Raw genomic sequence first — 85,360 nt, forward strand, 5'->3', positions numbered from 1 at the left:
GCCCACCGTGAAGAAATCGAAACCCTGCGCCAACGCCTGACCGCTCGCACCGAGTGGCCGACCTGGTTGCTGCTGATCGGCGTGTACGTCGGCTGGTTCAGCATCGTGCTTGCCAGTGGCTGGTTGGGCCTGTGGTGGAGCACTGTGCTGTTGATTCCATTGGTGGTGCTCTGGTTGTCGGTGCAGCACGAATTGCTTCACGGTCACCCCACCCGCTGGACATCGCTGAACAAGATCCTCGGCTACGCGCCGTTCGCCGTCTGGTATCCCTACACCCTGTATCGCGACAGCCATTTGCTGCATCACTGCGACGAAGACCTGACCCTGCCCGGTCGCGATCCGGAAAGCCGTTACCTGAGCGCCGAGCAATGGCAGGAGAGTTCGCTGTTCGAACAAGACCTGCACTGGCTGAACAAAACCGTGCTCGGACGCTTCGCCCTCGGTGCACCGCTGGCCTTGCTGACGCTGGCCAGGGAAGAACTGCAACGTCTAAAAGCAGGTGAGCGACAGGCTTGGTTGATGTGGTTGAGCCACGGTGCGTTGACCCTGCTGATGTTGCTGTTTATCGCCCGTTACAGCGTGCTGCCGGTGTGGCATTACCTGTTGCTGATCAGCGTGCCGGCGCTATCGATTGCGATGATTCGCTCCTACTATGAACACCGTCCCCACGCCGAGCCCGAGCAAAGGACGGTCATCAATGAAGCGGCCTGGCCGTGGCGCTGGCTGTTCCTCAACCTCAATCTGCATTTGGTGCATCACGACTTGCCCGGGCTGCCCTGGTACGACTTGCCCCGCGCCTACTGCGCGCGTCGCGAGCAATGGCTGGCGCGCAGCGGCGGGTTTCTGGTGCAGGGTTATGGGCAGTTGTGGTGGGAGAATGGAGTGAAAGCCATCGATAGCCCGCGACATCCGTTTCACTGATTTCATGATCGACCCCCCCCTGTGTGCGAGCCCTGTGGCGAGGGGATTTATCCCCGTTGGGCTGCGGAGCGGCCCCGGCATTTCAAAGTTAAAACGCGTTTACGACTGCTTCGCAGCCGAACGGGGTGGTGCGGCATTCCGATAAATCCCCTCGCCACAGGGCTCGCTCCCACATTTGAATGTCGTTGTATTGGAAGATTTCGATGACACAACACCTCGCTGAACTCCTGATGTACGTCGCCCCCGAACCGATCCGCGAGGCCAACGAGCGCTGGCTGACGCGAATGCTTGAGCGACTGGGTGCCACCCGCCGCAACGCCGAAGGCCTTTCGCTGATGGACCTCTGGCTGTCCCCGCACCTTCTGCTGACTCAAACCTGCGGCTACCCGCTGATGACCGCGTTGCGCGGTCGGGTCCGGGTCGTCGGTCGTCCTCGCTATGAGCTGCCGGACGCTAACGGCGGCAATCATTGCAGCCTGTTGCTGAGTCGCGCCGATGATCCACGGCGCAGCCTGCCGGCCTTTCGCGACAGTCGTGGGGTGATCAATGGCGAAGACTCCAACAGCGGCATGAACCTGCTGCGTCATCGACTGGCGCCGCTGCATCAAGAGGGGCAGTTCTTCGCCAGTGTCAGCATCAGCGGCAGCCACCGCGAAAGCCTGCGCGGGTTGCGTGAAGGGACCGCGGACCTGGCGGCCATCGACAGCGTCACCTTCGCCTATCTGGCGCGACACGCCGAAGAAGAAGTGGCCGGCCTGCGGATCATTGCGCGAAGTGCGTTCAGTCCGACCTTGCCGTATATCACCGCCGCGACCGTCCCCGATGAACAGGCCGAGGCGTTGCTGCAGGTGATGAACACGACGTTGCAGGAATTGCCCGAAGTCAGGGAAATCCTCGGTCTGCAAGAGGTATTGCCGGCCAGCGAAAGCGACTATCAGATCGTGCTCGACTATCAGCAAGAGGCTGAGGCGTTGGGGTATGGGCGATTGCGGTAGGCTGCGTTCTTTTGATGTTTAATTCCATAACGGAATATAAAAATGCTTTTTAAATATTATTAATGAATAAGGCTCCTTGCTAGGATCGCGTCACCGGAACACCGGACATTCAGCGACCCCTAACCCTTGGAGCCTCTATGTCCGGCACCGACCTTTCCCATCGCAACGACGTGGGCGGAGTGTTCCGCGCGCATTACCCCTGGCTGTGCACACGGTTGCGACGGCATCTGGGCGCCAGTTCCAGCGTCGAAGACATTGCTGCCGAAACTTTTTTACAGCTGCTCGAATCGCCGGGGCTGACTCCGATGCGCGAGCCTCGTGCCTTACTCACCACCATTGCCCAGCGGTTGATCTATCAGCTCTGGCGCCGCCGTGAGCTGGAGCGCCAACACCTCGATCAGTTGCAACACCTCGATCAGCCTCAAGCAATCTCGCCCGAAGAACGGCTGCAACTGACTCAGGCCTTGCAAGGCCTCGACCGTACGCTGGAGCGCCTGCCGGGCAAGGTTCGCGCAACGTTCCTGTTGTCGCGAATCGACGGTCTGACCTACCCGCAAATCGCCGCCGAACTGGGCATTTCCCAGCGCTCGGTCAGCGTTTACATGACTCGCACTCAAGCCCTGTGCGCCCGGCACAGCGCCAACCAATCCTTGAATCCCCTGACCCGGAGGTCCGCATGAGATCGATCAAAACCCTGCTCGGCAGTTCGCTGCTGGCCCTGAGCCTTGTGGCAACCCACGTTCCCGCTGCGGAGAAAACCGCGCCGATCCATTTCGGTGACATCACCTGGGAAAGCGGCAGCCTGATCACCGAAATCCTGCGATTGATTGTCGAGAAAGGTTACGGCTACCCGACCGATACCTTGCCGGGCAGCACCGTCAGTCTCGAAGCGGCGTTGGCCAAGAACGATATTCAAGTGATCGGCGAAGAGTGGGCCGGGCGCAGTCCGGCGTGGGTCAAAGCCGCCTCGGAAGGCAAAGTGTTTGGCCTGGGCGACACGGTCAAAGGCGCCACCGAAGGCTGGTGGGTGCCGGAATACGTGATCAAGGGCGACCCCGAACGCGGCATCAAACCCCTGGCCCCGGAGCTGAAATCCGTGGCCGACCTGGCGCGCTACAAGGACGTGTTCCGCGACCCGGAAGACCCGAGCCGAGGACGCTTCCTCAATAGCCCGACCGGCTGGACCTCGGAGATCGTCAACAGTCAGAAACTCAAGGCCTATGACCTGACCGGCAGCTTCGTCAACTTCCGCACGGGTTCTGGCGCTGCGCTGGATGCCGAGGTGGCTTCGTCGATCCGTCGAGGCAAACCGGTGCTGTTCTACTACTGGTCGCCGACGCCGCTGTTGGGCCGTTTCAAACTGGTGAAGCTCGACGAGCCGGCCTTCGACGCCGACGCCTGGAAGACCCTGGCCGACGCCAACAACCCGAATCCAAAAGGCACGCGGTCGATGCCGGCAAGCCTGGCGATCGGCGTGTCCGCGCCGTTCAAGGCGCAGTACCCGGACCTGGTGGCGTTCTTCGAAAAGGTCGACCTGCCGATCGATCTGCTGAACCACACGCTCGGCCAGATGAGCGAAAAGCGCCTGCAACCGCGTCAGGTGGCCGAAGCTTTTTTGCGTGATCAGCCGCAGATCTGGAAGGGCTGGGTGCCGGGGGAGGTGGCGACCAAGGTGAGTGGGAGTTTGTAGTTTTTTCTGATGCTTCAGCGGTGTTTGTCAAATAGCTTTCGCGAGCAAGCCCGCTCCCACAGGGGATTTCTGGTGTTCACAAAATCTGTGTTCACTGGAGATCCCCTGTGGGAGCGGGCTTGCTCGCGAAGGGTCTTGCGCCTTACTCCGACTCAGCGGCCAATGCAGCCTTCACGCCAGGCCGAGAATCCACCCTCGCCTGAAACCGCACCAACGCCGGCCACTGCTTCAAATCAATCCCAAACAGCGACGTCCAACGCAACACCGTAAACAAATACGCATCGGCAACGCTGAACCCGTCAGCCATCAAATAATCCTGGCGCTCCAGCGTCTGGCTCAACACAACAAAACGCTTGAACAGTTTCTCCTTGATCAGCGCTTTCACCTCATCCGGGAACTGCGAACTGAACAGCCAGCCCAGCCCGCCATGAATCTCTGTCGAAACGAAATTCAGCCATTCCTGCAACCGTACCCGCTCGAACGTTCCGCTCACGGGTACCAGGTTCGCTTCGGGTCGCAGTTCTGCCAGGTATTGCAGGATTGCCGGGCCTTCGGTCAGTACTTGGCCATCGTCCAGTTGCAATGCCGCGACGTAACCCTTGGGGTTGATGGAGAGGAAGTCCTCGCCGTTAGCGGTTCGCTTGGTGGTGTTGTCGACGCGGATCAATTCGAACGGCAGATCGAGTTCGCGCAGCACGATATGCGGCGCTAGCGAGCAGGCGTGGGGGGCGTAATACAACTTCATCGGCAGGGCTCTGGCTGGGGATTTGCGCCAGTGTCATAGTGCGCGGCACCCTCGGTAAAATTAATCTTTCAGAAAACCACCATAAGGAAAGCTACTGCCATGATGAATCTGATGCATTGGCGAATGGTGGTGGCAGTGGCTGACACGGGCAACATTACCCGGGCTGCCGAGCGGATCGGCATGACCCAGTCCGGTGCCAGCCAGGCCTTGGCGTTGATTGAAGAAACCCTGGGCGTTCAGTTGTTCAGTCGGGAGAATCGCCAGACCTTGCCGACGGCAATCGGCTTGTCTGTGATCGAACACGCGAGAACCATGCTCGGTGCCCTGGAGAACATCCGCAGCAGCGTCGATGCCACCAAAGACATTCAGCGCGGGACGATTCGCCTGGCCAGTTTCCCCATGGTGCTGGCGACTTTCCTGCCGCCGCTGCTGCGTCAGTTCAATCGGCTTTATCCCGGCATTCAGGTGGTCGCGCTGGAGGTCAGCGATGATGAAGTGGAAACGCTGCTGGGTGCCGGGCTGGTGGATGTTGGCGTGGTGTTGAACCCGGCGCCTGAGCGCAATGCCGGTCGGCTGGGACGTGATGCCTGGATGGCGGTGGTGCCTGGCGGCCATCCCTTGGCTCGGCGTTCGAATGAAGAAGGCGTCTCCCTGGCGGAGTTGGTGGAGCAACCTTTTGTACTGGCCACGGGCGGTTGTTCGACCAACGCTCGCAGCCTGGCGGAGGATGCCGGACTGCAGCTGCGCGACGTTAGGGTTGAGGTCCGTGAATGGAGCAGTGCGTTCACCCTGGTGCGGGAAAACATCGGCGTGACGCTGGTGCCGGAGATGACACTGCCGAGCCAACTTCAGGGGCTGCGCGTGGTGCCGGTCAAACCGCGTATCGATCGCGAATTTGCCTTGGTGGCCGCTGCGAACAAGCCACCCTCGGCGGCGGTGCAGGTGTTGATGGGCATGCTCGCTGAGAAATGATGCATACCGATGCTGAACCGATTTTGTCCTCAATAGTGGCCGACTAGTGGCCTTGCGTACCGGCCTCGCCTGTCTATGCTGACTCGTAACTAACTATGTCGACCGCTATGTGAAGGCCGTCATACACGTGAAAAGTGTGCGCAACCCAAGGCACCGACGCTGAACAACACGGAGCTGTCCGGTCAATGGAATGTCTTATCAGAACGTTAGGGCTGGTCCGATTCCGGGCTATCAAGAGAAGGATGTCTTGATAAGAGCGTTGCTGCATGGACTCTCCGATTAAACATCATTGATCACCTGACCCAGTCCTTCCTGTGGAGGGATGCGTGTGCCTGTTCCTTGGAATGTAGTGGTGGAGCTGTTGAAAGACCAAAGAACTTTCATCAAACAAAAGACCGCGCTGAAGGTGATCTATGTTTAACCGACATCACAAATCTGACTTGCTGGAAATCGAACGATTCAGTTGCGCGCTGGCCGAGGCTAACGCGAAGTTGGCCGCGGTCAGTCGCTCGATGGCAATGATTGAGTTCACCCCCGAAGGCATCGTGCTCGATGCCAACGACAACTTTTGCAGTGTCATGGGTTACAGCGCCGAAGAAGTGCGCGGCAAGCATCACCGGATCTTTTGCGAAGAAGCGTTCTATCGCAGCGAAGCCTACGCCAAGTTGTGGCGTGACTTGGCCCGTGGCGAGCCGGTGAGCGGGACCTTTTTACGCTTGGACAGGAACGGCAAGGAGATCTGGCTTGAAGCCAGCTATATGCCGGTGTTCGGCGCTGATCGTCAGGTTCGCAGTGTGATCAAAGTCGCCACTGACATCACAGCCAGGACCTACAAGGAGCACGAAAACGAGAGCATGCTCGCGGCGATCGGTCGCTCCATGGCGGTGATTGAATTCACCCCGGATGGCAAGGTCATCACCGCTAACGACAACTTCTTGAAGACGATGCATTACTCGCTCAGCGAAGTGGTGGGCCAACATCACAGCCTGTTTTGTCATCGTGCCGAAGCCGAATCCCAGGCCTACAAAGCGTTTTGGGCCTCGCTCAATCGCGGCGAATATCACTCGCACCGTTTCGAGCGCAAAGACAAGCACGGTCATACGGTTTTCCTGGAAGCTTCCTACAACCCGCTGTTCGACACCAAGGGCCGGTTGTACAAAGTGGTCAAGTTCGCCAGCGACATCACCGCTCAGGTGACCACCCTGCAAACGGCCGCGGAGTCGGCCCACAGCACCTCGGTTCAAAACGATGCTTGTGCGCAGAAGGGGTCGCAGGTGGTGCAGCAAACGGTGCAGACCATCCAGGACATTTCCAAAGACTTGAACGAAGCGGCGCTGAGTATTGATGCCGTGAGTAAACAGTCCGACATCATCGGTACCATCGTTCAGACCATTCGTGGCATTGCCGATCAGACCAACCTGCTGGCGCTCAACGCCGCGATCGAAGCGGCCCGGGCCGGGGAGCACGGGCGCGGGTTCGCGGTCGTCGCCGATGAAGTTCGCAGCCTGGCGGCACGAACGAGTCAGGCAACGGTGGAGATCGTTGAAGTGGTGCGCAAGAACCACGATTTGTCATTGAGTGCGGTGTCGAGCATGCAGTCCAGTTTGAGTCGAACCGGGCTTGGGGTGGAACTGGCGAACGAGGCGGGAGCGGTGATTATGGAGATTCAGCAAGGATCGCGGCATGTGGTGGATGCGATCAGTCAGTTCAACTCGACGTTGCAGATCAGTTAGCGTCGGCCTGAACGAATTGCCCCTTAATACTTTAAAGGGGCAATTCTTATCACTCGAAACGTTCATGTTTTACAAGTGGCGCCTGACCTATTCGGTGAGTGAGAAACTGCCTTCTATCTCCGCACTTTTCTGCGGGTCATGACTGCTTACAGCGATGAATTGATACGTGCCCCTCACAAATTTTTTTTCAAGGTCCACTTCGATCAAGGTGATATTTCCCGACTGTTCTTGCCCGATCCAGGAACTATCAGGGTCTCGAGGGTTGTAAAAACCTCCGACTCTTCTACCGTTGTCGAACGGATATGAGCCAGGTTTGATTTCGCCATCATATATACCTAACTGGACTCCCCAGCCTACAGGGAAGTCATCTCGGGCGAACCCGCCAACTATGAGTTCATATTCTTTAACGCTGAAAACGATTTGCTTGGCTGGAAGGATTAGCTCTTCGCCGCCATGTTCCCTGATTGTTGCACTGAACAGCCCGACGGCTTTTTTATTACTCATGGGTCATCTCCTTTGCCACTTTACAAACAGAGCCGCGGTGAACTATCGACGCGGAGGAGACACATGATTTTCCACTCGGATAATGCTGTCTACTGACAGAAGTGACAGTCAGGTTCTTTGCGGAAGAAGAATTGGACCAACGGTCATACTGTTGAAAACTGCAGCCGAGAAAACGCGGGCCGCTCAAGGCAGGCCATTGCAGCCATGTTTCAGGAATCCCGGGCGTTGTGCCAACCGTTGGAAATACTCGTCGATAGCCGGGTAGTCGGGGCGCTCCATCGGTGTCATCAGCCAGCGGTTGATCGACAGCCCGATGACGATGTCCGCCAGCGTGAAGTGCGGCCCGGCGACATACGCTTTGGTGGCCGCGAGCTGATGCTCGAGGATGCCCATTTTCTGATTCCAGCCGTGTACACCGGCGGCAATGTGATGCGGGTCCTGGAACTCCGGATCTTTGCGTACCAGCGCCGTGAACGCATAGCTCCAGGAGGCATTGAGTTCAGTCGCTTGCCAATCCATCCACTGTTCAACCCGAGCGCGGGCCGCCGGATCGTGGGGTAGCAGATCGGTGTTGTGGTGTTTGCCGGCCAGATAGCGGCAGATGGTGTTGGACTCCCACAGCACGCCTGCCTCATCGATGATCACGGGCACCAGTGCGTTGGGATTGAGCCTCAGAAACTCCGGCGTGTGGGTCGACGCATAACCGCCGCCCCAGTCTTCACGTTCGTAGGCAACACCCAGTTCCTCACAGGTCCACAGGACTTTTCTGACGTTGATGGACGAGGCTTTGCCCAGAATCTTCAGTGCATGTTCCATTGAGCTACTCCGTTAGCGATTCGACGCTTCAGGAATCTAACAGGTATTCAGCGTTTTCAAACCGGATCCGACAGCGCCGAAGTTGGCGAAGTTGGAACACTATCAAGGTTAGTTGAAAACCCACGGCATGGGCGATGCGCCGTTCTGACGCTCTGCGTGGGAGCGATCACAGCGTCAGGTACTCTCGCGCACCTTCAACTCAAACCCCATGTCCTGCACCGGTTTGGCCACGGTGTTGCCAGCCATCAACGTCAACATCTGCTCCGCCGCGCGGCGGCCGATGGCTTCTCGCGGGGTGCTGATGCTGCTCAGGCGCGGGACCATGTGGGCCGAGGCCGGCAGGTCGTTGAAGCCGAGGATCGCCACTTGTTCGGGGATCTTGATCCCGCAGCGCATGGCTTCGAGCAGTGCGCCCTGGGCCAGGTCGTCGTTACCGAAGAAGATCGCGTCGACATCGGGATGAGTGACGAGCAGTTGCAGGAACAGTTCGCCACCAAGGCCGACGGAGGAAGAGCGAGGTGTCAGGACTTCCAGGTCCGGGTCATACAAACCGGCCTTTTGCAGGGCTTTGCGGAAACCTTCGCCACGCAGCAACGTGCGTTGATCCAGTTGCGCGCCAATGTAGGCCAGACGCTTACGACCCCGTGACAGCAAATGCCCGGCCGCTGTCTCGCCAGCCGCGAGTTGCGAAAAGCCCACGCAATTGAGCCCGGCTGCGCTGTCCAGTTCCATCATGTACACGCATGGAATGTTGCTGGCCTCGATCATCCGGCGCGAACTTTCAGTGCGGTCGAAACCGGTCAGCAACAAACCGCGAGGCTGATACGCCATGTAGTTGCGCAGCAGGTTTTCTTCTTCATCACGTGAGTAATGGAAGTTCCCGATCAGTACTTCGAAGCCCTTTGGTCGCAAAACCTGATGAATGGCTTCCAGCGTGTCGATGAACAGCAGGTTGGACAGTGACGGCACCAAAACCACGACGGAATGGCTCTGGGCCGAGGCTAACGCGCGGGCGGCGGGGTTGACCACGTAGTTCAGGTCGAGGGCGGCTTTCTGCACTTTTTCCACCAGTTCGGTGGCCACCGTGCTGACCCCGCGCAGGGCGCGAGAGGCGGTGATCGGGCTGACACCGGCCAGGCGTGCGACTTCGTTCAAAGTGGGGCGGCCAGTGGTGCGCGTATTTTTATCGTTTTTAGGGGAGATCATCGGACGGCTTGCCAAACAAAATTCGAGGCACTAAGGTAGCGCTGTCTCGATGCAGCTGCAAATGCGTGAGCGGGGTTTGCCTGATCCCCGTTTTTTGGCGTTGGGAACGAACATGCTGCAACCCACAAAAATGACAAGAAGGCGTCGGCAACTTCTGCTTTTTCTGGTGTCATAACTGGCAAAGGTAGCGCTGTCTGCGCGCTGAGGTGTTACATGAATCATCCCATCACCGCCCTGGTCATCATGGGCGTTGCCGGTTGCGGCAAGACCTGCGTCAGCGAGGCCTTGTGCCAACTCAGCGGCGCGACCGCCATTGAAGGCGACACTTTCCACCCTGCCGCCAATATCGAAAAGATGAGCGCGGGAATCCCCCTGAACGACGAAGACCGTGCCGGCTGGCTCGACAGCTTGTGCGATGAATTGCGCCGCATAGACGCCAAGGGCGAACGCCCGGTGCTGACCTGCTCGGCCCTCAAACACAGTTACCGCGAACGTCTGCGCAGCGCCTTGCCGGGCCTGGGCTTTGTGTTCCTTGAACTGACCCCTGAAGTGGCCGCCGATCGTGTCTCCCATCGGCCGGGCCATTTCATGCCGTCGACGTTGATCGACAGCCAGTTCGCCACCCTTGAATCGCCCGTTGGTGAGCCCCTGACCCTGGCTCTGGACGCGTCGAACCACAGCGTCGAGCAATTGGCGAAGCAAGCTCATGACTGGTGGCAGGCTCATGGCCTGAAACACGCCGTATGAGTTTTGCCAGAAGAGATAGCGCTGTCCTGTTGGCTTGCGAATTACCCGCTTTAATAACAACAACAACCAGGAGACACCCCTAATGTTTGGCATGTCCCACGAGACGTTCCTGCTGCTCGATGCAGTGGTCACGGTGATCGGGCTTATCGTCCTGATCACCAAGTTCAAGCTTCATCCGTTCATTGCCCTGATCATCGCCGCCGCCTTTCTCGGGCTGACCTCCGGCATGCCGATCGGCACCATCATCAAGGCGTTCCAGGACGGCTTCGGTGGGGTGCTCGGTTTCGTCGGGATCATCCTTGCGCTGGGCACGATGCTCGGCAAAATGATGGCCGAGTCGGGCGGGGCGGATCAGATTGCCCAGACCCTGATTCGCGCGTTCGGCAAGGACAAGGTGCAGTGGGCGATGATGTTCGCGGCCTTCCTGGTCGGCATTCCGCTGTTCTTCGAAATCGGTTTCGTACTGCTGATCCCGCTGGTGTTCATCGTGGCCCGGCGTACCGGCGTGTCGATCATCAAGATCGGTATCCCGCTGCTGGCCGGTCTGTCCGCCGTGCACGGTCTGGTTCCGCCGCACCCGGGTCCGTTGCTGGCCATCGGCGTGTTCGGTGCCGACATTGGTAAAACCATCCTCTACGGCCTGATCGTTGCGCTGCCAACGGCCATCATCGCCGGCCCGATCTACGGCACATTCATTTCCAAGTACATTCCGGGTCATCCTAACCAGGAACTGGTCGATCAACTGGCGCGCGAGCCAGAGGCAGCTGAGCTGCCGAGCTTCAGCATCACCCTGATCACCGTGCTGCTGCCGGTGTTCCTGATGTTGCTCAAGACCTTTGCTGATGTAGTGCTGCCGGACGGCAATTTCTTCCGCACCTTCATGGACCTGATCGGTCACCCGATCTCGGCGCTGCTGCTGGCGTTGCTGCTGTCGCTGTACACCTTCGGCCACCGTCAGGGCATGGGCTCGAGCAAGATCCTCAAGTTGCTCGACGCAAGCCTTGCGCCGACCGCCGCGATCATTCTGATCATCGGTGCCGGTGGTGGCTTCAAGCAGATGCTGGTGACCAGCGGCGTGGGTGATGTAATCGGCCACATGGCGGTGAACGCGCAGATCTCGCCGATCCTGCTGGCCTGGCTGGTAGCCGCGGTGATCCGTATCGCCACCGGTTCGGCAACCGTGGCGACCATTACCGGCGCGGGCATCGTGGTGCCGGTGGTGGGAATGATTCCGGGTGTGAACCGTGAGCTGCTGGTACTGGCGACCGGTGCCGGTTCGTTGATCCTGTCGCACGTGAATGACGCGGGTTTCTGGCTGGTGAAGCAGTACTTCAACATGACCGTGGCGGAAACCTTCAAGACCTGGACCGCGATGGAAACCATCCTGTCCGTGGTGGGCCTGGGCTTCATCCTGCTGTTGTCGTTGTTCGTCTAAACACACCGCAAAACCAAATGTGGGAGCGAGCCTGCTCGCGATGAGGGCTTAACATTCAACAAAGAGGTTGAATGTTAGTCAGTCATCGCGAGCAGGCTCGCTCCCACAGTGTTATGTGCAGGGCATCAAGATTTACTAATCAACCCATCCGCCCGGAACATCCCGCGAATTCCGCGAATGGCCTGACGTATCCGGTCCTGGTTTTCGATCAGCGCGAAGCGCACATGATCATCGCCATACTCACCAAACCCTACGCCCGGCGAGACGCAAACCTTGGCCTCGGCCAGCAGTTTCTTGGCGAACTCCAGCGAGCCCAAATGCGCATACGCCTCGGGAATCTTTGCCCAGACGTACATCGACGCTTTCGGATTCTCGACCATCCAGCCCAGTTCATGCAGGCCTTTGACCAGCACGTTGCGACGCTGCCGATACTGCTCGGCGATGTCTTTGACGCACTGCTGATCACCTTCCAGCGCCGCAATCGCCGCGACTTGCAGCGGGGTAAACGTGCCGTAGTCGTGATAACTCTTGATCCGCGCCAGGGCGTTGACCAGTTCGGCGTTGCCGACCATGAAACCGATGCGCCAACCCGCCATGTTGTAGCTCTTGGACAGGGTGAAAAACTCCACCGCGATGTCCTTGGCGCCTGGCACTTGCATGATCGACGGGGCTTTCCAGCCGTCGTAAACGATGTCGGCGTAAGCCAGGTCGTGCACCACCAAAACGTCGTACTGCTTGGCGAGGGCGATCACCCGCTCGAAGAAATCCAGCTCCACGCACTGGGCGGTGGGATTCGACGGGAAGCCGAGGATCATCATTTTTGGTTTCGGGATCGAGCCGCGAATGGCGCTTTCCAGTTCGGCGAAGAAGTCCACGCCCGGAATCAACGGCACCGAACGCACCTGCGCGCCGGCAATCACCGCGCCGTAGATGTGAATCGGGTAGCTCGGGTTCGGCACCAGAACGGTATCGCCCTGGTCGAGGGTGGCCAGCATCAAGTGCGCCAGGCCTTCCTTGGAACCAATGGTGACGATGGCTTCGCTTTCCGGGTCGATGTCGACCTCGTAGCGATCCTTGTACCAATTTGATATCGCCCGGCGCAGACGCGGAATGCCCTTGGACGTCGAATAACCGTGGGTGTCTTCGCGCTGGGCGACAGTCACCAGTTTTTCGACGATGTGCGGCGGAGTAGGGCCATCAGGGTTGCCCATGCTGAAGTCGATGATGTCTTCGCCACGACGACGGGCGGCCATCTTCAGCTCGGCAGTGATGTTGAATACGTAAGGGGGGAGTCGATCTATGCGCGCAAAGCGGCGCGGCGAACCTGGGTTAGCCATTGTTGCCTCGGATAACGTGAGCGCCCGGAACCGTCCGAGCGACGCTGGTCACTGCGGTGACCTGTGGCGGAATGTAAGGGGTGATGTGGCAAACTGTCCAGCGACTATGTAAACAAATTTGTCCGAAGGAAATCGGTTGATGGAATTTACCAGTGGCTTCTTGCTGAGCCTTTCGCTGTGCCTGGACATCGGCGTGGCCAACATTGCGATGATCACGCTGGCGATGCAGCGTGGCTATTTTCAAGGCTTCGCGCTGGGTTTGGGGACGTGCGTCGGCGACCTGATCTACGCCGTGCTGGCCTTGGCCGGGATGACCGTTTTGCTGCAATACGAAAGCGTGCGCTGGGTGCTGTGGATCGGCGGTTCGGCGCTGTTGTTGTACTTCGCGGCGAAGATGATCTATTCGGCGATTCACCATGAGGCGGTACTGGCGCAGGCCGAAGACGTGGGACAGAACTCCCATCGGCGCGAGTTTTTCCGCGGGATCTTCCTCGCCATGTCGTCGCCCAGCGCCATTCTCTGGTTCGCGGCGGTGGGCGGCACATTGATCGCTCGCTCCGGCGGCGGTGGCGCCCTCAGCTCGGCGCTGTTTCTCGGCGGGTTTCTGTGCGCCGGGGTGCTCTGGTGCGTGGCTTTGTGTTTCGCCGCGAGTCACGGCGGCAAGTTGCTGGGCGACAAATTGCTGCGTTATTCCTATATGGCATCGGCAGCGATCTTCTGCTATTTCGCGGTCTACGTGATCCTATCGGGGTATAACGAGTTCGTTGGTGCAGGTGCTGTCGAACCGTTGAATGCACTGTAATTGGGCGAATTCGGTTTGGCTTCTATACTCCCAGCCGAACCCACTTTTTTGTTCCAGGAGTTGAGCCATGGATGAGCAAACAGGCGTCGAAACGGCCACGCCACGCTTCGAGCACGGGCACTTCCTGCTCATTGCCGGGCTTGGCGGCCGATTTACCCAGGAAACCTCCAAGAAAATCCCCGAACTCTGGGAGAAATTCATCCCCGAGATTGGCAAAATCCCTGGTCAAAAAAACGAAGTGACTTACGGCATCTGTTGCAATCCGGATGGCAAGGGTGGCTTCGAATACATTGCCGGCGTTGAAATCAGCAAGCTCGACGACTTGCCGGATAAATACCGTTGGGTCGAGGTCCAGCCTCAGCACTATGCGGTGTTCGAACACAAAGGCCCTCTCGATCAGTTGCCCCAGACCTTCCAGTACATCTGGAAAACCTGGCTGCCGCAGTCCGGTTATCAGGCGGCGGACGCACCGGAGTTCGAACGCTACAGCGAAGACTTCAACCCGAAGCTCAACACCGGCGTGCTGGAAATCTGGCTGCCGCTCAAGCCTTGATTGCCGCAGGAGGCGGACTCGGCGTCCGCCTCCATCTCGTTACTTGCCTTGCTTCATCCGTCGCGCTCGCAACAGGTCAATCGTCAACGTGATAAAGCCAAACGAGCTGATGCCCAACAACATAAGAAGTCCGATCTGAACGCTGCTCATGGTGTGTTCCCCTTATTGATGGCCAGAGACAGGACACATCAATAATCCGCACTGACAAGCAATGACAGCGCCTATACGCAGGCTTTACGGCGCCTGCGGTGATCGATATGAACACCTTATTAATTTATGATCCCCAGCCTTCCTCTCGCTGATTTCGAGCTGCCATGAACACCGTCATCCGCCACGTCACACCTGCTGATCTGGACCGCTGCTACGCCATCGAAACCGTTGCCTACGAAGGCGACGAAGCCGCCACCCGCGAAAAAATCGCCACGCGCATTGCCACCTGGCCCGAAGGTTTCATCGTGGCTGAAGTCGACGGCGTTGTAGCCGGTTTCATCAATTCCGGTGCGGCGTTTCAAGTCGAGATGTCGGACGAGGCGTTCAAGGAACTGATCGGCCACGACCCGGCTGGCCCGCACGTAGTCATCATGTCGGTGGTGGTGCACCCGGATTATCAGGGGCAGGGACTGGCGAAGCGGTTGATGGGCGAATTCATCGAGCGGATGCGCGCGCTAGGCAAGACCCACATCCATCTGATGTGCAAGGAGCGGCACATTCCGCTGTATGCCGGGTTTGGCTTTGCCTACATCAAGCCTTCAGCGTCTGACCATGGCGGGATGGCGTGGCATGAAATGGTGTTGGCGTTGGGAAAGGAGCAAATGAGTTCTTGAGATAAGTTTTTTAATGGCCTAAATTCAGACCTTGTTGCATTGGCCATCCTGTTCGGGTGGTGAGCAGAGGAATGAATGATGCGAGTTGAAACTATCAGTTTTGTTAAAAAGAATGCGGCAGCGCTGGATCTTTCCGAGCCGATGCTCGTCACTCAGAATGGCGTTCCGGCTTATGTGATCGAATCCTACGAGGAGCGTAAGCGGCGAGATGAGGCCATCGCGCTGATCAAACTTCTTTCGTTTTCTTCTCGCGACAAAGAGCAGGGTAAGCTGATTTCCGGCGACACTTTGCTGGCCAGACTGGCGCAGCGGCGACAATCGCAGCAAGACGATAACGATGCCTGAGGCCTTCAGGGTAGAGTTTGCGACCGCTGCGGAGCATGGCGTTATTTCGCTGGAGTACTATCTCACGCAGCAATGCGGTCAAAAAAAAGCCGCAGAGCAGGTTGATCAACTGGTGATGCAGATCGTTACGGCTCTGAGCAATCAGGCCCATGTTTACGGTGTTTGTCAGGAAGCAGCATCGCTTGGGGTCACTCATTTTCGTGAGTACTTACCCATGGGACAGCGGGTTTTGTATGAGGTGTTCCCGAGCGAAAACCTTGTAGTGGTCGCTTTGGTTATCGGTCAGCGTCAAAGTATCGAGAAGCAGTTGCTCGACTACTGTCTTCTCCTTTAACCGCTAGTCAAATCTCAAAAGGGTTGCCGCAAGGCAACCCTTTTTCGTGTTCGTTCAAGAGCATCCCGTTCTTCAATGCTGTTGAGCATAACCACCTCAGAAAAACAGGCCCATGCGCCGTTCGTAACCGATCCGGCCCCTGTAGGCTTCGCCGCTGTCGACCCAGCCGAATTTTGCGTAAAGCGCGATGGCCGATGCGTTATCCGCATCCACCGACAACTCCAGCCCTTTTATTTCCGGAAATGCCTGGCGCGCCACGTCGGGCAGGGCTTGCAGACAGGCCTTGCCATAGCCTTTGCCCTGAGCCCGATGATCGACTTGCAGTGCGTGAAGGGTGGCGCTGTGTTCATTGGCCCACGCCGGCAATACGGGCGGGCGCTTGAGCAGCAGAAAGGCCACGGGAACATCTTCGACCAGTAGCGCGAATCCTTTGACGCCGGGACCGGGTTTGGACAGCAGGGTGTGCAACGCACCGTGAATGTCGCCGGAGAACCTGATTTGTTCTTTGTGAACTTCAATGGCCTCGACCTGCTGGCGCTGGAGCGCGTTCAGACTGTCGTAAGGCACGAGTCGGGCTGTCACTGGAGTGTCCTTTTTCCAACATAAATGTGTTTCGGATTCTAACGAGTTTGCGTCCATGGATTATTTTTATTTGGACTGTCGATTTGGCTTTTCGCCAGACGACTAAGGGTGTCTTCACAACAAAAACCACGGAGAACCACCATGAACGCTACCCACGAAATCCAGACCCTGATCGACACCTATCGTCAGGCGGTCATCGCCAAGGATGTCGAGAAACTCATGCCCCTGTATGCCGAGGACATCGTCTCCTACGACGCGGTCAAGGCCCTGCAGTTTCGGGGCAAGGCCGCCTACCGCGCGCATTGGCAGGAATGCATGGAAATGTGCCAGGGCGCGCACAAGTTCGACTTCGACCATATGAACATCGTGGCGGACGAGCACATCGCCTTCGCCCATTGGCTGGCCCATTGCGGCGGCACCAACGAGAAGGGCGAAACCCAAGCCTGCTGGATGCGCGTGACCGCCTGCTATCGGCGCGACGATGGGCAATGGCGCATCGTCCACGAACACTGGTCGGCCCCGTTCGACATGATGAGCGGCACGGTGCTGTTCAACCTGGAACCCTGAGCGCCCTGCTGATTCGTCGGGAATGTCGCGAAAGCGTCAATCTGCATCCATAGTTGATCCGTTCGATTCAGGAGAGCCCCATGAAGTATTTATGCCTGGTCTACAGCAACGAGCACGAGTTGCACTCGCTGCCCGAAAGCCCGAATGACGCTGAATGCATGGCTTACGCCGAGGCGATCCAGGGCAGCGGCCGAATGGTCGCCGCCGAGGCGCTGGAATCGGTGCAGACCGCGACCACGGTGCGGATGCGCAACGGGAAGATGTCGATCACCGACGGCCCGTTCGCTGAAACCAAGGAGCAGTTGGCCGGCTTCTACCTGATCGATGCCAAGGACCTCAATGAAGCCATCCAGGTCGCCGGCAACATTCCGGCGGCCCGGGTTGGCTGTGTCGAGGTGCGTCCCGTTCGTCAGTTGAACCCCGGCGCCTGATGTCGGCCGAGTCGGTACGGGCGCGGGTCGAGCAGGTTTACCGCGAAGACTCACGGCGGATTCTGGCGACCCTGATCCGTTTGCTCGGCGATTTCGATCTTGCCGAAGAAGCCTTGCACGAGGCGTTTTTCGTCGCGGTCGAGCGCTGGCAGCGTGACGGTGTGCCGGACAATCCGCGTACCTGGCTCGTGTCCACCGGGCGTTTCAAGGCCATTGATGTGTTGCGTCGGCGCGCACGCTTCATCGCGTCGCAACCGATGCTGATCGCTCAACTGGAGGCGCTGGAGCAGGCCGACTGGAGTGACGAAGACGTGGAAGACGATCGCTTGCGCCTGATCTTCACCTGTTGTCACCCGGCACTCGCGGCGGACGCCCAGGTGCCGTTGACGCTGCGCGAAGTCTGCGACCTGACCACGGAAGAAATCGCCCGGGCTTTTCTGTCGGCGCCAGCGACCATCGCCCAGCGCATCGTGCGCGCCAAGGCGAAAATCCGTGACGCAAAAATTCCGTATCAAGTGCCGACCCTGGCGGAATTGCCCGAGCGCCTGGACAGTGTGCTGCGGGTGATTTACCTGGTGTTCAACGAAGGCTATTCCGCGTCCATGGGCGCGGAACTGACCCGTGAGGATTTGACCCGCGAGGCGATTCGGCTCGCTCGTTTGTTGATGGAACTACTGCCCGAACCCGAAGTGATGGGGCTGCTGGCGCTGATGCTGTTGCACGAGTCCCGACGCCCGGCCCGGACGTCGGCGAGCGGGGAATTGATCGTGCTGGATGAGCAGGACCGTTCGTTGTGGAACGCCGGGATGATTGCTGAAGGTTGCGCACTGGTGGAGCGTGCACTGACAACCCGGCGCTTCGGGCCTTACTGCCTGCAAGCGGCGATTGCGGCGTCGCATGCCGAAGCGCCCACGGCAGCGGAAACGGACTGGCTGGAGATTGTGGGTCTGTATGACGTGCTGTTGCGGGCAGCGCCTTCGCCAGTGATCGAATTGAACCGTGCGGCGGCGATCTCCAAACGGGATGGGCCGTTGGCGGGGCTGACGTTGATCGAAGGGATTCTGGCGCGGGGTGATTTGCTGGATTACCACTTGGCACACGCGGCGCGGGCGGAGTTTTGTCGGCAGTTGGGAAGGGTTGATGAGGCGCGGGCGGCTTATGAGCGGGCGTTGGAGTTGACGCAGCAAGTGCCGGAACGGCGGTTTATCGAGGCTCGGTTGCGGGAGCTGAAGTGATGTGATCTTGCGGGCCTCTTCGCGAGCAAGCCCGCTCCCACAGGTTTAGCGCAAATCCTGTGGGAGCGGGCTTGCTCGCGAATGGCAGCACCGCTATTCCAACATCTTGCCAAGCAACCAGCTCCCCGCCGGCCCTGGCGGATGCAGCCGCGACCACAGTGCATCGACGAACACCGGTTTCGGCCAGCCGCGCACGTCCAGTTCCAGCAACGTCCCGGGCCCAAATCGCTCCACCAGCCACCGGGGCAACGGCGCCCAACCGAATCCGCCCTGAGCCATTTCCAGCAGCATCAGGTAACTCGGCGCCGACCAGACGCGCCCCTTCGAACGGCTTTCATACGGATTGACGATCGTCGCCAGACGCAGCTCCCGGTGTTGTCGCAACACGTCCTGATCAATGTGGCTCAGCGCCGCCAACGGATGCTTGCGGGACACGAACAAGGCAATCTCGGTCCGTTCTTCCACGGTCGAACTGACCAGGTCCGGCGGGTAACTGTCTTGTTTTTCGGCGAAGGCCACCTGCGCCCGACCCCGTTGCACCAAGGCCACCAGGTCGTCGCACTCGGCGATCAGGCATTCAAGTTCCAGGTCCGGATAACGCTGCTCGAAGGCGCTGAGCGCCGCTTCGAATCGGTCGGACTGATACGTATCGGAAATCGCCACGGTCAGCTTCGGCTCGACCCCTTGGGACAGTTGGCTGGCGGTCATTTCCAGTCGGCTGGTGGCGGCCAGAATGTCCTCGGCCCGTTGCAGCATCACGTGCCCGGCCGGGGTCAGGCTCGGTTTGCGGCTGCTGCGGTCGAACAGCGTCAGGTTCAAGTCGATTTCAAGGCTGGCCACGGCGGCGCTGATGGTCGACTGACTGCGGCCCAGTTTGCGCGCCGCGGCGGAAAACGAGCCTTGAGTCGCGGCCTGAACGAAGGCCTGCAACACTTCTTGAGAGGCCATGAACTATCGCCTTGATCGATGGTTATTGGTTATGAAGTATCGGTGTGAAGCAGGATCATGGCAACCACAGTCACTCAGAGGAGTCTGGCCATGAGCGCCAACAAATCCATCACTGAACGTATTTTCCAGGCCATTGGTTTCGAATTGCTGGCCATCCTGATCTGTACGCCGCTGCTGGCGTGGATCATGGACAAACCGATGCTCGACATGGGTGTCGTGACCATGGCTATCGCGGCACTTGCCCTGGCCTGGAACGTGGTCTTCAACGGATTGTTCGACCGTGCGCTCAAACACTACAACCTCGTGCGCAACGCGTGGGTACGTGTTGTCCATGCGCTGTTGTTCGAAGGTGGACTGGTCGCGGTGGGCGTGCCGTTGATTGCCTGGTGGCTGAACGTCAGCCTATGGCAAGCGTTCCTGCTGGATATCGGCGTGCTGCTGTTTTTCCTGCCGTACACCTACGTCTACCACTGGGTCTATGACGTGGTGCGCGAGCGGTTTGTCATGCGTCAGTCTTGCGAAGCTTAAAAGCAAAGATCGCAGCCGGAGGTTGCGATCTTTTGATCTTTGACGGGGTTACTTACAAAAACATCCCACCCGACGCTTCCACGCGTTGCCCGTTGATCCACTGACTGCCCGGCGCCAGCAACAGCGCAATCGCAGCACCGATGTCATCCGGCTGACCGACGCGCCCCAACGCGGTATTGCTGGCGACATAGCTGTTCACGTCGCTGTTATCACGCACCGTGCCGCCGCCGAAATCGGTTTCGATCGCCCCGGGCGCCAGGGTGTTCACGCAAATGCCGCGCGCACCGAGTTCCTTGGCCTGATAACGCGTCAGCACTTCCATCGCGCCTTTCATCGCCGCGTAAGCGCCGTAACCCGGCAAGCTGAAGCGGGTCAGACCGCTGGAAACGTTGAGGATACGACCACCGTCAGCCATCAGCGGCAGCAGGTTCTGGGTGAGAAAGAACGGCCCCTTCAAATGGATGTTCATCAGTAAATCGAACTGGGCGACGGTGGTGTCAACGAAGTTTGCATGCAGGCCGATGCCGGCGTTGTTGAGCAGAAAGTCGAAGTGCTCGCGATCAAAACGGCTGCGCAACACCTCGGCGACCTGGGTGGTGAAATCTGCGAAGCCTTCACTCTGACCAACGTCCAGTTGCAGCATGACGGCGCGACCGCCGAGGCTTTCGATTTCTGTGACCAGTGTTTGTGCCTCTTCGGCGCGGCTGTTGTAGGTGCCGATGACGTCGATGCCTTGGGCTGCCAGATGCAGGGCTGCGTTTTTGCCGAGGCCGCGGCTGGCGCCAGTGATCAGTGCGATTTTACGGTTCATGGGACTTCCTCAAGGAGCAGTAGGTGATGACGTGGAGGAAGTTTATTTATCCGTCCTGAAGTGATAAACAGGCTTAAATCGGAATCACTGGTCGGTTAATCCGAACAATACAGGTCGGCCCATGAACAAGCTGGAACTGCTGCGTACCTTCGTTCGCGTCACCGAGATGTCGAGTTTTACCCTCGCCGGTGAAAGCCTGGGTTTGCCCAGGTCCACCGTGTCCGAGCACGTCCAGGCCCTCGAAATATTGGTCGGCACGCGCTTACTGCAACGCACCACGCGCAAGGTTCAGGCGACTCAGGACGGCCTGGTGTTGTACGAGCGCAGCAAGGATTTGCTGTCGCACATGGACGAAATCGAAGGGCTGTTCCGTCAGGACGAAGCGTCGCTCGTTGGGCGGATTCGCATCGACATGCCGAACATTCTGGCCCGTCGGGTGGTGATGCCGCGTCTGCCCGAGTTCATGGCTCAGCACCCCAATCTCGAGCTGGAGATCAGCAGCACCGACCGCCGGGTCGATGTGCTCAGCGAAGGGTTTGATTGCGTGGTGCGAGTCGGCGCGCAACCGGATCAATCGGTGGTCGCGCGTCACCTCTGCGATTTCACCATGGTCAACTGCGCCAGCCCCGATTATCTGCGGCGTTATGGCGTGCCTGAACGGCTCGAAGACTTGACGCAGCATCGGCTGGTCCATTACGTCGGCGTATTGGGTTCGCGGTCGGAGGGCTTTGTGTACGAGCAAGAGGGCACGTTGCATCGAGTGCCGATGGCGGGCAGCGTCACGGTCAACAGCACCGATTGTTACGAGTCGGCGTGCCTGGGCGGTTTTGGTTTGATCCAGGCGCCGCTGACGGGCATGCAGCCGCACCTGCTCAGCGGCGAGCTGGTGGTGGTGCTGCCGCAATTCAATGCGCCATCCATGGAGGTTTCGCTGCTCTACGCCCGGCAACGGCATTTGCCGTTGCGGGTCAGGGCGTTCATGGATTGGTTGGGACACGTCATCCAGTCCGCTACCTGACTCATTTTGAAACCAGCATCAAACCCATGTGGGAGCGGGCTTGCTCGCGAAGGCGTCGTGTCAGTCGGCGTTAATGTTGCCTGACAGACCGCTTTCGCGAGCAAGCCCGCTCCCACAGGTACTGCTGCGTATCAGAAGAGTTGGGTGAACAGCCAATACAAACTGCCCGACAACAGAATCGCCGCCGGCAAGGTCAGCACCCAGGCCATCAACAGGTTGCGGATGGTCTTCATCTGCAAGCCGCCGCCGTTGGCGACCATGGTCCCGGCCACCCCCGAAGACAGCACGTGAGTGGTCGACACCGGCAGGCCGAACATGTCCGCTGCGCCGATGGTCAGCATCGCGACGGTTTCCGCCGAGGCGCCTTGCGCATACGTCAGGTGGGTCTTGCCGATCTTCTCGCCAACCGTCACCACGATACGTTTCCAGCCGACCATGGTGCCCAGCCCCAGAGCGATGGCCACCGCGATTTTCACCCACAGGGGAATGAACCGCGTGGCGTTGTCGATCTGCTGCTTGAACAGTTGCAGCTTGTCGTTGGTGTCGGCGTCGAAGTTGCCGACCTGGTTTTTGTCCATCAGGCGAATGGTTTCGCTGGTCAGGTACATGTCGTTACGCACGTTGCCCATGGCCTCGGCCGGGACCTTTGCGAGCGAGCCGTAGCCTTTCACTTCGTTCCCGATAGTGCCGGTTAACGCGGCGAGAGCGGGGATCAGTTGTGGTGAGGCTTCCTTGCTGCGCATGTAGTCGGACAGCACCGCGCGAGGATCGGCAGGCGCTGGCAGCGGCGTACTTTTGACCAGCGCTTGCTGGGTGACTTCGGCCACAGCGGCAAACTGCAGCGCCTGGTCCGCTGGCATGGTGCGGTTCAGCGCGTAAGCCATCGGCAGCGTGCCGACCAGAATCAGCATGATCAGGCCCATGCCTTTCTGGCCATCGTTGGAACCGTGGGCGAAGGACACGCCGGTGCACGTCAGGATCAACATGCCGCGAATCCACCACGGTGGCGGAGTGTCGCCCTTCGGTGCTTTATACAGCGCACGATTCTTCACGAAAGCCCGCAAGGCCAACAGCAACAGCGCGGCAAACGCGAAGCCGATCAGCGGCGACAGCAACAGTGCATAACCGACTTTGGTTGCCTGCGCCCAGTCCACACCGCTGGTGCCGTCGCGACCGTGCATCAGGGCATTGGCCACGCCGACCCCGATGATCGAGCCGATCAGCGTGTGCGATGAAGACGCCGGCAAGCCTAGCCACCAGGTGCCGAGGTTCCACAGGATCGCGGCGATCAACAGGGCGAAGATCATCGCGAAACCGGCGGAGGAACCGACTTGCAGAATCAGCTCCACCGGCAGCAGGGCGATGATGCCGAACGCCACCGCGCCGCTGGACAGCAGCACCCCGAGGAAGTTGAAGAACCCGGACCAGGCCACCGCGAAATTAGGCGGCAAGGAGTTGGTGTAAATCACCGAGGCCACAGCGTTGGCGGTGTCGTGGAAACCGTTGACGAATTCAAAGCCGAGGGCAATCAGCAGCGCCACGCCCAACAGCAGAAACGGCGTCCAGGTGGTCACCACGGTGCCGAGTTCGTTCATGTCGTGCATCAGGCTGTAGGCGGTGAACAACAGCCCGCTGCCCAGCACCGCGAAGAAAATCACGATGGTCAGCAGGCCGGGTTTTTTATCGAGTTGCGGTTTGGCGCTACTGGCGGGCGCCTGGGCGGCGGTGAAGGAAGGAGTCGCCATGACGGACAATCCTGAGAAGAGAAGGAATGTCGCCCATGATCGTTGCTGAGTGTTACAAAGAGGCTGCGTTGGATCAGTGTTTGGGGCTATTTGTGTATCCGTTGATCTGATCAGTTTCGGACTGGGTGGTGACTGTGCTGCCGTCTTCGCGAGCAAGCCCGCTCCCACACGTGTACGCAGATTTTGTGCCCGGCAGCGATCTAGTGTGGGAGCGGGCTTGCTCGCGAAGGGATGTAAGTCGTACTCAATAATCCTGGCGCTTACGAAACGCCCATCGCCCGGCGATCACGGTAAACGTCGCGACCAACGCCACCAGAATCCAGAACCCTTCCGGGTCGCCGGAAAGCGGCACCCCACCGACGTTCATGCCGAAGAACCCGGCGATGATGTTGATCGGCAATGCCAGCACCGTGACCACGGTCAGGGTGAACAGCGTGCGGTTGCTCTGCTCGTTGAGGTTGGCGGCGATTTCTTCCTGCAACAGCTTGATCCGTTCGCCCAGCGCCGTGAGGTCGTTGATGATCAGCGCGAACTCCTCGGTGGACTTGCGCAGCTCCTTGACGTCTTCCTTTTGCAACCACTGTGGCGGGCGGTTGAGCAGACGCAGCAACGAGCCCGGTTCCAGCGCCAACAAGCGTTGCAGGCGCACCAGCACCCGTCGGTTGGCGCCCAGCTCAGCCCGGTTGGTCGACAGCCGCGAGGACAGCAACTCATCTTCGATCTGATCGACACTGAGGCTGGTCTTGCGCACGATCTGGGTCAGCACTTCACCCTGATCGCGCAGCAGATGCACCAGCAATTCCAGCGGCGAGCGAAAGCACTCACCGGCCTTCACCGACGAGCGCAGCTTGTCCACCGAGTGCAGCGGTTGCAGGCGTGCGCTGACGATCAGCCGACTGCGGGCGCAGACCCACAGCGTCGAAACATCTGAAGAAACCATGCTGCTGAGATTGAACACCACGTCGTTGACCACCGCCAGCAACGCTGAATCCACATGCTCGATGCGCGTCGAACGCGAACCTTCATGCAGCGCTTCGAAAAATTCGTCGGGCAATTCCAGATGGCTTTTCATCCAGCGCTCGCATGCGGCGTGGGCCAGGTTCAGGTGCAGCCAGAGAAATTCGTCGTTGTCGCCGGGTTGTTGCAGGCACTGCAACGCCTTGGCCGAATCGAGCTCAAGGCCGCGCTCGCCGGGGCGAAAACTGAAACCGTACAGCAGACCGAACAGGTCCGTGTCGCGATGACTTTGGTCGATGCTGTGGTTCATGGGGTCTCACTGTGAGGAGGCGCCTGTCGCGGGTTTCACAGGTTCACTTGAGCCGCATCATCGCAAGGAGTTTTGACGGTTTTGTGACGGTTGTCCGCGACGGCGGCGTTGTTGCAGGCGTTGCAGGCGTTGCAGGATGAGGGGGGCAATACTTCCGGTTCCTTGGTCAGTACGAGCGCTTAACTCCGTGTTGGAAGACTGAACGTAAACGTCGTGCCCTGTTGCGCGGTCGAGACCACGTCCAGTTTTCCGCCATGGGACTGCGCAATCTGACTGGCAATGTACAACCCCAACCCGAGGCCGGTCCGCGGTGTTCCGCTGGCCGGTCGCGAGTAAGGCCGGAACAGATGGGGCAGCGCATCCTCGGCAATCAGCCCCTGATTTTTCACGCTCAGCACGAACTGTCCTTTATTGATTTGCGCGCTGATGTCGATCGGGCCGTCGGGATCGCCATGAGCAACTGCGTTCGCCACCAGATTGGAGAGTAACTGCGCGACCCGCTCGCGATCGCAATGAACGCCGCGCAGGTCGCCGATGGACGATGCAATGGTGCGGTCGGGATGGATGCTCTGAACCTCTGAAATCACATGCCGCAAGGCATCCGCGAGATCCGGGCACGGCTCGATGTTCACGGGAATGCCACGGCCCAAAGCGCCGCGAGCGAAATCCAGAACGTCATCGACCAGTTTGGTCGCACGACGGGCGCTGGTGAGGATGTTCCGGGCCCGCTGCAGATTTGCCGCATCGGGTAGTTTGCGCAGGAGCATTTCGGCGCTGGCGCTGATGGCGAACAAAGGGTTGCGCAGATCATGCCCGAGCACGGCGATGAACTGTTCGCGCAGTTCGGCGGTTTCCCGTTCCTGCTTCAGCGCGGCTTCGGTCTTTTGCAGGTTTTCTTCGGCTTCGATCTGCAACGCCAGCATTCGGGCGAAGGATTCCATGGTGCTCTGGATCGTGCTGGATTTGAGCGGCGCAGGGTTGGGGTCAAGGGCGCAGATGGTGCCGAAAAAGCGTCCGTCGGTGCGGAAAATCGGCACGGCGATGTAGCTTTCGAACTGATAGAGGCGAGGGGTGTGGTGATCGCGGTAAAGCGGGTCTTCACTGGCCTTGTCGATGACCACCGAATGATGTGCCTGGCGAATTTCATGGCACAGGGTCGTGGCAAGATCCAGCTCACCGCCGACCTGCATGCCGAAATTCAGTTGGTCGAGCACCGCACACGCCGTCCACGAGTCTTCGGTGACCCGGGCCACGGCGACGAAGCGCAGGCCCGTCAGTTCACGGACCACTTGAAGAATCGCCGGCACCGCCCTGATCCGACCGATCGTGGCGATGTCTGCTGCCGCTGCTTGCCCCATTTCAAACTATCCCTGCATGAAAAGTGTGTTGGGATTCTAGCGGGCTGACGCCGTGTTGGCGCGACTTGATTGCCTGAATTTGACGTGCAAAAAAGCCGCGCGATCCGAAGATCGTGCGGCTTGGTGCTTGTGCATCAGGTGTCTTGTTTGTTGCTCAGTACTTTGCCGGTGGTGGCATCGAAATCGACGTCAAATTCTTTGCCGTCAGCGGTTTTCAGTTCCACTTCGTATTCATAGTTATTGAAATGGTTGTCCAGATCCGTGTCGGTGATGGTCGAGCCTGGATGCAGTTTCAGAGCAGTCTCGTTCATTACTTCCAATGGCTTGATCTTGCCGCTTTTGACCAGCTCAGGGATCTGGTCGACGCGCACATCAGCCTGGGCCAGGCCAGCGGTGAGCGTCAGGGCCGCGGCAGTGAACAGGGCAGTCAGGATTTTCATGAAGTTCTTTCCTTGGGTGATCCGTTTAAGTGGGATCAGGTTATCCAGCGCAACTTAATCCACCCTTAATTCCCCGAACGCGACTGGGTATAGATCGTTCACATGTTCATCAGTAACCGTTGTTCTGCAGCAATTGAGCAACACTGGCCGCCGCCGGGCGTTTGTAGAACTTGAGCAGTTCGCTGGCGCGGTTGGTGAAGATGCCGTCGACGCCGGCGTCCATGACTTTCTGGTAATCCACGTCATCGTCGATGGTGTAGACGTGCACCAACAAGCCCTGATCGTGGGTGTACTGGTTCATCCACGGTTGCACCAGGTCCGAGTAACTCTGATCGCCACCCTTGGTCAGCGCAGCAGAAGGGCCGGTGCCGATCGCGCCCTGGGCTTTGGCGTACTCGACCCATTGCTGGAATTCGGCTTTGTCTTTCGGTTGTTGTTTGGCGTAGTAAGTGGCTTTGTCCTTGTCGCCGGACTCGGCAAACGTGACCTTGGATTTTGGCTCGATGCTGCCTTCGCCGACCCACAGCAGGAGGATTTTCGGTACTTTCGGCATTTCCTTCTCGAGCAGTTCGAGGCTGCTCTTCTCGAAGGTTTGCAGCACGACTTTACCTTTGCCCTGGCCAACCGCCAGATCGCTCTTCGCCAGTTTCGAACCCGCCGGGCTCAACCAGCCGCGATCCTGGAGTTTTTCCTTGAGATCGCGCTCGATCCCGGGAAACTGCTTCGGCTCTTTGGTTTCGATGTACAGACCGGGCTTGTGCAGCGGATTGCCTTGGGCAATGTCGATGATTTCGTCCAGGGTCAGGATTTTCAGACCGACGTACGAAGGACGCGCGCGATCCGGGTAGGCCGCGTTGAACCAGCTGCCGGCATCGAGGGTTTTCAGCTCGGCAATGGTGAACTCGTTGGCCGGGCTGTCCTTGCGCTCAGGGAATTTACTGGCGACGTCGGTGGTGCGTTGCAGGTTGTTGTCGTGCAGGGCGAACAGCACGCCATCCTTGCTGCGTTGCACGTCCAGTTCCAGGTAGTCGGCGCCCAGATCGCGGGCCAGTTTGTAGGCGGCGGCGGTGGATTCCGGGGCATCGAAGGACGCGCCACGGTGAGCGATCACGGCCGGATGCGGGATGCCCGTGCGGGTTGCCAATGCGGTGGGGCTTGGCTCGCTGGCGGCCTGTGCCTGGCCGAGGCCCAGCATCAGACTCAGCAACAGGGCGCTCTTGGTGAAGGTAACAGGCATGGTCGAGGTCCTTTCGCAGATTTTCAAAGACGTATCTTTTAACAACTGAGCGCCGCTTGCGCTATCGCCGGACCGACATAAACGTGTTTAAAGCAGTTTTTTCAGCGCTTTTGTGCGCTTCTTTGCAGTACTCTTGGCACCGGCAGTTACCCCGGCAGAGGGAACGCCCATTCGTTTGCCCTGCGTGTAAACCATTGATCACCGGTCCTTTGCGACCTTCTGTGAGGTTTATCATGCGCATCACTTCCGAGCTCATCTGTCAGGCCGCCGACCAACTCAAAGGCTTCGTCGGCCTCAATCGCAAGACCGGCCAGTACATTGTTCGTTTCAGCGAAGACGCCTTCGGCATGGACGTGGCTGACGACGGCATTATTCCCACCAGCGAATTCGTCTGGGCCCCAGGTTCCGCGCAGGCCATGACACTCAAGCGTGAGTTGATTCAGTTGTTGCTGGATCAGAACATCGATGACCGGATCAACATCACCGAGCCGTTGCGGGTGTACATGAATCGGCGGGAAGTGCCGGAGATTTCGGCGGTTCGCAGTTTGGTGCAGGGCTGAGTTTTGCGGTGAATGTGCGGGCCTCTTCGCGAGCAAGCCCGCTCCCACATTGGATTTGTGTTGATGCACAGATCAAATGTGGGAGCGGGCTTGCTCGCGAAGACGGCCGGAAGAGCGCCGCATCATTTACTGGTTGAACGCATACGCCCGCTCAACCTTGCACACCCGCGTATGACAAGACGAATACCAGGTCGACCGCCCGCGCTCGCGAATCTCACTGTGCTCGGGATGATGTTTCCACGCCAGAATCGCCGCTTCGCTGGCCCAGTAGGACACCGTAATCCCGAGCCCGTCTTCACCCCGAGCCGATTCCACCCCCAGGAAACCGGGTTGCTCACGGGCCAGTTCGACCATGCGCGTGGCGGCTTGCTCGTAACCGTGATCACCGTCGGTGCGCAGGGAGGTAAAAATCACCGCGTAGTAAGGCGCTGGCGCAGTCTTGGCGATCATGACTTCTGCCCCTTGCAGGCTGCGATCAACGCACGGACCAGCGGCGGCAGCGTGCCCTTGAGGGCTGCGCGTTCAGGTTGGAACAGCGTTGCGACGAAGAACGGATGCCCTTTGAGTTCCACCGCCCGTAAGTCACCTGAAGCATCGTGGCCAACAGCGCACAACTGTTGGCTCAACAACTCACGTTCGAACGCTGGATTAACGCCGTAGCGACAGCGATAGCCTTCGACAATCTCCGCGCTTTCGTACGCCTCGGCGATCAACGAGCCTTCAACCAGATGAATGCTGTCGACGGCTTCTACCAGCGAACAGGTCAGTGGCGTGAGCAGCGCTCGCGCCGCGTCCGGCGATATTTCACCGTGTTCGGCATCGTCCCAGCCCAGAACATTTCGGGCGTATTCGAGTACGGCGTGTTGAAAGCCGCCGCAGGTACCCAGGAACGGCCGTTGCTGTTCACGGGCAAAACGAATCGCCCGCAACGCACCGTCCATATCGCGGTAAGGGCTGGCAGGCACGCACCAGAAACCGTCGAAATCAGCCAATGGCGCATCGGCGCTGATGCGGTCGGTGGCCAACCATTGGAACTGCACGTCGGTGTTCGCCTGTTCAGCGGCCATGCCGAGGGCGACGGGAATGGCCTGGTGAGCGGTGACGTGCGGGTCGTAATCGCCGATCAGGGCAATGCGAATTGGGCGGGTTTCCATGAGTGAGCTCCACGCTTGTTGATTCCTGGCACCCACTATAGATTGGCGTTCACGCACTCAATATTGGCGTTATCCCAATTGATCAATGCACCGATGCACTATCGACTGGATTACCCCGACCTGTCCCTGATCCTCGCGCTGGTGCGCGGCGGCTCTCTGGCCCGGGCATCTACGCTGTTGAAGGTCGACGTCTCGACCGTATTTCGCGCCGTGCGCCGACTGGAAGCCGCGCTGGGCCAGCAACTGTTCGAAAAAAGCCGCGCCGGCTACTTGCCCACCACCTTGGCGCAAACCCTGGCCGAGCAGGCTGAGCGGGCCGAACAGGCGCTGGAGGCGGCGCGCATTGGCGTGGAGCAGGGCGGTGAAGTCATCAGCGGCACGGTGCGCCTGACCTGCACCGATTCGGTCTTGCAAGGCTTGCTGCTGCCGGCGTTGGCGAAGTTCATGCCTGGTTACCCGGCGCTGACCATCGAGTTGAGTACCTCCAACGACTTCGCCAACCTCAGCCGCCGGGATGCCGATATCGCCTTGCGCCTGACTCGAACGCCGCCCGAGCACTTGGTGGGGCGGCGATTGGCCCAGGTGTCCTATCGAGTCTGTGCCAGTGAGGCGTATCTGAAATCGGTCGATTCCGAAGACTTGGGGTCGCTGACCTGGATCGCCCCGGACGACTTCCTACCCGATCACCCCACCGTTGTGTGGCGCCGTCAGCAGTTGCCCGGCGTTACCCCGGGTTATCGCTGCAACAGCATGTTGTCGGTGACTGAGCTGGTGCGGGCCGGGCTCGGTGTCGCGGCATTGCCGGACTTCCTCATCGGTGACGGGCTGCAGCCGTTGAGCGAGCCGTTACACGGTTACGACACGGCACTCTGGTTGCTGACCCGCCCGGACTGCCGCGCCTTGCGCTCGGTGGTGACGTTGTTCGATGAGTTGGGGCGGGCGCTTCGATTGCCTTGACCGAGCGCTAAACCTTCGGTTGATCCTTGTGCACGAAGTGCTGATGCATTTCTGAGGTCAGGCTTTCGATGCGTTCGGTGAGGGCCTTGGTCATTTCGGTGAGCCGGGTGTTTTGCTCCAGCAACTCCAGCAGTTGCGCGGTGTTCTGCGCCGCTTGCGCCTGGCGCTCACTGTTGGCCACGGCCAGTGCTTCGCGATGCAGCGCATCGGCTTCAGACTGGGCTTTGTCACGTGCTGCCTGGCGGGTCTGGGCCAACAGGATCAGCGGCGCGGCATAAGCCGCTTGAAGGCTGAAGGCGAGGTTGAGCAGGATGAACGGGTAGAGATCGAAGTGGGCCACGCCGAACAGGTTGAGGCAAATCCATACCACCACGATCAGCGTCTGCGCCCCGAGAAAGGTCGGCGTGCCGAAGAACCGCGCAAAGGCCTCGGCACGCAGGGCAAACTTGTCGTTGCCAAAGGTAGGCGCCAGGTGGGCGTGGGGGCGATGAAAGCGCAGGTGGTCAACTGGGGGGTGGGCGGGTTTTGTGTCGGAAGTCGTGGTGGTCATGGTGCTCTCTGCATGGCGCTGGGACTGAGGCTCACTATAGCCCCAGCGCCAGTTTCATTCTGAAACACATTACGGTGTTTTTTTCAGCGCCACCGATCACTGCTCAAACAGCGGACATTGTCATTTATTGCAACTCGATTTAGAGCTGATAGCAGGCCAGAAACATGTCCAGCGCCGACTCCACAACAGTGGTCTGCATCTCGGCTGACAAGCCGGGTAGCCCCATGGAAATCTGTGGCCAGAACGCAAAGGATTTGAGCATTCCCTGAATCTGTTGTGCGGCGAATTCGGGGGCGACCGGTCTCAAACGACCATCGGCCTGGGCGGCGCGGATCCATACGGTCAGGCCTTCTTCGCGCTCACCCATTCGGCACACCATATTTTGGGCGCGCTCAGGGGAATGGATGGTGGCGGCAATGGCCACTCGCGCCAGGTCGAGAAAGTTGTCATCGCCCAGCATCTGCATTTTCGCCATCAGCATCCGGCGCATCTGGTCGCGCAGCGGCAGGTCAGGATGGTAGGGCGTTTCCTGTTCAGCCGTCACCCGCGCCCATAATTGATTGAGGATTTCGGCGAACAACTCTTCCTTGCTGGGGAAATGGTTGTACACCGTGCGCTTCGACACGCCGGCGGTGGCAGCGATCTTGTCCATGCTGGTGATGTCGAAACCGTTGGCACGGAATTCGGCAATCGCCGCCTGAATGATGGCTTCGCGTTTTCGGTCGGTGAGGCGCTGTGGAGCTGTCATAAGTACGCTTTTGGCAGGAAGAAGTGAGAACTACACTTGGCAGTTTACTTGTGATCAGCTTTGATGCAACCTTGAAACTACACTGTGCAGTGTAATGTTTTGTTAATCCTGCACAGTGAAAAATAGAATCTCCGGCTGATGCGTGCGTGCCTTGGCCATTTATCGTCCCGAGCGGAAAACTGCGAATCAGGTGGTTTTCCTGGAGTCATTCAGTCATGGCCACTTCAACTTCCCCTGCGGACAACGCCTCCACGCCTGAAGCTTCCCGTCAGGTAGAAGGGCTCTTTCGAAACCATGCGCTGGCAAAGCGCGAAGGCTTTCGCAAAACCCTGCGCATCATGTGGAACATGATCTTCCACAAACCGCATAACACCCGTCCGACGGCGCCTGTCCCGGTACAAACCCTGACTCAAGCAGCGTTGATCGCCGCCCCCAACCACAGCGTTTACCGCCTCGGCCATTCCACCGTACTGCTGAAACTGCAGGACAAATTCTGGATCACCGACCCGGTCTTCGCCGAACGCGCCTCACCCGTGCAATGGGCCGGCCCCAAGCGCTTTCACCAGCCGCCGATCAGCCTCGAAGAACTGCCGCCGATTGAAGCGGTGATCCTGTCCCACGATCATTACGACCACCTCGATTATCAAGCGGTGCTCAAACTGGCGGACAAGGCCAAGTACTTCCTCACGCCGTTGGGCGTGGGCGACACCCTGATCAAATGGGGCATCGACGCCAGCAAGGTCCGGCAACTGGACTGGTGGCAAGGCACTGAGGTCGACGGTATTCAGTTCATCGCCACACCTTCGCAGCACTTTTCCGGTCGCGGTCTGTTCGATGGCAACAGCACGCTGTGGGCCTCATGGGTGATGATCAGCGGTGACACGCGAATCTTCTTCAGCGGCGACAGCGGTTATTTCGACGGCTTCAAACGCATCGGCGAACAGTACGGCCCGTTCGACCTGACCCTCATGGAAACCGGTGCCTACAATGTTGAGTGGCCGCATGTGCACATGCAGCCGGAGCAAACCCTGCAAGCGCATATCGACCTCAAAGGCCGGTGGTTACTGCCGATTCATAACGGCACCTTCGATTTGTCGATGCACGCCTGGTACGAACCCTTTGACCGCATTCTGGCGTTGGCCTGGGAGCGGAATGTTTCGATTACCACGCCGCAGATGGGGCAGGCGTTCAACGTGATGTATCCGCAGCGGGGTAGCACTTGGTGGTCGGAGTTGGAAAGTGTTGGCGATCAGGTGGAACCTCAGAACGCTTGATGATGTGAAACCGGGCTGCTTACCCTGTAAGCGGCCCGGGCCGACACCTCACTCAACCATCGCATAATCCGCCCGCCCCACCGGATCAGGCGTTGTCCCTTTCACATTCATCCCTCTCCCCGGCGCAAACCCCGGGAAGAACACCAACCCCTCCGATTCAAACCGATAAGCCAACGCCAGACGCGTAACATCCAGCACATCGCGTTCATCCTCAAATCGCTGAATAGCGTCGACCGAAACCCCGGATTCCCGAGACAGTTCCTCCACACTCCAACCCAGCATCGCTCGGGCCTGAACGCTATGCGCGGGGGTGAATTGGAAAAGGGCGATACGTTCCAGGGTGATTTTCATCGCAAGAGAGGCCATGGTGTTCTCCGGGCTCAAGAGTGCTGATTCAAAATGTACTGTGTTTTTGTACAGTTGTTTTGAGCTCGAATCAAACTCATTTTTTGATCGGTTCTATCTCGTCCCCTCCAGCCAGGTCGTTGGCGCTTGTCCCAGGATGCGACGGAACATCGTGGAGAACGCCGCCGGGCTGTCGTAGCCAAAATCCAGGGCAATGCGCGTCACCGGTTCGCCCCCCACCAACCGCGCCAGCGCCAGCACCACGCAAGCCCGCTGCCGCCATTGGCTGAAACTCAGACCCGTCTGTTGGCGGAACAGGCGATTAAAGGTGCGCAGGCTGATATGCAACTGATCGGCCCATTGCTGTGGCGACTGGTGAGCGTCGGGCCGCTGCACAAAGCCCTGGCACAACGTGAGGAGCCGCGCATCGATGGGCAGGGGAATGTGCAACGGCAGGTGAGTGCTGCGCGCCAGTTCATGCAGCAGCAAGCCGATCAGCGTACCGTCGCGCCCACGCTCGTCATACGCCAGCGGGATCTCCACCGCCTCCATCAGCAAATGCCGCATCAACGGCGAAACGCTGATCACCTGACAACGATCCCCCAGATCCACCGCCCCCGGCTCGATATACAAACTGCGGGTGCTCACGCCCAGCATCAACACCTCATGCGCCACCCCCGGCGGAATCCACACCGCCCGCTGCGGCGGCACCACCCAATTGCCGTCGTGCGTACTCACCTGCATCACCCCGGTGGCGCCGTACAACAACTGCGCCCGTCGATGGGTATGGCGCGGCAATAGATGACCGTTGGGGTAATCCGTGCCGATGGCCACCACCGGTCGTGGCGTGTCGTCCAGCAGATCAATCGAAACATTGCGCATCAAGCGTCATCCAGCGGTTGGCGTAAACGCAAATATTATTGGCTGACTTGCTGAAGCAGGCCAAGCCCTAATATCCGTAAGTTAAGAGCAATCCTTGTGGGAGCGGGCTTGCTCGCGAAGACGGCGGCACAGCCAACATTGATGTCGCCTGACACACCGCTTTCGCGAGCAAGCCCGCTCCCACAAGGATTGCTCTTACTTAACTTACCGGCGATAGGCCAACCCCCATCGCTCTATCGTCGGCCACTCTCAACCAACGGACGATGCGCGATGTTCTTCTACCTCTTGCTGGCACTCTTCGGCTGCATGACCGGCATCACCGCAGTGCTGTTCGGCTTCGGCGGCGGTTTCGTCGTTGTGCCATTGCTGTACCGCATGCTCATGACCCGCCACGGCACAGACGACCCCGTCACCCAATCGGCGATGCACATTGCTGTGGCAACCTCGACCTGCGTGATGATCGTCAACGCAACGATCGCCACCGGAAAACACCGCCGCGCCGGTAATCTCATTCGTCATTACCTGTGGCCGTTGGGCGGGTTTATCGGCGTGGGCGCGGTCGTCGGCGCCGTCGCGGCGATGTGGGCCAGTGGCGAGGTGATTCGCTATGCCTTCATCGCGTACCTGGGCGTGACCATCGCGGATTGCCTGTTACGACGCGGCTTTCTTACAGCGCCCAACACCGCCATCCCACGGCGATTGGGAAGGGCAGAAGTGTCTGGCGGGGGCGTAGGAATCGGCACCATCGCCACCTTTCTCGGCGTAGGCGGCAGCGTCATGACCGTGCCGTTGTTGCGGCGTTGTGGGTTAAGCATGTCCCAGGCGACGTCCATGGCCAATCCACTGAGTTTGCCCGTGGCGCTGGCCGGGACGCTGACTTACATGGCCATGGCTGGGTTTACCGAGTTTGATCTTGGGCCGTGGTTTGTCGGTTATGTGGATGTGCTGGCGTTTGCGGTGTTGACGGTGGGGTCGCTGGTGGGGATTCGGTTGGCTACGCCGTGGATTGGGCGGATACCGGATCGAATGCATGCGCGGGTGTATGTCGGTTTGCTGGTTTTGGTGATGCTTGGTATGTGGGTCAAGTAGGGTTGGAATCAGCAGGTTTATTCGCAAGAATAAGTCTTTGCATTGATCAAGATTTCACGCAGGAGAACGTCATGTCGATCCTCGAAAGTGACTGGAAGAAGTTCAAGGAACTGCGCAAGATTGCGCTCGATCGGTTTTGCCAGGGTGTTCTTGCCGATGCAAAAGCCATTGCCCAGCACGGTGCTTTGTCTGCTCACGCTCGATACGGAATGCTCTACGGCTTGATCCATGATCGCAATAAGGACATGTCCCGAGCCTTTGACCATAACAGCCAATCCCGCTCCAGTGCTCTCATCGCTTTAAGGTTGTTTGTCATGCATGACTTGCTGACCGACGCAGAGTTATCAGTGCTCAGTGAAGATGCGCTGGACTACATATCGGATGTCGTTCGCCGGCCTTATGAGCTCGAATGGGTCGATGAGATCGTGAGGCAGGACTGACAGTCGTACAGCTTTCATAAAAAGGATCCTGCATGTTGATCTTCAACTGCACCGAAGCAGCCAGCAACTTTTTCAGCCGCGTCCACATGGGTAAGAAAATGACCCCGGTGGAAAAACCGCCATCCCCCGTTATCAAGGACGATGAACAAGGTGAGTTCATCGAACAGTGGCTGGTCCATGCCATCACCGTGCAACGCAAACACGTGCTGTTCGTCATTCACATACAAACCCGCTACTGCATGATTTTTGCGGATGCGAAGAAGGCCGACGTTAAAGGTTTCATTCAGCGTTTTTCTGATCGTTGGATGAACGGACTGATGCGTGATGCACTGCACCATGATGTCCTGCAATGGGTTGGTCATGACTCCATGCTTGAACGATTCAATGAAAGCTGCCGCCAATACAGGCTCTACAAACGCGGTCATCGCAGTGCGCAAGGCCATATAGGCGAAATCGCCTGGATCTTTGAGGATTACGCCGCAGAGTGGGGTTGTTTGCCGACTGACGAGATCATGGCTGGTCGCTTTGATGCGAAGATGAACCACTTCATTAGAGGCAGCAAAAACGTCAAAGGCTATTTAGTGCCGGATGAGGAGATGATGGCTCACTGGATGCGTCAGTACTGTGGACTCGACGAGCCTGTCATCCAGGCCGCACGCAATCGACGTGATGAAGTCAAACGAGAAATACGGGAGCTGGAAGCGGCCTACGCGAAGCAGGGCCAGCCACCGCAATAATGCTATGAAGCAAGTTACTTATCCGCCAACCCCGGCGCCTCACGAACAATAAAGTGATCCAGGTTCTCAATATTCGCACTGAACACCCCGAACGTCTGCTCGGGGTTTTTCTTGCTCGGCACCATCTTCAACTCCGGCGTCACGCCATAAAAGAAGCAATACAACTCTTTCCCGCTCTCACTGGCGTGCTTGATCTCTTCCAGAAACGCTTTGCGCTTGCGGTAGTTGTCGATCAGCTTTTTGCTCAAGTAAACGTTGACTGAGTAAGGCTTCTTCTTCGCCTCGTCCGCTTGCTTGAACCAGACCTTCTGTTCGAAATCGATACGAAAGCTCTGGGTGTAATCCTTGATCTCCTTGATCTTGCCCCAGTAAATCAGCCCCTTGTTGTCCTGCAGATACTCGATCTTCTTGAAGAACGACCCATAAGGCGCCGTGTGCTCGCCAATCTTCAGCGGCATGCGCTTGAGCAACTCCTTGTCCTCGAAGTTCGACACAAAACACTCCACCGGGTGGGCGAAGACACTGGTCTTGTCTGGTGCAGATTCGCGGCTTGGGGGTTCGACGTCACTGGCCGCTGAAGAGGGTTTCGAATCGCCCCGCATCACATCAGCCGCCACCGCTGGACTCGACGGCTTACGCACATACTCGCGTCGCGTCAGCAACAACTCCGACGGGAAATGCTCCTCGCGACTGTCATCCGTTTCCGCACCGTCCGCGTCCACACCGGATGTCGACGCCTTGAGACTGACATAAGGACAATCCGCCACATGCCGGGTGCTGGGCGTGTTCTTGAAGTGCGGGGTGCGCACGTAGTTCACGTTTTTGGCGTTGAACGTGGTCAACACATTCGCCGCATCGAAGGCCAAACGGCAGGCATCGTTGGGGCACTGGAAGTGTTCTTTGGCGGAGTCGAAATCCATGGTCTCGTCGAAATTCAAATCGCGCACGTCATAGATCGACAGCTTGTCGTCGAGGCTGAGGCAGTAGGCGAGGTCGAATTTCATGGCGGGCTCGGGTCCTTGAGTGGGGAAGGGTATTAATAGCGGGAGGTGGGGCGGGTTGCACTGAATGTTTTTCAGATAAAGTTGGCGCTGCTGAGCATCGGTCTAAACTCTGAGCCTCAATTGTGCTCCGTAGCGAGGCTAATGTGCCATGCAGTCCACCATCAAACTGCTCGATCAGCCCACCAAATATATGTTCTTCACTGGTAAGGGCGGGGTTGGCAAAACGTCGGTTTCCACTGCGGTATCAATCGCCTTGGCTGATGCAGGCAAGAAGGTGCTGCTGGTTAGCACAGACGCGGCCTCTAACCTTGATGAGATGCTCGGTGTCGAGCTGAGCAATCAGCCTGTAGCGGTGCCGAACGTGCCTGGAATGTTCGTGCTCAACATCGACCCCGGGACCGCTGCCATCGACTACCGGGCCCGGGTGGTCGAGCAAATGGGCGCCCAGACCAGCGATCAAGATATTGCTCTGGTGCGTGAGCAACTCTCGGGAGCATGCACGACCGAAATCGCAACGTTCGATGAGTTCTCCCACCTCCTGTCACAGGGGGGTGCGGCCTATGATCATGTCGTGTTCGATACCGCGCCCACGGGGCACACGCTCAGGCTGTTGAGCCTGCCCAAAGCGTGGAGCGGATTTTTGGAAGGCAATGATCGTGGTGCGTCATGCCTGGGGCCGCACTCGGGGTTGAAAATGCAGGAGCAGCTTTTCAATCAGGCGTTGGCGGCGCTCAACAATCCAGCCCTGACCACCGTCGTGCTAGTGGCTCGTCCTGACAAAGGCGCACTGGGCGAGGCTGCGCGTTCCTCCGACGAGCTCCGTGAGTTGGGTCTGGAAAACCAGCGTTTAGTGGTGAACGCTGTGTTCAAACGCAGCAACTTGAATGACCCGATCGCAGCCGCCATCGAAGCGATCGGCCAGCAGGCGCTCGACGAGATGCCCGCGTCGCTGCGCCAGCTTTCAGCCGACTACATTTCGCTCAAGGCTGTAGATTCCGTTGGCTTGCCCGCGCTCCGCAGTCTGCTTTCCCCGGAACTTGCCAGGCCAACAACGGCTGCAACACAAACGCGCTCACCCCTGGAACACCACACCCTCTCGGAACTGGTTGCCGAGCTTGCGAATGACGAACGCGGGTTGATCATGGTCATGGGCAAAGGGGGAGTAGGCAAAACCACCATTGCCGCCGCCATCGCCCTGGGCCTGGTACAGCACGGCAAGTCCGTGCACCTGAGCACCACGGACCCTGCGGCGCATCTGGCGGTGACCCTCAACGCCGATGTGCAAGGGCTCGACGTTGGCCGCATCGACCCCAAGGTCGAGACCCAAAAATACGTGGACAAGATCGTCGCCTCCCGCGCGCCGACCTTGACGGACGATGAAATAGCCTTGCTCATCGAGGATCTACGATCCCCCTGCACCGAAGAGGTCGCGGTCTTCCACGCGTTCTCCCGCGTGGTTGCTCAAGCCAGGACGTCGTTCGTGGTGCTCGATACCGCCCCCACGGGTCATTCACTGCTACTGATGGATGCCACAGGCGCCTATCACCGCCAGATGGTTCGGGAATTCAAAGGCGACTCGGACCACATCGTCACGCCTTTGATGCGCCTGCAAGATGCGCACTACACCAAAATCATTCTGGTGACGCTGCCCGAAGCCACACCGGTGTCTCAGGCGGCAGCACTGCAGGATGACTTGCGCAGGGCCAAAATCGAACCGTTTGCCTGGGTGGTCAATAAGTCTCTGTTGGCCACAGACACCGATGACCCGCTGCTGCGAGCGCGCCTGGACAGTGAGCGCAAGCAGATGGCGCGGGTTGCAGACCAAACCAGCCACGATGTCATCGTGGTGCCCTGGACGGCGGAGCCACCTGTTGGGGTCGCAGCGCTGAAGCGCCTGTTGGATTGACGCGCCAGCGTCGGCTCAACGCTCTTCCAAAATCGGAGAATGACCGTGCTAAAAACTGCTATTGCCTCAATCATTCTCTCGGCGCTTGCTGCAAACCTTCACGCTCAGACCATGGATCATTCGAACGACGCGCAACGGCAAGCCGAGGTTGCAGGTCGCGGCAAGGATGTCATGCCGTTCAGCCTCGCAGCGACGACCCATGTCTTCACCAAGACCGCTGAAGGCGGCATTCAGCAAGTGGTCGTCAAAAAGCCTGCGGATGCTGCCCAAGTGCAGTGGGTTCGCCAGCACCTTCAAGACATCCGCGAGCGGTTTCTCAAGGGCGACTTCTCAGGCCCGGCGCACATCCATGGCCAAGACATGCCTGGCCTGGCAGACCTGAAAGCTGCCAAGCCTGGGCAAATGGCGATCACCTACAAAGACATCGAAGGTGGCGCCGAGTTGGCCTTCAAGACCTCGGATCCAGCCTTGATAGCGGCGCTTCACCAGTGGTTTGATGCCCAGCTTTCCGACCATGGCAAGGACGCGATGGAAGGAGACGCACATCATAGCGAGATGATGAACAAGTGAACGAGGGGCCATGGGCGGCGATCGGCTTAGGCTGGGTAAAAACGTTGTAGAGCAGGTTTGACAGTCAGAACCAGAACAAAAATCGCTCGCCGTCTTCGTGCGCATGTGCCGATGAAGTTCTACAGGCCTAATCACTCAAACTTCAACCGTTCCACCTTCTGAAACAGTGAGGCAGTGAACTCATCCCGGTCACCGGAATGGTGACAACGTCGATGACAGTTCGGACACAGCGCCACGGCATTGCTTGGCCGATCCGAACCGTCCTGTGCCAAATGCTTAACGTGATGAACCTCAAGAAACGGCCTGCCATCCTTTTCAAACGGAGCAGGCTCGCCACAGCCTTCGCATCTACCGTTAGCCTGTTGGCGAACCCAAGCTCTCACCTCGGGATCGCGAACAAAAGACTTTCCGCTGGACTGAGTCTGTTCTGGTCTCTCAATCCCTTTCGGCATGTCTTTAATCGGTTGTTTTTCAAGTCTGGCAGATCGCTGTTCCAGCGTTGCCTCGTCCGCTGTCGGGACAAAATCCTCAGGTGTCAAAGTACTTGGAGCGTTGAGCGCTTCTCGAATGCTTCGCGCAACGTTCGCGCCGACATTCTTGGCGGGTTTGTAGCCCTTGATAGGCTCTCGACCCAACTCGACCATGATCGTAGAAATGTTCTGCATCCGAAACTCAACCGACCCTTTGGTCCGACCGGCTAAGGCTCCCTCACGCAGGATGCGATTCTCCTCAGTCTTAACGACTTTCTGACCACTCTGCTCGCGGGACAACATGCTGAGATAGGCGTCTACCGCAGCCTGAATCTCAATGTCAGTCCAATCGCTGTTGCTCTTTTCAGTGTCCATACAATCGCCGAGGGTTGAAAACCCTCGGACGATACTGAGTGGCCATTACGACTGTCTACGAAAATTCCTACAGAAAAGACCGACGCTTCTTTCAGTTGATCCTACAAAGGCTATCCAACCGAATGCTTCGAAGACTGAAACGCCTCCAAAACCTTCCGCCACCAAGGCTTAACCGCTGGTACCCGCCGCCGTGTGCGATTGAGCAACAGATAAGGCATATCCCGCAGCCGAATCCAGCCTTCGTCCTGCCAATGCAACAGACTCAACGACATCTCCGGCCAATCCAACAAGCTCAGCATCGGTCGATCGGCGTTCTTCGACTGCCCCGCATCGCGTAAGGCTGGCACTACTTGATGAGTCAGCCATTCACGCAACAACCGATTCCCCGGCGCGTAGTGATAGACCAACAACGCATAGACGCCGGACTCGCTGAGCATCAGCCTCTTTTCCGCTTGGCCGTGGTAGTCGATCAGCAATGTGTGCCGCTGATCCTCGTCCAATTTGCTGACCACGCGATCATTCAGGTGGAAACCCATTAAGCGACCCAAATCGCGGGCGCAGAACCATGGTTGATTTTCCAGGAGGAGGGCGTGGAGTTCTAGGTTTTGGCGGGTAAAAACTGTGGGGATGTAAGGATCAGACATGATCGGCCTCCTGGAGCGGAAGCAAATTGTCTGCGGTGCAGATGTAGGTCATTTCCTTCAATAGGAAGGGAAAACGCTTAGGCATATCCATTACCTCTACTTGATAGCTTCTTAGGGCTAAGGCGCCGGGAGTTAAGAAACCCCAAGTAGAAGGCCGGACATATTCCCCTTACGGGTCTTGTATTAGCCCACTCCCGACATAGCAGAGGTTTTTCACGCCCACGAGAAATCCATAGGCACAAAAAAGCCGCATCTTTCGGGAGCGGTCAGGCCGCTACTTGAGGCGTTTCTTAGGCGCCGGAGGAAGGAGGGTAGGTGGTTGGAAATGCTGGGTCAAGTCGAGGAGCATACGGGACCTGTGAGCAGATTTTGCTTAATGCTTGAACGACTCCATTTCGACCCTATTTTGGTAGAACTCCAAATGAATAGCCGCGCTGAGCGCGGCTATTTCAATCCGGCTTTCAAAGCTGGGCAAAAATACTAATCATGTCTGGATCTCCTCGGCGATAACCTGATCGAGGAGTTTGGAAGCGAGTCCCAGAGACCTTTAAATCAGAGATTTTTCTCATCTCGCAGAGAACCCACTTGTGACCGGAAGTTACATGGCCTCCGTGTGTTTGAAAGCAACGAAGTATTTCTTTTCCAGTGCGGGAGATGCCGAAGGCATGAGGCTCAACGACACGAGGAATACCGCTGTATATGAATGTCAAAACTTGAAAGTTACTGATAGCATCAATAATTGTCTGCTTCATATCAATTACTCAGGGCGTGATTATAGAGCGGGACAGTTGCCTGTCCCGCACGGTTAGGCTTTTATAAAGAAGCAGAAAGGACGCCCGTCTTTGCGAAAGACGTCTTTTCCGCTACGCCAGTGCTTAAAGCTCATACAGAAAACAGCTCTGTATCCTGGCGGTGCTACCGGATATCCGTTCATAACGAATTCTCCGACGCGAGGCCGTTGTAACCGTCCGAAAGATGTCTATAATCACGTCGCGCATTTTCCTAATGCATCGTGATTTGAGTTCCTTCAGTCACGGCCCGCACCCTCGGGCTTCTGTTCAATGGTGCGGTCAAGACCCGCAGCAATCGTTGGCGCGATTGCTGCGGGTTTCTTGTTTCTGCCTTCTGAATTACAGCTTTTGACGTTTTTATGGCCCTGTTGTCATTGGAGCAGCAGGGCCATACAAATCAATCCCAGCTCAACGCCCCACCAGTCTGATACTCAATAACCCGAGTCTCAAAGAAGTTCTTCTCTTTCTTCAAGTCCATAATCTCGCTCATCCAAGGGAACGGATTAGTCGTCCCTGGATACTCTTCTTTCAACCCAATCTGCGACAAACGACGGTTAGCGATGAACTTCAGGTAGTCCTCCATCATCGCCGCGTTCATGCCCAACACGCCGCGAGGCATGGTGTCACGCGCGTATTCGATTTCCAGTTGAGTCCCCTGCAGAATCATCTGGCTCGCTTCTTCCTTCATTTCAGCGTCCCACAAGTGTGGGTTTTCGATTTTGATCTGGTTGATCACGTCGATGCCGAAGTTCAGGTGCATGGATTCGTCGCGCAGGATGTATTGGAACTGCTCGGCGACGCCGGTCATTTTGTTGCGGCGGCCCATGGAGAGGATCTGGGTGAAGCCGCAGTAGAAGAAGATGCCTTCCAGAACGCAGTAGTAGGCGATCAGGTTGCGCAGCAGCTCTTTGTCGGTTTCGACGGTGCCGGTTTCGAACTTCGGATCGGAGATCGAGCGGGTGTATTTGAGGCCCCAGGTGGCTTTTTTCGCGACCGATGGGATCTCGTGGTACATGTTGAAGATCTCGCCTTCATCCATGGCCAACGATTCGATGCAGTACTGGTAGGCGTGGGTGTGGATCGCCTCTTCGAACGCCTGGCGCAGGATGTACTGGCGGCATTCCGGGTTGGTGATCAGGCGGTACACGGCCAGTACCAGGTTGTTGGCAACCAGGGAGTCAGCGGTGGAGAAGAAGCCGAGGTTGCGCATGACGATGCGGCGCTCGTCGTCGGTCAGGCCTTCCGGGTCTTTCCAGAGGGCGATGTCGGCGGTCATGTTGACTTCTTGCGGCATCCAGTGGTTTGCGCAACCGTCCAGGTACTTCTGCCAGGCCCAGTCGTACTTGAAGGGTACGAGTTGGTTGAGGTCGGCGCGGCAGTTGATCATGCGCTTTTCGTCGACGGCGACGCGGGCGGAGGCGCCTTCGAGTTCGGCGAGGCCTTCGGCGATGTCGAGGTTGTCCAGGGCAGCTTTTGCACGGGCGATTGCGGCGGAGTCGGACGCGGTTACAGCGCGGGCTTCTTGAGCCGCAACGCCACCAGCGGTATCGAGGCGGTCCATGTTGGCTTCAGTGGCGTGCCCGGCGTTGGCGCCTTTTACAACGGTTTCGCCGCTGTCTTCTTTGTCGAATTCGTCCCAGCTCAGCATGACGTGTCGTCTCCTGCGTGAGGGCCAGATGCCCGTGTGAAAACTGATTGGTTGTTTTTCACACGGCCGTACTGGCCGCGTTGGATAGCGTTTTTTGCAGCGGTACACGCAGGCAAATAAACATAAATTTGTACGGGGTTCCGAGAGCCTCTGAGGGGCGCAGAAATCGGTGAAGACTTCGGCGTGGGCTTCAGACTGGCTGTTATCCCTGTAAGGGAATATTGCAGGCCCGTTTAAGGCGGCATTATAGGGAAATTTTTGCTGCCGTGGTGGGGCGAATCCGCGCATGGAGCGGTCGAGAAGGAGGGTTTTTCGGTCGGAGCGAGGGTTTATAGGGCTTTGGCTGGATGTCGGGCGTGAAGATTTTTTTTCATAAATTTTGGCTAGTCATTTTTTTGTTCAAAAAACAGCCAAAAAACTGCGTTTTTCACTACATGTTGTGTTTTGAGTCACTTTTCGATGCCCCCAGACACAACTAAGCCCGACCGAAGTCGGGCTATGAAGTCGCACTCAATGATCAGCTGAGGCGGGCTGCACCCACGTGGTCGGAACCATCAGCTGCCACCTTGGCTGCACCGGTGTGATCGAAGCCGTCAGCAGCGACTTTGGCGGCGCCAGTGTGATCAAAACCGTCAGCAGCGAGTTTGGCAGCGCCCGTGTGATCGGAGCCATCGGAGGCGAAAGACGCCGAGCCGGTATGGTCGTAACCATCAGAAGCGACAGCCGCTTCGGTAGTGAAAGTTGCCGAGCCGGTACGGTCGTAGCCGTCAGCGGCGAAGGTGTTAGCGGCCAGGACAGAGAGGGTCAGGGCGAGGATCAGTTTGGTTTTCATGGTAGTGGCTCCAGGTTCGTTGGCGTTTTGTGCCTTGGGTATGGAATTCATGCTACGCCAGTTAATTTGATTAAAAAGCGCAAATAAACGCTTAAATCAATCGTATATATCGATATATAAGGTTCGGCGCTTCATCTGCCTGAATAGCGGGCGGGTGGGTCGAACCTTGGGAAGGTGAGGGCGGGTGATCAGCCGTTAGAGCAGCCGTTGCCCATGACGCTGTAACGAAGAATGTGGCGTTGCCCTTTGGAGTCGTCGTATTCCATTTTCGCCGGAACAACTTCGCAGACGTTCGGGATTTCGCTCATGGAGATAACTTTGGCGATGTCCAGGTGAGTGGAGTAAGTGTATTCCTCAACGGCGGGTTGCTGCTGTGCGACATCAGTCGGAACCTCGTCTGCCATGGCGGTTGCGCACAGGCTGCTGAGGGCCAGAACTAATAAAGCTTTCATTTCAGATTTACCTTTTAGAGGGCGAATGGGGTCACGCAACCTTTTTGGGGTTGCGTGTAGAACTTAAGTACTAGGTTTTGGATTAACTGCCTTCGTGGGGGCTGCAACTTGGTTAATCACGTTGCCGGGTTGGCGAGGCTGATTTTAGGCGTGGGATTTACATTCATATAGGCGTGCTTTTGATAAACACTATTGGCAGATCCTGTAACAATCCCCGAAAAACGACCTTTGGCTCGCTGATGAAGCCATGATCGTTCCCACGCTCCAGCGTGGGAATGCCTCAAGGGACGCTCCGCGTCCAGTGACGCGGAGCGTCACGGGCTGCATTTCCACGCAGAGCATGGGAACGATCAAGCCCCTGAAATCACCGCTCTTGAGCGCGTCGGCGAGGTATAGCCACATTTTGTAGGGGCTTGTTACTACCATCGTCGAATGGTTCTATAGGCCCGGCCCGGCTACAACTGGGTCATACAAAAACAACTATTCCACCGAGGTAACAAAGATGAGTGCGGCTTCTCTGTATCCCGTTCGTCCCGAGGTTTTGGCCAACACGCTGACTGACGAGGCGACCTACAAGGCCATGTACCAGCAGTCGGTCGTTAACCCGGACGGCTTCTGGCGCGAGCAAGCCAAGCGCCTCGACTGGATCAAGCCTTTCACCACGGTGAAACAGACTTCCTTCGACGATCACCATGTCGACATCAAATGGTTCGCCGATGGCACCCTGAACGTTTCCTACAACTGCCTCGACCGTCATCTGGCCGAGCGCGGCGATCAAATCGCGATTATTTGGGAAGGGGATGACCCTGCCGAAAGCCGCAACATCACCTACCGCGAGCTGCACGAACAAGTCTGCAAATTCGCCAACGCCTTGCGCGGCCAGGATGTGCACCGCGGCGACGTGGTGACTATCTATATGCCGATGATCCCCGAAGCCGTGGTCGCCATGCTGGCGTGTACCCGGATCGGCGCGATTCACTCGGTGGTGTTCGGTGGTTTCTCGCCGGAAGCCCTGGCCGGCCGGATCATCGACTGCAAATCCAAAGTGGTGATCACCGCCGACGAAGGTGTTCGTGCCGGTAAGAAGATCTCGCTCAAGACCAACGTCGACGATGCGCTGACCAACCCGGAAACCAGCAGCATTCAGAAAGTCATCGTGTGCAAGCGCACCGGTGGCAACATCAAGTGGAACCAGCATCGCGACATCTGGTACGAAGACCTGATGAAAGTGGCGGGCAGTGTCTGCGCGCCGAAAGAGATGGGTGCTGAAGAAGCGCTGTTCATCCTTTATACCTCCGGCTCGACCGGCAAGCCGAAGGGCGTGCAGCACACCACCGCCGGCTATCTGTTGTACGCGGCGATGACTCACGAGCGCGTGTTCGATTACCGTCCGGGCGAAGTCTACTGGTGCACCGCCGACGTCGGTTGGGTCACCGGCCACAGTTACATCGTCTACGGCCCGCTGGCCAATGGCGCGACCACGCTGCTGTTCGAAGGTGTGCCGAACTACCCGGACATCACCCGGGTGGCGAAAATCGTCGACAAGCACAAGGTCAACATCCTTTACACCGCGCCTACCGCCATCCGCGCGATGATGGCGTCGGGCAAGGCCGCTGTGGAAGGCGCTGATGGCAGCAGCCTGCGTCTGTTGGGTTCGGTCGGTGAGCCGATCAACCCGGAAGCGTGGGACTGGTACTACAAGAACGTCGGCCAATCCCGTTGCCCGATCGTCGACACCTGGTGGCAGACCGAAACGGGCGGCAACATGATGAGCCCGCTGCCGGGTGCGCACGCGCTCAAACCGGGTTCTGCGGCGCGTCCGTTCTTCGGCGTGGTGCCGGCGTTGGTGGACAACCTGGGCAACATCATCGAAGGCGTGGCCGAGGGCAACCTGGTGATTCTCGATTCGTGGCCAGGTCAGGCGCGGACCTTGTACGGCGATCATGACCGCTTCGTCGACACCTACTTCAAGACGTTCCGCGGCATGTACTTCACCGGTGACGGTGCGCGTCGTGACGAAGACGGTTACTACTGGATTACCGGTCGCGTGGATGACGTGCTCAACGTCTCCGGCCACCGCATGGGGACCGCCGAGATTGAAAGCGCGATGGTCGCTCACCCGAAAGTTGCTGAAGCGGCCGTGGTCGGTGTGCCGCACGACATCAAAGGACAGGGCATTTATGTCTATGTCACCCTGATCGCTGGCGAAGAGCCGAGCGAGCAGTTGCGCCTGGAGCTGAAAAACTGGGTGCGCAAGGAGATTGGTCCGATTGCCTCGCCGGATGTTATCCAGTGGGCGCCGGGGCTGCCGAAGACTCGCTCGGGCAAGATCATGCGCCGCATTCTGCGCAAGATTGCTACCGCCGAATACGATGGGTTGGGGGATATCTCCACCCTGGCCGATCCGGGTGTGGTGCAGCATTTGATTGATGAGCACAAGATCATGAACGTCGCATAACAGCGGTTCCTGAGTCACCAAAGCCCCGCTCGGCATTGCGCCTGGCGGGGCTTTTTACTGCCTGGGGTTTTTGTGTTGGCAGGCCGGGCCTTTTCGCGAGCAAGCCCGCTCCCACAGTTGATCTCCAGTGAGCATAAGATTTTGCCAAGCGCAGATCCCCTGTGGGAGCGGGCTTGCTCGCGAAGGCGTCCTGTCAGACACCACATCAACAACAGCCAATAATTATCGGCTTCGTCTGTAGGCGATTTCCCATTGTTACCCGCAAGCCTTCAAGTAACTAAATGTGTAACCTTCCGCCCGGCAACGGGGCATTGGGAAACGCAAAGCTCGGTTTCAGGTCCTCTCAATCACCCATAAAAAATAAGACACAACGCTGCGCTTGCCGGATTAGAAGGGTTTGCCAATAATAGGCCCGCAATTTGCAGCATAGATCGGTTCACTGTCTTTTGCTCTTGCATGAATTTGCAAGGCTGTCAACGCGCCCAGGCGGCTTTCTCGGTGCTTCTGTAATTAGTTGTCGCATTGAAGAAATATCGGCTTCGGGCCTGTCGTTAGAATGCCGATCACTCGCTCGTTGTTGCTCGCGTTGAAAAAAGCGCGCGATTGGTACGACGCAGCACCGCTTTGCGGTTCCACTCATTCGCATATTGGGCTATCGCTCACTCTGCCGTTTTAGCCCTTTACCGATGGAGTCCCAAGATGAAGAAACTCGTGCTGCTTGGCGCCCTGGCACTGTCCGTGCTGTCCCTGCCGACTTTCGCCGATGAAAAGCCTCTGAAAATTGGTATCGAAGCGGCTTACCCTCCGTTCGCTTCCAAAGCGCCGGACGGCAGCATCGTTGGTTTCGACTACGACATCGGCAATGCGCTGTGCGAAGAGATGAAGGTCAAGTGCGTTTGGGTCGAGCAAGAGTTCGACGGCCTGATCCCGGCACTCAAAGTGCGCAAGATCGACGCGATCCTGTCGTCCATGTCGATCACTGAAGACCGCAAGAAGTCCGTGGACTTCACCAACAAGTACTACAACACCCCGGCTCGCCTGGTCATGAAGGCCGGCACTCCAGTCAGCGACAGCCTGGCTGAGCTCAAGGGCAAGAACATCGGCGTGCAACGTGGTTCGATCCACGAGCGTTTCGCCCGCGAAGTGCTGGCCCCGCTGGGTGCCGAGATCAAGCCTTATGGCTCGCAAAACGAAATCTACCTCGACGTGGCTGCTGGCCGCCTCGACGGCACCGTGGCAGACGCTACGTTGCTGGATGACGGTTTCCTGAAAACCGACGCTGGCAAAGGTTTCGCCTTCGTTGGCCCGGCGTTCACCGACGTCAAATACTTCGGCGACGGCGTAGGTATCGCCGTTCGCAAGGGTGACGCGCTGAAAGACAAGATCAACACCGCGATCACCGCCATTCGTGAGAACGGCAAGTACAAGCAAATCCAGGACAAGTACTTCGCCTTCGATATCTACGGCAAGTAATACGCCCCGGCGACAAGTCCGAAATGGCGCAAGCAACAGGATCTCTGAGGTTTGCGCCATTTTTTCATCCCCCTTTTCGAGGACCTGAATCATGTTGAAAGGCTACGGGGCTGTCATCCTCGATGGCGCATGGCTGACGCTTCAGCTCGCCTTGTCGTCCATGGTCTTGGCCATTGTTCTGGGTCTGATCGGCGTTGCGCTGCGTCTGTCCCCGATTCGCTGGCTGGCCTGGCTGGGCGACCTGTATTCCACGGTGATCCGCGGGATTCCCGACCTGGTGCTGATCCTGCTGATTTTCTACGGCGGTCAGGACCTGCTCAACCGCGTCGCGCCGATGCTCGGTTTTGACGAGTACATCGACCTGAACCCGTTGGCCGCCGGTATCGGCACCCTTGGCTTCATCTTCGGTGCGTATCTGTCGGAAACCTTCCGTGGCGCCTTCATGGCGATCCCGAAAGGTCAGGCAGAAGCCGGCATGGCGTACGGCATGAGCAGTTTTCAGGTGTTCTTCCGGGTGTTGGTGCCACAGATGATTCGCCTGGCGATTCCGGGTTTCACCAATAACTGGCTGGTCCTGACCAAGGCCACCGCGCTGATTTCGGTGGTGGGTCTGCAAGACATGATGTTCAAGGCCAAGCAGGCGGCAGATGCCACCCGCGAGCCTTTCACCTTCTTCCTCGCAGTGGCGGCAATGTACCTGGTGATCACCAGCGTTTCGTTGCTCGCATTGCGTCACCTTGAGAAGCGCTACTCGGTAGGCGTAAGGGCGGCTGATCTATGATCTTCGACTACAACGTCATTTGGGAGGCCCTGCCGCTGTACTTCGGCGGCCTGGTGACCACCCTCAAATTGCTCGCGCTGTCGCTGTTTTTCGGCCTGCTGTGCGCGTTGCCGCTGGGCTTGATGCGCGTCTCCAAGAACGCAGCTGTCAACATGTCGGCCTGGCTCTACACCTACGTGATCCGCGGCACGCCGATGCTGGTGCAGCTGTTTTTGATCTACTACGGTCTGGCGCAGTTCGAAGCGGTTCGTGAAAGCTTCCTCTGGCCGTGGCTGTCCAGCGCGACGTTCTGTGCGTGCCTGGCCTTCGCGATCAACACCAGCGCCTACACCGCTGAAATCATCGCCGGCAGCCTGCGGGCCACGCCGAACGGTGAGATCGAAGCCGCCAAGGCCATGGGCATGTCGCGCTTCAAACTGTACAAGCGCATCCTGCTGCCATCGGCCCTGCGCCGGGCACTGCCGCAGTACAGCAACGAAGTGATCATGATGCTGCAGACCACCAGTCTGGCGTCCATCGTGACCCTGATCGACATCACCGGTGCCGCGCGCACGGTCAACGCTCAGTTCTACCTGCCGTTTGAAGCCTACATCACCGCCGGCGTGTTCTACCTGTGCCTGACGTTCATTCTGGTGCGGATGTTCAAACTGGCCGAGCGCCGCTGGCTGGGCTATCTGGCCCCGCGGAAGCACTGATATGGAACGCATCGATCATTCATTGCCGTGGAGCCACTTGGGCAGCGAGCGCCAGATTTCGGTGTTCCGCTTCGGCTCTGGCGAGCGCAAGGCCTACATCCAGGCCAGCCTGCACGCCGATGAATTGCCGGGCATGCGCACGGCCTGGGAGCTGAAAAAGCGCCTGACCGAACTCGAAGCCCAAGGCTTGCTCAACGGCGTGATCGAACTGGTGCCGGTGGCCAATCCACTGGGTCTCGGCCAACTGCTTCAGGGCAATCATCAAGGGCGTTTCGAGGCGGGCAGCGGCAAGAACTTCAACCGGGATTTCGTCGAGCTGAGCGCGCCAGTGGCCGCCGAGCTGGACGGGCACTTGGGTGATGATCCGCACGCCAATATTCAGCTGATCCGTCAGACCATGAGCGATGTGCTCGCCGCATTGCCGCCCGCCGCCAGTCAGTTGCAAGGCATGCAGCGCATTTTGCTCAGCCATGCCTGCTCCGCTGACGTGGTGCTGGATCTGCATTGCGATGCCGAAGCGGCGCTGCACATGTACGCGTTGCCGCAACACTGGCCGCAATGGCGTTCGTTGGCCGCGCACCTGAACGTAAAGGTGGGGCTGCTGGCGGAAGATTCCGGTGGCAGTTCGTTTGACGAAGCGTGTTCGCTGCCGTGGTTGCGTCTGTCGCGTCTGTTTCCGGATGCGCAGATTCCCCTGGCCTGCCTGGCGACTACCATTGAACTGGGTGGTCAGGCCGATACCGGGCGCGCTGAAGCCAGCGCTTACGCCGAAGGCATTTTGGCGTTCCTTGCCGAGCAAGGCTTGATCAGCGGCGAATGGCCAAAACCTGCGCAAGACGCTTGCGAAGGCATGCCGTTCGAAGGCACTGAATTACTGTTTGCGCCACACCCTGGCGTGATCAGTTTCTTGCGTAAACCCGGTGAATGGATTGAAGCCGGCGATGAGATTTTCGAAGTGATCGATCCGTTATCGGATCGGGTCAGCACGGTGTGTGCTGGTACGCCCGGGGTGCTGTTTGCCATTGAACGGCTGCGTTATGCCCAACCCGGTTTCTGGCTGGCCAAGGTGGCGGGGCGCGAAGCGCTGCGTCACGGGCGCTTGCTCAACGACTGACTGACTGTTTTTGTGAGAACCGACCGCATGTACAAACTTGAAGTCCAAGACCTGCATAAACGCTATGGCAGTCACGAAGTGCTCAAGGGCGTGTCCCTGAAAGCGGCGGCTGGCGATGTGATCAGCATCATCGGCTCCAGTGGCTCCGGCAAAAGTACTTTCCTGCGCTGCATCAACCTGCTCGAGCAACCGCACGCGGGCAAGATTCTGCTCAACAACGAAGAGCTGAAACTGGTCGCCAACAAGGAAGGCGCGCTGAAAGCCGCCGACCCGAAACAGCTGCAACGCATGCGTTCGCGCCTGTCGATGGTGTTCCAGCATTTCAACCTGTGGTCGCACATGACCGCGATGGAAAACATCATGGAAGCGCCGGTCCACGTGCTCGGCATGTCCAAGGCCGAAGCCCGCGAGAAGGCCGAGCACTACCTGAACAAGGTCGGTGTGGCCCATCGTAAAGATGCTTACCCGGGCCACATGTCCGGCGGCGAGCAGCAGCGTGTGGCGATTGCCCGTGCGTTGGCGATGGAACCTGAGGTAATGCTGTTCGACGAACCGACGTCGGCGCTCGACCCGGAGCTGGTGGGCGACGTGCTGAAAGTCATGCAGGCCCTGGCGCTGGAAGGCCGGACCATGGTGGTGGTGACGCACGAAATGGGCTTCGCCCGTGAAGTGTCGAACCAGCTGGTGTTCCTGCACAAAGGTGTCGTCGAAGAAAGCGGCAACCCGCGTGAGGTGCTGGTCAATCCACAGTCCGAACGTCTGCAACAATTCCTCTCGGGTAGCCTGAAGTAAACCGAACTCCCCGTTGCGCACCGGGATAGTGCATGCTTCGCAATCTAGAGGCTGGCCCCTATCCCTTGTGGGAGCGGGCTTGCTCGCGAAAGCGGTGTATCAGTCAACATCATTGCTGTCTGACCCACCGCTTTCGCGAGCAAGCCCGCTCCCACATTTGATCTCTATTGGTTTCGAGATTTGCGTTCATTTACGGGCTAGCATTGGCCCATGCCTTCATCACTGTTTTCGTTTCGGATTGCCCGCCATGACTGCCCATCGAATTGGTTTCCTGATTTGGCCCAGCACTAAAGCACTGACGCTTGCGCTGGCTGAGGAGGCCTTGCGTGTTGCCCAGCGTGTGCATCCGGACGTTGTCTACGAACTGTCGTTTTTGCAGGCCGAACCGCCGACCGAAGGTGCCTGGCAATTGCCGGGTGAACCGTGGGCCGGCAAGCTCGAAAACTTCCAGAAACTGTTCCTGCTCGCCGATGAGCCGCCGACCACACTCGCGCCAGCGCTCAGCAGTGCGCTGAAACAACTGGTGCGAGCTGGCTGCGTGATCGGTGGTTTGTCGGCCGGTGTTTACCCATTGGCGCAACTGGGTTTGCTCGACGGTTACCGCGCTGCCGTGCATTGGCGCTGGCAGGACGATTTCACCGAACGCTTCCCGAAAGTCATCGCCACCAGTCATCTGTTTGACTGGGATCGCGATCGCCTGACCGCGTGCGGCGGCATGTCGGTACTCGACTTGCTGCTGGCCGTGCTGGCACGTGATCACGGCGCCGAACTGGCCGGTGCAGTCTCGGAAGAACTGGTGGTCGAACGCATCCGCGAGGGTGGCGAACGCCAGCGCATCCCCCTGCAGAACCGTCTCGGCTCCAGCCATCCGAAGCTCACCCAAGCGGTGTTGCTGATGGAGGCCAACATCGAAGAGCCGTTGACCACTGACGAAATCGCCCAGCATGTGTGCGTGTCCCGTCGGCAGCTGGAGCGGATCTTCAAGCAATACCTCAACCGCGTGCCGAGCCAGTACTACCTGGAACTGCGCCTGAACAAGGCCCGGCAGATGTTGATGCAAACCAGCAAGTCGATCATCCAGATCGGTCTGTCGTGTGGCTTCTCCTCGGGGCCGCATTTCTCCAGCGCCTACCGCAACTTCTTCGGTGCCACGCCGCGGGAAGATCGCAACCAGCGGCGTAGCAGCAGCCCGTTCGAATTGTCGTCGGTGCCCTCGGAGCGTGGGTGACCGGGCAACGCGTCACCTGCCGAGGCTGGTTTACTCCTCTGTTTCGGAGCCTTCCGACGTCGAGACCTCCATCTCTCCTCGATTGATCACTTCTTCCACACCAAAGTCTATGCCCGTCCGTTCGAAGTAACCGATCAGCCGCAGCAGGCTCTCCTCGGAAAACCGATTACCTCGAAAACTGATGTTTTCAGCGACTTCCGTCGGCAGTTCCATTACGTCGCTGGGGACTTCGGTAATGGCGTTGCCACTGAGGTCGGCCCAGTCCAGCTCTGTCATTTGCAGCAGGCCGGGCGGGATTTCGGTGATGCCGGTGTCATTCAGCAGTACGGTAACGAGCTCCGTCATCTGACTCAGGTCTGGTGTTTGCCCCAGAGGGTTGTGGGCAAGATCGAGATAATCGAGCTGTTCCATACCCGCCAGCGCACTTGCCGATTCCGCTGAAAGTCTGACGCGGCACTGCGGAAGTGACAGCGACCGCAGTCGACCCATCTTGAACACAGCATCGGGAATGTTGCCCAGATTACAGTCGCGCAGTCGCAGGCTTTTGAGGTGGGTGAACGACTCCAGAAAATGCCCGATGCGGGTCACTCCGTCGACGCTGCGCAACTCCAGCGATGTCACATGACTGAAGTCGGCGTTCAGGGTCGGCAGCTCGCCGTTGATGTCGGACTCGAAAAAGAGTTCATAGGTGGGCTCCAACGCCTCATTGAAATCATCCAGTTCGCTCTCATGCCGCCAGCACTGCTCCAGCGTCTGTTTGAACTGGTCGCGGTTCATGTGTTCGACAAGCTGTTGTTGAGCGGTGAACGGTTCACCCGTCAACGGGTGCTGGGCCGGAAGGTCGGAAGTCCATACCGCCAGGTCGTTGCTCAGTTGAGCCAACTCCGCTTCAAGGTGTGTCAGCTCGATCCGACCGTCAGCCAGAGTGCCTGCCAATTCATAGACAAACTCGCTCGCCTGTTCGACCTCCAGGTTCGGGTACAGCGCCCTGACTCGGTTGATGTCCGCCTCTGGGGCATAGACGCCCAAATCGTATGAACTGCTGAAGTAGTGATGCTTGATCAGTTGGCGGGCGTTATCCGAGAGCGGGTTATGCGTCAGGTGTATGCCGTGCTTACCGTACACCTCACTTTGAAAGAGCTCCGTAGGCAACTCGCTGATCTTGTTGCCCAGGAGTTTGGCGGTATCGAGTTTTGAGTGGCTGATTACGCTGGGGGGGATTTCCTTCAGGCCGGTACGGCTCAGGTCCAGGTGAACAAGCTCAGGCATAGATTCGATACTGGGCACCGTAGTGAACGGGTTTTGGTACAGATCCAGTATCACCAGTTTGTTCAATGAAGACAGTTTCGCCCAGTTGGCTGCATCGAACCTGATACCGCAATCGCTGAGCGCTAGCGCATCGAGGTTCACCATTCGAGGAATGGCCTCGGGGAGGGCGGTCAGGGAAAAGCGTTTTAAATCGAGGCGACGCAAGCCATTGAAGCGCTGCAGGAACTCAGTAACACCCTGTGCAGCATGATTCCCTTCAAGAGACAGCAATGACACATGGGGGAAATCGGCCGTCAGCGTGGGTAGATCGCCAAGAATCGGCTCGGCGAATCTGAGCGCATAGCGCGGCGTGTCATTCGAGCCATCGAGGTCCCGTTCTGATTGTCGACGCCAGCTGCGCTGGATTTCCTGGGCCAGCAGCCTGCGATTGTGTCGAGCGGCTTGTCGTTCCAGTTCGCTCAGCGGGGCTCGGGTTTGCGGGTGAACAGTGGGCGAGTCATTTATCCAGGTGTTCAATTCCTGATGCAGTCGCGAGAGCTCGCGGGACAGGCGTGAGATCTCTATGCCAGCGCCATCGGGATGCGTTTGTAACTGCTGAACAACAGACTGGAGTTCCTCCTCGGTAAGGCTGGGGTAAACCTCGCGAACACGCTCGTTGAGCGATGACGTCGGGGAGGGCATGCGCCGGTATCCATCGGAGCCGCCAGGCAAGCGCATGGTCGTCGGATCATAGAACGGTCTTCGATTGGGATTTTTTGCGAACAGCTTGCGAAGTTTCGGTTGGTTTAATGCGTGTTCGGCGATGCGCAGTTTGAGTGCCTGGGCATTTGCCATCGATGGGCTTAACGCATTGCGCTGCGCTTGCGACAACGCCTGAAAAAGACCCTGATAAAAATCACCGGGCACCGATTCGCTGTCTTGATAAACCTGATAGGTGCCGTCTTCGGCGCGCACCAGCGTTTTCAGGATCGGTGCATCGTCCAGGCCAATGCTGTCGCGCACTAGTCCGTTATAGGTGTAATCCCTCACTTCAATCCGCAGTTCGGCGGGAAAGCCGGGCAGTGAGTTCAGGCTTTGCAAGGCCAGTCGGTGGGTGTCGGTGTTGTCCAGAACGTCGGAATAAAGGCCTTCGCAAGCTCGGGTTGCGCGTACGGCCTCCATGGCTTTTAGAGCTGCCTCCTTCAGCCGCGGGGGCGTGCGACCGTTGTGCAGTAGGCGTAACTCGGTCCCGGTTGCATTGCTCACCAACTCTTGCGCGACATCGGTCGGCAAACCCCTCACATCGTCGAGCAATCGCTGAACGTGCCGATCATTGGTTTTTTCCTGTGCGCGGTAGCGGGTCTCGAACAGCGATTGGTGGTGCTTTCGGGCGAGTTCGGCCGTTTGTTTTCTGAAGGCTTGCGTTTGGTTTTGCGGTGCAGGCATTGGCGCGTCGACGGGCCACGAGTCGTAGCTGCTCAGCAGTTGATGTTGCAGGGTTACATCGGCCTTGCGATAGCGCTCGGGTTGGTCGCTGCCGATCTGTTCGATAAAGGTTTCGATGTCCCGGTTGATCCTGAAGCGCTTGATCGTGTCTGTCAGCAGCGAAGGCGGACGGTAATGTTCGACATGCATTTCGCGCATGACGTCGTCGTGGTAACCGCTGACCCGCAGGATCTGTTCGCGCTCGGCGTTGGTGAACGACTCGACGCTATGGCCGAGGCGGCGCATGACCTTTTCCCGGTCCCAGTTCAGGGGTTGCTCCAGTTCTGTATGCCAGGCGCCGTGGTTGTTATGCAGCAGAGACGGTTGATAGGCATCGGTTCGGTTTGGATGCTCAACCTGAAACGTGCCTGACACGCGGTCGGGCTTCACGGCATACAGTTTTCCTTCCAGTGGCAGCAGCGTCTTGCCCTCGTTTTGATAGAGGCCGAGATGATCGGGTTTTACTCCTTCCGGCAAAATAAGTGCTTGTTCGTAAGGCTTGAGATCCGGCTTCCAGTAGCGGGTTTTTCCTTGGGGCGTTGTGACGGGTTTGAGTGGGTCGACAAGTGCAATAGCTTCACGAGAGAGCAGGGGGCTGAGGGTCCGGGCAGCGATGGCGCCGCCCACTGCAAATGTCCCCACCTGAACTACCGTTTCGACGAACGTCACCAGATGTCCGAGCGCTTCTTTTTTCAACCCTTCAGCCAGGTCCACGATGCCTTCGAAGGTTTCGTCGAGTAACTGGTAGGCCATGTAGGCGAGCATCAATTCGCCGAGAAACGGGACGAAAGGCAAGGCAACGAACGTCGCGATTTCAAGGATTGTCGAGGCCACTTTGCTTAAGGCATTCCACAATGCCCAGCGCGCGTCGCTGTCGACAGAGGCGGTGGAGACGGCGAGTGTGCTTGCATCGTTGAGGATCTTGTTCAGCTGTCGCTGATAGAGATGGTTCCACAGGTCCGCTCTGAACGGGATCGCCGAAAACCGCAAATCAGGCTTGTCGATGGGCGTTTCGCGCCAGCTCGGCAGTGGGTCGCCGTATCGGTGTTGATGCCAGGTCACGCTCTGGAGGCGACGGTTGAGGTCCGCGAAAAAGTGTCCTCTTTCCTTGTGGTCGACGAATCGACTGAAAAACGTTTGATAAGCGGGCGAGCGCAGTTTGCGGGTCAACTCTGCCATGAACGCCAACGTGTTCGGGTATTCCTTGAGAGGATGCTCTGGATCATCGGGAATGTAGGCAATGATCCGTGTTGCCGTGCGTGCGCGCTCCAGGCTCGCCGCGAAAATGACAATGCCGGTCAGCGAGGAGGACATCATTGTCAGGTCGTGACCATACAGCGGTTGCCCACCCAGTCGAGCACCCGAACGCCCCTCCAGAATGCGCTGGATCGAGAGATGGGCATCCGCTGGAATGTCCTTTCGAATTTGCGCCATCTGCAGTGCAGATTTGAGTGCTGTTTTGTGCGAGCCGATCACCTTCGATTTCAACACCGCACCGGCTACCGGGTTCGACAGCCCCAGATTGTCTTTGAGGTAAGCGGTGTACCGGGCGCCGATATCCAGTTCCCGGCATAACCGGGTAAAGGCCGGGATAGAGAGCTTTTGCTTGACTGCCGGCAGCGTATCGAACTGCCCTGTGGGTGAAGGTTGGGTGATGAACGTTGAGGCTGGCTCGTAAGCCCCTGCCGCTGTTTCCGATTCCTGGAAGTTATGCAGGGCGGCATCGAGCATCGACACGGTCCAGGTGCGCGCCGCGCCAGTCTTGATTCCGAAAAGCGGCACGGTTTGAGGGATGTACAGGCGCAGGAAGGTGGTTTTGACGTCCAGATCCAGGTCAAACCGGGTTTTCAGGGCGTCGCTCAGCAGCGGTTCGGCGAAGGCTTGTGCGCTTTGCAGGTTCGACAGCATTGAGTCCAGACGATTTCGATGGGTCCAGTGTTCCTGACTGAGCTTTTTCAGCGACTGGTGCTGCAGCGGTGTTGCGGTGCCATGCCAGTCCTGCGTCATAGGCGTGGCGTTCTTGAGGGCGCTGTGTGTACTGGACGATGCTTCTAATACCCAGGCTGGCAGGTTGTTGAACAGGTGATGGTAGTGATCGTCCGGTTGCGTAGCGGATTCGCTGTTTCCCATTGTGGAAAGACGATCGTTCTCGTATCGGCTCATGCGCTATTCCCTTAGCGTTTTGAATGAGCCGCCAGCAAAACAGACGATGATCGGTTCCGTGCGGTACATATTTACCGCACCGCTCGACAACCCTGCCTATAACCTGTGCCGGCAGTTTAAACTGCGCCTTTGCGACGCTATATGTCGCATTGCCGTAAACCCGGCTGAAACCGGGGTTTGCGCTATAAGAAGTTGTCGCTTGGCGGCAAGGCCGGGCTGAAAACTGTCCTTACAATCCCCCTCATCGCTCGCCAGTTTCAGGCGAGTGTTCCTCATCAGGAGACTCCGATGTCCGTTGAGCACGCTGCGGTACAACGCGCCGATTTCGACCAGGTAATGGTTCCCAACTACGCGCCTGCCGCTTTCATCCCTGTGCGTGGCGCCGGTTCCCACGTCTGGGACCAGTCTGGCCGCGAGCTGATCGACTTCGCCGGCGGGATTGCCGTTAACGTATTGGGCCATGCGCACCCGGCGCTGGTCGGTGCCTTGACCGAGCAGGCGAACAAGCTGTGGCACGTGTCCAACGTGTTCACCAATGAGCCGGCCTTGCGCCTGGCCCATAAGCTGATCAACGCCACGTTTGCCGAGCGCGCGTTTTTCTGCAACTCCGGCGCCGAAGCCAACGAGGCCGCCTTCAAGCTGGCCCGTCGCGTCGGTTTCGATCGTTTCGGCAGCGAGAAGTACGAAATCATCGCCGCACTCAACAGCTTCCACGGTCGTACCCTGTTCACCGTGAACGTCGGTGGTCAGTCGAAGTATTCCGATGGCTTCGGTCCGAAAATCACCGGTATCACCCACGTGCCGTACAACGATCTGGCCGCGCTGAAAGCGGCTATTTCCGACAAGACGTGCGCTGTGGTTCTGGAACCAATCCAGGGCGAGAGCGGCGTCATTCCGGCCGAACTCAAGTACCTGCAAGGTGCCCGTGATCTGTGCGACGCGCACCAAGCGCTGCTGGTGTTCGATGAAGTGCAGACCGGTATGGGTCGCACGGGCAAGCTGTTCGCCTACCAGCAATACGGCGTGATTCCGGACATCCTGACCACTGCCAAGAGCCTGGGCGGCGGTTTCCCGATCGCCGCAATGCTGACCACCGAAGACCTGGCCAAACACCTGGTCGTCGGCACTCACGGCACCACCTACGGCGGCAACCCGCTGGCGTGCGCTGTCGCGGAAGCCGTGATCGACGTGGTTAACACCCCAGAAGTGCTGGCCGGCGTCAACGCCAAGCACGACAAGTTCAAGGCCCGCCTTGAACAGATCGGCGAGAAGTACGGCCTGTTCACCCAGGTCCGGGGTATGGGCCTGTTGATCGGTTGCGTGCTGAACGACGCCTGGAAAGGCAAGGCCAAGGACATCTTCAACGCCGCTGAAAAAGAAGGCCTGATGATTCTGCAAGCCGGCCCGGATGTGGTTCGTTTTGCGCCAAGCCTGGTGGTTGAAGACGCTGATATCGATGAGGGTCTTGACCGTTTCGAGCGCGCCGCGGCGAAACTGACGCAAGCCTGATAGACCCTTCGACGCCTGACTGTTCAGGCGTCGAACCAAATTTTTGTACCGGGCTGGATCAAATGTGGGAGCGGGCTTGCTCGCGAAAGCGGTGGGTCAGACAGCAACGATGTTGACTGATGCACCGCTTTCGCGAGCAAGCCCGCTCCCACACTGATCTCTGTGTCTGCAATGACTTCCCGGTTATTTTCCTCATAGAGTTTTTCGAGAAAGGAGTGACACCATGCTGGTGATGCGCCCCGCGCAAATGGCTGATCTGGGCGAGGTACAGCGTCTGGCTGCGGACAGCCCGATTGGTGTCACTTCCTTGCCGGATGACGTTGAACGCCTGAGCGACAAGATCGCGGCAAGCGAAGCCTCGTTCGCCGCCGAAGTCAGCTTCAACGGTGAAGAGAGCTATTTCTTCGTCCTTGAAGACACCGCCACCGGCAAACTGGTGGGCTGCTCGGCCATCGTTGCGTCGGCCGGTTATTCCGAGCCGTTCTACAGCTTCCGTAATGAAACCTTTGTGCACGCCTCCCGCGAGCTGAAGATTCATAACAAGATCCACGTGCTCTCCCAGTGCCACGACCTGACCGGCAACAGTTTGCTGACCAGTTTCTACGTGCTGCCGGAGCTGGTGGGTTCGGCCTGGTCGGAACTCAACTCTCGTGGTCGCTTGCTGTTCGTGGCCAGCCATCCGGAGCGCTTCGCCGATTCCGTGGTGACCGAGATCGTCGGTTATAGCGATGAAAATGGCGATTCGCCGTTCTGGGATGCCATCGGTCGCAACTTCTTCGACCTCAACTACGCCGAAGCAGAGCGTCTGTGCGGTCTGAAGAGCCGGACGTTCCTGGCCGAGTTGATGCCGCATTATCCGATCTATGTGCCGTTGCTGCCGGACTCCGCTCAAGAGGCGATGGGGCAGGTGCACCCTCGGGCGCAGATCACCTTCGACATCCTGATGCGCGAAGGCTTCGAGACCGATCACTACATCGACATTTTCGACGGCGGGCCGACCTTGCACGCCCGAGTCTCGGGGATCCGTTCGATCGCCCAGAGTCGGGTAGTCCCGGTGAAAATCGGCGAGCCGGTCAAAGGCGTCGGTCGTCAGTACCTGGTGGCCAACGCCCAGTTGCAGGATTACCGCGCCGTTTTGCTTGAGCTCGATTACGCGCCGGGCAAACCCGTGACCCTGGATCTTGAAGCGGCCGAAGCCTTGGGCGTCGGTGAAGGTGCCAGCGTGCGCCTGGTGGCGGTTTAACGCCTGCTGCTATGCCTATAAAGAGTGAATGCTTAGTAAAGCAGCGAGTTTCACGGGTGGCGCAAGCGGCCCGTTTGAGGAGATAGCATGATCGTTCGTCCCGTACGCAGCAGCGATTTACCCGCTCTGATCGACCTGGCCCGCAGCACCGGCACCGGCCTGACCACCTTGCCGGCCAATGAAGAGCGTCTGGCCCATCGGGTCGGCTGGGCCGAGAAGACCTTCCGCGGCGAAGCCGGGCGGGGCGATGCAGACTACCTGTTCGTGCTCGAAGATGATGACGGCCGCGTGGTGGGAATTTCCGCCATCGCTGGCGCCGTCGGTCTGCGTGAGCCTTGGTACAACTTCCGGGTTGGCCTGACGGTCAGTGCTTCGCAAGAGTTGAACATCTACCGCGAAATCCCGACGCTGTTCCTGGCCAACGACCTGACCGGTAACTCCGAGCTGTGCTCGCTGTTCCTGCACGCCGACTACCGCACGGGCCTCAACGGTCGCATGCTGGCCAAGGCGCGGATGCTGTTCATCGCCGAGTTCCCGCAGTTGTTCGGCAACAAGATCATCGCCGAGATGCGCGGCATGTCCGACGAAGCGGGGCGTTCGCCGTTCTGGGAAAGCCTGGGTCGTCACTTCTTCAAGATGGAATTCAGCCAGGCTGACTACCTGACCGGCGTGGGCAACAAGGCGTTCATCGCCGAACTGATGCCGAAATTCCCGCTGTACACCTGCTTCCTGTCGGAAGATGCGCGCAACGTGATCGGCCAGGTTCATCCGGACACCGAGCCGGCGTTGGCCATGCTCAAAAGTGAAGGCTTTAGCTATCAGGGCTACGTCGACATCTTCGACGCGGGTCCTGCGGTGGAGTGCGAAACCGGCAAGATCCGCGCAGTGCGCGACAGCCAGGCGCTGGTGCTGGCCATCGGCACGCCGGGTGACGACGCCACACCGTTCCTGATTCATAACCGCAAGCGCGAAGACTGCCGGATCACTGCTGCTCCTGCACGTCTCGCCGCGGGTACGCTGGTGGTTGATCCGTTGACCGCCAAACGTCTTCAACTCAACGCCGGCGATCAAGTGCGCGCCGTTCCGTTGTCCGCTGCCAGGGAGTCGAAATAATGAATTCGCTATACATCGCAGGTGAATGGCTGGCCGGCCAGGGTGAAGCTTTTCAATCGCTGAACCCGGTGACCCAACAAGTGCTGTGGGCCGGCGAAGGCGCTACCGCTGCTCAGGTTGAATCGGCCGTACAAGCCGCGCGCCAGGCATTCCCGAGCTGGGCCCGACGGACCCTGGAAGAGCGCATCACCGTGTTGGAGGCCTTTGCCGCCGCGCTGAAGAACAATGCTGACGAACTGGCTCGCACCATCGGTGAGGAAACCGGCAAGCCTTTGTGGGAAGCGGCGACCGAAGTCACCAGCATGGTCAACAAGATTGCGATCTCGGTGCAGAGCTACCGCGAACGTACCGGCGAGAAGAGCGGCCCGCTGGGCGACGCCACCGCCGTGTTGCGCCACAAGCCACACGGTGTGGTCGCGGTGTTCGGGCCTTACAACTTCCCGGGTCACCTGCCGAACGGTCACATCGTTCCGGCGCTGCTGGCCGGTAATAGCGTGCTGTTCAAACCCAGCGAGCTGACGCCGAAAGTCGCCGAACTGACGGTCAAGTGCTGGATCGAAGCCGGTCTGCCGGCAGGCGTGTTGAACCTGCTGCAAGGCGCTCGCGAAACCGGTATCGCCCTGGCGGCAAACCCGGGCATCGATGGCTTGTTCTTCACCGGCTCCAGCCGCACCGGCAATCACCTGCATCAACAGTTTGCCGGCCGTCCGGACAAGATCCTCGCGCTGGAAATGGGCGGTAACAATCCGCTGGTCGTTGATCAGGTCGCAGACCTCGATGCGGCCGTTTACACCATCATTCAGTCGGCGTTCATTTCCGCCGGTCAGCGTTGCACCTGCGCCCGCCGCTTGCTGGTGCCGCAGGGCGCCTGGGGCGACACACTGCTGGCGCGTCTGGTGGCGGTCAGCCGTACGATTGAAGTCGGCGCGTTTGATCAGCAACCGGCACCGTTCATGGGGTCGGTGATTTCCCTCGGCGCTGCGAAAGCACTGATGGATGCGCAGGAACATCTGCTGGGAAATGGCGCAGTCGCGCTGCTGGAAATGACTCAACCACAAGCTCAAGCTGCCTTGCTGACCCCTGGCATTCTGGACGTAACGGCAGTGGCTGATCGCCCTGACGAAGAGCTGTTCGGCCCGCTGCTGCAAGTGATCCGCTACGCTGATTTTGAAGCGGCGATCGCTGAAGCCAACGACACCGACTATGGCCTGGCGGCCGGTCTGCTGTCGGATTCCGAAGCACGTTATCAGCAGTTCTGGCTGGAAAGCCGTGCGGGCATCGTCAACTGGAACAAACAGCTGACCGGTGCTGCGAGCAGCGCGCCATTCGGCGGTGTCGGCGCCTCGGGCAACCACCGCGCCAGCGCCTACTACGCAGCAGATTACTGCGCGTACCCGGTTGCTTCGCTGGAAACGCCGAGTCTGGTGATGCCTGCGACCCTTACGCCCGGCGTGAAAATGGCGTGATGCCCATTCGCGAGCAAGTCGAATCGTCGCACCGCCGCTCCCACATTGGAATGCATTTCCCTGTGGGAGCGGGCTTGCTCGCGAAGGCCGCGTCTCAGTCTTAAAGAATAGTTACACAAGCCATAACAACAGATTCTCGTGGAGCCTCGCTGATGAAATCCTATGAAGTCAATTTTGACGGTCTAGTGGGGCCGACCCATAACTACGGCGGTTTGTCCTACGGCAACGTCGCGTCCCAGAGCAACAGCCAGCAGTCTTCGAACCCGAAGGAAGCCGCGCTGCAAGGCCTGGCGAAAATGAAATCGCTGATGGAAATGGGCTTTCAACAGGGCGTGCTGGCACCACAGGAACGCCCGGACGTAGCAGCCCTGCGTCGTTTGGGTTTCAGCGGCACCGACGCTCAGGTGATCGAGCAGGCGGCTAAAGATGCGATGCCGTTGCTGGTCGCCAGTTGCTCGGCGTCGAGCATGTGGGTGGCCAACGCCGCCACCGTCAGCCCGAGTGCCGACACCGCGGATGGCCGTGTGCATTTCACCGCGGCCAACCTGAACTGCAAATATCACCGCAGCATCGAACACCCGACCACCAGTCGCGTGCTGGGAGCGATGTTCGCTGACCAGAAACACTTCGCGCACCACGCTGCATTGCCAGCCGTGGCGCAGTTCGGGGACGAGGGCGCAGCCAACCACACCCGTTTCTGCCGTGAATACGGAGAGGCGGGCGTCGAATTCTTCGTGTTCGGTCGCAGCGCGTTCGACACCCGTTACCCGGCACCGCAGAAATACCCGGCCCGCCAGACTCTCGAAGCCTCCCAGGCGGTTGCCCGCCTGCACGGCTTGAGCGAAGACGGCGTGGTCTACGCCCAGCAGAACCCTTCGGTGATCGATCAGGGGGTTTTTCACAACGATGTGATCGCGGTGGGTAACGGCGAAGTGTTGTTCTATCACGAGGACGCGTTCCTCGACACGGAGCAGATGCTGGCCGAATTGCAGAGCAAACTCGCCAAAGTCGGTGGGAAATTTCAGTCGATCTGCGTACCGCGTTCTGCGGTCACCGTGGAAGACGCCGTTCGGTCCTACCTGTTCAATAGCCAACTGCTGTCGCGTCCTGACGGCTCGATGCTGTTGATCGTGCCGGAAGAATGCCGTGGCAACGAGCGTGTCTGGCAGTACCTGCAAGGTTTGACCAGCTCCGGCGGCCTGATCCGCGAAGTGAAAGTGTTCGATTTGAAGCAGAGCATGCAGAACGGCGGCGGCCCGGCTTGCCTGCGACTGCGCGTCGCGCTCAACGAAACCGAACTGGCGGCCGTCAACCCAGGGGTTATCATGACGGCACCGTTGTACGGCACCCTGACCGAATGGGTCGACAAGCACTACCGCGACCGCATGACCGAAAACGATCTTGCGGACCCGCAATTGCTGCTTGAGTGCCGGACGGCACTGGATGAACTGACGCAAATCCTTAAACTGGGCGCGGTTTATCCATTCCAGATCAATTGAACGTCGAGAGCGTAAAAAACATGAGCGATACCCTGCAGCTGATCCTTGAAGACACCGACGGCACGCAACTGGAAACTTCCTGCACCCGCGTCGCGGTCATGTGGCAAGGCAAAGAGCTGTGGATTCAGCAAGACGGCCGCGGCCAATTGCTGATCGGCGTGGACGTCGAAGAAGGTGACGCTGAATACGCAAACCTGCTGCTGCGCCCATTGGCGACTAATCTGGTAAGTCTGCAACTGGAAATGGAACCGGCTGAAGTCGGTGACGAAGACCACGTGCACGGGCCGGATTGCCAGCACGACCACTAAGGAAACCGCTCTATGCTCGCCCTCGGCAAATTGCTTGAACTGACCCTCGCCGGCCGCGAACCGGCGGAGAAGACTCAACTGACTGTCGAAGGCGTGCGCATGCGCTGGTTGAGCGAAGGTGCGCTGGAAGTCCGGCCACCTGAAGCTCGCGACAATGGCCTGGACCTGCTGCTATCGGCCGGCATCCATGGCAATGAAACAGCGCCGATCGAGTTGCTCGATCGCCTGTTGCATGACATCGCCCGCGGCGACTTGAAACCGCGTACACGTATTCTGTTCCTGTTCGGCAACCCGGAAGCGATTCGCAAAGGCGAGCGTTTCGTCGAGCAGGACGTCAATCGGCTGTTCAACGGCCGTCACGAACAAAGCAGCGGCTCCGAAGCCCTGCGCGCATGTGAACTGGAGCGGCTGGCGGCGAGTTTCTTCAGCCTGCCGGATCGCAACCGTCTGCACTACGACCTGCACACCGCGATTCGTGGCTCGAAAATCGAGCAGTTCGCGCTGTATCCCTGGAAGGAAGGCCGACAGCATTCCCGCCTGGAACTGGCGCGTTTGCGCGCTGCCGGCATGGAAGCGGTGCTGCTGCAAAACAAGCCGTCCATCGTTTTCAGCTCCTACACTTACGACAAACTCGGTGCCGAGTCTTTTACCCTTGAACTGGGCAAGGCGCGGCCATTCGGGCAGAACGATGGGGTCAACGTCGATCTGCTGGAAACTCGCCTCAAACAGATTATCGAAGGCAACGAGCCAGCCCAGACCGAAGAGGCGCTGGACGGTTTGCAGCTGTTTAGCGTGGCGCGAGAAATCATCAAGCACAGCGATAGCTTCCGCTTGAACCTGCCAGCGGACATCGAGAACTTTTCGGAGTTGGAAGTGGGTTACCTGCTGGCCGAAGACATCGCCCAGACCCGGTGGATCATTGAGGAGGAGGGTGCCCGGATCATCTTCCCGAACCCCAAGGTCAAGAACGGCCTGCGCGCCGGCATCCTGATTGTGCCGACCACCGACGAAAACCTCGCCTGAATTCAACGCATAACAAATGTGGGAGCGGGCTTGCTCGCGAAAGCGGCTTAACAGTCGACGGCTATGTTGACTGATACACCGCCTTCGCGAGCAAGTCGGACCGCCGCACCGCCGCTCCCACAGTTGATTTGAGTGAAGTCAAAGACCTCACTCACACCATGATCATCTGACTAGACAGCTACCGCACGTGGCTCGCTACGACGCAACGCACGCATCTTGTGCAACGTATCCGCGCACGTTTTCGCCGCTTCCTGGCCTTTATGCACAAAGTGCTCGAAGAAGAACTTCTGATGTTCTTCGCCCGCATGGAAGTGGTGCGGGGTCAAAACCACGGAGAACACCGGCACTTCGGTTTCCAGCTGAACTTGCATCAAGCCGCTGATCACCGACTGGGCGACGAATTCGTGGCGATAGATGCCGCCGTCGACTACCAGGCCCGCCGCGACGATGCCGGCATAACGACCGGACTTGGCCAGCAGCTTGGCGTGCAGCGGAATTTCAAAGGCGCCGCCGACTTCGAAGAAATCGATCTCCGATTCCTGATAACCCTGAGCAATCATTTCGGCCACAAAGCCCTTACGGCTCTGGTCGACGATTTCTTTGTGCCAGCAGGCCTGGATGAACGCAACGCGCTCGCCCTGATGGTTTTTACTTTTGCTATCGATTGCGGTGGGTTGCATGTTCTGACTCCTGTTTATGTAAAAAACAGGGCATATGAATCGAATGGGATTTAATGGCACGCAGGCACAAATGCCTGCGGACGGCGCTTTGGTATAGAGCCTAGGCGGCGCCAATCCCGTTCTCTCTTCATCCGGACTATGACCGTCGGCCCCGGGATCACACCGGGTCTGCTGACCTTGCCGCCATCACAGCCATTGCCGTGTCTGTCGCCAAGCGCTCGCGGGCTATGCGCATTGCGCGCAATTACCGCCGGTGGGGAGTTGCACCCCGCCCTGAGAACGTTTTGCCGCCAGATTGTTTGGCGGCGAAGCGTTTTTAACACATATTTCGCACCTGTGCATTGCTGCTATCTGATGATTGCTATCGACTTTTTCGTCGGTTCGAGAAGCCTTTTCGCACCCAAGGGTTGATTATTCGTCGGCATGACCGCAGTAATTCCTACTTGAAAGGGATTTTCCCCTGTTTACCGAGGCCAGATTCATGAGCGTTATCGATCTTCGCAGCGACACCGTCACCCAACCGACCGCAGGGATGCTCGACGCGATGGCCAGCGCGGCCACCGGTGACGACGTTTACGGCGAAGATCCGACGGTCAATCGACTGGAAACCGAGCTTGCGAATCAGTTGGGTTTTGCTGCGGCGCTGTTTGTCCCGACGGGCACCATGAGCAATCTGCTGGGCTTGATGGCCCACTGCGAACGCGGTGACGAGTACATCGTCGGCCAGCAGGCTCACACCTATAAGTATGAAGGTGGCGGTGCGGCCGTGCTCGGTTCGATTCAGCCGCAGCCACTGGAAGTGCAGGCCGACGGATCGCTGGACCTGGCCCACGTGGCGGCCGCGATCAAACCGGACGACTTCCACTTCGCCCGGACTCGCTTGCTGGCGCTGGAAAACACCATGCAGGGCAAGGTTTTGCCACTGGAGTATCTGGCGCGGGCTCGTAGTTTTACTCGCGAACATGGGTTGCAACTGCACCTGGACGGCGCGCGGCTGTACAACGCGGCGGTCAAATTGGGTGTCGATGCCCGGGAAATCACTCAGTATTTCGATTCGGTCTCGGTCTGCCTGTCCAAAGGCCTGGGCGCGCCGATCGGTTCGGTGCTGTGCGGCTCGGTCGAATTGATCGCCAAGGCGCGACGCCTGCGCAAGATGGTCGGCGGTGGCATGCGCCAGGCCGGGATTCTGGCGGCAGCAGGTTTGTACGCGCTGGATAACCATGTTCAGCGTCTGGCTGATGACCACGCCAACGCGCAGTTGCTGGCCGAAGGCTTGCGAGCGACGGGTTACGAGGTCGAGCCGGTGCAGACCAACATGGTTTACGTGCAGATGGGCGACAAGGCCGAGGCCATCAAGACGTTTGCCGCCGAACGCGGGATCAAGCTGAGCGCTGCCGGACGTCTGCGCATGGTCACGCACATGGACGTCAGCCGCGCTCAAATCGAGCAGGTCGTCGCGACATTCGTCGAGTTTTCGCGCAACTGATAGCGTTAGCGGTCCAATTGACCGTTTCTATCGTATAAACACGCTGTACCCCGCGCGCAGGGCCGATATAATGCGGCCCTTTGCCGTCGCTTCGTCTGTTGACGTTTCGCACAGGCCTTTGGCCGCAGCCTCCGTGGAAGAACCTAATGAAAAGCGCAGAAATCCGTGAAGCCTTCCTTCGCTTCTTCGAAGAGCAAGGCCACACCCGTGTAGCCTCCAGCTCTTTGATTCCGGGCAACGACCCAACCCTGCTGTTCACTAACGCGGGGATGAACCAGTTCAAGGACTGTTTCCTGGGCCAGGAAAAGCGCGCGTACACCCGCGCGGTCAGCAGCCAGAAATGCGTGCGCGCCGGCGGCAAGCACAACGACCTGGAAAACGTCGGTTATACCGCCCGTCACCACACCTTCTTCGAAATGCTGGGTAACTTCAGCTTCGGCGATTACTTCAAGCGCGATGCGATCACCTACGCCTGGAACTTCCTGACGTCCGACCAGTGGCTGAACCTGCCGAAAGAAAAGCTCTGGGTCACCGTCTACGCCAGCGATGACGAGGCCTACGACATCTGGACCAAGGAAATCGGGGTTCCGGCCGAGCGCATGGTTCGTATCGGCGACAACAAAGGCGCGCCGTACGCGTCCGACAACTTCTGGACCATGGGCGATACCGGCCCGTGCGGTCCTTGCACCGAGATTTTCTACGATCACGGCGCTGACATCTGGGGTGGCCCACCGGGCTCGCCGGAAGAGGATGGCGACCGTTACATTGAAATCTGGAACAACGTGTTCATGCAGTTCAACCGCACCGCCGATGGCGTGTTGCACCCGTTGCCAGCGCCGTCGGTCGATACCGGCATGGGCCTGGAGCGGATCAGTGCCGTGCTGCAGCACGTTCACTCGAACTATGAAATCGACCTGTTCCAGAGCCTGCTGAGCGCATCGGCCAAGGCCATCGGTTGCACCAACGACAATCAGGCGTCCCTGAAAGTCGTCGCCGACCACATTCGCTCGTGCGGTTTCCTGATTGCCGACGGCGTGCTGCCGTCCAACGAAGGCCGCGGCTACGTGCTGCGCCGGATCATTCGTCGCGCCTGCCGTCACGGCAACAAGCTGGGCGCCAAAGGCAGCTTCTTCTACCAGATCGTTGCGGCCCTGGTCGCCGAGATGGGCGAAGCCTTCCCAGAGCTGAAATCCCAGCAGGCGCACATCGAGCGTGTACTGAAGGCTGAAGAAGAGCAGTTCGCCAAGACCCTGGAGCAGGGCCTGAAAATCCTCGAGCAGGATCTGGCCGATCTCAAAGGTGACGTGGTGCCGGGCGACGTAGTGTTCAAACTCTACGACACCTACGGTTTCCCGATGGACCTGACCGGCGACATCGCTCGCGAACGCAGCCTGACCATCGACGAAGAAGGCTTCGAGCGCGAAATGGAAGCCCAGCGCGTCCGTGCCCGTTCCGCCAGCTCCTTCGGCATGGACTACAACAGCCTGGTCAAGGTTGATGTGGCCACCGAATTCACCGGCTATGAAGCGACTAAAGGTTCGGCGAAAGTCGTTGGTCTCTATAAAGATGGCCAGTCGGTCGACGTCCTCAGTGAAGGCGAAGAGGGTGTGGTCGTACTGAACCAGACGCCGTTCTACGCTGAATCCGGCGGTCAGATTGGTGACTGCGGTTACCTTCAGGTCGGCAACGCGCGCTTTGACGTGCGCGACACCACCAAAACCGGTGGCGCCTTCTTGCATCACGGCGTACTGGCCTCGGGCAGCCTGACCATCGGCGCACCGGTAGAAACTCATGTTGATGCCGAAGTACGTCACGCGACTTCGCTGAACCACTCGGCGACTCACTTGTTGCACGCCGCATTGCGTCAGGTGCTGGGCGACCACGTTCAGCAAAAAGGCTCGTTGGTCGACAGTCAGCGCCTGCGCTTTGACTTCAGCCACTTCGAAGCCATCAAGCCTGAGCAGTTGAAGGCGCTGGAAGACATCGTCAACGCCGAGATTCGCAAGAACTCCGAAGTTGAAACCGAAGAAACCGATATCGAAACCGCCAAGCAGAAGGGCGCCATGGCGCTGTTCGGCGAGAAGTACGGCGACAACGTGCGCGTGCTGAGCATGGGCGGTAGTTTCTCCGTCGAGCTGTGCGGTGGTATTCACGCCAACCGGACTGGCGACATCGGCCTGCTGAAAATTATCAGCGAAGGCGGTGTGGCTTCTGGCGTGCGTCGTATCGAAGCGGTCACTGGCGCCGCGGCGCTGGCATACTTGAACGCTGCTGAAGAACAACTCAAGGAAGCGGCCAACCTGGTCAAGGGTAGCCGCGACAACCTGATCGACAAGCTGTCGGCTGTGCTGGAGCGCAACCGTCTGCTGGAGAAGCAACTCGAGCAGTTGCAGGCCAAGGCTGCCAGTGCGGCGGGCGACGATCTGTCGGCTTCTGCCCTGGATGTCAAAGGCGTGAAAGTGCTGGCCGTGCGTCTGGACGGTCAGGACGGCAAGGCGCTGTTGGCGCTGGTCGATCAACTGAAAAACAAACTCGGCCGCGCAGTGATCCTGCTCGGCAGTGTCCATGAGGAAAAGGTCGTGCTGGTTGCAGGCGTAACCAAAGACCTGACTGGCCAACTCAAAGCCGGTGATTTGATGAAGCAAGCCGCTGCGGCAGTGGGCGGGAAGGGCGGTGGTCGTCCAGACATGGCGCAAGGCGGTGGTACTGACGCTGGCGCACTGGATGCGGCATTGGCCCTGACTGTTCCATTTGTAGAGCAGGGTTTATAAGGCAGTGTGTCCGGCCCGCAGTCTAGTGGCGGGCCAGAACGCTGTTTGAGTGATTATTTGGGCGCCCTTCATGGGCAGAGGCGGCTTTGAAATGGCTTTGATCGTACAGAAATTTGGAGGCACCTCGGTCGGCACTGTCGAGAGAATCGAGCAGGTCGCCGACAAGGTTAAGAAATTCCGCGAAGCCGGCGATGACCTGGTGGTCGTGCTGTCTGCAATGAGCGGCGAAACCAACCGTCTGATCGATCTGGCCAAGAAAATCAGTGGCGACGGCCAACCGGTTCCTCGTGAGCTGGACGTGATCGTCTCCACCGGTGAGCAGGTGACGATTGCACTGTTGGCCATGGCGCTGATCAAGCGCGGCGTGCCAGCGGTGTCCTACACCGGCAACCAGGTGCGGATTCTGACGGACAGTGCGCACAATAAAGCGCGTATCTTGCAGATTGATGACCAGAAGATTCGTGGCGACCTGAAGGCTGGTCGTGTGGTCGTTGTCGCCGGTTTCCAGGGCGTCGACGAGCACGGCAACATCACCACCCTCGGTCGTGGCGGTTCCGACACCACCGGCGTGGCGCTGGCGGCAGCCTTGAAGGCTGATGAATGCCAGATCTACACCGATGTCGACGGCGTCTACACCACCGACCCGCGTGTGGTGTCCGTGGCTCAGCGTCTGGACAAGATTACCTTCGAAGAGATGCTGGAAATGGCCAGCCTCGGTTCCAAGGTGTTGCAGATCCGTGCGGTGGAATTCGCCGGCAAGTACAACGTTCCGCTGCGCGTACTGCACAGCTTCAAGGAGGGTCCGGGCACCCTCATTACTATTGATGAAGAGGAAACCATGGAACAGCCGATCATTTCCGGCATCGCTTTCAACCGCGATGAAGCCAAGCTGACCATCCGTGGCGTGCCAGACACCCCGGGCGTTGCATTCAAGATTCTCGGCCCGATCAGTGCCGCGAACATCGAAGTCGACATGATCGTGCAGAACGTTGCGCACGATAACACCACCGACTTCACCTTCACCGTGCATCGCAATGACTTCCAGGCCGCGCAAACCGTGCTGGAAAACACCGCTCGCGAGATCGGTGCCCGTGAAGTCGTTGGCGACATCAAGATTGCCAAGGTGTCGATCGTCGGTGTCGGTATGCGCTCCCACGCAGGCGTGGCCAGCCGTATGTTCGAATCCCTGGCCAAGGAAAGCATCAACATCCAGATGATCTCGACCTCGGAAATAAAAGTCTCCGTAGTGATCGAAGAGAAGTACCTGGAACTGGCTGTGCGCGCTCTGCACACGGCTTTCGAACTGGACGCACCGGCCCGACAGGGCGAGTGATGCGTTTGCCGAAGGGCGCGGTCTGACCGCGCCCTTTGTTTTTTTGAATGGCGCGACTCGAGGCTGTTCTTTTGCTCGCGCTAGTCAATACTCAGGCATGTAGGGCTGCGATCGTTCAGGTTGTAGGTCGAGTGCCTTTTTTTTGCAGACTGTTGTCCCTGAAATGAAATGCGTGAGGAGAAAGGTATGCTGATTCTGACTCGTCGGTGCGCAGAAAGCCTGATTATTGGTGATGGCGAAATCACCGTGACCGTGCTCGGCGTCAAAGGAAATCAAGTGCGTATCGGTGTCAACGCCCCGAAAGAGGTTGCGGTCCACCGTGAGGAAATTTACCTGCGTATAAAGAAAGAGAAGGACGAAGAACCAAGCCATTAATTTTTATCGTTTTTTATGTTTGCAAACGGGGAAGAAGCTGGTTAATATACGCCCCGTGTTGCGGAGAGCTGGCCGAGTGGCCGAAGGCGCTCCCCTGCTAAGGGAGTACACCTCAAAAGGGTGTCGGGGGTTCGAATCCCCCGTTCTCCGCCATTATTTGCGTAGTACGTTGTAATCTGGCTTCTTCGGTAAGTGTTTGAAATTACTAGAAAAAGTGTTTGACATAGAGATTAGACGGCCTATAATGCGCGGCAACAAATGCACTCGTAGCTCAGCTGGATAGAGTACTCGGCTACGAACCGAGCGGTCACAGGTTCGAATCCTGTCGAGTGCACCATTTAAGAGTCATCTGCAGTAATGTGAATGACTTGGCTTCAACCAGTTGTGATCTGGTATAAAAACACAAATGCACTCGTAGCTCAGCTGGATAGAGTACTCGGCTACGAACCGAGCGGTCACAGGTTCGAATCCTGTCGAGTGCACCAAACACCAAAAAGCCCGCGTTTAACGCGGGCTTTTTGCCGTCTGGGATTTGGCTTTTCCTTTGGTGCATCCTCTCTCATCGAACTCAACGTGTGCGCTACGACCTCGCCGGGTGTCGTAACGGTAACTCGTGGCCGAATTGCGAATACTGATCTTGTCTGGCTTGCCAAGGGCGCTCTCGACGTCTTGCTGACTCATGCCGGCAACAACCCGCTGATTGATGATCGCTTCGCGGCGTTCTTTGGCGCTGATGAGGTTTCCACATTTGTCCTCGGTCTTGCCGACGACGGTCGGATCTCTCCTTTTGATTTTCATGCCTGATGTTCCGCGATTCTCGGCTTCCGGCATGAGAGTGGTCACGCTGCCCGGGGTGAAGGTGCGGACATCCTGAAGCGAAAGGCTGTCTCCGGCCGTACAGCTCAACGTAGTGAAGGTGATGCGCCCGTTGGCCGCCTCGCAGCGGTGAACGGTCGTGGCAAGCGCCCAGGGCGACGGGCAGAGCAGGGTGATCAACAAAAAACAATGTGCATTCGATCGCATCAAACGTCCTCCATGACGGTCCATCTGAAGGATAGTCGTTACATTTTTCCGCCGTGGTGTGTTTTCTTTTCAGGATGAGTCGTCGCAGTTTGGTGGATCAGGCGGCGCTCAGGTTTGTCTTGCAAGCACTTGTTTCAGCCGCGATTTTTTAACGTTTAAAACCGTCGGGCGGTGTATCATTGCGCCCGTCAGCCCCGCCGGGGCTTGTGGAATACCTCCATGGACTTACCCAGTAGTTACTCAGTACCCCGTTTTTCCAATCATGAATTGACTGATTGATCCTTCCGGCGTGCCCCGCTGCTGGGAGTGGAGTTCGCCTATGTCTGAAGTTGAAGTAAAGAAAACGCAGGAAAGCTTGCAGGACCGCCTCGCTCAAGTTGTTGAGCTGCTGCAGCGTCAGCGGGTGGTAGAAGACCTGACTCACCGCCAGGAAGGTCCGCATCACGACCGGGTCGAGAACCTGGTTCACCGGCAAAACCTCGTCGAGTTGCAACGCAAGCTCGATGATCTGCACTCCGCCGACGTCGCCTACATCCTTGAAGCCTTGCCGCTGGACGATCGTCTGACGCTCTGGCAATTGGTCAAGGCCGATCGCGACGGCGACATTCTGCTCGAAGTATCCGATTCGGTTCGTGAAACGCTGATCGCCGACATGGACGATCACGAGCTCTTGGCTGCGGCCAAGGACATGGATGCCGACGAACTTGCTGACCTGGCCTCCGAGCTGCCGCGAGACGTCGTCCACGAGCTGATGGAAACCCTCGATGGTCAGCAGCGTGAGCGCGTCCGCTCTGCGTTGTCCTACGACGAGGAGCAGGTCGGTGCGCTGATGGACTTCGAGATGGTGACGATCCGTGAGGATGTCAGTCTCGAAGTGGTTTTGCGTTACCTGCGGCGCCTCAAGGAGTTGCCAAGCCACACGGACAAACTGTTCGTGGTCGATTACGACGGCGTGCTCAAGGGCGTGCTGCCAATCAAGCGTTTGCTGGTCAACGACCCGGAAAAACAGGTTTCTGAAGTCATGGCCAGCGACCCGGTGAGTTTTCACCCGGACGAAGACGCCTATGACGCTGCTCAGGCGTTCGAACGTTACGACTTGATCTCGGCGCCTGTAGTCGACAAGAACGGCAAGCTGATCGGCCGTCTGACCATCGATGAAATGGTCGACTTGATTCGTGAAGAGAGCGAAAACGAAGTTCTCAACATGGCGGGTCTGCGTGAAGAGGAAGATATTTTTGCGTCAGTCTGGAAATCCCTGCGTAACCGTTGGGCCTGGCTGGCAATTAACCTGATCACCGCATTCATTGCATCCCGGGTGATCGGTCTTTTCGAAGGCTCCATCGAGAAATTGGTGGCGTTGGCGGCACTGATGCCGATCGTGGCGGGTATCGGTGGCAACTCGGGTAACCAGACGATCACCATGATCGTTCGGGCCATGGCGCTGGATCAGGTCAGCACCGGCAACACTTCGCGCCTGATGCGCAAGGAATTGGCGGTAGGTCTGATCAATGGCCTGGTCTGGGGGGGGGTGATCGGTGTCGTCGCCTATCTGCTGTATGGCAGTTGGTCTCTGGGGGTAGTGATGACTGCTGCCATGACGCTCAACCTGTTGCTGGCGGCATTGGCGGGGGTGTTGATTCCCATGACCCTGGCGCGGCTTGGGCGTGATCCTGCGATGGGCGCCAGTGTGATGATCACCGCTATGACGGACAGTGGCGGGTTCTTCATCTTTCTCGGGTTGGCGACGATCTTCCTGCTCTGACTTATCGACATAAAAACCCGCCAATCAATCGGCGGGTTTTTTTATGTCCGAATTTCAGGCAAAAAAAAGCCAGCGATTAAGCTGGCTTGAACTTTCGGATGAAATCAGGAAGCGTCTGTGGCCATTTCGGCATCATGCGCAATCAGCGAAACAAGAGCATTCTGCTGACGGTGGGAGAGTTGGCGGAAGCGTTGCAGCAGTTCACGTTCGTGCAATGACAGCTCCGGGCTGTCCAGGCGCATGCTCAATTCTTCGCCCAGCGCGCCTTCCTGAATAAGGCTCTGCTCAAGGCGCGCGATGATTTCGGAGTTCATGCTGCGATGATGATTGCGAGCCACCTCGGCAATGCGTTCACGCATTCCGTCTGGCAGACGTACGACGAACTTGTCAGCCGTACGGCTGGAATAAATTGCCTGTTTCAATGGGCGCATATATTTAACCGGTTAGTTCAGGGGAGCGGTTCTCGGGATTGGCCGCAGGATGTCTGATATGACAAGCGGTCTGGCCAAATGTTCAACCTGAATTGATAGAGGCTCGCATCATGCCTCAAAGTAGCCAGTTCGTTGGCGTCAATTCTGTGACAAATATTGAACTGGATAAAGGCGTTATGCCAGCACCAATTATCAGAAATGCGGACTGGTTTGAAAAGTTTGCCCTGGTCCGTATTGCTGGCCGTTTCCTCTTGCCTGACAGGTGATGTCCTGAGACGCCTGAAGGCGCATGCTGTGCAGATTCGATCAGCGTTCCTTACTTGTACAGGATAGTGGCAATTGGCCGATTTACTAGGGGAAGACATGCAGTGCGAGGTGATTTCAAGATGGATGGCAGGCTGATTTACTTGATGGGGCCTTCTGGGTCCGGCAAGGACAGCCTCATCGAAGCCGCTCGTGAGCCGTTGCAGACGCTCAATTGTGAAGTGGTGCGTCGGGTCATCACGCGGTCGACCGAATCAGTGGGCGAGGATGCGATTGGCGTTTCCCGGGAAGAGTTCGAGCAACACAGAGACGAGGGTGATTTCGCGCTGTGCTGGAACGCCAATGGCCTGGATTACGGTATTCCGATCGAAATAGATCAATGGCTCAATGACGGTCGGCACGTCTTGGTCAACGGCTCTCGCGGCCATCTGGCTCAGGCGCTGCACCGGTATCCAACGCTATTGCCGGTTCTCTTGACGGTCAAGGATGAAGTGCTGCGAGAGCGCCTGCTGCGCCGTGGTCGTGAAAGTTTTGCTGAGATTGAAGCGAGGCTGCACCGCAATGGGTTATTCACGGCAGAGGGTTCAATCGGTGAGGCGCAGATCCATCGACTCGACAATTCAGGCGAACTGTCCACCACGGTTGCCAATCTGCTGGACCTGTTGAGGATTAACGCAGTACCGGATCGAACTTGATCTTGCGCCCGGCAATCAGCGCCAGCACAAACAGCGCACCGAACACGCCGCTGGCGATCAAAGGCAGGGTGACGACCGTATCCTGGACCACTGACAGATGAAGAACGCCACTCAGTAAGGCGAGGATGAAAAACCCTGCGGCTGATTTGGACATGCGGTGCTCCTGATGGGGGTGATTCAAAATACCAAACGTTCTGAAGACTGAGCCGGCAGCAGAATGCCCTCCTGGCTCACCTCTTGGCTGACAAAGCTACGCTGATCGCTCATTACCGCCAGTTGAGGTGCTCTTTGCACCTGAAGGTAATGAGGCATGCGTTGAGCAACCGGCTGAACACCGCTCTCGGGGGCAAAATGAAAGCCCAGCAGAATCGCCAGAGCGGTCGCGATCGAGAGTAAAAGGGCGCTGTTCATGAGGCTTGCCTCCGTTGTTCTTCGAGAACAGCTAAAGCAGCCCGCATGCCAAGAGTCTAACGGTAATTAAATCCTTTAAAAACAATGAATTAAGATATTTATACGAAGTGCCTGCATTGCATTTTGCAATGATGGCCTTTTGCGGTGATGCAATTTGCACGGTAAACAAAGCCACGCTCCGGCGAGGCGTCTGCCTACACTTAAAAAGCCCAAAGGACGACATGACAAAAGCAGGCCTGCCCGTTAACATGCACGCCGTCCATCGCACCGCGTTTCTTCGTGGTCGATTTGTGTCTCAGTAGCTCAATTGGATAGAGCATCCCCCTCCTAAGGGGAAGGTTGGCAGTTCGAACCTGCCCTGGGACACCATAAATTTGAAAGCCCCACGCAGAGTGATCTGGTGGGGCTTTTTTGTGGCTGTCTACAGCGGTGGATTCAACTCCAGCCCAACATCAAGCCGTCAGCGTATGGTCAGCCTCTCCAAACCAGGTGCGCACCAGATCGGTACCGCTCGTGCCCGTGTTGGCAAGGACCGCCACATCGGCGAAGTTCGTACCATTGGCTGCGCCATCGACATCCACCTTCACGGTGACGTCGCTGCCGGACTGCGCCAGTTGGACAAAGTCGGACACCTGGCTGGTGCCGTTAACGAAGTTGGCGTTAAGCAGCGCGGAGAGGTCGACTGTGTCTCCTTCGGCGAAGTTGTAATCGAGAATATGGTCGCCGCCTTCATTCACGTTGAAGTAGGCGAACACATCGGCTCCCGCGCCACCGCTGAGCGTGTCCTCCCCGCCACGGCCCACAATGATGTCGTTGCCGTCGCCGCCACTGATTACGTCCGCCGCCATAGTCCCCACCAGTGTGCCGCTGGATTCGCCGTGGTAACTGACTTGGGTGCCGGCCTCGCCGCCGTCGGTGGCCTGGAAGTCATTCACCGAGTAGTGCCCCAGCAGATTTACTTCAGCCCGGTGCACACCGTCGTCCACCGTCAGCAGGCCGCCGGCGCCAGAGGCGTTGGCGTTGTAGCTGAGTTGGGTGTTGGCGCCGAAGGCGAGATCGCCGAAGGTCAGCATGTCATCGCTTTCCAGACCGAGGATGCCGACCAGCGAGCCCGCCGCTTCGGCCTGTGCGATCACTAGCGTGCCCGCACCTTCGCCGTGGAAGGCGACTGAGGTATGGGCGGTGCCATCGAAGCTCAGGGTTGCATCGCCGTCGATGGTGGCGCTGCCATTGCCGGTCACGTCGGCCAGCAGGTGCAGGTCGCCACCATTGGCCCACAGGTGGCCGGAGTTGTCGACCGCACTGGCCACCGTCATGCCGCCTGTACCCGTAGATTCCAGCACTCCGCTGTTGGTTATGGTGTGGGTGCCGGTGTCGAGCACCAGGCTGTTCACTCCGCTGGCCAGGATCAGCCCCGCATTGACCAATACCATCTGCCCGGCGCCCAATTGGCCGGCGCCGGAAATGCGGTTGTCGACGTTGGTCAGCACGGTGTCGGCGCTGCCGCCGAAAATCACGTTCTGCGCGCTGTCGGATAGCTGCACCTGACCGCCACCGGTCAAGGTTGCGCCACGAAACAGAATCTCAAGGTGGGTCGCACTGCCGACGGAGCCGAGCTCGATCGTGCCGCTGTTATGGATGCTGCCACCGAACGGCATGATCGCGCCGTCGGCAATGCTGAGGGTACCGGTGTTGTTGGTGAGCGGGTCCACATCGAACTGGAAGTTCGCTTCGCTCAAGTCCGCCGCATCGACACCTTTGAGGGTGACCGTCTGGCCGGAGCCGATGTTGACCAGCGCATCGCCGTTTGCATCGTTAGCGATACTCAAGTCAGCATAACCAGTGACACCGGTGAAGCCGATCAAGTCGATCTTGTCTGCCGCCGCATCGAAGCTATGGATGACGTTATTGCCAATCGGCTGGGCGAACACGAACAGGTCGGCGCTGCTGGAACCGGTGAGGTTGTCGTCCGCTGACAAGGCGAAGATTGGCGAGCCAGGAGCGTAGGCCTCGACATTGTCACGAATGACTTCGCTTTCCACCGTGCCATCGGCATTGGTCCAGGTCATGGTGACCGGCAAAACCCTGGCGCCCACGAAATCCGCGGCTGTCGTGACCGTCAGTGTGTCCAGGCTGCTCTGGTCCACCGTCCAGGTGCCATTACCATTGTCGGAGCCCTGGTTCAGGGTCCAGCCTGCGGGAAGACCGGAAATGCTCACCGTGGTGACACCTGCGTGAGTCACCGCATCGGCCAGGCCCAGGTTAATCGGGCTGCCCGCAATACCGGCTGGACCGAAGGTATTGTCATGGACAACGATATCTGAGGCTGTGATGTTAGCGACCCCGGCCAACGTCGTAACGTTGTTCAGCGTTGCCACTTGTACCCGACTCGCCGTATTGCTCCAGTCTGTGTCAAACCAGATTTCGCCCTTGCCGGTCGTCGAGTTGAATACGATCACGTAGGTGTTGGTGGCACCGCCGCCAGTGCCGGTTGTGATCTGTGCCGTCGTCTGCGAACTCGAGTCGATCACATCAATCTTGTTGTCGTCATTGATGTTGATGTTGCTGATGCTGTTGCGGGTTTGAAAGTCGGCGGAGAGCAGCGCTGTACCGGACGAACTCCCGACGGTTGTGAAGCCGACACCACCCGTCACGGCACCACCCAGGAAGCCAATCTTGTCGGTGTTGTCCGTGTAGTCGGTGATCGTGTCCGTGCCACCGTTGGTGCGCAGTCGGAACTGGTCAGCCCCACCATTACCGGTCAGCGTATCGTTGCCCGCCTGGCCGTTAATGGTGTCGGCCCCGCTGCCGCCGCTGATGTTATCGACGCCGGATGAACCATTGATATTGAAGGCTTCGGTCTGGTTGCCAAGGTTGAGCGTCAGCCCGGAAGTCGTCAGCGTCACGTTTTCGATATTGGCGATCTGGGCATTGCTGGTGCTGGTGAAGTTCGCGTTGACGTTGAGCGTATCGGTATTGGTTCCGCCGTCGAGCAGCGTGTCGTTCTGCGCACCGTTGATGATGTCGTTGCCACCCGCCGCACTGATGCTGTCTGCACCGGTGCCGCCGGTGATGGTGTCGACACCCGAAGAACCGGTAATGGTGAAGCCTTCGGTCTGGTTGGAGAGGTTCAGGGTCGCAGCCGTTCCGATCAATACATTCTCGATACCGGTAATTTGCCCGTCGCTTGTGCTCGTGAAGTTGGGACCTGTACCCAGGGTGTCGGTGCCAGTACCGCCATCTAGCAGTGTGTCGTTGTCAGTGCCAAAGATCGTGTCATTCCCGCTGCCCGCGACGATTTGATCGGCACCCGAAGTACCAAAGATGGTGAAACTTTCGGTTTGGGCGTTCAGGATCAGTATTCCTGACGCAGTGGTGAGTTGTATGTTTTCAATATTCGCGATCTGGCTGTCGCTCGTATTGACGAAGACATTACCGACATTGAGGGTATCGGTTCCGGTGCCGCCGTCGAGCAGACGGTCATTCGCTGCGCCGACGATCACGTCGTTGCCCGCGCCACCAAAAATCCAGTCAGCACCGGCACCGCCGGACAGATTGTCCGTGCCACCGAAGCCGTAGATTGCTGTGTCGGGGCTGCCTGCTTGGATGTTGTTGCCCGCGCTCGTGCCGAGATAGAGCTCCACTACGCCCGCCGCGACGCTGCCATCTTTCACCTGCAAGGTACCCAACACCACGGAGCCTTGCTCCACGGGGGACAGATTCGTGCTGGCGCCGCTGGTGATCGAGGGGTTGCCGAACGCTGCGGCAAACGGACTCTGCAGCGACAGCGTCGCATTGTCCGGGTCGGCCGCGACGAAGCTGATCGACGTCTCGGTTATGGCCAAGCCAGAAGTCGTCGGTGCGTCGTTGACTGCCGACACCGTGACGGTCGTTGTCGCGACATTGCTGGCATGGTTGGCCGCCGCCCCATCATCCACCTGGAAGCTAATGGTGCGCGCCGTCGTTGAAGGGTTGTCGCTACTGTTGGAGTAGGTCACCGAGCGCAGTGCGGCCTGGTACTGCACCACCGTCGCGGCTCCGGTCAGTGTCAGCACGCCAGTGCCAGCGTTGTAGCTGCCGGTAATGCCATTCTGGTTGGTGAACGCGAGTACGTCTTGACCCGTGGCGAAGTTACTGGTGATCGATACTGTGGCGCCCGTCAGGTTGCTACTGTCGATATCGGTGATCGTCAGCGCCGAGTTGATCGTCGTCGCTACCTGGTTTTCTGTGTATGACAGCGACCCACCAGTCGTCATTACCGGCGCATCGTTAGTCCCGGTGATGTGGACTGTGACCGAGGTAAGGGTGCCGTCGGCACTGCTCACCGCGAAGGTGTCGGTGTAGGTGCTGCCGGCTACGAACTCGTTGTGGGCGGAATCGGCGACGTAGCTCCAGGCACCATCAGTGCCGAGGGAGAACTGGCCATAGCTGCCGGCGGTGTTGGACTGGGCGATGAAGGTTGCGGCGCTGTCGACGTCGCTGATGGTCAGGGTGCCGTTGGTGGTCACTGGGGCATCGGTTTCGGTCAGCGTGACGCTGGCCGAGGACAGCACCGCGGCGTCGTTGCTGCCGGTGATGGTCACCGTCACGGCGGTCGCGGTGCCGTCGGCACTGCTCACGGTGAAGGTGTCGGTGTAGGTGGTGCCGGCGACGAACTCGTTGTGGGCGGAATCGGCGACGTAGCTCCAGGCACCCTCAGTGCCGAGGGAGAACTGGCCATAGCTGCCAACAATGTTGCTCTGCGCGACGAAGGTCGCGGCGCTGTCGACATCGCTGATGCTCAGGGTGCCGTTGGTGATCAGTGGGGCATCGGTCTCGGTCAGCGTGACGCTGGCTGAGGACAGCACGGCAGCGTCGTTGCTGCCGAGAATATGCACGGTGACCGAGGTGAGGGTGCCGTCGGCGCTGCTCACCGTGAAGGTGTCGGTGTAGGTGCTGCCGGCGACGAACTCGTTGTGGGCGGAGTCGGCGACATAGCTCCAGGCACCGTCGGTGCCGAGGGAGAACTGGCCGTAACTGCCGGCGGTGTTGGACTGGGCGACGAAGGTCGTGGCGCTGTCGACGTCGCTGATGGTGAGGTTGCCATTGGTGGAGATGTCGACGACGGCATTGGTCTCGGTCAGGTTGGCAATATCGGCGGACAGCACGGCGGCATCGTTGGTCCCGTTGATATGCACGGTGACCGAGGTGAGGGTGCCGTCGGCACTGCTCACCGCGAAGGTGTCGGTGTAGGTGGTGCCGGCGGCGAACTCGTTGTGGGCAGAGTCGGCGACGTAGCTCCAGGCACCGTCGGTGCCGAGGGAGAACTGGCCATAGCTGCCGGCGGTGTTGGTCTGCGCGACGAAGGTTGCGGCGCTGTCGACGTCGCTGATGGTCAGGGTGCCGTTGGTGGTCAGTGGGGCGTTGGTTTCGGTCAGGTTGGCAATGTCGGCGGACAACACCGCGGCATCGTTGGTCCCGCTGATATGGACGGTGACCGAGGTGAGGGTACCGTCGGCACTGCTCACCGCGAAGGTGTCGGTGTAGCTGCTGCCGGCGGCGAACTCGTTGTGGGCGGAGTCGGCGACATAGCTCCAGGCACCATCAGTGCCGAGGGAGAACTGGCCATAACTGCCGGCGGTGTTGGGCTGGGCGACGAAAGTCGCGGCGCTGTCGACGTCGCTGATGCTCAGGGTGCCGTTGGTGGTCAGTGGAGCATCGGTTTCGGTCAGCGTGACGCTGGCCGAGGACAGCTCCGCCGCGTCATTGCTGCCGGTGATGGTCACCGTCACTGCGGTCGCGGTGCCGTCGGCACTGCTCACGGTGAAGGTGTCGGTGTAGGTGGTGCCGGCGGCGAACTCGTTGTGGGCGCTATCGGCGACGTAGCTCCAGGTACCGTCAGTGCCGAGGGAGAACTGGCCATAACTGCCGGCGGTGTTGCTCTGGGCGACGAATGTCGCGGCGCTGTCGACGTCGCTGATGCTCAGGGTGCCGTTGGTGGTCAGCGGGGTATCGGTTTCGGTCAGCGTGACGCTGGCCGAGGACAGCACGGCGGCATCGTTGCTGCCGAGGATGTGGACGGTGACCGAGGTGAGGGTGCCGTCGGCGCTGCTCACCGTAAAGGTATCGGTGTAGGTGGTGCCGGCAGCGAACTCGTTGTGGGCGGAGTCGGCGACGTAGCTCCAGGCACCGTCGGTGCCGAGGGAGAACTGGCCGTAACTGCCGGCGGTGTTGGACTGGGCGATGAAGGTCGCGGCGCTGTCGACGTCGCTGATGGTGAGGTTGCCGTTGGTGGAGATGTCGACGACGGCATTGGTCTCGGTCAGGTTGGCAATGTCGGCGGACAGCACCGCGGCATCGTTGGTCCCGTTGATATGCACGGTGACCGAGGTGAGGGTGCCGTCGGCGCTGCTCACCGTGAAGGTGTCGGTGTAGGTGGTGCCGGCGGCGAACTCGTTGTGGGCGGAGTCGGCGACGTAGCTCCAGGCACCGTCAGTGCCGAGGGAGAACTGGCCGTAACTGCCGGCGGTGTTGGACTGGGCGACGAAGGTCGCGGCGCTGTCGACATCGCTGATGCTGAGGGTGCCGTTGGTGGTCAGTGGGGCATCGGTTTCGGTCAGCGTGACGCTGGCCGAGGACAGCACCGCGGCATCGTTGCTGCCGGTGATGGTCACCGTCACTGCGGTCGCGGTGCCGTCGGCGCTGAGTACCGTGAAGGTGTCGGTGTAGGTGGTGCCGGCGACGAACTCGTTGTGGGCGCTATCGGCGACATAGGTCCAGGCACCGTCAGTGCCGAGGGAGAACTGGCCGTAGCTGCCGGCGGTGTTGGTTTGCGCGACGAAGGTCGCGGCACTGTCGACGTCACTGATGGTCAGGGTGCCAGCCGTGGTCAGCGGGGCATCAGTTTCGGTCAGCGTGACGCTGGCCGAGGACAGCACCGCGGCATCGTTGGTCCCGTTGATATGGACGGTGACCGAGGTGAGGGTGCCGTCGGCGCT

At 58.6% G+C, this 85,360-nt stretch carries 79 protein-coding genes, 4 tRNA genes, 2 pseudogenes and 1 riboswitch (1 of these 86 running past the window's edge); of the genes and pseudogenes, 52 read left to right on the forward strand and 33 right to left on the reverse strand.

The features are described from left to right. The 4 genes from DFS28_RS22440 to DFS28_RS22455 all read left to right on the forward strand — a co-directional run. On the forward strand, nt 1-921 hold the 3' portion of the coding sequence (locus tag DFS28_RS22440; protein WP_111451483.1) for a fatty acid desaturase. It extends 21 nt beyond the left edge of the window; 921 of the gene's 942 nt are visible here — the last part of the coding sequence; its start codon lies off the left edge, out of view; the stop codon is at nt 919-921. Between the two features lie 203 nt (nt 922-1,124). After that, nucleotides 1,125-1,916: a phosphate/phosphite/phosphonate ABC transporter substrate-binding protein gene (locus DFS28_RS22445; protein ID WP_111451484.1), complete on the forward strand. Its 792-nt coding sequence runs from the start codon at nt 1,125-1,127 to the stop codon at nt 1,914-1,916. A 137-nt stretch (nt 1,917-2,053) separates the two neighbouring features. Continuing rightward, complete coding sequence (locus tag DFS28_RS22450) at nt 2,054-2,596, forward strand: sigma-70 family RNA polymerase sigma factor (RefSeq protein WP_111451485.1); 543 nt, start codon at nt 2,054-2,056, stop codon at nt 2,594-2,596. Continuing rightward, nucleotides 2,593-3,606 (forward strand): ABC transporter substrate-binding protein, encoded by a 1,014-nt coding sequence (locus tag DFS28_RS22455; RefSeq protein ID WP_111451486.1) that lies wholly within the window; start codon nt 2,593-2,595, stop codon nt 3,604-3,606. Before DFS28_RS22450 ends, DFS28_RS22455 begins: the two co-directional genes overlap by 4 nt. A gap of 142 nt (nt 3,607-3,748) precedes the next feature. Here DFS28_RS22455 and gstA read toward each other — a convergent pair whose 3' ends face one another. Continuing rightward, nucleotides 3,749-4,351 (reverse strand): glutathione transferase GstA, encoded by a 603-nt coding sequence (gstA, locus tag DFS28_RS22460; RefSeq protein WP_111451487.1) that lies wholly within the window; start codon nt 4,349-4,351, stop codon nt 3,749-3,751. A 99-nt stretch (nt 4,352-4,450) separates the two neighbouring features. On the opposite strand from gstA, the gene DFS28_RS22465 reads away from it, so the two are divergent. The 3 genes and pseudogenes from DFS28_RS22465 to DFS28_RS31260 all read left to right on the forward strand — a co-directional run. Further along, a complete protein-coding gene (locus DFS28_RS22465) occupies nt 4,451-5,323 on the forward strand; it encodes a LysR family transcriptional regulator (RefSeq protein WP_111451488.1) in 873 nt (290 codons plus the stop codon). 518 nt (nt 5,324-5,841) lie between these two features. After that, nucleotides 5,842-6,513 (forward strand): annotated as a pseudogene (locus DFS28_RS31255) (PAS domain-containing protein); the annotation flags it as partial. Between the two features lie 111 nt (nt 6,514-6,624). Next, a pseudogene (locus tag DFS28_RS31260) lies at nt 6,625-7,056 on the forward strand (methyl-accepting chemotaxis protein); the annotation flags it as partial. Between the two features lie 87 nt (nt 7,057-7,143). On the opposite strand, the gene DFS28_RS22475 reads toward DFS28_RS31260, so the two are convergent. From DFS28_RS22475 to DFS28_RS22485, 3 genes are all read right to left on the reverse strand, one after another. Then, on the reverse strand, nt 7,144-7,560 hold the full coding sequence (locus tag DFS28_RS22475) for a hypothetical protein (protein WP_111451490.1): 417 nt from the start codon (nt 7,558-7,560) through the stop codon (nt 7,144-7,146). A gap of 183 nt (nt 7,561-7,743) precedes the next feature. Then, the gene (locus DFS28_RS22480) at nt 7,744-8,376 is read right to left on the reverse strand and encodes a glutathione S-transferase family protein (protein ID WP_046056179.1); all 633 of its coding nucleotides are present in this window, start codon (nt 8,374-8,376) and stop codon (nt 7,744-7,746) included. A 174-nt stretch (nt 8,377-8,550) separates the two neighbouring features. Next, a complete protein-coding gene (locus tag DFS28_RS22485; protein ID WP_111451491.1) occupies nt 8,551-9,582 on the reverse strand; it encodes a LacI family DNA-binding transcriptional regulator in 1,032 nt (343 codons plus the stop codon). A 213-nt stretch (nt 9,583-9,795) separates the two neighbouring features. On the opposite strand from DFS28_RS22485, the gene DFS28_RS22490 reads away from it, so the two are divergent. Beyond that, the gene (locus DFS28_RS22490; RefSeq protein ID WP_111451492.1) at nt 9,796-10,329 is read left to right on the forward strand and encodes a gluconokinase; all 534 of its coding nucleotides are present in this window, start codon (nt 9,796-9,798) and stop codon (nt 10,327-10,329) included. A gap of 82 nt (nt 10,330-10,411) precedes the next feature. Further along, nucleotides 10,412-11,764, forward strand: a complete 1,353-nt coding sequence (locus DFS28_RS22495; RefSeq protein WP_111451493.1) for a GntP family permease — start codon at nt 10,412-10,414, stop codon at nt 11,762-11,764. Between the two features lie 125 nt (nt 11,765-11,889). On the opposite strand, the gene alaC is transcribed toward DFS28_RS22495, so the two are convergent. Then, the gene (gene alaC / locus DFS28_RS22500; protein ID WP_008151144.1) at nt 11,890-13,101 is read right to left on the reverse strand and encodes an alanine transaminase; all 1,212 of its coding nucleotides are present in this window, start codon (nt 13,099-13,101) and stop codon (nt 11,890-11,892) included. Nucleotides 13,102-13,240: 139 nt separating this feature from the next. Here alaC and DFS28_RS22505 point away from each other — a divergent pair, with 139 nt between their 5' ends. The 5 genes from DFS28_RS22505 (at nt 13,241) to DFS28_RS22525 (ending at nt 15,959) form a co-directional block, all read left to right on the forward strand. Beyond that, complete coding sequence (locus DFS28_RS22505; RefSeq protein WP_111451494.1) at nt 13,241-13,903, forward strand: LysE family translocator; 663 nt, start codon at nt 13,241-13,243, stop codon at nt 13,901-13,903. Nucleotides 13,904-13,970: 67 nt separating this feature from the next. Further along, the gene (locus tag DFS28_RS22510) at nt 13,971-14,456 is read left to right on the forward strand and encodes a GyrI-like domain-containing protein (RefSeq protein WP_111451495.1); all 486 of its coding nucleotides are present in this window, start codon (nt 13,971-13,973) and stop codon (nt 14,454-14,456) included. 314 nt (nt 14,457-14,770) lie between these two features. After that, nucleotides 14,771-15,280 carry a GNAT family N-acetyltransferase gene (locus DFS28_RS22515; RefSeq protein ID WP_111451496.1) on the forward strand — a complete coding sequence of 170 codons (510 nt, stop codon included), beginning with the start codon at nt 14,771-14,773 and terminating at the stop codon, nt 15,278-15,280. Between the two features lie 78 nt (nt 15,281-15,358). Further along, nucleotides 15,359-15,625, forward strand: coding sequence for a type II toxin-antitoxin system Phd/YefM family antitoxin (locus DFS28_RS22520; protein ID WP_111451497.1), 267 nt, complete (start codon nt 15,359-15,361; stop codon nt 15,623-15,625). Beyond that, nucleotides 15,618-15,959, forward strand: a complete 342-nt coding sequence (locus tag DFS28_RS22525) for a hypothetical protein (protein WP_111451498.1) — start codon at nt 15,618-15,620, stop codon at nt 15,957-15,959. The genes DFS28_RS22520 and DFS28_RS22525 overlap by 8 nt, the downstream gene beginning before the upstream one ends. A 96-nt stretch (nt 15,960-16,055) precedes the next feature. Here the strand turns inward: DFS28_RS22525 and DFS28_RS22530 are convergent, their stop codons facing one another. Further along, nucleotides 16,056-16,541 (reverse strand): N-acetyltransferase, encoded by a 486-nt coding sequence (locus DFS28_RS22530; RefSeq protein ID WP_111451499.1) that lies wholly within the window; start codon nt 16,539-16,541, stop codon nt 16,056-16,058. A gap of 141 nt (nt 16,542-16,682) precedes the next feature. Here DFS28_RS22530 and DFS28_RS22535 point away from each other — a divergent pair, with 141 nt between their 5' ends. The 3 genes from DFS28_RS22535 to DFS28_RS22545 all read left to right on the forward strand — a co-directional run bounded on the left by DFS28_RS22535 (nt 16,683) and on the right by DFS28_RS22545 (nt 18,774). Next, complete coding sequence (locus DFS28_RS22535; protein WP_008151160.1) at nt 16,683-17,108, forward strand: SgcJ/EcaC family oxidoreductase; 426 nt, start codon at nt 16,683-16,685, stop codon at nt 17,106-17,108. An 80-nt stretch (nt 17,109-17,188) separates the two neighbouring features. Continuing rightward, nucleotides 17,189-17,539: a YciI family protein gene (locus DFS28_RS22540; RefSeq protein ID WP_008151161.1), complete on the forward strand. Its 351-nt coding sequence runs from the start codon at nt 17,189-17,191 to the stop codon at nt 17,537-17,539. After that, nucleotides 17,539-18,774, forward strand: a complete 1,236-nt coding sequence (locus DFS28_RS22545; RefSeq protein WP_111451500.1) for an RNA polymerase sigma factor — start codon at nt 17,539-17,541, stop codon at nt 18,772-18,774. The genes DFS28_RS22540 and DFS28_RS22545 overlap by 1 nt, the downstream gene beginning before the upstream one ends. A 93-nt stretch (nt 18,775-18,867) precedes the next feature. Here the strand turns inward: DFS28_RS22545 and DFS28_RS22550 are convergent, their stop codons facing one another. Continuing rightward, nucleotides 18,868-19,722: a LysR family transcriptional regulator gene (locus DFS28_RS22550; protein ID WP_111451501.1), complete on the reverse strand. Its 855-nt coding sequence runs from the start codon at nt 19,720-19,722 to the stop codon at nt 18,868-18,870. Nucleotides 19,723-19,812: 90 nt separating this feature from the next. Here DFS28_RS22550 and DFS28_RS22555 point away from each other — a divergent pair, with 90 nt between their 5' ends. Next, on the forward strand, nt 19,813-20,250 hold the full coding sequence (locus DFS28_RS22555) for a multidrug/biocide efflux PACE transporter (RefSeq protein WP_111451502.1): 438 nt from the start codon (nt 19,813-19,815) through the stop codon (nt 20,248-20,250). Nucleotides 20,251-20,302: 52 nt separating this feature from the next. Here the strand turns inward: DFS28_RS22555 and DFS28_RS22560 are convergent, their stop codons facing one another. Beyond that, entirely contained in the window at nt 20,303-21,061 is a 759-nt protein-coding gene (locus tag DFS28_RS22560; RefSeq protein WP_111451503.1) for an SDR family NAD(P)-dependent oxidoreductase, read from the reverse strand. Between the two features lie 121 nt (nt 21,062-21,182). Here DFS28_RS22560 and DFS28_RS22565 point away from each other — a divergent pair, with 121 nt between their 5' ends. Then, entirely contained in the window at nt 21,183-22,079 is an 897-nt protein-coding gene (locus tag DFS28_RS22565) for a LysR family transcriptional regulator (protein WP_111451504.1), read from the forward strand. A gap of 131 nt (nt 22,080-22,210) precedes the next feature. On the opposite strand, the gene DFS28_RS22570 is transcribed toward DFS28_RS22565, so the two are convergent. The 5 genes from DFS28_RS22570 to DFS28_RS22590 form a co-directional block, all read right to left on the reverse strand. Further along, a complete protein-coding gene (locus DFS28_RS22570; RefSeq protein WP_111451505.1) occupies nt 22,211-23,824 on the reverse strand; it encodes an inorganic phosphate transporter in 1,614 nt (537 codons plus the stop codon). A 244-nt stretch (nt 23,825-24,068) separates the two neighbouring features. Then, nucleotides 24,069-25,091: a transporter gene (locus DFS28_RS22575; protein WP_111451506.1), complete on the reverse strand. Its 1,023-nt coding sequence runs from the start codon at nt 25,089-25,091 to the stop codon at nt 24,069-24,071. Between the two features lie 179 nt (nt 25,092-25,270). Then, nucleotides 25,271-26,449 (reverse strand): GAF domain-containing sensor histidine kinase, encoded by a 1,179-nt coding sequence (locus DFS28_RS22580; protein ID WP_111451507.1) that lies wholly within the window; start codon nt 26,447-26,449, stop codon nt 25,271-25,273. 134 nt (nt 26,450-26,583) lie between these two features. Continuing rightward, nucleotides 26,584-26,889 (reverse strand): PepSY domain-containing protein, encoded by a 306-nt coding sequence (locus DFS28_RS22585; protein ID WP_111451508.1) that lies wholly within the window; start codon nt 26,887-26,889, stop codon nt 26,584-26,586. A 109-nt stretch (nt 26,890-26,998) separates the two neighbouring features. Then, nucleotides 26,999-28,126: a glycerophosphodiester phosphodiesterase gene (locus DFS28_RS22590; protein ID WP_111451509.1), complete on the reverse strand. Its 1,128-nt coding sequence runs from the start codon at nt 28,124-28,126 to the stop codon at nt 26,999-27,001. 233 nt (nt 28,127-28,359) lie between these two features. Between DFS28_RS22590 and DFS28_RS22595 the strand changes: the two genes are divergently transcribed. Continuing rightward, a complete protein-coding gene (locus DFS28_RS22595) occupies nt 28,360-28,686 on the forward strand; it encodes a DUF2025 family protein (protein ID WP_111451510.1) in 327 nt (108 codons plus the stop codon). Nucleotides 28,687-28,812: 126 nt separating this feature from the next. Here DFS28_RS22595 and DFS28_RS22600 read toward each other — a convergent pair whose 3' ends face one another. After that, entirely contained in the window at nt 28,813-29,136 is a 324-nt protein-coding gene (locus DFS28_RS22600; RefSeq protein ID WP_111451511.1) for an antibiotic biosynthesis monooxygenase, read from the reverse strand. Then, nucleotides 29,133-29,840, reverse strand: a complete 708-nt coding sequence (locus tag DFS28_RS22605) for a CTP synthase (RefSeq protein WP_111451512.1) — start codon at nt 29,838-29,840, stop codon at nt 29,133-29,135. The genes DFS28_RS22600 and DFS28_RS22605 overlap by 4 nt, the downstream gene beginning before the upstream one ends. 15 nt (nt 29,841-29,855) lie before the next feature. Here DFS28_RS22605 and DFS28_RS22610 point away from each other — a divergent pair, with 15 nt between their 5' ends. Further along, nucleotides 29,856-30,797: a LysR family transcriptional regulator gene (locus tag DFS28_RS22610; protein ID WP_111451513.1), complete on the forward strand. Its 942-nt coding sequence runs from the start codon at nt 29,856-29,858 to the stop codon at nt 30,795-30,797. Nucleotides 30,798-30,804: 7 nt separating this feature from the next. On the opposite strand, the gene DFS28_RS22615 is transcribed toward DFS28_RS22610, so the two are convergent. Beyond that, nucleotides 30,805-31,347, reverse strand: coding sequence for a DUF1003 domain-containing protein (locus DFS28_RS22615; protein ID WP_111451514.1), 543 nt, complete (start codon nt 31,345-31,347; stop codon nt 30,805-30,807). A gap of 139 nt (nt 31,348-31,486) precedes the next feature. Then, complete coding sequence (locus tag DFS28_RS22620; protein ID WP_111451515.1) at nt 31,487-32,095, reverse strand: TetR/AcrR family transcriptional regulator; 609 nt, start codon at nt 32,093-32,095, stop codon at nt 31,487-31,489. Between the two features lie 215 nt (nt 32,096-32,310). Between DFS28_RS22620 and DFS28_RS22625 the strand changes: the two genes are divergently transcribed. After that, the gene (locus DFS28_RS22625) at nt 32,311-33,369 is read left to right on the forward strand and encodes an MBL fold metallo-hydrolase (protein WP_111451516.1); all 1,059 of its coding nucleotides are present in this window, start codon (nt 32,311-32,313) and stop codon (nt 33,367-33,369) included. A gap of 48 nt (nt 33,370-33,417) precedes the next feature. Here DFS28_RS22625 and DFS28_RS22630 read toward each other — a convergent pair whose 3' ends face one another. Both DFS28_RS22630 and DFS28_RS22635 read right to left on the reverse strand, forming a co-directional pair. Then, a complete protein-coding gene (locus DFS28_RS22630) occupies nt 33,418-33,735 on the reverse strand; it encodes a helix-turn-helix transcriptional regulator (RefSeq protein WP_111451517.1) in 318 nt (105 codons plus the stop codon). Nucleotides 33,736-33,828: 93 nt separating this feature from the next. Further along, the gene (locus DFS28_RS22635) at nt 33,829-34,596 is read right to left on the reverse strand and encodes a helix-turn-helix transcriptional regulator (RefSeq protein WP_111451518.1); all 768 of its coding nucleotides are present in this window, start codon (nt 34,594-34,596) and stop codon (nt 33,829-33,831) included. A 270-nt stretch (nt 34,597-34,866) separates the two neighbouring features. Between DFS28_RS22635 and DFS28_RS22640 the strand changes: the two genes are divergently transcribed. The 3 genes from DFS28_RS22640 to DFS28_RS22650 all read left to right on the forward strand — a co-directional run bounded on the left by DFS28_RS22640 (nt 34,867) and on the right by DFS28_RS22650 (nt 36,862). Continuing rightward, the gene (locus DFS28_RS22640; RefSeq protein ID WP_111451519.1) at nt 34,867-35,685 is read left to right on the forward strand and encodes a sulfite exporter TauE/SafE family protein; all 819 of its coding nucleotides are present in this window, start codon (nt 34,867-34,869) and stop codon (nt 35,683-35,685) included. 71 nt (nt 35,686-35,756) lie between these two features. Then, nucleotides 35,757-36,125: a hypothetical protein gene (locus tag DFS28_RS22645; RefSeq protein WP_111451520.1), complete on the forward strand. Its 369-nt coding sequence runs from the start codon at nt 35,757-35,759 to the stop codon at nt 36,123-36,125. A gap of 32 nt (nt 36,126-36,157) precedes the next feature. Next, nucleotides 36,158-36,862, forward strand: coding sequence for a hypothetical protein (locus DFS28_RS22650; protein WP_111451521.1), 705 nt, complete (start codon nt 36,158-36,160; stop codon nt 36,860-36,862). A 14-nt stretch (nt 36,863-36,876) separates the two neighbouring features. Here the strand turns inward: DFS28_RS22650 and DFS28_RS22655 are convergent, their stop codons facing one another. Next, nucleotides 36,877-37,866: a hypothetical protein gene (locus tag DFS28_RS22655; protein WP_111451522.1), complete on the reverse strand. Its 990-nt coding sequence runs from the start codon at nt 37,864-37,866 to the stop codon at nt 36,877-36,879. A 148-nt stretch (nt 37,867-38,014) separates the two neighbouring features. Here DFS28_RS22655 and arsA point away from each other — a divergent pair, with 148 nt between their 5' ends. Both arsA and DFS28_RS22665 read left to right on the forward strand, forming a co-directional pair. Further along, on the forward strand, nt 38,015-39,772 hold the full coding sequence (gene arsA, locus DFS28_RS22660; RefSeq protein WP_111451523.1) for an arsenical pump-driving ATPase: 1,758 nt from the start codon (nt 38,015-38,017) through the stop codon (nt 39,770-39,772). A 111-nt stretch (nt 39,773-39,883) separates the two neighbouring features. Continuing rightward, nucleotides 39,884-40,342, forward strand: a complete 459-nt coding sequence (locus tag DFS28_RS22665) for an aspartate carbamoyltransferase (protein WP_218281369.1) — start codon at nt 39,884-39,886, stop codon at nt 40,340-40,342. A 131-nt stretch (nt 40,343-40,473) separates the two neighbouring features. Here DFS28_RS22665 and DFS28_RS22670 read toward each other — a convergent pair whose 3' ends face one another. From DFS28_RS22670 to DFS28_RS22690, 6 genes are all read right to left on the reverse strand, one after another. Next, nucleotides 40,474-41,187 (reverse strand): HNH endonuclease, encoded by a 714-nt coding sequence (locus DFS28_RS22670; protein WP_111451524.1) that lies wholly within the window; start codon nt 41,185-41,187, stop codon nt 40,474-40,476. Between the two features lie 110 nt (nt 41,188-41,297). Next, a complete protein-coding gene (locus tag DFS28_RS22675) occupies nt 41,298-41,831 on the reverse strand; it encodes a Bro-N domain-containing protein (RefSeq protein WP_111451525.1) in 534 nt (177 codons plus the stop codon). A 461-nt stretch (nt 41,832-42,292) separates the two neighbouring features. Next, on the reverse strand, nt 42,293-42,583 hold the full coding sequence (locus DFS28_RS30455; RefSeq protein WP_132834341.1) for a hypothetical protein: 291 nt from the start codon (nt 42,581-42,583) through the stop codon (nt 42,293-42,295). A 436-nt stretch (nt 42,584-43,019) separates the two neighbouring features. After that, nucleotides 43,020-44,270 carry a ribonucleotide-diphosphate reductase subunit beta gene (locus DFS28_RS22680; RefSeq protein WP_008034875.1) on the reverse strand — a complete coding sequence of 417 codons (1,251 nt, stop codon included), beginning with the start codon at nt 44,268-44,270 and terminating at the stop codon, nt 43,020-43,022. Nucleotides 44,271-44,787: 517 nt separating this feature from the next. Then, nucleotides 44,788-45,102 carry a hypothetical protein gene (locus tag DFS28_RS22685; RefSeq protein WP_111451526.1) on the reverse strand — a complete coding sequence of 105 codons (315 nt, stop codon included), beginning with the start codon at nt 45,100-45,102 and terminating at the stop codon, nt 44,788-44,790. A gap of 188 nt (nt 45,103-45,290) precedes the next feature. Beyond that, nucleotides 45,291-45,554 (reverse strand): DUF2790 domain-containing protein, encoded by a 264-nt coding sequence (locus DFS28_RS22690; protein WP_008145979.1) that lies wholly within the window; start codon nt 45,552-45,554, stop codon nt 45,291-45,293. Between the two features lie 502 nt (nt 45,555-46,056). Between DFS28_RS22690 and acs the strand changes: the two genes are divergently transcribed. From acs to argR, 7 genes are all read left to right on the forward strand, one after another. After that, a complete protein-coding gene (gene acs / locus DFS28_RS22700) occupies nt 46,057-48,012 on the forward strand; it encodes an acetate--CoA ligase (RefSeq protein WP_111451528.1) in 1,956 nt (651 codons plus the stop codon). A 699-nt stretch (nt 48,013-48,711) separates the two neighbouring features. After that, on the forward strand, nt 48,712-49,485 hold the full coding sequence (locus tag DFS28_RS22705; RefSeq protein WP_008154331.1) for an ABC transporter substrate-binding protein: 774 nt from the start codon (nt 48,712-48,714) through the stop codon (nt 49,483-49,485). A 91-nt stretch (nt 49,486-49,576) separates the two neighbouring features. Beyond that, nucleotides 49,577-50,266 (forward strand): ABC transporter permease, encoded by a 690-nt coding sequence (locus DFS28_RS22710; protein WP_111451529.1) that lies wholly within the window; start codon nt 49,577-49,579, stop codon nt 50,264-50,266. After that, nucleotides 50,263-50,961 carry an ABC transporter permease gene (locus DFS28_RS22715; RefSeq protein ID WP_111451530.1) on the forward strand — a complete coding sequence of 233 codons (699 nt, stop codon included), beginning with the start codon at nt 50,263-50,265 and terminating at the stop codon, nt 50,959-50,961. Before DFS28_RS22710 ends, DFS28_RS22715 begins: the two co-directional genes overlap by 4 nt. A 1-nt stretch (nt 50,962) precedes the next feature. Continuing rightward, complete coding sequence (locus DFS28_RS22720; protein WP_111451531.1) at nt 50,963-52,075, forward strand: M14 family metallopeptidase; 1,113 nt, start codon at nt 50,963-50,965, stop codon at nt 52,073-52,075. A gap of 27 nt (nt 52,076-52,102) precedes the next feature. Continuing rightward, nucleotides 52,103-52,867 (forward strand): ABC transporter ATP-binding protein, encoded by a 765-nt coding sequence (locus tag DFS28_RS22725; protein WP_111451532.1) that lies wholly within the window; start codon nt 52,103-52,105, stop codon nt 52,865-52,867. A gap of 247 nt (nt 52,868-53,114) precedes the next feature. Beyond that, nucleotides 53,115-54,095 (forward strand): transcriptional regulator ArgR, encoded by a 981-nt coding sequence (gene argR / locus DFS28_RS22730; RefSeq protein WP_008154322.1) that lies wholly within the window; start codon nt 53,115-53,117, stop codon nt 54,093-54,095. 30 nt (nt 54,096-54,125) lie between these two features. Here the strand turns inward: argR and DFS28_RS22735 are convergent, their stop codons facing one another. Then, nucleotides 54,126-58,991 (reverse strand): dermonecrotic toxin domain-containing protein, encoded by a 4,866-nt coding sequence (locus DFS28_RS22735; protein ID WP_111451533.1) that lies wholly within the window; start codon nt 58,989-58,991, stop codon nt 54,126-54,128. A 288-nt stretch (nt 58,992-59,279) separates the two neighbouring features. Between DFS28_RS22735 and DFS28_RS22740 the strand changes: the two genes are divergently transcribed. The 7 genes from DFS28_RS22740 (at nt 59,280) to astE (ending at nt 67,152) form a co-directional block, all read left to right on the forward strand. Further along, complete coding sequence (locus DFS28_RS22740) at nt 59,280-60,500, forward strand: aspartate aminotransferase family protein (RefSeq protein ID WP_111451534.1); 1,221 nt, start codon at nt 59,280-59,282, stop codon at nt 60,498-60,500. Between the two features lie 223 nt (nt 60,501-60,723). After that, complete coding sequence (gene aruF / locus DFS28_RS22745; RefSeq protein ID WP_074879219.1) at nt 60,724-61,743, forward strand: arginine/ornithine succinyltransferase subunit alpha; 1,020 nt, start codon at nt 60,724-60,726, stop codon at nt 61,741-61,743. An 87-nt stretch (nt 61,744-61,830) separates the two neighbouring features. Further along, on the forward strand, nt 61,831-62,856 hold the full coding sequence (astA, locus tag DFS28_RS22750; protein WP_111451535.1) for an arginine N-succinyltransferase: 1,026 nt from the start codon (nt 61,831-61,833) through the stop codon (nt 62,854-62,856). Continuing rightward, complete coding sequence (astD, locus tag DFS28_RS22755; protein WP_165934031.1) at nt 62,853-64,322, forward strand: succinylglutamate-semialdehyde dehydrogenase; 1,470 nt, start codon at nt 62,853-62,855, stop codon at nt 64,320-64,322. Before astA ends, astD begins: the two co-directional genes overlap by 4 nt. A gap of 152 nt (nt 64,323-64,474) precedes the next feature. Then, the gene (astB, locus tag DFS28_RS22760) at nt 64,475-65,821 is read left to right on the forward strand and encodes an N-succinylarginine dihydrolase (RefSeq protein ID WP_111451537.1); all 1,347 of its coding nucleotides are present in this window, start codon (nt 64,475-64,477) and stop codon (nt 65,819-65,821) included. A 20-nt stretch (nt 65,822-65,841) separates the two neighbouring features. Further along, nucleotides 65,842-66,129, forward strand: a complete 288-nt coding sequence (locus DFS28_RS22765; protein ID WP_074879212.1) for a topoisomerase II — start codon at nt 65,842-65,844, stop codon at nt 66,127-66,129. A gap of 12 nt (nt 66,130-66,141) precedes the next feature. Continuing rightward, nucleotides 66,142-67,152: a succinylglutamate desuccinylase gene (gene astE, locus DFS28_RS22770; RefSeq protein ID WP_008154306.1), complete on the forward strand. Its 1,011-nt coding sequence runs from the start codon at nt 66,142-66,144 to the stop codon at nt 67,150-67,152. 170 nt (nt 67,153-67,322) lie between these two features. On the opposite strand, the gene DFS28_RS22780 is transcribed toward astE, so the two are convergent. Beyond that, nucleotides 67,323-67,832, reverse strand: coding sequence for a 6,7-dimethyl-8-ribityllumazine synthase (locus DFS28_RS22780; protein WP_007943897.1), 510 nt, complete (start codon nt 67,830-67,832; stop codon nt 67,323-67,325). 114 nt (nt 67,833-67,946) lie between these two features. Next, a riboswitch (FMN riboswitch) is annotated at nt 67,947-68,117 on the reverse strand. 196 nt (nt 68,118-68,313) lie between these two features. On the opposite strand from DFS28_RS22780, the gene ltaE reads away from it, so the two are divergent. The 7 genes from ltaE to DFS28_RS22815 all read left to right on the forward strand — a co-directional run bounded on the left by ltaE (nt 68,314) and on the right by DFS28_RS22815 (nt 74,282). Then, nucleotides 68,314-69,318 carry a low-specificity L-threonine aldolase gene (ltaE, locus tag DFS28_RS22785; protein ID WP_111451538.1) on the forward strand — a complete coding sequence of 335 codons (1,005 nt, stop codon included), beginning with the start codon at nt 68,314-68,316 and terminating at the stop codon, nt 69,316-69,318. A gap of 146 nt (nt 69,319-69,464) precedes the next feature. Further along, complete coding sequence (gene alaS, locus DFS28_RS22790; RefSeq protein WP_111451539.1) at nt 69,465-72,089, forward strand: alanine--tRNA ligase; 2,625 nt, start codon at nt 69,465-69,467, stop codon at nt 72,087-72,089. A 91-nt stretch (nt 72,090-72,180) separates the two neighbouring features. Then, a complete protein-coding gene (locus DFS28_RS22795; protein ID WP_008154299.1) occupies nt 72,181-73,422 on the forward strand; it encodes an aspartate kinase in 1,242 nt (413 codons plus the stop codon). Nucleotides 73,423-73,608: 186 nt separating this feature from the next. Then, the gene (gene csrA, locus DFS28_RS22800) at nt 73,609-73,797 is read left to right on the forward strand and encodes a carbon storage regulator CsrA (protein WP_002554426.1); all 189 of its coding nucleotides are present in this window, start codon (nt 73,609-73,611) and stop codon (nt 73,795-73,797) included. Between the two features lie 62 nt (nt 73,798-73,859). Continuing rightward, a tRNA-Ser gene (locus DFS28_RS22805) sits at nt 73,860-73,950 on the forward strand. A 107-nt stretch (nt 73,951-74,057) separates the two neighbouring features. Next, nucleotides 74,058-74,134: transfer RNA gene (locus DFS28_RS22810), tRNA-Arg, on the forward strand. 71 nt (nt 74,135-74,205) lie between these two features. Then, nucleotides 74,206-74,282: transfer RNA gene (locus DFS28_RS22815), tRNA-Arg, on the forward strand. 19 nt (nt 74,283-74,301) lie between these two features. On the opposite strand, the gene DFS28_RS22820 is transcribed toward DFS28_RS22815, so the two are convergent. Next, a complete protein-coding gene (locus DFS28_RS22820) occupies nt 74,302-74,820 on the reverse strand; it encodes a cell envelope protein SmpA (RefSeq protein WP_111451540.1) in 519 nt (172 codons plus the stop codon). A gap of 319 nt (nt 74,821-75,139) precedes the next feature. Between DFS28_RS22820 and mgtE the strand changes: the two genes are divergently transcribed. After that, the gene (gene mgtE, locus DFS28_RS22825; RefSeq protein ID WP_008154295.1) at nt 75,140-76,582 is read left to right on the forward strand and encodes a magnesium transporter; all 1,443 of its coding nucleotides are present in this window, start codon (nt 75,140-75,142) and stop codon (nt 76,580-76,582) included. Between the two features lie 104 nt (nt 76,583-76,686). Here mgtE and DFS28_RS22830 read toward each other — a convergent pair whose 3' ends face one another. Continuing rightward, a complete protein-coding gene (locus tag DFS28_RS22830; RefSeq protein WP_008154293.1) occupies nt 76,687-77,013 on the reverse strand; it encodes an Arc family DNA-binding protein in 327 nt (108 codons plus the stop codon). 110 nt (nt 77,014-77,123) lie between these two features. On the opposite strand from DFS28_RS22830, the gene DFS28_RS30635 reads away from it, so the two are divergent. Then, complete coding sequence (locus tag DFS28_RS30635) at nt 77,124-77,279, forward strand: hypothetical protein (RefSeq protein WP_165934052.1); 156 nt, start codon at nt 77,124-77,126, stop codon at nt 77,277-77,279. 120 nt (nt 77,280-77,399) lie between these two features. Continuing rightward, on the forward strand, nt 77,400-77,972 hold the full coding sequence (gene phnN, locus DFS28_RS22835; protein WP_111451541.1) for a phosphonate metabolism protein/1,5-bisphosphokinase (PRPP-forming) PhnN: 573 nt from the start codon (nt 77,400-77,402) through the stop codon (nt 77,970-77,972). Here phnN and DFS28_RS22840 read toward each other — a convergent pair. Both DFS28_RS22840 and DFS28_RS22845 read right to left on the reverse strand, forming a co-directional pair. Continuing rightward, nucleotides 77,947-78,126, reverse strand: coding sequence for a PA3371 family protein (locus tag DFS28_RS22840; RefSeq protein WP_111451542.1), 180 nt, complete (start codon nt 78,124-78,126; stop codon nt 77,947-77,949). The genes phnN and DFS28_RS22840 overlap by 26 nt on opposite strands. 23 nt (nt 78,127-78,149) lie before the next feature. Continuing rightward, nucleotides 78,150-78,383: a hypothetical protein gene (locus DFS28_RS22845; RefSeq protein ID WP_111451543.1), complete on the reverse strand. Its 234-nt coding sequence runs from the start codon at nt 78,381-78,383 to the stop codon at nt 78,150-78,152. A 292-nt stretch (nt 78,384-78,675) separates the two neighbouring features. Between DFS28_RS22845 and DFS28_RS22850 the strand changes: the two genes are divergently transcribed. Beyond that, a tRNA-Arg gene (locus DFS28_RS22850) sits at nt 78,676-78,752 on the forward strand. A gap of 83 nt (nt 78,753-78,835) precedes the next feature. On the opposite strand, the gene DFS28_RS22855 is transcribed toward DFS28_RS22850, so the two are convergent. Then, on the reverse strand, nt 78,836-85,360 hold a 6,525-nt coding region (locus tag DFS28_RS22855; protein ID WP_111451544.1), incomplete at its 5' end, for a VCBS domain-containing protein.

The sequence above is a fragment of the Pseudomonas sp. 478 genome (assembly GCF_003254125.1).
Classification (GTDB): domain Bacteria; phylum Pseudomonadota; class Gammaproteobacteria; order Pseudomonadales; family Pseudomonadaceae; genus Aquipseudomonas.

Coding starts and splice junctions, on each gene's coding strand:
- DFS28_RS22445 (WP_111451484.1), top strand. CDS start 1,125: ATGACACAACACCTCGCTGAACTCCTGATGTACGTCGCCCCCGAACCG.
- DFS28_RS22450 (WP_111451485.1), top strand. CDS start 2,054: ATGTCCGGCACCGACCTTTCCCATCGCAACGACGTGGGCGGAGTGTTC.
- DFS28_RS22455 (WP_111451486.1), top strand. CDS start 2,593: ATGAGATCGATCAAAACCCTGCTCGGCAGTTCGCTGCTGGCCCTGAGC.
- gstA (WP_111451487.1), bottom strand. CDS start 4,351: ATGAAGTTGTATTACGCCCCCCACGCCTGCTCGCTAGCGCCGCATATC.
- DFS28_RS22465 (WP_111451488.1), top strand. CDS start 4,451: ATGATGAATCTGATGCATTGGCGAATGGTGGTGGCAGTGGCTGACACG.
- DFS28_RS22475 (WP_111451490.1), bottom strand. CDS start 7,560: ATGAGTAATAAAAAAGCCGTCGGGCTGTTCAGTGCAACAATCAGGGAA.
- DFS28_RS22480 (WP_046056179.1), bottom strand. CDS start 8,376: ATGGAACATGCACTGAAGATTCTGGGCAAAGCCTCGTCCATCAACGTC.
- DFS28_RS22485 (WP_111451491.1), bottom strand. CDS start 9,582: ATGATCTCCCCTAAAAACGATAAAAATACGCGCACCACTGGCCGCCCC.
- DFS28_RS22490 (WP_111451492.1), top strand. CDS start 9,796: ATGAATCATCCCATCACCGCCCTGGTCATCATGGGCGTTGCCGGTTGC.
- DFS28_RS22495 (WP_111451493.1), top strand. CDS start 10,412: ATGTTTGGCATGTCCCACGAGACGTTCCTGCTGCTCGATGCAGTGGTC.
- alaC (WP_008151144.1), bottom strand. CDS start 13,101: ATGGCTAACCCAGGTTCGCCGCGCCGCTTTGCGCGCATAGATCGACTC.
- DFS28_RS22505 (WP_111451494.1), top strand. CDS start 13,241: ATGGAATTTACCAGTGGCTTCTTGCTGAGCCTTTCGCTGTGCCTGGAC.
- DFS28_RS22510 (WP_111451495.1), top strand. CDS start 13,971: ATGGATGAGCAAACAGGCGTCGAAACGGCCACGCCACGCTTCGAGCAC.
- DFS28_RS22515 (WP_111451496.1), top strand. CDS start 14,771: ATGAACACCGTCATCCGCCACGTCACACCTGCTGATCTGGACCGCTGC.
- DFS28_RS22520 (WP_111451497.1), top strand. CDS start 15,359: ATGCGAGTTGAAACTATCAGTTTTGTTAAAAAGAATGCGGCAGCGCTG.
- DFS28_RS22525 (WP_111451498.1), top strand. CDS start 15,618: ATGCCTGAGGCCTTCAGGGTAGAGTTTGCGACCGCTGCGGAGCATGGC.
- DFS28_RS22535 (WP_008151160.1), top strand. CDS start 16,683: ATGAACGCTACCCACGAAATCCAGACCCTGATCGACACCTATCGTCAG.
- DFS28_RS22540 (WP_008151161.1), top strand. CDS start 17,189: ATGAAGTATTTATGCCTGGTCTACAGCAACGAGCACGAGTTGCACTCG.
- DFS28_RS22545 (WP_111451500.1), top strand. CDS start 17,539: ATGTCGGCCGAGTCGGTACGGGCGCGGGTCGAGCAGGTTTACCGCGAA.
- DFS28_RS22550 (WP_111451501.1), bottom strand. CDS start 19,722: ATGGCCTCTCAAGAAGTGTTGCAGGCCTTCGTTCAGGCCGCGACTCAA.
- DFS28_RS22555 (WP_111451502.1), top strand. CDS start 19,813: ATGAGCGCCAACAAATCCATCACTGAACGTATTTTCCAGGCCATTGGT.
- DFS28_RS22560 (WP_111451503.1), bottom strand. CDS start 21,061: ATGAACCGTAAAATCGCACTGATCACTGGCGCCAGCCGCGGCCTCGGC.
- DFS28_RS22565 (WP_111451504.1), top strand. CDS start 21,183: ATGAACAAGCTGGAACTGCTGCGTACCTTCGTTCGCGTCACCGAGATG.
- DFS28_RS22570 (WP_111451505.1), bottom strand. CDS start 23,824: ATGGCGACTCCTTCCTTCACCGCCGCCCAGGCGCCCGCCAGTAGCGCC.
- DFS28_RS22575 (WP_111451506.1), bottom strand. CDS start 25,091: ATGAACCACAGCATCGACCAAAGTCATCGCGACACGGACCTGTTCGGT.
- DFS28_RS22580 (WP_111451507.1), bottom strand. CDS start 26,449: ATGGGGCAAGCAGCGGCAGCAGACATCGCCACGATCGGTCGGATCAGG.
- DFS28_RS22585 (WP_111451508.1), bottom strand. CDS start 26,889: ATGAAAATCCTGACTGCCCTGTTCACTGCCGCGGCCCTGACGCTCACC.
- DFS28_RS22590 (WP_111451509.1), bottom strand. CDS start 28,126: ATGCCTGTTACCTTCACCAAGAGCGCCCTGTTGCTGAGTCTGATGCTG.
- DFS28_RS22595 (WP_111451510.1), top strand. CDS start 28,360: ATGCGCATCACTTCCGAGCTCATCTGTCAGGCCGCCGACCAACTCAAA.
- DFS28_RS22600 (WP_111451511.1), bottom strand. CDS start 29,136: ATGATCGCCAAGACTGCGCCAGCGCCTTACTACGCGGTGATTTTTACC.
- DFS28_RS22605 (WP_111451512.1), bottom strand. CDS start 29,840: ATGGAAACCCGCCCAATTCGCATTGCCCTGATCGGCGATTACGACCCG.
- DFS28_RS22615 (WP_111451514.1), bottom strand. CDS start 31,347: ATGACCACCACGACTTCCGACACAAAACCCGCCCACCCCCCAGTTGAC.
- DFS28_RS22620 (WP_111451515.1), bottom strand. CDS start 32,095: ATGACAGCTCCACAGCGCCTCACCGACCGAAAACGCGAAGCCATCATT.
- DFS28_RS22625 (WP_111451516.1), top strand. CDS start 32,311: ATGGCCACTTCAACTTCCCCTGCGGACAACGCCTCCACGCCTGAAGCT.
- DFS28_RS22630 (WP_111451517.1), bottom strand. CDS start 33,735: ATGGCCTCTCTTGCGATGAAAATCACCCTGGAACGTATCGCCCTTTTC.
- DFS28_RS22635 (WP_111451518.1), bottom strand. CDS start 34,596: ATGCGCAATGTTTCGATTGATCTGCTGGACGACACGCCACGACCGGTG.
- DFS28_RS22640 (WP_111451519.1), top strand. CDS start 34,867: ATGTTCTTCTACCTCTTGCTGGCACTCTTCGGCTGCATGACCGGCATC.
- DFS28_RS22645 (WP_111451520.1), top strand. CDS start 35,757: ATGTCGATCCTCGAAAGTGACTGGAAGAAGTTCAAGGAACTGCGCAAG.
- DFS28_RS22650 (WP_111451521.1), top strand. CDS start 36,158: ATGTTGATCTTCAACTGCACCGAAGCAGCCAGCAACTTTTTCAGCCGC.
- DFS28_RS22655 (WP_111451522.1), bottom strand. CDS start 37,866: ATGAAATTCGACCTCGCCTACTGCCTCAGCCTCGACGACAAGCTGTCG.
- arsA (WP_111451523.1), top strand. CDS start 38,015: ATGCAGTCCACCATCAAACTGCTCGATCAGCCCACCAAATATATGTTC.
- DFS28_RS22665 (WP_218281369.1), top strand. CDS start 39,884: ATGGATCATTCGAACGACGCGCAACGGCAAGCCGAGGTTGCAGGTCGC.
- DFS28_RS22670 (WP_111451524.1), bottom strand. CDS start 41,187: ATGGACACTGAAAAGAGCAACAGCGATTGGACTGACATTGAGATTCAG.
- DFS28_RS22675 (WP_111451525.1), bottom strand. CDS start 41,831: ATGTCTGATCCTTACATCCCCACAGTTTTTACCCGCCAAAACCTAGAA.
- DFS28_RS30455 (WP_132834341.1), bottom strand. CDS start 42,583: ATGAAGCAGACAATTATTGATGCTATCAGTAACTTTCAAGTTTTGACA.
- DFS28_RS22680 (WP_008034875.1), bottom strand. CDS start 44,270: ATGCTGAGCTGGGACGAATTCGACAAAGAAGACAGCGGCGAAACCGTT.
- DFS28_RS22685 (WP_111451526.1), bottom strand. CDS start 45,102: ATGAAAACCAAACTGATCCTCGCCCTGACCCTCTCTGTCCTGGCCGCT.
- DFS28_RS22690 (WP_008145979.1), bottom strand. CDS start 45,554: ATGAAAGCTTTATTAGTTCTGGCCCTCAGCAGCCTGTGCGCAACCGCC.
- acs (WP_111451528.1), top strand. CDS start 46,057: ATGAGTGCGGCTTCTCTGTATCCCGTTCGTCCCGAGGTTTTGGCCAAC.
- DFS28_RS22705 (WP_008154331.1), top strand. CDS start 48,712: ATGAAGAAACTCGTGCTGCTTGGCGCCCTGGCACTGTCCGTGCTGTCC.
- DFS28_RS22710 (WP_111451529.1), top strand. CDS start 49,577: ATGTTGAAAGGCTACGGGGCTGTCATCCTCGATGGCGCATGGCTGACG.
- DFS28_RS22715 (WP_111451530.1), top strand. CDS start 50,263: ATGATCTTCGACTACAACGTCATTTGGGAGGCCCTGCCGCTGTACTTC.
- DFS28_RS22720 (WP_111451531.1), top strand. CDS start 50,963: ATGGAACGCATCGATCATTCATTGCCGTGGAGCCACTTGGGCAGCGAG.
- DFS28_RS22725 (WP_111451532.1), top strand. CDS start 52,103: ATGTACAAACTTGAAGTCCAAGACCTGCATAAACGCTATGGCAGTCAC.
- argR (WP_008154322.1), top strand. CDS start 53,115: ATGACTGCCCATCGAATTGGTTTCCTGATTTGGCCCAGCACTAAAGCA.
- DFS28_RS22735 (WP_111451533.1), bottom strand. CDS start 58,991: ATGAGCCGATACGAGAACGATCGTCTTTCCACAATGGGAAACAGCGAA.
- DFS28_RS22740 (WP_111451534.1), top strand. CDS start 59,280: ATGTCCGTTGAGCACGCTGCGGTACAACGCGCCGATTTCGACCAGGTA.
- aruF (WP_074879219.1), top strand. CDS start 60,724: ATGCTGGTGATGCGCCCCGCGCAAATGGCTGATCTGGGCGAGGTACAG.
- astA (WP_111451535.1), top strand. CDS start 61,831: ATGATCGTTCGTCCCGTACGCAGCAGCGATTTACCCGCTCTGATCGAC.
- astB (WP_111451537.1), top strand. CDS start 64,475: ATGAAATCCTATGAAGTCAATTTTGACGGTCTAGTGGGGCCGACCCAT.
- DFS28_RS22765 (WP_074879212.1), top strand. CDS start 65,842: ATGAGCGATACCCTGCAGCTGATCCTTGAAGACACCGACGGCACGCAA.
- astE (WP_008154306.1), top strand. CDS start 66,142: ATGCTCGCCCTCGGCAAATTGCTTGAACTGACCCTCGCCGGCCGCGAA.
- DFS28_RS22780 (WP_007943897.1), bottom strand. CDS start 67,832: ATGCAACCCACCGCAATCGATAGCAAAAGTAAAAACCATCAGGGCGAG.
- ltaE (WP_111451538.1), top strand. CDS start 68,314: ATGAGCGTTATCGATCTTCGCAGCGACACCGTCACCCAACCGACCGCA.
- alaS (WP_111451539.1), top strand. CDS start 69,465: ATGAAAAGCGCAGAAATCCGTGAAGCCTTCCTTCGCTTCTTCGAAGAG.
- DFS28_RS22795 (WP_008154299.1), top strand. CDS start 72,181: ATGGCTTTGATCGTACAGAAATTTGGAGGCACCTCGGTCGGCACTGTC.
- csrA (WP_002554426.1), top strand. CDS start 73,609: ATGCTGATTCTGACTCGTCGGTGCGCAGAAAGCCTGATTATTGGTGAT.
- DFS28_RS22820 (WP_111451540.1), bottom strand. CDS start 74,820: ATGCGATCGAATGCACATTGTTTTTTGTTGATCACCCTGCTCTGCCCG.
- mgtE (WP_008154295.1), top strand. CDS start 75,140: ATGTCTGAAGTTGAAGTAAAGAAAACGCAGGAAAGCTTGCAGGACCGC.
- DFS28_RS22830 (WP_008154293.1), bottom strand. CDS start 77,013: ATGCGCCCATTGAAACAGGCAATTTATTCCAGCCGTACGGCTGACAAG.
- DFS28_RS30635 (WP_165934052.1), top strand. CDS start 77,124: ATGCCTCAAAGTAGCCAGTTCGTTGGCGTCAATTCTGTGACAAATATT.
- phnN (WP_111451541.1), top strand. CDS start 77,400: ATGGATGGCAGGCTGATTTACTTGATGGGGCCTTCTGGGTCCGGCAAG.
- DFS28_RS22840 (WP_111451542.1), bottom strand. CDS start 78,126: ATGTCCAAATCAGCCGCAGGGTTTTTCATCCTCGCCTTACTGAGTGGC.
- DFS28_RS22845 (WP_111451543.1), bottom strand. CDS start 78,383: ATGAACAGCGCCCTTTTACTCTCGATCGCGACCGCTCTGGCGATTCTG.